Annotated in this window: 100 protein-coding genes (1 of these 100 cut by a window edge); 45 read left to right on the top strand and 55 right to left on the bottom strand. The window is 71.5% G+C overall.

All coding sequences use genetic code 11. The features are described 5' to 3' along the window. Positions 1-1,969, top strand: a 1,969-nt coding sequence (locus AB0C16_RS14020; RefSeq protein WP_357682421.1) for a heavy metal translocating P-type ATPase, incomplete at its 5' end; no start/stop codon positions are given. A gap of 131 nt (positions 1,970-2,100) precedes the next feature. On the opposite strand, the gene AB0C16_RS14025 is transcribed toward AB0C16_RS14020, so the two are convergent. Next, positions 2,101-2,514, bottom strand: coding sequence for a MerR family transcriptional regulator (locus AB0C16_RS14025; RefSeq protein WP_357682423.1), 414 nt, complete (start codon positions 2,512-2,514; stop codon positions 2,101-2,103). A 46-nt stretch (positions 2,515-2,560) separates the two neighbouring features. Between AB0C16_RS14025 and AB0C16_RS14030 the strand changes: the two genes are divergently transcribed. Further along, on the top strand, positions 2,561-3,298 hold the full coding sequence (locus AB0C16_RS14030; RefSeq protein WP_357682425.1) for a methyltransferase domain-containing protein: 738 nt from the start codon (positions 2,561-2,563) through the stop codon (positions 3,296-3,298). Between the two features lie 119 nt (positions 3,299-3,417). On the opposite strand, the gene AB0C16_RS14035 is transcribed toward AB0C16_RS14030, so the two are convergent. Both AB0C16_RS14035 and AB0C16_RS14040 read right to left on the bottom strand, forming a co-directional pair. Continuing rightward, the gene (locus tag AB0C16_RS14035; RefSeq protein ID WP_357682427.1) at positions 3,418-4,941 is read right to left on the bottom strand and encodes a long-chain fatty acid--CoA ligase; all 1,524 of its coding nucleotides are present in this window, start codon (positions 4,939-4,941) and stop codon (positions 3,418-3,420) included. After that, a complete protein-coding gene (locus AB0C16_RS14040; RefSeq protein ID WP_357682429.1) occupies positions 4,938-6,305 on the bottom strand; it encodes a helix-turn-helix domain-containing protein in 1,368 nt (455 codons plus the stop codon). The genes AB0C16_RS14035 and AB0C16_RS14040 overlap by 4 nt, the downstream gene beginning before the upstream one ends. A 202-nt stretch (positions 6,306-6,507) precedes the next feature. Here AB0C16_RS14040 and AB0C16_RS14045 point away from each other — a divergent pair, with 202 nt between their 5' ends. From AB0C16_RS14045 to AB0C16_RS14065, 5 genes are read left to right on the top strand one after another with little or no spacing between them, the layout of a single operon-like run. Beyond that, positions 6,508-7,269 (top strand): ABC transporter ATP-binding protein, encoded by a 762-nt coding sequence (locus AB0C16_RS14045; protein WP_357682431.1) that lies wholly within the window; start codon positions 6,508-6,510, stop codon positions 7,267-7,269. Then, positions 7,262-7,999 (top strand): ABC transporter ATP-binding protein, encoded by a 738-nt coding sequence (locus AB0C16_RS14050; RefSeq protein WP_357682433.1) that lies wholly within the window; start codon positions 7,262-7,264, stop codon positions 7,997-7,999. Before AB0C16_RS14045 ends, AB0C16_RS14050 begins: the two co-directional genes overlap by 8 nt. Positions 8,000-8,001: 2 nt before the next feature. After that, positions 8,002-8,883: a branched-chain amino acid ABC transporter permease gene (locus AB0C16_RS14055; protein ID WP_357682435.1), complete on the top strand. Its 882-nt coding sequence runs from the start codon at positions 8,002-8,004 to the stop codon at positions 8,881-8,883. Then, positions 8,880-9,902 (top strand): branched-chain amino acid ABC transporter permease, encoded by a 1,023-nt coding sequence (locus tag AB0C16_RS14060; protein WP_357682437.1) that lies wholly within the window; start codon positions 8,880-8,882, stop codon positions 9,900-9,902. The genes AB0C16_RS14055 and AB0C16_RS14060 overlap by 4 nt, the downstream gene beginning before the upstream one ends. A gap of 4 nt (positions 9,903-9,906) precedes the next feature. Next, positions 9,907-11,172 carry an ABC transporter substrate-binding protein gene (locus tag AB0C16_RS14065; protein WP_357682439.1) on the top strand — a complete coding sequence of 422 codons (1,266 nt, stop codon included), beginning with the start codon at positions 9,907-9,909 and terminating at the stop codon, positions 11,170-11,172. Between the two features lie 79 nt (positions 11,173-11,251). On the opposite strand, the gene AB0C16_RS14070 is transcribed toward AB0C16_RS14065, so the two are convergent. Genes AB0C16_RS14070 through AB0C16_RS14090 form a run of 5 tightly spaced genes read right to left on the bottom strand, consistent with a single transcriptional unit; the run spans position 11,252 to position 17,870 of the window. Continuing rightward, a complete protein-coding gene (locus tag AB0C16_RS14070; RefSeq protein ID WP_357682441.1) occupies positions 11,252-12,475 on the bottom strand; it encodes an acyl-CoA dehydrogenase family protein in 1,224 nt (407 codons plus the stop codon). Between the two features lie 9 nt (positions 12,476-12,484). Continuing rightward, positions 12,485-13,462: an ABC transporter ATP-binding protein gene (locus tag AB0C16_RS14075; RefSeq protein WP_357682443.1), complete on the bottom strand. Its 978-nt coding sequence runs from the start codon at positions 13,460-13,462 to the stop codon at positions 12,485-12,487. After that, on the bottom strand, positions 13,452-15,320 hold the full coding sequence (locus AB0C16_RS14080) for a dipeptide/oligopeptide/nickel ABC transporter permease/ATP-binding protein (protein WP_357682444.1): 1,869 nt from the start codon (positions 15,318-15,320) through the stop codon (positions 13,452-13,454). The genes AB0C16_RS14075 and AB0C16_RS14080 overlap by 11 nt, the downstream gene beginning before the upstream one ends. Beyond that, the gene (locus AB0C16_RS14085) at positions 15,313-16,251 is read right to left on the bottom strand and encodes an ABC transporter permease (protein WP_357682446.1); all 939 of its coding nucleotides are present in this window, start codon (positions 16,249-16,251) and stop codon (positions 15,313-15,315) included. Before AB0C16_RS14085 ends, AB0C16_RS14080 begins: the two co-directional genes overlap by 8 nt. Beyond that, on the bottom strand, positions 16,248-17,870 hold the full coding sequence (locus AB0C16_RS14090) for an ABC transporter substrate-binding protein (protein WP_357682448.1): 1,623 nt from the start codon (positions 17,868-17,870) through the stop codon (positions 16,248-16,250). Before AB0C16_RS14090 ends, AB0C16_RS14085 begins: the two co-directional genes overlap by 4 nt. Positions 17,871-18,009: 139 nt before the next feature. Here AB0C16_RS14090 and AB0C16_RS14095 point away from each other — a divergent pair, with 139 nt between their 5' ends. Beyond that, complete coding sequence (locus AB0C16_RS14095; protein ID WP_357682450.1) at positions 18,010-18,687, top strand: TetR family transcriptional regulator; 678 nt, start codon at positions 18,010-18,012, stop codon at positions 18,685-18,687. A 758-nt stretch (positions 18,688-19,445) separates the two neighbouring features. Here the strand turns inward: AB0C16_RS14095 and AB0C16_RS14100 are convergent. Beyond that, a complete protein-coding gene (locus AB0C16_RS14100) occupies positions 19,446-21,560 on the bottom strand; it encodes an ATP-dependent RecD-like DNA helicase (RefSeq protein ID WP_357682452.1) in 2,115 nt (704 codons plus the stop codon). Between the two features lie 231 nt (positions 21,561-21,791). Here AB0C16_RS14100 and AB0C16_RS14105 point away from each other — a divergent pair, with 231 nt between their 5' ends. Beyond that, positions 21,792-22,616, top strand: coding sequence for a universal stress protein (locus tag AB0C16_RS14105; RefSeq protein ID WP_357682454.1), 825 nt, complete (start codon positions 21,792-21,794; stop codon positions 22,614-22,616). Positions 22,617-22,618: 2 nt separating this feature from the next. On the opposite strand, the gene AB0C16_RS14110 is transcribed toward AB0C16_RS14105, so the two are convergent. Next, a complete protein-coding gene (locus AB0C16_RS14110; RefSeq protein WP_357682456.1) occupies positions 22,619-24,034 on the bottom strand; it encodes an ABC transporter substrate-binding protein in 1,416 nt (471 codons plus the stop codon). Positions 24,035-24,069: 35 nt separating this feature from the next. Here AB0C16_RS14110 and AB0C16_RS14115 point away from each other — a divergent pair, with 35 nt between their 5' ends. Continuing rightward, positions 24,070-24,294, top strand: a complete 225-nt coding sequence (locus tag AB0C16_RS14115; protein ID WP_357682458.1) for a hypothetical protein — start codon at positions 24,070-24,072, stop codon at positions 24,292-24,294. 116 nt (positions 24,295-24,410) lie between these two features. On the opposite strand, the gene AB0C16_RS14120 is transcribed toward AB0C16_RS14115, so the two are convergent. From AB0C16_RS14120 to AB0C16_RS14145, 6 genes are all read right to left on the bottom strand, one after another. Further along, positions 24,411-24,686, bottom strand: coding sequence for a DUF2160 family membrane protein (locus AB0C16_RS14120; RefSeq protein WP_357682460.1), 276 nt, complete (start codon positions 24,684-24,686; stop codon positions 24,411-24,413). A 2-nt stretch (positions 24,687-24,688) separates the two neighbouring features. Next, positions 24,689-25,441 (bottom strand): carbohydrate ABC transporter permease, encoded by a 753-nt coding sequence (locus tag AB0C16_RS14125; RefSeq protein WP_357683044.1) that lies wholly within the window; start codon positions 25,439-25,441, stop codon positions 24,689-24,691. Between the two features lie 95 nt (positions 25,442-25,536). Next, a complete protein-coding gene (locus tag AB0C16_RS14130; RefSeq protein ID WP_357682462.1) occupies positions 25,537-26,484 on the bottom strand; it encodes a sugar ABC transporter permease in 948 nt (315 codons plus the stop codon). A 226-nt stretch (positions 26,485-26,710) separates the two neighbouring features. Further along, the gene (locus AB0C16_RS14135) at positions 26,711-27,730 is read right to left on the bottom strand and encodes an ABC transporter ATP-binding protein (RefSeq protein WP_357682463.1); all 1,020 of its coding nucleotides are present in this window, start codon (positions 27,728-27,730) and stop codon (positions 26,711-26,713) included. Then, entirely contained in the window at positions 27,723-28,826 is a 1,104-nt protein-coding gene (locus AB0C16_RS14140) for an ABC transporter ATP-binding protein (RefSeq protein ID WP_357682465.1), read from the bottom strand. Before AB0C16_RS14140 ends, AB0C16_RS14135 begins: the two co-directional genes overlap by 8 nt. A 242-nt stretch (positions 28,827-29,068) precedes the next feature. Next, on the bottom strand, positions 29,069-30,580 hold the full coding sequence (locus AB0C16_RS14145) for an N-acetylmuramoyl-L-alanine amidase (protein ID WP_357682467.1): 1,512 nt from the start codon (positions 30,578-30,580) through the stop codon (positions 29,069-29,071). 227 nt (positions 30,581-30,807) lie between these two features. On the opposite strand from AB0C16_RS14145, the gene AB0C16_RS14150 reads away from it, so the two are divergent. Further along, positions 30,808-32,835 carry a family 10 glycosylhydrolase gene (locus AB0C16_RS14150; protein ID WP_357682469.1) on the top strand — a complete coding sequence of 676 codons (2,028 nt, stop codon included), beginning with the start codon at positions 30,808-30,810 and terminating at the stop codon, positions 32,833-32,835. A gap of 41 nt (positions 32,836-32,876) precedes the next feature. Here AB0C16_RS14150 and AB0C16_RS14155 read toward each other — a convergent pair whose 3' ends face one another. After that, positions 32,877-34,007, bottom strand: coding sequence for a mandelate racemase/muconate lactonizing enzyme family protein (locus AB0C16_RS14155; protein ID WP_357682471.1), 1,131 nt, complete (start codon positions 34,005-34,007; stop codon positions 32,877-32,879). A 106-nt stretch (positions 34,008-34,113) separates the two neighbouring features. On the opposite strand from AB0C16_RS14155, the gene AB0C16_RS14160 reads away from it, so the two are divergent. Next, on the top strand, positions 34,114-35,097 hold the full coding sequence (locus tag AB0C16_RS14160; protein ID WP_357682473.1) for a DUF2804 domain-containing protein: 984 nt from the start codon (positions 34,114-34,116) through the stop codon (positions 35,095-35,097). Positions 35,098-35,190: 93 nt separating this feature from the next. Here the strand turns inward: AB0C16_RS14160 and AB0C16_RS14165 are convergent, their stop codons facing one another. Continuing rightward, on the bottom strand, positions 35,191-37,998 hold the full coding sequence (locus AB0C16_RS14165) for a DUF6493 family protein (RefSeq protein WP_357682475.1): 2,808 nt from the start codon (positions 37,996-37,998) through the stop codon (positions 35,191-35,193). Positions 37,999-38,119: 121 nt separating this feature from the next. Here AB0C16_RS14165 and AB0C16_RS14170 point away from each other — a divergent pair, with 121 nt between their 5' ends. Continuing rightward, positions 38,120-39,811, top strand: coding sequence for a DUF4434 domain-containing protein (locus AB0C16_RS14170; RefSeq protein ID WP_357682477.1), 1,692 nt, complete (start codon positions 38,120-38,122; stop codon positions 39,809-39,811). A gap of 36 nt (positions 39,812-39,847) precedes the next feature. Here the strand turns inward: AB0C16_RS14170 and AB0C16_RS14175 are convergent, their stop codons facing one another. Genes AB0C16_RS14175 through xylA form a run of 3 tightly spaced genes read right to left on the bottom strand, consistent with a single transcriptional unit; the run spans position 39,848 to position 42,869 of the window. Continuing rightward, positions 39,848-40,951 carry a Gfo/Idh/MocA family oxidoreductase gene (locus AB0C16_RS14175; RefSeq protein ID WP_357682479.1) on the bottom strand — a complete coding sequence of 368 codons (1,104 nt, stop codon included), beginning with the start codon at positions 40,949-40,951 and terminating at the stop codon, positions 39,848-39,850. Continuing rightward, on the bottom strand, positions 40,948-41,709 hold the full coding sequence (locus tag AB0C16_RS14180) for a sugar phosphate isomerase/epimerase (protein WP_357682481.1): 762 nt from the start codon (positions 41,707-41,709) through the stop codon (positions 40,948-40,950). The genes AB0C16_RS14175 and AB0C16_RS14180 overlap by 4 nt, the downstream gene beginning before the upstream one ends. After that, positions 41,706-42,869, bottom strand: coding sequence for a xylose isomerase (gene xylA / locus AB0C16_RS14185; RefSeq protein ID WP_357682483.1), 1,164 nt, complete (start codon positions 42,867-42,869; stop codon positions 41,706-41,708). Before xylA ends, AB0C16_RS14180 begins: the two co-directional genes overlap by 4 nt. A gap of 81 nt (positions 42,870-42,950) precedes the next feature. Between xylA and AB0C16_RS14190 the strand changes: the two genes are divergently transcribed. Then, positions 42,951-44,108, top strand: coding sequence for an ROK family transcriptional regulator (locus AB0C16_RS14190; RefSeq protein ID WP_357682485.1), 1,158 nt, complete (start codon positions 42,951-42,953; stop codon positions 44,106-44,108). 88 nt (positions 44,109-44,196) lie between these two features. Here AB0C16_RS14190 and AB0C16_RS14195 read toward each other — a convergent pair whose 3' ends face one another. Next, positions 44,197-45,084: an arginase family protein gene (locus tag AB0C16_RS14195; protein ID WP_357682487.1), complete on the bottom strand. Its 888-nt coding sequence runs from the start codon at positions 45,082-45,084 to the stop codon at positions 44,197-44,199. A 28-nt stretch (positions 45,085-45,112) separates the two neighbouring features. Between AB0C16_RS14195 and AB0C16_RS14200 the strand changes: the two genes are divergently transcribed. Beyond that, a complete protein-coding gene (locus tag AB0C16_RS14200; protein WP_357682489.1) occupies positions 45,113-45,703 on the top strand; it encodes a CGNR zinc finger domain-containing protein in 591 nt (196 codons plus the stop codon). Positions 45,704-45,859: 156 nt separating this feature from the next. Here the strand turns inward: AB0C16_RS14200 and AB0C16_RS14205 are convergent, their stop codons facing one another. Next, complete coding sequence (locus AB0C16_RS14205) at positions 45,860-47,140, bottom strand: GNAT family N-acetyltransferase (RefSeq protein WP_357682491.1); 1,281 nt, start codon at positions 47,138-47,140, stop codon at positions 45,860-45,862. 268 nt (positions 47,141-47,408) lie between these two features. After that, positions 47,409-49,967, bottom strand: coding sequence for a helix-turn-helix domain-containing protein (locus AB0C16_RS14210; RefSeq protein WP_357682493.1), 2,559 nt, complete (start codon positions 49,965-49,967; stop codon positions 47,409-47,411). A 17-nt stretch (positions 49,968-49,984) separates the two neighbouring features. Here AB0C16_RS14210 and AB0C16_RS14215 point away from each other — a divergent pair, with 17 nt between their 5' ends. From AB0C16_RS14215 to AB0C16_RS14235, 5 genes are read left to right on the top strand one after another with little or no spacing between them, the layout of a single operon-like run. Next, the gene (locus AB0C16_RS14215; protein WP_357682495.1) at positions 49,985-50,335 is read left to right on the top strand and encodes a hypothetical protein; all 351 of its coding nucleotides are present in this window, start codon (positions 49,985-49,987) and stop codon (positions 50,333-50,335) included. Then, complete coding sequence (locus tag AB0C16_RS14220; RefSeq protein WP_357682497.1) at positions 50,336-50,956, top strand: MauE/DoxX family redox-associated membrane protein; 621 nt, start codon at positions 50,336-50,338, stop codon at positions 50,954-50,956. Next, entirely contained in the window at positions 50,949-51,434 is a 486-nt protein-coding gene (locus tag AB0C16_RS14225) for a TlpA disulfide reductase family protein (RefSeq protein ID WP_357682499.1), read from the top strand. Before AB0C16_RS14220 ends, AB0C16_RS14225 begins: the two co-directional genes overlap by 8 nt. A 15-nt stretch (positions 51,435-51,449) precedes the next feature. After that, positions 51,450-53,270: an ABC transporter ATP-binding protein gene (locus AB0C16_RS14230; RefSeq protein ID WP_357682501.1), complete on the top strand. Its 1,821-nt coding sequence runs from the start codon at positions 51,450-51,452 to the stop codon at positions 53,268-53,270. Beyond that, positions 53,267-53,773, top strand: coding sequence for a S26 family signal peptidase (locus tag AB0C16_RS14235; protein ID WP_357682503.1), 507 nt, complete (start codon positions 53,267-53,269; stop codon positions 53,771-53,773). The genes AB0C16_RS14230 and AB0C16_RS14235 overlap by 4 nt, the downstream gene beginning before the upstream one ends. A gap of 103 nt (positions 53,774-53,876) precedes the next feature. On the opposite strand, the gene AB0C16_RS14240 is transcribed toward AB0C16_RS14235, so the two are convergent. Together AB0C16_RS14240 and AB0C16_RS14245 are read right to left on the bottom strand one after the other, a co-directional pair. Continuing rightward, positions 53,877-54,164, bottom strand: a complete 288-nt coding sequence (locus AB0C16_RS14240; RefSeq protein ID WP_357682505.1) for a DUF6204 family protein — start codon at positions 54,162-54,164, stop codon at positions 53,877-53,879. Between the two features lie 11 nt (positions 54,165-54,175). Beyond that, positions 54,176-54,811, bottom strand: coding sequence for a TetR/AcrR family transcriptional regulator (locus tag AB0C16_RS14245; protein ID WP_357682507.1), 636 nt, complete (start codon positions 54,809-54,811; stop codon positions 54,176-54,178). Between the two features lie 14 nt (positions 54,812-54,825). Between AB0C16_RS14245 and AB0C16_RS14250 the strand changes: the two genes are divergently transcribed. Together AB0C16_RS14250 and AB0C16_RS14255 are read left to right on the top strand one after the other, a co-directional pair. Continuing rightward, positions 54,826-55,047: a hypothetical protein gene (locus AB0C16_RS14250; protein ID WP_357682509.1), complete on the top strand. Its 222-nt coding sequence runs from the start codon at positions 54,826-54,828 to the stop codon at positions 55,045-55,047. 22 nt (positions 55,048-55,069) lie between these two features. After that, complete coding sequence (locus tag AB0C16_RS14255) at positions 55,070-55,600, top strand: DinB family protein (protein WP_357682511.1); 531 nt, start codon at positions 55,070-55,072, stop codon at positions 55,598-55,600. A 130-nt stretch (positions 55,601-55,730) separates the two neighbouring features. Here the strand turns inward: AB0C16_RS14255 and AB0C16_RS14260 are convergent, their stop codons facing one another. The 4 genes from AB0C16_RS14260 to AB0C16_RS14275 form a co-directional block, all read right to left on the bottom strand. After that, positions 55,731-56,369 (bottom strand): hypothetical protein, encoded by a 639-nt coding sequence (locus AB0C16_RS14260; RefSeq protein ID WP_357682513.1) that lies wholly within the window; start codon positions 56,367-56,369, stop codon positions 55,731-55,733. 5 nt (positions 56,370-56,374) lie between these two features. After that, positions 56,375-56,698, bottom strand: a complete 324-nt coding sequence (locus tag AB0C16_RS14265; protein ID WP_357682515.1) for a hypothetical protein — start codon at positions 56,696-56,698, stop codon at positions 56,375-56,377. A gap of 72 nt (positions 56,699-56,770) precedes the next feature. Beyond that, a complete protein-coding gene (locus AB0C16_RS14270; protein WP_357682517.1) occupies positions 56,771-58,090 on the bottom strand; it encodes a hypothetical protein in 1,320 nt (439 codons plus the stop codon). After that, positions 58,090-58,635, bottom strand: coding sequence for a LemA family protein (locus AB0C16_RS14275; protein WP_357683046.1), 546 nt, complete (start codon positions 58,633-58,635; stop codon positions 58,090-58,092). The genes AB0C16_RS14270 and AB0C16_RS14275 overlap by 1 nt, the downstream gene beginning before the upstream one ends. A gap of 152 nt (positions 58,636-58,787) precedes the next feature. Between AB0C16_RS14275 and AB0C16_RS14280 the strand changes: the two genes are divergently transcribed. Both AB0C16_RS14280 and AB0C16_RS14285 read left to right on the top strand, forming a co-directional pair. Next, positions 58,788-59,084, top strand: coding sequence for a hypothetical protein (locus tag AB0C16_RS14280; RefSeq protein ID WP_357682518.1), 297 nt, complete (start codon positions 58,788-58,790; stop codon positions 59,082-59,084). Further along, positions 59,084-60,142, top strand: a complete 1,059-nt coding sequence (locus tag AB0C16_RS14285) for a DUF6745 domain-containing protein (protein WP_357682520.1) — start codon at positions 59,084-59,086, stop codon at positions 60,140-60,142. Before AB0C16_RS14280 ends, AB0C16_RS14285 begins: the two co-directional genes overlap by 1 nt. Here AB0C16_RS14285 and AB0C16_RS14290 read toward each other — a convergent pair. The 8 genes from AB0C16_RS14290 to efeU all read right to left on the bottom strand — a co-directional run bounded on the left by AB0C16_RS14290 (position 60,118) and on the right by efeU (position 68,343). Then, positions 60,118-60,963 carry an STM4011 family radical SAM protein gene (locus AB0C16_RS14290; protein ID WP_357682522.1) on the bottom strand — a complete coding sequence of 282 codons (846 nt, stop codon included), beginning with the start codon at positions 60,961-60,963 and terminating at the stop codon, positions 60,118-60,120. The two genes, AB0C16_RS14285 and AB0C16_RS14290, sit on opposite strands and share 25 nt — an antisense overlap. Next, complete coding sequence (locus AB0C16_RS14295) at positions 60,957-62,222, bottom strand: STM4012 family radical SAM protein (RefSeq protein WP_357682524.1); 1,266 nt, start codon at positions 62,220-62,222, stop codon at positions 60,957-60,959. Before AB0C16_RS14295 ends, AB0C16_RS14290 begins: the two co-directional genes overlap by 7 nt. Then, positions 62,209-62,994 (bottom strand): STM4013/SEN3800 family hydrolase, encoded by a 786-nt coding sequence (locus tag AB0C16_RS14300; RefSeq protein ID WP_357683048.1) that lies wholly within the window; start codon positions 62,992-62,994, stop codon positions 62,209-62,211. Before AB0C16_RS14300 ends, AB0C16_RS14295 begins: the two co-directional genes overlap by 14 nt. Positions 62,995-63,002: 8 nt before the next feature. Then, complete coding sequence (locus AB0C16_RS14305; protein WP_357682526.1) at positions 63,003-64,058, bottom strand: STM4014 family protein; 1,056 nt, start codon at positions 64,056-64,058, stop codon at positions 63,003-63,005. Beyond that, positions 64,055-65,014, bottom strand: coding sequence for an STM4015 family protein (locus AB0C16_RS14310; RefSeq protein WP_357682528.1), 960 nt, complete (start codon positions 65,012-65,014; stop codon positions 64,055-64,057). The genes AB0C16_RS14305 and AB0C16_RS14310 overlap by 4 nt, the downstream gene beginning before the upstream one ends. Before the next feature lie 71 nt (positions 65,015-65,085). Beyond that, the gene (efeB, locus tag AB0C16_RS14315; RefSeq protein ID WP_357682530.1) at positions 65,086-66,318 is read right to left on the bottom strand and encodes an iron uptake transporter deferrochelatase/peroxidase subunit; all 1,233 of its coding nucleotides are present in this window, start codon (positions 66,316-66,318) and stop codon (positions 65,086-65,088) included. 24 nt (positions 66,319-66,342) lie between these two features. Continuing rightward, a complete protein-coding gene (gene efeO, locus AB0C16_RS14320) occupies positions 66,343-67,491 on the bottom strand; it encodes an iron uptake system protein EfeO (protein WP_357682532.1) in 1,149 nt (382 codons plus the stop codon). A 12-nt stretch (positions 67,492-67,503) separates the two neighbouring features. After that, complete coding sequence (efeU, locus tag AB0C16_RS14325) at positions 67,504-68,343, bottom strand: iron uptake transporter permease EfeU (protein WP_357682534.1); 840 nt, start codon at positions 68,341-68,343, stop codon at positions 67,504-67,506. A gap of 223 nt (positions 68,344-68,566) precedes the next feature. On the opposite strand from efeU, the gene AB0C16_RS14330 reads away from it, so the two are divergent. Next, positions 68,567-70,825, top strand: a complete 2,259-nt coding sequence (locus tag AB0C16_RS14330) for a lantibiotic dehydratase (RefSeq protein WP_357682536.1) — start codon at positions 68,567-68,569, stop codon at positions 70,823-70,825. Between the two features lie 96 nt (positions 70,826-70,921). Beyond that, the gene (locus tag AB0C16_RS14335; protein WP_357682538.1) at positions 70,922-71,074 is read left to right on the top strand and encodes a hypothetical protein; all 153 of its coding nucleotides are present in this window, start codon (positions 70,922-70,924) and stop codon (positions 71,072-71,074) included. 5 nt (positions 71,075-71,079) lie between these two features. Here the strand turns inward: AB0C16_RS14335 and AB0C16_RS14340 are convergent, their stop codons facing one another. Continuing rightward, the gene (locus AB0C16_RS14340; RefSeq protein WP_357682540.1) at positions 71,080-72,429 is read right to left on the bottom strand and encodes an MFS transporter; all 1,350 of its coding nucleotides are present in this window, start codon (positions 72,427-72,429) and stop codon (positions 71,080-71,082) included. 248 nt (positions 72,430-72,677) lie between these two features. On the opposite strand from AB0C16_RS14340, the gene AB0C16_RS14345 reads away from it, so the two are divergent. From AB0C16_RS14345 to AB0C16_RS14360, 4 genes are all read left to right on the top strand, one after another. Then, positions 72,678-73,529, top strand: coding sequence for a shikimate dehydrogenase (locus tag AB0C16_RS14345; RefSeq protein ID WP_357682542.1), 852 nt, complete (start codon positions 72,678-72,680; stop codon positions 73,527-73,529). Positions 73,530-73,541: 12 nt separating this feature from the next. Then, the gene (locus tag AB0C16_RS14350) at positions 73,542-75,497 is read left to right on the top strand and encodes a TIM barrel protein (RefSeq protein WP_357682544.1); all 1,956 of its coding nucleotides are present in this window, start codon (positions 73,542-73,544) and stop codon (positions 75,495-75,497) included. Between the two features lie 53 nt (positions 75,498-75,550). Further along, positions 75,551-76,213, top strand: a complete 663-nt coding sequence (locus AB0C16_RS14355; RefSeq protein ID WP_357682546.1) for a TetR family transcriptional regulator — start codon at positions 75,551-75,553, stop codon at positions 76,211-76,213. 83 nt (positions 76,214-76,296) lie between these two features. Beyond that, positions 76,297-76,743, top strand: coding sequence for a DUF6789 family protein (locus AB0C16_RS14360; RefSeq protein ID WP_357682548.1), 447 nt, complete (start codon positions 76,297-76,299; stop codon positions 76,741-76,743). Positions 76,744-76,756: 13 nt separating this feature from the next. Here the strand turns inward: AB0C16_RS14360 and AB0C16_RS14365 are convergent, their stop codons facing one another. From AB0C16_RS14365 to AB0C16_RS14375, 3 genes are all read right to left on the bottom strand, one after another. Beyond that, a complete protein-coding gene (locus AB0C16_RS14365) occupies positions 76,757-78,025 on the bottom strand; it encodes a S8/S53 family peptidase (RefSeq protein ID WP_357682550.1) in 1,269 nt (422 codons plus the stop codon). Positions 78,026-78,114: 89 nt separating this feature from the next. After that, positions 78,115-78,588: a hypothetical protein gene (locus tag AB0C16_RS14370; protein ID WP_357682552.1), complete on the bottom strand. Its 474-nt coding sequence runs from the start codon at positions 78,586-78,588 to the stop codon at positions 78,115-78,117. Then, positions 78,569-79,171, bottom strand: a complete 603-nt coding sequence (locus AB0C16_RS14375; protein ID WP_357682554.1) for a sigma-70 family RNA polymerase sigma factor — start codon at positions 79,169-79,171, stop codon at positions 78,569-78,571. Before AB0C16_RS14375 ends, AB0C16_RS14370 begins: the two co-directional genes overlap by 20 nt. A 171-nt stretch (positions 79,172-79,342) precedes the next feature. Between AB0C16_RS14375 and AB0C16_RS14380 the strand changes: the two genes are divergently transcribed. Then, positions 79,343-82,048 (top strand): CHAT domain-containing protein, encoded by a 2,706-nt coding sequence (locus AB0C16_RS14380; protein ID WP_357682556.1) that lies wholly within the window; start codon positions 79,343-79,345, stop codon positions 82,046-82,048. Between the two features lie 204 nt (positions 82,049-82,252). Further along, positions 82,253-82,609 (top strand): nucleotide pyrophosphohydrolase, encoded by a 357-nt coding sequence (locus AB0C16_RS14385; RefSeq protein WP_357682558.1) that lies wholly within the window; start codon positions 82,253-82,255, stop codon positions 82,607-82,609. An 18-nt stretch (positions 82,610-82,627) separates the two neighbouring features. On the opposite strand, the gene AB0C16_RS14390 is transcribed toward AB0C16_RS14385, so the two are convergent. Continuing rightward, positions 82,628-84,106 (bottom strand): MFS transporter, encoded by a 1,479-nt coding sequence (locus tag AB0C16_RS14390; protein ID WP_357682560.1) that lies wholly within the window; start codon positions 84,104-84,106, stop codon positions 82,628-82,630. 91 nt (positions 84,107-84,197) lie between these two features. Here AB0C16_RS14390 and AB0C16_RS14395 point away from each other — a divergent pair, with 91 nt between their 5' ends. Beyond that, a complete protein-coding gene (locus tag AB0C16_RS14395; RefSeq protein ID WP_357682562.1) occupies positions 84,198-87,479 on the top strand; it encodes a BTAD domain-containing putative transcriptional regulator in 3,282 nt (1,093 codons plus the stop codon). 114 nt (positions 87,480-87,593) lie between these two features. On the opposite strand, the gene AB0C16_RS14400 is transcribed toward AB0C16_RS14395, so the two are convergent. The 3 genes from AB0C16_RS14400 to AB0C16_RS14410 all read right to left on the bottom strand — a co-directional run bounded on the left by AB0C16_RS14400 (position 87,594) and on the right by AB0C16_RS14410 (position 90,505). After that, positions 87,594-87,983: a hypothetical protein gene (locus AB0C16_RS14400; RefSeq protein WP_357682564.1), complete on the bottom strand. Its 390-nt coding sequence runs from the start codon at positions 87,981-87,983 to the stop codon at positions 87,594-87,596. A 275-nt stretch (positions 87,984-88,258) separates the two neighbouring features. Further along, entirely contained in the window at positions 88,259-88,948 is a 690-nt protein-coding gene (locus tag AB0C16_RS14405) for a TetR/AcrR family transcriptional regulator (RefSeq protein ID WP_357682566.1), read from the bottom strand. Between the two features lie 9 nt (positions 88,949-88,957). Further along, a complete protein-coding gene (locus AB0C16_RS14410) occupies positions 88,958-90,505 on the bottom strand; it encodes an alpha/beta hydrolase (protein ID WP_357682568.1) in 1,548 nt (515 codons plus the stop codon). A gap of 820 nt (positions 90,506-91,325) precedes the next feature. On the opposite strand from AB0C16_RS14410, the gene AB0C16_RS14415 reads away from it, so the two are divergent. Then, positions 91,326-91,532: a hypothetical protein gene (locus AB0C16_RS14415; RefSeq protein WP_357682570.1), complete on the top strand. Its 207-nt coding sequence runs from the start codon at positions 91,326-91,328 to the stop codon at positions 91,530-91,532. Then, complete coding sequence (locus AB0C16_RS14420; RefSeq protein WP_357682572.1) at positions 91,529-92,233, top strand: maleylpyruvate isomerase family mycothiol-dependent enzyme; 705 nt, start codon at positions 91,529-91,531, stop codon at positions 92,231-92,233. Before AB0C16_RS14415 ends, AB0C16_RS14420 begins: the two co-directional genes overlap by 4 nt. A gap of 318 nt (positions 92,234-92,551) precedes the next feature. On the opposite strand, the gene recQ is transcribed toward AB0C16_RS14420, so the two are convergent. After that, a complete protein-coding gene (gene recQ / locus AB0C16_RS14425) occupies positions 92,552-94,360 on the bottom strand; it encodes a DNA helicase RecQ (protein WP_357682574.1) in 1,809 nt (602 codons plus the stop codon). 4 nt (positions 94,361-94,364) lie between these two features. Next, entirely contained in the window at positions 94,365-95,570 is a 1,206-nt protein-coding gene (locus AB0C16_RS14430) for an MFS transporter (RefSeq protein WP_357682576.1), read from the bottom strand. A gap of 74 nt (positions 95,571-95,644) precedes the next feature. Between AB0C16_RS14430 and AB0C16_RS14435 the strand changes: the two genes are divergently transcribed. From AB0C16_RS14435 to AB0C16_RS14445, 3 genes are all read left to right on the top strand, one after another. After that, entirely contained in the window at positions 95,645-96,262 is a 618-nt protein-coding gene (locus tag AB0C16_RS14435) for an SDR family oxidoreductase (protein WP_357682578.1), read from the top strand. 28 nt (positions 96,263-96,290) lie between these two features. Beyond that, on the top strand, positions 96,291-96,536 hold the full coding sequence (locus AB0C16_RS14440; RefSeq protein WP_357682580.1) for a type B 50S ribosomal protein L31: 246 nt from the start codon (positions 96,291-96,293) through the stop codon (positions 96,534-96,536). Positions 96,537-96,727: 191 nt separating this feature from the next. Beyond that, complete coding sequence (locus AB0C16_RS14445; RefSeq protein WP_357682582.1) at positions 96,728-96,952, top strand: DUF3040 domain-containing protein; 225 nt, start codon at positions 96,728-96,730, stop codon at positions 96,950-96,952. Between the two features lie 88 nt (positions 96,953-97,040). Here AB0C16_RS14445 and AB0C16_RS14450 read toward each other — a convergent pair whose 3' ends face one another. The 3 genes from AB0C16_RS14450 to AB0C16_RS14460 all read right to left on the bottom strand — a co-directional run bounded on the left by AB0C16_RS14450 (position 97,041) and on the right by AB0C16_RS14460 (position 98,859). Beyond that, positions 97,041-97,280, bottom strand: a complete 240-nt coding sequence (locus AB0C16_RS14450; protein ID WP_357682584.1) for a DUF6343 family protein — start codon at positions 97,278-97,280, stop codon at positions 97,041-97,043. A gap of 44 nt (positions 97,281-97,324) precedes the next feature. Then, a complete protein-coding gene (locus tag AB0C16_RS14455; RefSeq protein ID WP_357682586.1) occupies positions 97,325-98,029 on the bottom strand; it encodes a maleylpyruvate isomerase family mycothiol-dependent enzyme in 705 nt (234 codons plus the stop codon). A gap of 95 nt (positions 98,030-98,124) precedes the next feature. Then, on the bottom strand, positions 98,125-98,859 hold the full coding sequence (locus tag AB0C16_RS14460) for a hypothetical protein (protein ID WP_357682588.1): 735 nt from the start codon (positions 98,857-98,859) through the stop codon (positions 98,125-98,127). 249 nt (positions 98,860-99,108) lie between these two features. Here AB0C16_RS14460 and AB0C16_RS14465 point away from each other — a divergent pair, with 249 nt between their 5' ends. From AB0C16_RS14465 to AB0C16_RS14485, 5 genes are all read left to right on the top strand, one after another. After that, a complete protein-coding gene (locus tag AB0C16_RS14465; RefSeq protein WP_357682590.1) occupies positions 99,109-100,098 on the top strand; it encodes a LacI family DNA-binding transcriptional regulator in 990 nt (329 codons plus the stop codon). Positions 100,099-100,214: 116 nt separating this feature from the next. Then, complete coding sequence (locus AB0C16_RS14470) at positions 100,215-101,564, top strand: extracellular solute-binding protein (protein WP_357682592.1); 1,350 nt, start codon at positions 100,215-100,217, stop codon at positions 101,562-101,564. 5 nt (positions 101,565-101,569) lie between these two features. Further along, positions 101,570-102,436 (top strand): sugar ABC transporter permease, encoded by an 867-nt coding sequence (locus tag AB0C16_RS14475; protein ID WP_357682594.1) that lies wholly within the window; start codon positions 101,570-101,572, stop codon positions 102,434-102,436. Next, positions 102,433-103,362, top strand: a complete 930-nt coding sequence (locus AB0C16_RS14480) for a carbohydrate ABC transporter permease (protein ID WP_357682596.1) — start codon at positions 102,433-102,435, stop codon at positions 103,360-103,362. The genes AB0C16_RS14475 and AB0C16_RS14480 overlap by 4 nt, the downstream gene beginning before the upstream one ends. Before the next feature lie 2 nt (positions 103,363-103,364). Beyond that, positions 103,365-104,879, top strand: a complete 1,515-nt coding sequence (locus AB0C16_RS14485; RefSeq protein WP_357683050.1) for a glycoside hydrolase family 13 protein — start codon at positions 103,365-103,367, stop codon at positions 104,877-104,879. 57 nt (positions 104,880-104,936) lie between these two features. On the opposite strand, the gene AB0C16_RS14490 is transcribed toward AB0C16_RS14485, so the two are convergent. Both AB0C16_RS14490 and AB0C16_RS14495 read right to left on the bottom strand, forming a co-directional pair. Continuing rightward, on the bottom strand, positions 104,937-107,174 hold the full coding sequence (locus AB0C16_RS14490) for a transglycosylase domain-containing protein (protein ID WP_357682598.1): 2,238 nt from the start codon (positions 107,172-107,174) through the stop codon (positions 104,937-104,939). Positions 107,175-107,309: 135 nt separating this feature from the next. Continuing rightward, positions 107,310-108,575 (bottom strand): hypothetical protein, encoded by a 1,266-nt coding sequence (locus AB0C16_RS14495; RefSeq protein WP_357682600.1) that lies wholly within the window; start codon positions 108,573-108,575, stop codon positions 107,310-107,312. A gap of 186 nt (positions 108,576-108,761) precedes the next feature. Between AB0C16_RS14495 and AB0C16_RS14500 the strand changes: the two genes are divergently transcribed. Beyond that, positions 108,762-109,127, top strand: coding sequence for a DUF1622 domain-containing protein (locus tag AB0C16_RS14500; protein WP_357682602.1), 366 nt, complete (start codon positions 108,762-108,764; stop codon positions 109,125-109,127). Between the two features lie 61 nt (positions 109,128-109,188). Beyond that, a complete protein-coding gene (locus AB0C16_RS14505) occupies positions 109,189-110,742 on the top strand; it encodes an AMP-binding protein (RefSeq protein ID WP_357682604.1) in 1,554 nt (517 codons plus the stop codon). A gap of 13 nt (positions 110,743-110,755) precedes the next feature. Here AB0C16_RS14505 and AB0C16_RS14510 read toward each other — a convergent pair whose 3' ends face one another. Together AB0C16_RS14510 and AB0C16_RS14515 are read right to left on the bottom strand one after the other, a co-directional pair. Next, the gene (locus AB0C16_RS14510; protein ID WP_357682606.1) at positions 110,756-111,751 is read right to left on the bottom strand and encodes a LacI family DNA-binding transcriptional regulator; all 996 of its coding nucleotides are present in this window, start codon (positions 111,749-111,751) and stop codon (positions 110,756-110,758) included. Between the two features lie 26 nt (positions 111,752-111,777). Next, positions 111,778-112,741, bottom strand: the 3' portion of a protein-coding gene (locus AB0C16_RS14515) for a GH1 family beta-glucosidase (RefSeq protein WP_357682607.1). The gene runs 407 nt beyond the window's last position; the window shows 964 of its 1,371 coding nt (coding positions 408-1,371); its start codon lies off the right edge, out of view; the stop codon is at positions 111,778-111,780.

Below are 112,741 nucleotides of genomic sequence, written 5' to 3' on the forward strand. Positions count from 1 at the left end.
CGGCACGGCCGGGGTGCCGGGCATGACGCATCCGTTCGAGCTGACGATCCAGCGTGCCGACGGGTCGGGCAACATCTATCTGGAGGCCGCGGCGGGGGTGACGGCGTTCATCTTGGCCGGGCGTTATTTCGAGGTGCGTGCCAAGCGCCGGGCGGGCGCGGCGCTGCGGGCGCTGATGGAGCTGGGCGCCAAGGACGTCGAGTTGGCCGACGGCAGCCGGGTGCCCGTCGAGCGGCTCACGGTGGGGGACAGGTTCGTGGTCCGGCCGGGAGAGAAGATCGCCACCGACGGTGTCGTGGAGGAGGGCTCCTCGGCGGTCGATGTCTCGATGCTGACCGGCGAGTCGGTGCCGGTGGAGGTGCGCCCGGGTGATGCGGTGATCGGTGCGACCGTGAACGCCGGTGGGCGGCTCGTGGTCCGGGCGGCCCGGGTGGGCGCCGACACCCAGTTGGCTCAGATGGCCAGGCTGGTGGAGGAGGCGCAGACGGGTAAGGCGCAGGTCCAGCGGCTGGCCGATCGGATCTCGGGTGTTTTCGTGCCGGTCGTGATCGCTTTGTCGGTGGCGACTTTGGGGTTCTGGCTGGGCAGCGGGGGTGGTGTGGGGGCGGCGTTCACCGCGGCGGTGGCGGTGTTGATCATCGCTTGCCCGTGTGCTCTGGGGCTGGCCACTCCGACCGCGTTGCTGGTCGGCACCGGCAGGGGTGCCCAGCTCGGCATTCTGATCAAGGGTCCTGAGGTGCTGGAGTCGACCCGGCAGGTCGACACGGTGGTGCTGGACAAGACCGGCACCGTCACCGAGGGCCGGATGACGCTGATCGAGGTTCACGTCGCCGATGGTGAGGACGAGGCCGAGGTGCTGCGGCTGGCCGGGGCGCTGGAGCACGCTTCGGAGCATCCCATCGCCCGGGCGATCGCCAGGGGCGCCCGCGCCGCCCGGTCCGCCCGGTCCGCCCGCGCCGTCCGGTCCGGCGCGACTGAGGCGACGGGGGCGACTGAGGCGGGGGCGACTGAGGCGACGGCGGGGGCGACTGAGGCGACGGGCGAGGACGTCGTCGACGTCGTGGATGCCGTGGACGTCGTGGATGCCGTGGACGTCGTGGACGTCGTGGACGTCGTGGACGTCGTGGACGTCGAGGACGTCGAGGATGTCGGGGATGTCGGGGACTTCGCCGATGTCGAGGGCTTCGGGGATGTCGGGGGCTTCGCCGATGTCGGGGGCTTCGCCGATGTCGAGGGCTTCGCCAATGTCGAGGGGCTTGGGGTGCGGGGGGTGGTGGACGGGCATGCGGTCCTGGTCGGCCGTCCCCGGTTGCTCAGCGAGTGGTCCCAGCACCTGCCGGCCGAGTTGGAGAGCGCGGTCGCGGAGGAGCAGGCAGCCGGCCGCACGGCGGTGGCGGTGGGCTGGGACGGTAGGGCGCGTGCGGTGCTGGTGGTGGCCGATGTGGTCAAGCCGACCAGCCGGGAGGCGGTGCGGCGGTTGCGCGCGCTGGGTTTGACTCCGGTGTTGCTGACCGGTGACAACCGGGCGGTGGCCGAGACGGTGGCGGCGCAGGTGGGCATCGAGGAGGTGATCGCCGAGGTGTTGCCGGCTGACAAGGTGGAGGTGGTCAAGCGGTTGCAGGGGCAGGGCCGGGTGGTGGCCATGGTGGGGGACGGGGTCAACGACGCCGCCGCGCTGGCGCGGGCCGATCTGGGGTTGGCGATGGGCACGGGTACTGATGCGGCCATCGAGGCGTCTGATCTGACACTGGTTCGTGGGGATCTGCGGGTGGCCGCCGATGCGATCCGGTTGTCGCGTCGCACGCTGGCCACGATCAAGGGCAACCTGTTCTGGGCTTTCGCCTACAACGTGGCCGCGCTGCCGCTGGCCGCGGCGGGGCTGCTCAACCCGATGATCGCGGGAGCCGCGATGGCGTTCTCCAGCGTCTTCGTGGTCAGCAACAGCCTGCGGCTACGCACGTTCAAATAGGGCGTTCGAGCAGGCCGTTCGAGCAGGCCGTTCGACTAGGGCGTTCGAGCGGGGTGTTCAAATGGGGCCGTTCGGGCAGAACGTTCAAGCATGGGGCGACGTTCAAGCAGGGCGGGCTCCAAGGTGACGGGTCACGGGCGCTGGGAGATCACGGGTAGCCGTTCGGTCACCATGGCCTGGAAGTTGGGGCAGCCCGTGAGGTCCTCGTGGTCGCAGTCCAGGGCGCAGTCGATGAGCTCCAGCGACGCCTGCGCTTCGGCGATGCGGCGGGCCAGGTCGGCCCGGTGGCGCAGCAGGATCGCGCGCCGGGAGGCCGCGTCGGTGGTGGTGATCATCTCGCGGGTGTCGTCCAGGCCGAACCCCGCCTCCTTGGCGCGCAGGATGACGGCGACGCGGTAGAGGTCGTCGGGCCCGTAGCGGCGCCGGTCGCCTTCGGCGCGGGCCGGCGAGAGCAGCCCCATCGACTCCCAGTGGCGCAGGACGTGGGTGGCGAGCCCGAACCGGGCGGCCACGTCGCCGATGCTCATCGTCGCGCTTGACTTCATGTCGGCATTAACTCGCATGCTGGGCCGCATGTCGACACCAACTTCGATGGAATCGCTCATCCGCATCCTGGACGTGGCCGACGCCCTGCCGGCCGCCGCCGCACTGCGCGCGCGCTCGTACGAACTGCTCGAACTCGACGCGGGGGCGGGCGTGGTGGACGCCGGCTGCGGCACCGGCCGCGCGGTCGCCGAGCTGGCCGGGCGCGGAGCCCGGGCGGTCGGCGTGGACGCCGGCGCGGAGATGATCGCGGCGGCGCGGGAGCGGTGGCCGGGACACGACTTCCGGCTCGGCGACGTCCACCGGCTGCCGTTGCGGGACGGCGAGATGGCCGGTTACCGGGCCGACAAGGTCCTGCACCAGCTCGCCGACGCCCCGGGCGCGTTGCGGGAGGCCGCGCGGGTGCTCGCCCCGGGCGGCCGGATCGTCCTCATCGGGCAGGACTGGGACACCTTCGTGATCGACTCGGACGACCCGGCGCTCACCCGCGCGATCGTGCACGCCCGTGCCGACCTGGTGCCCGACCCGCGCGTGGCGCGCCGCTACCGCAACCTGCTGTTGGACGCCGGGTTCGAACGGGTGGACGTCGAGGTCCACACGGCCGTCTTCACGGACGAGGCCATGCTGCCCTTGCTGACCGGGCTCGCGGAGGCCGCCCGAGACACCGGCGCCATCAGCGAAGAGCAGCACGCGGCCTGGACCGCCGACCAGCGGGAGCGTGCCCGGAAGGGCCGCATGTTCCTGGCCCTGCCGCTCTTCGTGGCCGCCGCGCGCCGCCCACGCTGACCGCGCCTGCCGTGCCCATCCGTGCCCATCCGCGCCCATCCGCGCTGATCGCGTCGCTCGCGCCGCCACGTGCCGACCGCGTCGCGCACGTCGCCCTGGGCTGACCGCGCCTGCCGCGCTCAGCGTGGGTTCGGGCGGCGGCCTCCCGCGGCCGCACGGGTGCGGGGAGCCGCCTCGGGCAGCAGGATGGCGCGTTTGAGGATCTTGCCGGTGGCCGTCACCGGCAACTCGTCCACGAACGAGATCCGGCGCGGATACTTGTACGCCGCCACCCGCTCCTTGACGAAGGCGCGCAGGTCGTCGGCCTCGACCGGGACCCGCAGCGCCACCACGGCCGCGATCTCCTCGCCGAGCTCCGGATGGGGCACCCCGATGACGGCGGCCTGGCGGACGGCGGGGTGCTCGTACAGGACCTCCTCCACCTCCCGCGGATAGACGGTGTAACCACCCCGGATGATCACGTCGCGGCGCCGGTCGACCAGGAAGAAGAAGCCGTCCTCGTCGACCCTGCCGAGGTCGCCGGTGTGGAACCAGCCGTCGCGGATCGCCTCCGCGGTCGCGTCGGGGTTGTTCCAGTAGCCCTTCATGACGTTGGGGCCCCGGATGACGATCTCGCCGATGTCGCCGCAGGGCACCTCCAGGCCGTCGTCGTCGACCACCTTCATCTCGACGCCCTTGACCGGGTAGCCGATGGATCCGGGCCTGCGGGCGTGGCCGCCCCGGTTGGACGCGGCCACGGCCGAGGTCTCGCTGAGCCCGTACCCCTCCACGATCGAGCAGCCGAGGCGCGTCTCGTACTCGCGCAGCACGTCGAGCGGGAGCGCGGCGCCGCCGGAGACGCAGACGCGCAGCAGCGACATGTCGCAGGCCCCGGGGTGGTCGAGCAGCGCGATGTACATGGTGGGCACGCCCTGGAAGACGGTGACCCCGTCGCGGCGGATGACCTCCAGCGCCCGGCCGGCCTCGAAGCGCGGCATCAGCGTGAGGCGCGCGCCGGCGTGCACGGTGGCGTTGAGTGAGCAGGTCAAGCCGAAGGCGTGGTAGAGCGGCAGCGCGCCGAGGACCACGTCGTCGACGCCGAGGGCGTGCATGCGGGCGACCGTCGCGGCGTTGCCGTCGAGGTTGCCGTGGGTCAGCTCGATGCCCTTGGCCCGGCCGGTCGTGCCGGAGGTGTAGTGGATGAGGGCGGTGTCGCCGGCCGCCCGGGCGGTGATCTCGTGGTCGGCCGCGACGCCGCGCAGCAGCCGGCGGAACTCCTCGGGGACCACGAAGAAGCAGTCGGTGCCGGTGCCCGCGGCGCCCGCCTCGGCGGTCTCCGCGTAGGCGTGCCAGGCGATCAGCAGCCGGGCGCCGCAGTCGGCGACGTAGGAGGAGATCTCCCGCCTGCGCAGCAACGGGTCGAGCGGGACGACGACCGCGCCGACGCGCAGCACCCCGTAGTAGATGACGGCGAACTCCGGGACGTTCGGCAGCATGATCGCGACCCGGTCGCCGACGCCGATGCCGCGTCCGCGCAGCAGCGCGGCCACGCGGGCGCTCATCAGCCCCAGCGCGTCGTAGCTGAGCTCGGCCTCGTCGAGCGTGAGAACCGGTCTGTCGCCGAGCCGCGAGGCGGCGGTGTGGAGCCGGTCAGCGAGGTTCATGGAAATGACCGTACGCTTGCACTCCCACGGTCCTCATTGGTCGCGGTGGCCAGTCTTTCACGCCCGGCATTGGGGGGCAGCGAGTCCTGCAGCGCGATCGCCACGAGCAGCTCGACGAGGTCGTTGATCCGGCGCAGGCTGCGGCCGGTGCGTTCCTGGATCCGGCGCAGCCGATACTGAGCGGTGTTGGGGTGGATCTGCAGGTGCTCGGCCGAGGCGCGCAGGTTGAGGTCGGCGGCGGCGAACGCGCGGATCGTGGCGGTGAGCACGCCGCCGCGCGCCCGGTCCTCGGCCAGCAGCGCCGTGATGCGCGGATCGACGAGGTGCCGGGCGGTGTCGTCGGCCCGCAGCGCGAGGTACTGGAACGGGGTGATCCTCGGCAGCGCCGCCACGCCGCCGTCCTCGGGCAGAAACTCCAGCACGGCGCGGGCCTCCTGGTAGGCCTGCGGGATCCCGGCGGTGCCGGTGACCACGGTGCTGATGCCCATGGCCAGCGTGATGCCCTCACTGAGCAGGCTCTCGCGCACGGCCTGCAGCCGGTCGCACAGCTCCTCGGGGTCGCCGCCGGGGCCGAGGGCGGGGATGGCCACGATCTCCGACTGGCGCACGACGGACAAGGTCCGGGTGCCGTTGCCGCCGGTGCGGGCGATCGCCGCGCAGGCCGCGTGGCGGGCGTCGGCGCCCTGGTCGGGGCCCCTTCGCACGTCCGACCGCGAGCCGACCAGGACGGCGATCACCACGAGCAGGGGCGTGCGCGTCTCGGGGCCGAGGCCGTGCGACTGGGCCGCGGCGAGCTGCCTGCCGCGCGTGGGCACGCCTCCGGCCAGCAGCGTCTCCAGCAGGTCACGGCTCTCACGCACCGCCTCCGCGGCGGCGTACTGCTGGAACTCCATGTAAGCGTTGGCCGCGTGGGTGCTGGCGAAGTCGCAGTAGCGCATGAGCGGGGCCGCCAGCGACAGCGCCGCCTCGTGGCCGGCGAACGAGGGGCCCGCCCGCTCGATCACCGACTCCCAGAAGACCTGCTGGCCGACGCGGAAGGCGTTGATGTAGTCGGCCAGGGCGACTCCGGCCCGCGCGCGGCGCATCGCCGCCCGGCGGGTGTAGGCGATGTCGTCCAGCGTCACCGTGCGGTCTTCGAGGAGCACGGCCAGCTTGCTGCGGTAGTGGCGGGCCACCTGGTCGCGCACGTCGGCGTGGAAGGCGTCGTCCATCGCGGCGTAGGCGGGGATCTCGGCGCGCATCGTCGTGACCGCCGCCTCGGCCAGGTCGTTCAGGTCGTCGAGTAGTTCGGAGAGGATCCGGGCGCGTTCAGCGCGGACCGTTTCCGCACCAGTGAGCGTTTCCAAGCTGAAACCACTGGACATGCCGGGGATGATCCAGGGTTGTCGCCGACAGGTCAACGGGTCGTAACCGGTCCGAGACAGATGCTGTGCTCTGCGGACAACTCCCCCCGAACATCTTGGGTGTCAGTACCCAATGCGGTCGGTGACGGGCGGATCCTACGCTGACCCCAACTTCAGAACATTGTTCTCCACTGTTCTCCACCCGCTGCGCCCAGGAGGCCGGATGCTGGAGGTACACGATCTCACCGTTCGCTTCGGAGGCATCACGGCGCTGGACGGCGTCGGCTTCTCCGTGGAGCGCGGCGAGATGGTGGGGCTCATCGGCCCGAACGGCGCCGGCAAGACCACCCTGTTCAACTGCCTGACCCGGCGCTACGACGCAGACTCGGGCACGGTCGGCTACGAGGGCCGGGACCTGCTCGGCACGGCTCCGCACGCCATCGCGGCGCTCGGCATCGCCCGGACCTTCCAGAACCTCGGCCTGTTCCCGCGCATGTCGGTGCGCGACAACGTGATGGTCGGCGCGCACCACAGAGGCCGGGCCGGATTCCTCACCGCGGGGCTGCGACTGCCGGGGGTGGGCGGCGAGGAGCGGCGGCTGCGCGCCGAGGCGGACAAGCTGCTGGAACGGCTGGCACTGGCCGAGGTGGCCGGGCACCCGGCGGCCGGGCTGCCGTTCGGCACCCTCAAGCGGGTGGAGCTGGCCCGGGCACTGGCCGGCCGGCCGAAACTGCTGCTGCTGGACGAGCCGGTCAACGGGCTCAACTCGGCGGAGGTCGAGGCGTTCGCCGGCACGCTGCGCGCCATCCGCGACGAGCTCGACGTGACGGTGGTCGTGGTCGAGCACCACATGGGCTTCGTCATGGGGACCTGCGACCGGGTCGTGTGCCTGGACTTCGGCCGCAAGATCGCCGAAGGCCCGCCCGCCGTGGTCCAGCGGGATCCCGGCGTCATCGAGGCGTACCTGGGGACGGCCCATGAGTGAGCGAGGCGAGCTGGTGGTCACCGACCTCCACGCCGGATACGGCGACGCCCGGGTGCTGCACGGGCTGAGCCTCAGCGTGGGCCAGGGCGAGATCTGCGCGATCCTCGGCCCCAACGGGGCGGGCAAGACCACCCTGCTGCGGGCGCTGTCGGGCATGGTCAGGACGCGCGGGACCGTCCGGCTCGGCGGGACGGACCTGGCCGGCCGCTCACCCGACACGATCGCGCGGCTGGGCGTCGCGCACGTCCCCGAGGGGCGCGGCACGTTCATGCCGCTGACCGTCGAGGAGAACCTGCGCCTCGGGGCGTTCGTCCGGCGGGCGAACCGGCGGGCGAAGGCCGAGGTGGACGCCGACCTCGACCGCATCCACGGCTACTTCCCAGTGCTCAAGACCCGGCTGAAGCAGGCGGCGGGCAGCCTCAGCGGGGGCGAGCAGCAGATGCTGGCCATCGGCCGGGCGCTCATGCTGCGGCCACGGCTGCTGCTCCTGGACGAGCCGTCACTCGGCCTCGCCCCGCTGGTCACCCGGGAGCTGTTCCGCATCGTGCGGACCATCAACGAAGAGGAGCGGACCACCGTGGTCGTCGTCGAGCAGAACGCCCATCTCGCCCTCGGCATCGCCCAGCAGGCGCATGTCCTGGAGACCGGCAGGATCGTGCTGTCGGGCACGGCGGAGCAGATCCGGGCCGACGAGCAGGTCGCCCAGTCCTACCTCGGCTACCGGGTCTGACCATGACCGGTTTCCTGCAGCAGCTCGTCCAGGGGCTCGGCACCGGCGCGATCTACGCCAGCCTGGCCCTCGCCCTGGTGCTGATCTACCAGTTCACCGGCATCGTCAACTTCGCCCAGGGCGAGCTGGCCATGTTCTCCACCTACATCGCCTGGCAGTTCACCGCCGCCGGGGTGCCGTTCTGGCTGGCCCTGGCGCTGACGCTGGTGGTGTCGTTCGCGGGCGGCATGCTCATCGAGCGGCTGGTCATCCGGCCGGTCGAAGGCGCTCCCGAGCTGACCGTGGTGATCGTCACCGTCGGGCTGTTCATCTTCGTCAACGCCGCCGCCGGGTGGATCTGGACGTTCCTGATCAAGGACTTTCCCAACCCGTTCCCCGGCGGCGCGTTCGAGGCCGGCGGGCTCAGCGTGAGCTACTCGACCCTGGGGATCCTCGTCGTGGTCGGCCTGGTCATGGGCCTGCTCTACCTGCTGTTCCAGCACACCAAGATCGGGCTGGGCATGCGGGCCGTGGCGACCAACCCCGACTCGGCCCGGCTCGTCGGCATCCGGGTCGGCTGGACGCTCGCCCTCGGCTGGGGGCTCGCCGCCACCGTCGGCGCCGTCTCGGGCGTCCTGGTGGCGCCGCTGCTCTTCCTGGAGCCCAACATGATGGGCGGCGTCCTCATCTACGCCTTCGCCGCGGCGACCCTGGGCGGCTTCGACAGCCCCGTGGGCGCCGTCGTGGGCGGCCTGATCGTCGGCGTCGCCGAGACGCTGGCCGGGGCGTACGTCGAGTTCATCGGATCCGATCTCAAGGTCGGGGTGCCGCTGGTGATCATCCTCGGCGTCCTGCTGTTCCGGCCCCAGGGGCTGTTCGGGCGAGCGGCGGTGGAGCGGGTATGAGCGACACGGCGGAGGTCACACGGATGGACGCGCCGACCCGGGGACGGACCCTGGCGCGCATGGCGACCGAGCGGTGGCGGTGGATCGTGCTGGCCGCCCTGTTCGCGGCGGCCTGCTACGCCCCCTTCCAGCTGGTGCCGTTCCGCGTCTTCCAGTTCACGATGGTGCTGGTCTACGCGGTGGCGCTGCTGGGGCTCAACCTGCTCGTCGGCCACGCCGGGCAGATCTCCCTCGGGCACGGCGCGTTCTTCGCCGTCGGCGCCTACGGGGCCGCCATCATGCTCGACCGCTTCGAGCTGCCCTATCCGGTGACGCTGCCGATCGCCGCCGCCGTGGCGTTCGTGATCGGCCTCGCGCTCGGGCTGCCGGCGATGCGGTTACGCGGCCTCTACCTGGCCCTGGTGACGCTGGCCATCGCGATCTTCCTGGTGCCGCTGCTCAAGCGGTTCGAGGAGTTGACCGGCGGCTCCATGGGGCTGACGCTGCCCAAGCCGGCCCCGCCCGCGTGGACCGGACTGGCCGAGGACCAGTGGCTGTACTTCCTCGCCCTGGCCGTGGCCGTCGTCGCCTTCCTGGCGGCGTACAGCCTGCTGCGCTCGCGCGTCGGACGGGCGCTGCACGCCATCCGCGACAACGAGGCGGCGGCCGAGACCATGGGCGTGCGGCTGTCGTTCTACAAGACTCTCGCCTTCGCCTGGAGCGCGATGTTCGCCGGGGCGGCGGGTTGCGTCTACACCTGGGTGATCGGCTTCGTCTCGCCGGACTCGTTCGCCGTGACGCTCTCGATCACCCTGCTGGCCGGCCTCGTCGTCGGCGGCCTGGGCTCGCTCTCCGGGCCGCTGCTCGGCGGGCTGTTCGTGATGTTCGTGCCCAGCATCTCCCAGGACGTCAACGAGGCCGCGCCCGGCGTCATCTTCGGCCTGTTGATCATCGCGGTGATGTACGTCGCTCCGACCGGACTCGCCGGGCTGACCGGACGCGCGGCGCATTCGATCAGGAAGATTCTCCGGAGGGAGTAATGGAATGCGGGTAACTGCGATCGGCTGTACGGCGATACTCCTGCTCGCCGTGGCGGCTTGCGGTGGACGGGAGGAAGCGGGCACCGGCACCACGGCCACAGGCCAGTGCCAGGGACAGCAGACGACCGGCATCACCGACAAGAGCCTCAAACTCGGCGGCATCTACCCGCTGTCGGGTCCCGCCTCCGCCTACGGCGCCATCCCCAAGGGCATCAAGGCGTACTTCGACTTCGTCAACGCCGAGCAGAACGGCATCGGCGGGCGCAAGGTGGAGTTCCTGGTGCGTGACGACGGCTACCAGCCGCCCAAGGCCGTGGAGGAGGCACGCAGGCTGGTCGAGCAGGAGAAGGTGTTCGCGCTCTTCCAGACGCTGGGCACCCCCTCGACGACGGCCACCTGGGACTACACCAACCAGCAGAAGGTGCCCCAGGTCTTCGTCGCCACCGGCGCGTCCACCTGGGGCACCGACACCGCCCACCCGTGGACCATCGGCTGGCAGCCCAACTACGTCTCCGAGGCCCGCGTGTACGCGCAGTACCTCAAGCAGGAGAAGCCCGAGGCCAAGGTGGCGGTGCTCTTCCAGAACGACGACTTCGGCAAGGACCTGCTCGGCGGGTTCAAGCGGGCCATCGAGGGCACCGGGGTCAAGGTCGTCGCCGAGCAGAGCTACGAGGTCACCGACCCCAGCATCGACCCCCAGATGAGCAACCTGGCCGAGTCGAAGGCCGACGTGTTCCTCAACGTGACGACGCCCAAGTTCGGCTCCCAGGCGCTGGCCGCCGACGCCAAGAACACGAGCTGGAACCCGGTGCACATCGTCAACAACGTCGCCGCGTCCGTCACGGTCCTCAAGCCCGTCGGGTTCGAGAACGTGCAGGGCGTCGTGTCGTCCACGTACTACAAGGACCCCAACGACCCGACGTGGCAGAACGACCAGGAGATGATGCGCTACCAGGCCAAGATGAAGCAGTACGCCCCCGACGCCGACCCGGCGGTGCCCTACCACGCCTTCGGCTGGGCGGTGGCCAGCAGCTTCCACAAGGCCATGGAGGCGGCCAAGTGCCCGACCCGCGAGGGGCTGCGCGACTCGGTGCGCGCCCTCAACAACGTGCAGGTGGACATGCTGCTGCCGGGCGTGACGATGAGCACCGGACCCGATGACGGCTTCCCCATCGAGTCCATGCAGCTCATGACGTTCAAGGGCGAGCGGTGGGAGCTCTTCGGCGACGTGATCGACACGCGCAAGGAGTTCGGCCCGCTCACCGGCTGACGGCCGGCCGGCCGTCAGCCGGTCGGCCGCGACGTGACCGGTGCCGTGTGACGGCCGGTCGACCGTGACCCCGGCGCCGCTACAGGGGAAGACCCCCTGTGGCGGCGCTGGTCGATCCGGTGGTGCGGTAGGCGTCGATGGTCCGCTCGGCGATGCGCATCTGGTGGATCTCGTCGGCCCCGTCGGCGAAGCGGGCCCAGCGGGCGTGCTGGAACATGTGGGCCAGCGGCGTGTCGGTGGAGTAGCCGAGCGCGCCGTGCACCTGGATCGCCCGGTCGATGATCCGGTTGAGGCTGTTGGCCACGAAGTGCTTGGCCATCGACACCTCGGTGCGGAAGTCCTCGCCCTTGTCGATCTTCGAGGCGGCGTGCAGCACCATCAGCTTGCACTGGTAGAGCTCCATCGCCGAGTCGGCGATCAGCCACTGGATCCCCTGCTTCTCGGCGAGCAGCGAGCCGTGGCTGTACCTGTTGAGCGCCCGGTCGACCATCATGTCGAGCGCCGTCTCCGCCTGGGAGATCCAGCGCATGCAGTGCGCGAGCCGCGCCGGGCCGAGGCGGTACTGGCCGAGCCGGTGGCCGTCGCCCCGCCCGCCGAGCATCTGGCCCTCCGGCACCCGCAGGTCGGTGATGACGATCTCGCTGTGGCCCGTCGAGCCGTGCATCGTCTCGACCTCGCGGACGTCGTGCCAGCCCTCCTGCGGCAGGTCGATGAGGAAGGCCGTGTTGGCCCCGCGAGCGCCCTCCGGCACGTCGGTCTCGGTCCGCGCGATGAGGATGGCGAAGCTCGCCCGGCGGGCGTTGGAGATGAACCACTTGTGGCCGTTGATGACCCACTCGTCACCGTCCTTGACCGCGTGGGTGCGGATGAGCGTCGGGTCGGAGCCGGCCACCTCGGGCTCGGTCATCGCGAAGCACGACATCGTGACCCCGTCGAGCAGCGGCCGGAGGTACTTCTCCTTCTGCTCGTCGTTCGCCCAGTGCAGCAGCGTGTGCATGTTGCCCTCGTCGGGCGCCTGGCAGTTGAGCACCCACGGCCCGAGCCGCGTCTTGGCCGCCTCCGACTGGACCATGGCCAGCTCGACGTGGCCGAGCCCCATGCCGCCCCACTCCTTGGGCATGTGCGGCAGCCAGAGCCCCTCCGCCCTGGCCTTCTCGCGCAGCTTGAAGATGGTCCGCAGGTAGGTGTCGCGGTCGCCCTCCTCCAGGCCCTCGACGGCCGGGATGACGGTGCCCTGGATGAAGGCCCGCACCCGCTTGCGGATCTCCTCGTGCTCGGGGGCGAGGGTGAAGTCGATGGCCATGGTGCTCCTTCAGTCTGTTTCCGGGAAGTGGCAGGCCACCCAGTGGTCGCCGGCCAGGGGCCGGATCTCCGGCTCCTCCTCGCCGCACCTGGGGGCCGCCCTGGGACACCGGGTACGGAAACGGCAGCCGCTGGGCGGATCGACCGGTGACGGCGGCTCGCCCTTGATCAGCCGGTCGGCCGGGGGCAGGTCGAGGCCACTGCCGGGGATCGAGGCGAGCAGCGCCCGGGTGTAGGGGTGGGCGGGCCGCTCGATCAGCTCGGTGCTCGGGGCCAGCTCGCACATCTTGCCGAGGTACATCACCAGGATCCGGTCGCTGACGTTCTTCACCACGGCCAGGTCGTGGGCGATGAACACCAGCGTGAGCCGGTAGCGCTCCTTCAGGTCCTCCAGCAGGCCGAGGATCTGCGCCTGCACCGAGACGTCCAGGGCGGACACCGGCTCGTCGCAGATCACCACCTCCGGCTCCAGCACCAGCGCCCTGGCGATGGAGATGCGCTGGCACTGCCCGCCGGAGAACTCGTGCGGCCGGCGGACGGCCGCGGTCGCCGGGTCGAGCCCGACGGCCTCCAGCACCTCGTCCACCCGGTCGCCGCCGGCGCCCCACACGCGGGTGCCCTCGCTGACGATGTCGCGGACCCGGCGGCGCGGGTTCAGCGACGAGATCGGATCCTGGAAGATCATCTGGAGCCGCCTGCGGGTGCGCCGCAGCGCCTCGCCGCGCAGCGTCGTCAGGTCGACGTCGTCCAGCCGCACCGAGCCGCCGCGCGGCGGCGGCAACTGCACGAGCGCCCGCGCGGTGCTCGACTTGCCGCACCCCGACTCGCCGACGATGCCCAGCGTCTCGCCCGCCGCCAGGTCGAAGCTCACCCCCGACACCGCCCGCACGGTACGGCCCCGCCCCGCGGGAAACTCCACGACCAGGTCCTCCACCTGGAGCAACACCTGGTCGCGGGGACGAAGATGGGCGTTTCCGCTACCGGCCACGGCTCTCGGCTCCTTCGCTGATCGAGCTGCCGGTGGGATACCAGCATGCGTACAGATGGCCGTCCTTGAGAAGGTCGGGCGCCTCGGTGGCGCACCGGTCGCGGGCGTAGGCGCAGCGCGGCTGGAAGGCGCAGCCCGCCGGCAGGTCCACCAGGTCCGGCGGCCGGCCCGGGATGACGCGCAGCCGGTGGTGCGCGGGGTCGGTCAGCCGGGGCGCCGCCTGCAACAGCGCCTCGGTGTAGGGCATGCGGGTGTGCCCGAAGATCTCGGCCGTGGGGCCGCGTTCCACGACCTTGCCCGCGTACATCACGATGACCTCGTCCGCCCACTCGCGCACCACCGCGAGGTCGTGGCTGACCAGGACGACCGCCATGTCGCGCTCCTCCCGCAGCCGGTGCAGCAGCCGCAGCACCTGGTCCTGGATGGTGACGTCGAGGGCGGTCGTGGGCTCGTCGGCGAACAGCACGTCGGGGCCGCACGACAGGGCCATCGCGATGGTCACTCGCTGCCGCATGCCGCCCGACAGCTGGTGCGGGTAGCGGCCCAGCATGCGTCCCGGATCGGGGATGCCGACCTGGGCGAGCAACTGCGCGGCCTCCTCGCGGGCCTGCCTGCGGTTCATCCCCATGTGCACCCGGAGCGGCTCGGCCAGCTGCGCGCCGATCGTCCGCACCGGGTTGAGCGCGGTCATCGGGTCCTGGAAGACCGTGCCGAGACGCGGGCCGAGGATCTGCCGCATCTCCTCGGGGGTGTGCCGGGTCAGGTCGTCGCCCTCCAGGTAGACGTTGCCGCTCCGGTTGACGCCCGAGCCGGGCAGCAGGCCGAGGATCGAGCGGATCAGCATCGACTTGCCCGAGCCCGACTCGCCCACGATGGCCAGCGTCCTGCCGCGCTCCAGGGTGAAGGAGACGCCGTCGACGGCCTTGACCAGGCCGCGTTCGGTGACGAAGTGCGTGCGCAGATCCTCGACCTGGAGCAGGCTGTCGCCCACCGCGTGGACGGGGGCGGCGGGGGCCGCCGGAGGGGCCTGCCGGACGGGCTCCAGGCCGCTGTGCCGGACGTCGGTCAGCGCCCTGAGCCGGTCGCCCACCAGGTTGAAGGAGAGCACGGTCAGGAACATGACCAGCGACGGCGCCAGCACCACGTGCGGCGCGTCGTCCATCAGGGTGCGGCCCTCGTTGATCAGCCCGCCCCAGGTGGGAGTGGGCGCCTGGACCGACAGCCCGAGGAAGGCGAGACTGCCCTCGGCCACCACGACCACGGCCATCCCGATGAACGCGTAGGACGCGGCCGGCACCGCCACGTTCGGCATGATCTCCCGCCATAGGATCCTGCTGTCCCGCACGCCCAGCACGCGGGCCGCGAGGACGAACTCCCGGTCGGCGAAGGACAGCGTCGCCCCCCGGATCAGCCGGGTCCACGCGGGCACGCCGAGCACCCCGAGCACGATCAGCACGTTGCGCAGGCTGGCCCCGGCGAAGGCCACCACGGCCAGCGCGAAGACGAGCGCCGGGAAGGCCAGCGCGACGTCGTTGAACGCCATGATGATCGCGTCCGTCGCCCGCCTGCGGTAGCCGGCCAGGATGCCGAGCGGCCCGCCGATGGCCAGCCCGAGCAGGACCGCGCCGATGCCCACGCCGAGCGAGACCCGCGAGCCGTGCACGACCCGGCTGAACACGTCGCGCCCCAGCCCGTCGGTGCCGAACAGGTGGTCGGCGCTGGGGCCCGACCGGGGCGGCCCGGCCAGCGTCTCGTCGTAGCGCGCGATGGGCAGCAGGTCGGCCAGCAGCGCCCCGGCCAGCACCAGCAGGATCCAGACCGCCGCGATCCAGAACCCGGGCCCGAGCCGCCTACGCATGCCGGATCCTCGGGTCCACGGCGGCGTACACCAGGTCCACCACGAAGTTGACCAGCACGTAGCCGACCGAGATCAGCACGACGCCTCCCTGCACGGTCAGGTAGTCGCGGGAAAAAATGGAGTCGACGATGAGCCGGCCGATGCCGGGCAGCCCGAAGAGCGTCTCGATGATCACGGTGCCGCCGATCAGCGCCCCGAGGTTCAGCCCGACCGCGGTGATCAGCGAGATCGTGGACGGCCGCAAGGCGTGCCGCCACAGGATGCGCCGCGGCGACAGGCCGCGGGCGCGGGCCAGCGTGATGTAGTCCTCCTGCAGCGTCGCGATCAGGTCGGTGCGCAGCAGCCGCGCGTAGACGGCGAGCTGCCCGGCCCCGAGCGTGATCGCGGGCAGCAGCACCGAGGTGATGTTCCACCCCAGATCCACCGAGATGGGCGTCCACCCGGTGGCCGGCAGCACCTGCCAGGTGACGGCGAACACCAGGATCAACAGCACGCCGAGCACGAACACCGGGGTCGACAGCAGCGCGAAGCTCATCGCGGTGAGCACCTGGTCCAGCGTGCCGCCGGCCCGGCGGGCCGCCGCCACGCCCACCGGAACCGCCAGTCCCAGCGCCACGATCTGCGCCGCGACCAGCAGTTCCAGCGTGACCGGCAGCCGCTCGGCCAGCTCCTGGGCGACCGGCACCTGGTTGATGTACGAGGTGCCGAAGTCGCCGGTGACCAGGCCGCCGAGCCAGTCGGCGTACTGGACCAGCATCGGCTGATCCAGGCCCAGGTCCTGGCGGAGCCGCGTGCGGGCCTCCTCCGTGGCCGACAGGCCGAGGATCTGCGTCGTCGGGTCACCGGGCAGCAACGCGAGCAGGGCGTAGGACAGGAACGTCACCACGAGCAGGACCACCAGGAGCCGGACCAGCCGGTGCAGGAGGATCACTGCTGTGTGATCCAGACCCCGGAGAACGGGTGGTAGGGAATGGGCGACCCGGTCATGGGCAGGCCCTTCTCCCCGTCCGGCAGCACGTGCTCGCCGATGCCGTGCACCTTGGCCTTGGCGATGACGGCGCCGGTGTCGAGGTGGTCGACGAACACGTACGGCACCAGTTCGCGCAGCCGCTGCTGGACGGTGGCGTACGCCTGCTTGCGCGCCGCCTCGTCCGGGTTGGTGCGGCCCACGTCGAACGCCTGGCTGAGCTTGTCATCCTTGATGCGGGTGAAGTTCAGCGAGATGGCGCCGACGGGCTGGGCGTAGGCCTTGTGCATCCAGATGTACTCACCGTCGGGGTCGGGTGAGGAGAACTGCGTCCACACGGTCGCGGCGAAGTTGCCGGTGACCGCGCGGTTGATCAGGTCGGCCTGGTCGGCCTGCTTGATCGTCACCTCGATGCCGGCCTTGCGCCACATGTCCTGCGCCAGCTCGATGCCCTGCATGGTGTTGGGGTCGGGGGTGGAGATGATCTCGAACTTGATCGGGCCCTTGTCCGCCTCGACCTCCTTGACCAGCGCGGTCGCCTTGGCCAGGTCGTACTCCGGATAGCCGCCGCCGTCGGCGTACCACTTGGAATCCTTGGACCAGGGGCCGTCGGCCTCCTTCGTGAGCCCGCCGCGCAGCGTCGAGATGACGGCCTTGCGGTCCGTGGCGTGCGCCAGTGCCTTGCGGACCCTGATGTCGTCCAAGGGAGCGACGGCGGTGTTGAGCATGAACATGTACTCGGCCACGGCCATGCCCTGGGACCGGTGAATCGTGAAGGCGTCCTTGAGCGCGCCGAACTTGGTGATGTCCTCGTCGCGGCTGGTGCCCATCGCGTCGAGCTGGCCCGCCTCCAGCGTCTGCGAGCGGGTCTGGCTGTCGGGCAGGATCCGGAACTCGATCTGGGTCAGGTACGGCAGGCCCTTGCGCCAGTAGTTGGCGTTCTTGGCCACGATGAACCGGCTGTCGGGCACGTACTCCTGGAAGGTGAACGGCCCGGTGCCGACGGGCTTCTGGCTGGCTCCCCTGGGGTCGGCGAGCGAGGAGGGCGGCACGATCATGCCGATCTGCGCCGCGAGGTAATAGGGGAACGCCACCCAGGGCTGCTTGAGCTTGACCTTGACCGTCTTGGGGTCGACCAGCTCGAACGACGAGACCGGGGCGAGCACCGCGTTGTTGAGCGGCGACGCCTTCTGCGCCTCGAGGTTGGCCTTGACCACCTCACCGGTCAGCGGCGTGCCGTCGGAGAACGAGATCCCCGACCTGACCGTGATCGTCCATTCGTCGGACTTCTTGTTGGGCGTCAGTGATTCGGCCAGGTAGGGCTTCCAATCGCCGTTGACGTCCACGCTCACCAGCGGCTCGATGATCGTCGTCGCCATGCTGTAGCTCTGCGCCGCGAACTGGTCGGTCACCGGGTTGAATCCGGCGGCGTCGGCGCTGAGCCCGTAGACGAGCTTTCCGCCGACGACGGGTGTCGTCGGGTCGGAGCTCTTCTCGTTGACCGCCACGGGCCGCTGCCCGCTGCACGCCACCAATACCACCGAAGCCAGCGACAACCCCGCCAGTCTTCTCCAGCGTTTCATCCACGCCTCCTCCCGGTCGTCCCCCCGAGAGCAATTTCACCGATAGTACTATCGGTGAGGGAACTCACAAGCGTCCAGTACCGATCGTTATTCAGGAGCGCTCGGCGTTACTGTTATCGGCAGAAAGAGGGAGGTGGCCGTGAGCAGCACACCGCTCACCAGGAGCGAGGCCAAGGATTTGACCCGGCGCAGACTGATCCGCGCGGCTCTGGCCATCCTCGACACCGAGGGCGAGGCCGGCCTGACGACCGTCAAGGTGGCCAAGGCCGCCGGCATCGCGCAGTCCAGCTTCTACGTGCACTTCAAGGACAAACAGGATCTGCTGCGGGTGCTCGGCGACGAGGGCGGCGACCGGTTGCGCCGGTCCATGCGGGAGGCGCGGCGCCGGGCCCGCGAGGCGCCCGACGTCACCGAGCACCAGCGCGACACCTTCCGCATCCCGCTCGAAGCCATCTGCCGCCACCCCGAGCTGCTGCGCATCCTGCACCGCGCCCGGCACGACCCCTCCTCGTCCATGCACGAGTTCGCCAAGGAGGCCTCGCTCGCCTACCGCGACCATCACGCGGCCGACCTCGCGGCCCTCGGCTACACCGCCGACAACGAGCGTGACCGGCGGCGGCTGGAGATGATCGCCGAAGGGATCAACGCCGCCACCAACGCGCTGGCCCTCGGGCATCTGGAGGGGCGGTATCCCGACCTGGAGGAGGCCGTGGATGTGCTGGTGTCCCTGTCGAAGGGGGCGTTGCGGATGCTGAAGTCGTCCAGTGCCGCTGCTCGTCCGCCTGTCACCGGAGGGACGATGCCTGGCGACGGGTGAGTTTGGTCCGTGTTGCGGAGGTCCGTGTTTCGATTGGTGCCGATGGTCGCTGTTGTGTCGGTGGTGTCGGCGGGTGTTTGGTGCCCCGCGGAGGCCGGGTTCGTGGGTGCCGCGGAGGCGGGTGGGCGTCCTGGCTTGGCCGCCGCAGTATGGGCCGGGTCCGTCGCCCTTGCTGCTCGCCGATGCTGAAGCGTCCGTTTCCGTCTTTGGGGGCTGGTCGCCGTAGCTGAAGCTTTCACTTTCCGGCACAGCGCGGGCCGGGCACCGCAGCCGTGGCCCGCCCTCTGACGCCCGCTCCCGTCTATGTTGCGGTACGCGTTCCCACCCAGTCTGGGCCCGCGTTCGCCGGGATTCGGCGGAATGTCGCGATCAGGCCATCGGGGCTCACACTATCCGGCAATGGTTCCGAGCCGCTCGCCGGAATCAGTGTCAATCGAAGGCGTCGAACGTGACTGGCCCGCTGAACCCTGGCGGCTGACCGTAGCCATGGAGGGCATCGCGGACATTCTGTAAAGTGTGCCCATTGTGTCGTTTGTCCATGGGGTCGTGATTCTCTCCCAGGAATTCAGTGAGCAATCCGGGCTGCAGCTGCCAGTCGCAGGGCCTGACGTCGTACGACACGCATCCCCGACGGCCGGACCGGACTGCCAGATCGACATCAGCCCTGGGCGCGCTCAGTACTCGGGCCAAATGGTCCGGATTTTCAGTCAATAAGAGGATTTTTCGCCACTTTTGGCTCATAGGCAGCCTGGATTCGGTCACTGGAGGGTCTGGGACAGGCGGCGGGTGAGCATGGTGTTGCGGGGGCGGCCGAGGCGGGCGACCGCGAGCTCCAGGGCCTTGCGGTCGCCGACGAGCACCACCCACGAGCGGGCCCGGGTGACGAGGGTGTAGAGCAGCCTGCGGCGCAGCATGATGCCGCCGGCCTCGGCGACGATGGGCGCCACCACGAACGGGTATTCGCTGCCCTGCGAGCGGTGCACGCTGATGGCGTAGGCGTGGGTGAGGTCGTCGAGCTCGTCGAAGCCGTAGGTGACCGGGTCGCCGTCGTCGATGACGATCTCGACCTGGCGCTGCTCCTGGTCGATCTGGGAGACCGTGCCCGTCTCGCCGTTGAAGACGCCCTTGTCGTAGTTGTTGCGGATGGGCATCACCCGGTCGCCGACGCGGAAGACCGAGGCGCCCGACCAGTGCTCCGGCTGCCCCTCGCGGGCAGGGTTGAGGCGTTCCTGGATCAGGCGGCCGAGCTCGGCGGTGCCGGCCGCGCCCCTGCGCATCGGGCACAGCACCTGCACCTGGGAGGGGTCCACCTGCTGCTTGCGCGGGATCGCCACCGTCGCCAGGTGGACGACACGCTCGGCGACGGCCTCGGGGGTGTCCACCTCCTCGAACCAGAAGCCGCCACCGCCCGGGATCGCGGGCAGCTCCCCGGATCGGATGCGGTGGGCGTTGCGGATGATGCCGCTGCCGTCCGCCTGGCGGAAGACGTGCGTCAGCCGTACCCGGGGGATCTCCTCGACCCGCAGCAGGTCGGACAGCACGCTGCCGGGGCCGATGCTGGGAAGCTGGTCGCCGTCGCCGACGAGCAGCAGGTGGCTGCCCGAGGGCACCGCCGAGCACAGCCGGGTGGCCAGGTGCAGGTCGAGCATGGACGCCTCGTCGACCACGATCAGGTCGGCCTGCGCGGGCGTCTGGTCGAACAGGGCGTCGGGGTCGGGCTCGTGGGCCAGCAGCCGGTGCACGGTCATCGCCGGCAGGCCGGTGAGCTCCGACAGGCGCTTGGCCGCCTTGCCGGTGGGCGCGGCCAGCGTCACCCTGCCGCCCATGGCCCGCGCGGTGGCCGCGATCACCCTGACCGTGTGGCTCTTGCCGCAGCCCGGGCCGCCGGTGAGCACCGACACGGTGCTGGTCAACGCCATGGTCACGGCCGCCCGCTGGTCGTCGTGCAGGTCGGGGTCCTCCCGGAAGCCGCGCATCGGCAGCGTCGAGCGGGCCTGCCAGAGCCGGGCCAGTTGCTCGGCCAGCTTGACCTCGCGGCTGTGCAGCTCCTTGGAGTAGACGACGGTCTGGTCGGGGGCCGCCTCCACGACGACCCGCCGCTCGGCCGTGAGGGCGTCGATCACCGGTCGTAGCAGGTCTTGGTCCTGCTCGATGAGCTCGGCGGTCTGCGTGAGCAGCGCGGTCGTCGACAGGTAGCAGTGGCCGCCGCTCGCGGCCGCCGACTCCAGCCGGTCGAGGATCGCCGCCCGGATCCGCTGCGGGCTGCGCTCCGACACCCCCGACTGCAGCGCGATCCGGTCGGCCGTGTGGAAGGCGATGCCCCTGACCCGGCCGATGAGCTGGTAGGGGTCGGATTTGAGGATGCCGGCCGAGTCGGAGCCGTACACCTGGTAGATCTTGGCGGCGAGCAGCGGGCTGATGCCGAAGCCCTGGAGGACCACCATCAGCGCGGCGATCTCCTTCTGCTCCTGCCAGGCCTCGACGATCTGCGCCTGCCGGGCCGGGCCGATGTTGACGACCTCCGTGAGCCGCCCCGGCTCGGTGTCGATGACGGTGAGCGTCTTGTCGCCGAAGTGGCTGACGATGGCCTGCGCCAGGCGCGGGCCGATGCCGCGGATCAGGCCCGAGCCCAGGTAGAGCTGGATGGCCCGGACGGTCGACGGGACGACCCGCTCGCAGGTCGCCACCTGGAAGCGGCGGCCGTGGCGCGGATGCTCGCCCCACTCGCCGGTGAGCCGGAGCGTCTCCCCGGGCTGCACCCCGGCCAGCGCCCGCCCGGTGGCGACGAACCCGGCCCCGCTCCCGTCGCTCATCCGGGCGACGGTGTATTCGTCCTCGCGGACGTACACGAGCTGCTCGACCGAGACGTCCACGGCAAGAATCCAATCATTCCTGTACGGCTACGCAGCTTAGGAGACCGCACCGACAGATCGCGCCGGACCGCCGGCTCCCCGTTGCGGACGTCAGGCGTGGATGGAGCCGTTGATCACATCCCAAGGTAGGGGCCTTGGACTGGTTCTTGAGGGACGTTCGCCTCGGGTGTGAAGCGGGGGCTGGGAGGATGGTGGAAACGGTGTTGTTGTGACGTGATGGGGAGGAATGTCGTGATCGTTGTCGGGGTGGACGGGTCCCGGGCCGGGCTGGAGGCCGCTGGATGGGCCGCGAGGGAGGCGGCGCTGCGGGAGGTGCCGCTGACCGTGGCGCACGCGATTCCGGCATGGGCCGTCGACACGCGTGAAGGCCGCTTCGCCGACGTGGCCCGATGGATGCGTGAGGGGGGCATGACGGTCCTGGCCTCGGGGGAGGAGCGGGTCCGTCGGGAGGCGCCGAAGGCGGGCGTCGAGACGACGCTGCTGCCCGGCGACCCGCGCGCGGCCCTGATCAAGGCGGCCGAGGGCGCCGAGCTGCTCGTGGTCGGCAACCACGGGCTGGGCGGCGTCCGCGGGATGCTGGTCGGCTCCGTCGCCTACGGCGTGGCCGGGCACGCGCCCTGCGACGTCGTCGTCGTGCGGGAGCTGCCTCCGTCCTCGCGTGCCGAGGTGGTCGTCGGCGTCGACGGTTCGGCCGCCTGCGAGCGCGCCGTCGACTTCGCGTTCGCCGAGGCCTCGATGCGCGGGGCGCGGCTGCGCGCCGTGCACGCCCGGATCTGGCCGGACGTGCACGAGCCGGGCTCGGTCGGCGGCGAGCTCGACCTGCTCAGTGCGAAGCTGGCGGGCTGCCGCGAACGCCACCCCGGCGTGCCCGTGATCGAGGAGGTCGTGCAGGGCCATCCAGTTGAGGTGCTGCGGCAGGCCTCCGAAGGCGCCGCCCTGCTCGTGGTCGGCTCCCAGGGGCATGGCGTGCTGTCCGGCATGGTGCTCGGCTCGGTCAGCAACGCCATGCTGCAGCATGCCCCATGTCCACTGGCCATCGTCCGCAGCGGCAGGTGACGTCAGTCGCCCGACTTCCACTGGGCGATCAGCTTGTCGTAGTCGAGCGTCTCCGGCTTGCCGCGCTCGTCGGCGAGCTTCGGCGCCGGGGCGCCCGGCTGGTCCAGCCAGTACTGGGCGGGTTGCTCCGGGTTCAGTTTCGGCGCGCAGGCGCCGCCGTAGCCGCGGCGCTCCAGCCGGGACAGGATGTCGTCCTGCTGTTTGGCGAGGTTGTCCATCGACTGCTGGGCGGTGGTCTCACCGGTGACGGCCGTGGCGACGTTCTGCCACCACAGCTGAGCGAGTTTGGGGTAGTCCGGCACGTTGGTGCCGGTCGGGGTCCACTGCTTGCGGGCCGGTGAGCGGTAGAACTCGATCAGCCCTCCGTACTTGGCGGCGTTGTCGGCGAAGTAGTCGCTCCTGATGTCGGAGTCGCGGATGAAGGTCAGGCCGGTGATCGACTTCTTCAGCGACACCGTCTTGGACGTCACGAACTGCGCGTACAGCCAGGCGGCGGCCCGGCGCTCCTTCGGCGTGTTCTTCAGCAGCGTCCACGAGCCGGCGTCCTGGTAGCCGAGCTTGTTGCCGTCCTTCCAGTACGCGCCGTGCGGGCTCGGCGCCATCCGCCACTTCGGTGTCCCGTCCGCGTTGACGACCGGCAGGCCCGGCTTGGTCATGTCGGCCGTGAACGCGGTGTACCAGAAGATCTGCTGGGCGATGTTGCCCTGCGCGGGGACGGGACCGGCCTCGCTGAAGTTCATCCCGGCCGCCTCCTTGGGCGCGTACTTCTTCAGCCAGTCGACGTACTTCGTGAGCGCGTAGACCGACGCCGGGCCGTTGGTGTCGCCGCCGCGGGTCACCGAGGAGCCGACCGGGCGGCAGTTCTCCACCCTGATGCCCCAGTCGTCCACCGGCAGGCCGTTGGGGATGCCGGCGTCGCCGTTGCCCGCCATCGACAGCCACGCGTCGGTGAAGCGCCAGCCCAGCGACGGGTCCTTGCGGCCGTAGTCCATGTGGCCGTAGACCTTCTCGCCGTCGACGGTGCCGTTGCCGTTGACCTTGTTGGTGAAGAAGTCGGCGATGTCCTCGTAGGCCGCCCAGTTGACCGGCACGCCCAGGTCGTAGCCGTAGGCGTCCTTGAACTGCTTCTTGATCGCCGGATCGGTGAACCAGTCGTAGCGGAACCAGTAGAGGTTCGCGAACTGCTGGTCGGGGAGCTGGTAGAGCTTCCTGTCCGGCCCGGTGGTGAAGCTGATGCCGATGAAGTCGTTCAGGTCGAGCGTGGGGGAGGTGACGGCCTTGCCCTCCCCGGCCAGGTAGTCGGACAGCGGCAGCACGTAGTCGCCGCGCGAGTGGGTGCCGATCAGGTCGGAGTCGTTGACGTACGCGTCGTAGCTGGTTGCCCTGGATCTGGGTCTGCAGCTTCTCGATGACGTCACCCTCCTGGATCAGGTCGTGCTTGAGCCTGATGCCGGTGATCTCGGTGAACGCCTTGGCGAGCTGCCGCGACTCGTACTCGTGCGTGGTGATCGTCTCGGACACCACGTTGATCTCCATGCCGCGGTACGGCGCGGCGGCCTTGATGAACCAGTCCATCTCGGCGAGCTGCTGGTCCTTGGACAGGGTGCTCGGCGTGAACTCCTGGGAGACCCACTTCTGCGCGGCGGCCTTGCCGCGAGCCTCGGTGAAGTCGCTCTGACCGGCGCCGTCGCCCTGCGAGCAGGCGGCCGCCAGGAGGACGAGCGCGGCCGCGGTGGCCGTCGCCCGTCCTCGTGGGACTTTCCTGTGGAACGGCATGATCGGGTCCCTCCTGTGTCAACCCCAGATACCGATGACCACCGCCACCAGCAGCGCGCACACCAGTGCGAGCCACATGGACAGGTCGGTGACGGCGATCCACCCCGCGAGCACGACGGCCGCACTGATGAGGCCGATGTAGAGCCGGTCCCCCCGATCGGTCTCGATGCGTAGAAAGCCCCGCCGCGCGACCGGTGGGGAGAAGTGGGCCCAGACCGCCATGACGCAGAGCAGCAGGGCGAGCCCGGTGAACACCAGGGCCGTGGGCGGCGTCCAGACCATCCACTCGAGCATCGTCAGACCCTCCCCAGGGCGAAGCCCTTGGCCACGTAGTTCCTGACGAACCAGATGACGACGGCGCCTGGGATGATCGTCAGCACGCCCGCCGCCGCGAGCAGCCCCCAGTCGACGCCCGCCGCGCTCACGGTGCGCGTCATGGTGGCGGCGATCGGCTTGGCGTTGACCGAGGTGATGGTCCGGGCGATGAGCAGCTCGACCCAGCTGAACATGAAGCAGAAGAACGCGGTGACCCCGATGGCCGAGCGGATCATCGGCAGGAAGATCCGGATGAAGAACCTCGGCAGCGAGTAGCCGTCGATCGCGGCTGTCTCGTCGATCTCGCGCGGGATCCCCGACATGAACCCTTCCAGGATCCACACCGCGAGCGGGACGTTGAACAGCATGTGGGCGATCGCGACACCGAGGTGCGTGTCGAACAGGCCGACGCTCTGGTAGATCTGGAAGAACGGCAGCAGGAACACGGCCGGCGGCGCCATCCGGTTGGTCAGCAGCCAGAAGAACAGGTGCTTGTCCCCGGCGAACCTGAACCTCGAGAAGGCATAGGCGGCCGGGATCGCCACGATCAGCGACATGACCGCGTTCATCGACGTGTAGACGATGGAGTTCAGGTAGCTCGAGTACCACGCCGGGTCGGTGAAGAAGGTCTGGTAGTTCTCGAGGGTCGCCCGCTGCGGGATGAGCGAGAAGCTGCCCAGGATGTCGTCGTTCGGGCGGATGGACATGCCGAACATCCACAGCAGCGGCAGCATGAGCGTGGCGGCGTAGAGCCAGAAGACGGTACGCGCCCAGGGGAGTTGCCGCCGGGCCCGCCTCGCCACCGCGACCTGCCCTCCGGCCATCGCGCTCACCTCCCGGCCCTGGTCAGCACGGTGAAGAAGACGTACGAGACGATCTGCACGATGAGGAAGTAGAGCAGTGAGAAGGCGCCCGCCGGCCCCAGGTCGAACTGACCGACGGCGATCTTCGACAGCAGGACGCTGAGGAACGACGTGGCGTTGCCGGGCCCGCCGCCGGTGACCACGAACGGCTCGGTGTAGATCATGAAGCTGTCCATGAACCTGAGCAGGATCGCGATCGTCAGCACCCCGCGCAGCCGCGGCAACTGGATGCGCCGGAACGTCGCCCAGGCCGAGGCGCCGTCGATCTGCGCGGCCTGGAAGTAGGGGTCGGGGATCGACCGCAGCGCGGCGTAGGCCAGCAGCGCCACCAGCGGCGTCCAGTGCCACACGTCCATGACCAGGACGGTGATCCAGGCGTCGGTGGAGTCCAGCGTGTAGTTGAAGTCGACGCCCAGCACGTGGTTGATCGTCCAGCCGCCCAGCCCGATGTCGGCGCGGGCGAAGATCTGCCAGATGGTGCCCACCACGTTCCACGGGATGAGCAGCGGCAGCGCGACGACGACCAGGGCCACCGACACCCAGAACCCGCGGCGCGGCATCGCGACCGCGATTGCCACCCCCAGCGGGATCTCCACCAGCAGCACCTGCGCCGAGAACAGCAGGGTCCGCAGGAAGGCGGCGCGGATCTCCGGGTCGCGCGTCACGGCGCGGAACCACTCCAGGCCGACGAAGATCCGGTCGTTCGGGCTGAAGATGTCCTGCACCGAGTAGTTGACGACGGTCATCAGCGGGATCAGCGCCGTGAACGTCACGGACACGACGACCGGCAGCACGAGCAGCCAGGCCCGGTTGTCCCGCGGCCTGGCCTCCACGCGCCTGTCCGGCTCGTCGCGCGGCGCGCCGGTCCCGTCCCGCGTCTGGCCGTCCGTGACGGCGGCGATCTGGTCGGTCACGCCTCGCCCCTCCCGTTCACTCCGCCCCCGCCTTCCCGCTCCTCCGATCTCTCGTCTCTCCGGTTCTCTCGCACCTCGTCTTCCCGGCCCTCCGTTCTCTCGCCACTCCCGTTCAGAGGTGCGAGCAGCCCGCACCTGACCGCGTCCCGGAACAGGAACGCCCGGTCGGTGGCGAAGCGGACGAAGCAGGGGTCGCCCGGCAGGAATGGGGGGCCGGTGTCCGTTTTCACGACCAGGGGATGGCCCCCCTGGCCCCCATGCCCATCCCGGCCGTTCTGCGGGGTCCGTCCTGGCCGTCCTGGTCGTTTACGAGGACGTGCACCAGGTCGTACGCCCCCATGCGGTCCACGCCGGTCACCCGCCCGGCCACTCCCGGCGTGGACCGGGCGGAGTCGATCACGGCGAACTCGGGACGGACCCCGATGCGCACGGGACCGGGCGGCAGGTCGCCCACCGCCCGCCCGACGGCCGCCCGCCCGACCCGCACCACCCCGCCGGTGATCTCGGCAGGCAGCACGTTCATGCCGGGCGAGCCGATGAAGTGGCCGACGAACTCGTGCGCCGGTGACAGGAACAGCTCGGTCGGCTCGCCGGCCTGCACGATCTCCCCGTCCTTGACGACCACCACCTCGTCGGCGAAGGTCAGCGCCTCGGTCTGGTCGTGGGTGACGTAGATGAAGGTGTGCCCGGTGTCGCGGTGGATCTCCTTGAGCGTGCTGCGCAGCGTCCACTTCATGGCCGGGTCGACCACGGTGAGCGGCTCGTCCAGCAGCACCGCGGCCACGCCCGGCCGGACCAGCCCGCGCCCCAGGCTGACGATCTGCTGCCGTCCCGGATCCAGCCGCCGTGACCTGCGGCGCAGGTGGTCGTCCAGCCCGAGCATCCCGGACACCCGGCGGACCCGCCGGTCGACCTCCGCCTTCGGGTACTTCCGGTTGCGCAGCGGGAACGCCAGGTTGTCGTAGACCGACATCTCCTCGTACAGCACGGGGAACTGGAAGACCTGCGCGATGTCGCGGCCCGCGGTCGGCACGGCCGTCACCTCGCGGTCGTCGAACCAGATGCGGCCCGTCGTCGGCGTGAGCAGGCCCGAGATGATGTTCAGCAGCGTCGTCTTCCCGCAGCCGCTCGGGCCGAGCAGCGCGTAGGCCCGGCCGCTCCGCCAAGTCCAGGTCATCGGCCGCAGGGCCCAGGTGCGGCCGCCGTCGTAGCTGTGGCCCACGCCTTCGAGGCGGATGTCAGCCATGCAGGTCGACCTCCGCGGCCGAGGCGGCGAGCAGGCGGCCGCCGTCCTCGTCGAAGACGAAGATGTGCGCCGGGTCCACGGAGACGGTGGTCGACTCGCCGGGGACGAACAACTGGGTGCCCGGCAGCTGGGCGACGAGGTGCAGCCGCCCGGCCAGCAGGAGGTGCAGGAACGTGGCGCTGCCCGTCACCTCGGCGAGCCGGATCTCGGCGGGGAACGTCAGTGTGCCCGGCTCGCCGTCGCCGATCGTGACGTGGTGTGGCCGCACCGCCAGGACGACGGCGCGGGCGGCGGCGTGGGCGGCGGCGTGGGCGCGCGGCGCCGGGAACGAGGTGCCGAGGCACTCCACCCGGCCGTCGCGCACGACTCCCGGCAGCAGGTTCAGCGGAGGGTCGCTGAGCGCCGCGGCGACGGCCAGCGTCGGTGGCCGGGCGTACATCTCGGCGACCTCGCCGACGTGCCGCACCCGGCCCTCGCCGAGGACAACCGTCGGCGCGGCGAAGGTCAGCGCCTCGGTCGGGTCGGCCGTGGAGTAGAGGATCACGCCGGAGGAGTTCCGGAACATGCTCTTGAGGTCGGCCCGCAGCTGCTCGCGGAGCTTGAAGTCGAGGTTGGCCAGCGGTTCGTCCAGCAGCAGCACGTCGACGGGCCGGGCCAGCGCGCGGGCGATCGCGGTGCGCTGCTGCTGGCCGCCGGACAGCTCGGCGGGTCTGCGGCCGAGCAGCTCGCCGATGCCCATGAGCTCGGCGACCTCGCGTACCCGCCGGTCGATGCCCGCCCGGGACAGGTCGCGGGCCAGGCGCAGCGGGGAGGCGATGTTCTCGTACACCGAGAGCGAGGGGTAGTTGATGAACTGCTGGTAGACGAAGGCGACCGACCTTCTGCGCACCGGGACCGAGGTGACGTCCGTCCCGTTGACGGTGATCCGGCCGGCGTCGGGCGGGAGCAGCCCGGCGACGACCCGCATGAGTGTCGTCTTTCCCGCTGTCATGGGCCCGACGAGCATGGTCATTCCGCTCGATAATTCGAGGGAGATGTCGTCGAGCCAAATCTCTCCGTGCCGCCGGAGGCGGACCTCGTCGAGAATCAGCGACATGTACCCGGTCCTCTCTCCGCCGATGCATGATCAATCGCACGCCGACAGCGAATACGAGGTCAGCGCGTTGATCGCGACAGTCGAGACGCCCTGCAACCCCATCTAACATGCTTCACATCTGCCTGCAAAGGGCACAGTTGATGTTGAATTTCGTGATCGGGCCACGGTGCATCAACCGGGAAAGGGAAAGCCCACGTCATACGGCCCGCGCCGGAATGGGCGCGGGCCGCGCGGATATCTCGTTACCGGCTGATGCGCACGGCGTCCGCGATGACGTAACCGGTGCCCGCGGTCCACCGGCTGACGCCCACGACGTTCTGCGTGCCCGCGGCGAGCGAGAACGAGCCGATCGTGCGCCAGGCTCCGCCGCCCGATCTCTGGTCGACGTAGACGGTCTGGTTGCCGCTCGACGTCGCCACGATGTACGGGGCCGAGCTGTTGTAGCCGGGATCCGCCGGATACCAGACCTCGACCTTGTAGGTGCCGGCGCTCGGGATGTCGGCCTGGAACCAGGCCACGTCACTGCTCGACACCGGGGTGGCGAACCGGTAGTCCGCGCCGTTGCGCTGGCTGGAGTAGGAGGAGGTGCCCCAGTTCGCGCTGGCCGTGAACTGGCCGGCCGTGGCGTTGTCGACCGTGGTCGTCCACGCCGGCGGTGTGGTTCCGCCGGTCACGTAGTTCATGTACGTGGTCCAGTTCCAGTGCGAGCCCGGGTCGGTGTGGGTGGCTCCGGGGACCTGGTTGTGGCCGATGATGTGGGTGCGGTCCTTCGGGATGCCGTACTTGTCGCAGACGTAGCGGGTCAGCGCGGCAGAGGCCCGGTACATCGCGTCGGTGAACCAGGAGGCGTCGCTGACGAAGCCCTCGTGCTCGATGCCGATGGACCGGGTGTTGTAGGTCCAGTTGCCGGCGTGCCAGGCGATGTCCTTGTCACGCACCATCTGGGTGATGGCGCCGTTGGACGACTTGACCACGTAGTGCGCCGAGACCTGGGCGCTGGGGTTCTGGAACCAGGAGATGGTGCCCGCGTACGAGCCCTGGGTGACGTGGATGACCACCCGGTCGATCGCGTAGCTCGACTCGCGGCTGGACACGGTGTAGTTGCTGGAGCTGGCCGCGACCCAGGACGCGGGCGGGTAGTCGGGGCTCAGCGCCTCGGCCTGCGCGCTCAGGTCACGGGCCTTGGCGTAGGCGCCGCGGTCGGCGGTCACCTCCTGCGGCTTGACCGTCACGCCGCGCGCCTCCAGCCCGAGGCCGAGCAGCTCGTAGACGGCGTCGGCGTACAGGCGGGCGAGCTCGGGGGAGGAGGCGTTGCCGTACTTGGCGACGGCCTGGTACCAGCGGCCGGCGTCCTTCCTCGCGGCCTCGTCGAGGCCCAGCTCGTCGGCGTAGGAGCGCAGGACCGCGGCGCCGCCGAGGATGTTGGCCTCGTCGTCGGCGCGCAGCTTGCCGACCGGCAGCTTGGTGAGCTCGGCCGCCTTCTCGAGCGTGTGCGCGGCGGGGTTGCTGACGAGGTGCATGAGGCCGTAGCCGTTGCTGGCGCTGGGCTTGCCGTCGTGGCCGTCGAGATGGGTTTCGGCGTAGCCGAGCGCGACGAGCAGGTCGCGCGGGACGTCGTGCTCGGCGGCGGCCCGGTCGAAGGCCGCGGGCAGGGGCGCCTCCTTGGCGGCCATGGCGGGCTGGCCGCCGGTGACCAGGAGCGCCGCGAGGGCGGTGGCGACGAGAGCTGCTAATCGCGTGCGGGCGAATGTCATGAGGAGCTCCTCGTTGGGGGGCAACGGCATGCACATTAGGTGAGTTCGCTGACAAATGTCGATAATTGACATTACTGAGGAGTTAGAAGAAACTTTTCGCCCGCGCGGACGGGTTGTGAAGTCGGGTGTGGGGGGTTGCGGGCCGGATGTGGGCAGCGGGAAAGTTGGGCCCCCGGATCGGGTGAAAACTATTGCGCTGTAAATGATCGACGGTGAAACTTCCCTTCGTGACCACGCATCGCGTGAGCCGGTCAAGGCGGCTCGTCGAGGCCATCGCGGGCTCCGTCCCGCGCGTCGTCCTGGCGGCCCTCACCGCCGCACTCCTCTGCGCCGCCGCGCCCGCCCCCTCGGCGACGGCCACGGCGGCTGCCGCGCAGGCCGCCGTGTCGGCGGCCTGCGCCACCGACCCCGCGAAGCCGAAACGGCAGCTCCGCGCCATGTGGATCTCCTCCGTCGCCAACATCGACTGGCCGAGCCGCACCGGCCTCAGCGTGTCGGCGCAGCAGGCGGAGTTCCGCGCCTGGCTCGACCTCGCCGTGCACAAACGCATGAACGCGGTCATGGTGCAGGTCAGGCCGACGGCCGACGCGTTCTGGCCGTCACCGTACGAGCCGTGGTCGCAGTGGCTGACCGGCACACAGGGCGGCAACCCGGGCTACGACCCGCTCGCCTTCATGGTCAGCGAGGCCCACGCGCGCAACCTCGAACTCCACGCGTGGTTCAACCCGTACCGGATCGCCAACCACGACGACCCCAGCAAGCTGGTGGCCAGCCACCCGGCGCGGCAGCACCCCGCCTGGCGCTTCGCCTACGGCGGCAAGCTCTTCTACAACCCCGGCATCCCCGAGGTCCGCGACTTCATCGAGGACGCCATCATGGACGCCGTCACCAGGTACGACATCGACGGCGTGCACCTCGACGACTACTTCTACCCCTATCCGGTGAGCGGCCAGACCATCCCCGACTCCGCCACCTACGCCCAGTATGGCGGCGGCTTCGCCAACATCGGCGACTGGCGCCGCGAGAACGTCAACCTGCTCGTCAAAGAGCTGGACCAGCGCATCCACGCCGCCAAGTCCTGGGTCTCCTTCGGCGTCAGCCCGTTCGGCATCTGGCGCAACGCCTCCACCGACCCGCTCGGCTCGGCCACCTCAGGGCTGCAGTCCTACGACGTGATCTACGCCGACAGCAGGCTCTGGGCGAAGCAGGGCTGGGTCGACTACCTCGCGCCGCAGATCTACTGGCACATCGGTTTCGGCACGGCCGACTACGCGGTGCTCACCGCCTGGTGGTCCGGCGTGGTGCGCGGCACCGGAGTCCAGCTCGTCATCGGCCAGGCCGCCTACCGGGCGGGTGCCTCCGGCCAGGACGCCGCCTGGCAGGACCCGGCCGAGCTCAGCGACCACCTGACCGTCAACCGGCAGCATCCCGAAGTGTCCGGCGACGTCTATTTCAGCGCCAAGGACGTCAGGGCCGACCGGATCAGCTCGTTCACCACCCTGGCGAACACCCACTACACCCGGCCGGCCCTGCTGCCCGCCCGCGGCGGCGCCGCCGCGCCGTCCGCCCCCTCGATCACCTCGGCCACCCTCGGGCCGAGCGGCGTCGCCCTCTCCTGGCAGGGCTCGGCCACCTCCTACGCCGTCTACCGCGTGGACGGCACCCCCGCCACGGCCGACCCCTGCTTCTTCGCCGACGCCCGCAACCTCATCGGCACCACCAGGCAGACCTCCTTCACCGACACCACCGCCTCGGCCGCCGCCTACACCTACTACGTGACCGCGCTCAACCGGACCCACCAGGAGAGCGCGGCGAGCGCCGGCAAGGCCGTGACCGGCTCCGGCGGCGGGTTCAGCGTCGTCGTGGACAACGCCGGCGCCGGCTTCACCGCCGGCTCGGCGTGGGGCACCTCCGCCTACTCGTCGCAGTTGTACGGCACCGACTACCGGTTCGCCGACCCCGTCGCCGCCAGCGACCCCGCCTGGTTCAGGACGGCCATCCCCAGCGCCGGCAGCTATCGGGTGGAGGTCTGGTATCCGGCCAACGCCGGCTACAACAGCGCCACCCCCTACATCGTCGCGGCCGGCGGCGGCAACCAGACGGTCACCGTCGACCAGCGCGCGAACGGCGGCCAGTGGCGCTCCCTCGGCACCTTCACCCTCGCCGCGGGCACCTACGACGTGGTCGGGGTGAGCCGCTGGACCTCGGCCACCGGCTACGTCATCGCCGACGCGGTGCGCATCACCAGGCTCTGAGCGGCGGACTACCTCGGCAGCGATTGCTGGTCCGGAAGCGGTCAGGTGGTTTGGGAGTCCCAGTGGGCGACCGTCCACTGGGCGGCCTGGTCGCTGAGCGTGATGCCGAGCCCGGGGCGGTCCGGGACGACCATCCGGCCGTCGCGGATCTCCAGCCGCTCGTTGAACAGCGGCTCCAGCCACTCGAAGTGCTCCACCCACGGCTCCTGGTCGTACGCGGCGGCGAGGTGCAGGTGGATCTCCATCGCGAAGTGCGGGGCGAGCTGGAGCCGGTGATGCCGGGCGAGCGCGGCCAGGCGCAGGAACGGCGTGATGCCGCCGATGCGCGGCGCGTCCGGCTGGACGATGTCCGCCGCTCCGGCATCGATCAGCGCGGCGTGCTCGGCGACGCTGGTGAGCATCTCGCCCGTGGCCACCGGCGTGTCCAGCGAGCGCGCCAGCATGGCGTGCCCGGCGTGGTCGTAGGCGTCGAGGGGCTCCTCGATCCAGGTCAGGTCGTACTCCTCCAGCGACCGGCCCATCCGCTGGGCGGTGAGCCGGTCCCACTGCTGGTTGGCGTCGACCATCAGCGGGAACCCGTCGCCCAGGTGCTCGCGCACCGCCCTCACCCTGGCGAGGTCGGCGCGGGTGTCGGGCCGGCCGACCTTGATCTTGATGCCGCCGATCCCGCGCTCCAGCGCCCCCGAGGCGTTGGCCAGCACCTGCTCCAACGGCTCGTGCAGGAACCCGCCGGAGGTGTTGTAGCACCGTACGGTGTCGCGGTGGGCGCCGAGCAGCTTGGCCAGGGGCAGACCGGCCCGTTTGGCCTTGGCGTCCCACAGCGCGATGTCGAAGGCGGCGATGGCCTGGACCGCCAGCCCGCTGCGCCCGACGGAGGCCCCCGCCCAGGCCAGCTTCTCCCACAGCCGCGAGATGTCGTTGGGATCCTCGCCGATCAGCTCGGGGGCGATCTCCCTGGCGTGCGCGTACTGGCCGGGGCCGCCCGCCCGCTTGGAGTAGCCGAACCCGATGCCCTCGTGGCCCTGTTCGGTGCCGATCTCGGCGAACAGCAACGCGACCTCGGTCATCGGCCGCTGCCGCCCGGTGAGCACCTTGGCGTCGGAAATCGGAGTGTTCAGCGGCAGCGAGACGGACGACAGCCGGACCCGGGCGATGCGATCGTTCGATTCCACGAGGCCCAGTCTGTCAGGAAAGCGCTTACCGTGCTCGGTTCGCAGCGCCGGTGACGTCCGTGGCTCGGCGGAGGTGGAAATGGGGTGAGAAGGCTAGCCTTCGGTCATGTCGACGCACGAACGGGAGATAACGGCCCGTACCGACCTGTGCCTGCCGAACGGACGGCTCAACCCGGACGCGGTCGGGTGGACGCGACGCCCGCTGCACCGGGGCAACCTGCGCGGCTGGGGCCGGGCCAAGCGCTGGGAATACTGGGGGATCGTCACCCCCTCACACGTGATCGGGCTCGTCGCGTCGTCACTCGACTACGCGGGGGTCCACGGCGTCTACGTCCTCGACCGTGCCACGGGCGTCGAGATCTCCAAGGACGCCGTGGTGCCGCTGGCCCGCGGGGCCTCCTTCCCCGACCGCAGCGGCGAGGGCACCGCCCACGTCAGCGGCGGCGGCGTGACCATCGACCTCGCCCAGCACGCCGGCGGCACCTCGCTGCGCGCCGTCGCGACCGGCATCGAGCTGGACGTCGAGGTGCCGCTGCCCGAGGGGCACGAGTCGCTCGGCGTGGTGGTGCCCTGGGGGCCGTCCCGGTTCCAGTACACGGTCAAGGACCTCGGCCGGCCGGTACGCGGAGTGCTGCGACTGGGGTCGGCGGAGCACCGGCTGAGCGAGGCCGACGCGTTCGCGGTGCTCGACCACGGCCGGGGCAAGTGGCCCTACTCCATGACCTGGAACTGGGCGGCCGGCTGCGCGCCCGGCCTGGCCATCCAGCTCGGCGGCAAGTGGACCGACGGCACCGGCATGACCGAGAACGCGTTGTTCGTGGACGGCCGGTTGCACAAGATCGGCGAAGAGCTGACCTGGACCTACGACCGCGGCGACTGGCTGCGCCCGTGGAAGATCACCGGCGAGCGGGTCGAGGTGGAGTTCACTCCCTTCCACGACAAGATCTCGCGCACCGAACTGGGCGTGGTGGGCAGCCGGACGCACCAGTGCTTCGGCCACTTCACCGGCCGGGCCCGCGCCGACGACGGCACCTGGGTCGAGCTCGACGGCCTGACCGGCTGGGCCGAAGAGGCCCGCCAGCGCTGGTGACCGGCTCGCCCGAACCGGCCCTTCGCCCGAACCGGCCCTTCGCCCGAGTCGGTCGCCTCACCCGAACCGGTCGCCTCGCCCGAGTCGGACGTCTCACTCCAGCTGGGCCGTGAGCGTTCGGGCGAGGCGGAGGACTCTGCCGGTGCCCTTGCGGGCCGCGAAGGCGGTCAGGGCCGGGAGCTCGCCACGTGCCTGCGACCAGCGGGCGACCCGGGTGGCCAGGTCGACCAGGTCGATGTGCGCCTTGGTCGGGTGGCCGGTGTTCTCGGGAAGCAGGGGCGGCATCGCCGTGGTGAGGACGCGCCACACGTCGTGGTGCATGCCGTTCACCGCCTCGGCCTCCAGCCTGTCGACCAGGACGCGCAGCGTGATCTCGTTTCGCCGTACCCGCTCGGCGAGCTCCGCGCCCAGGTGCTCGGCCGGGAGGTCGCCGGCGGCGGCCAGCCGGCGCAGGGCGCGGAGCGGGAGAGCCGTGTCGTCCTCGTAGTAGGCCAGAGGGAAGATCCGGTGCGCGAGCAGGACGGCGAGGGCCGGTCCGGTGGGCCCCGCGGCGTCGGCCAGGTCGAGCAGGAGCTTCGACGGCATCCGCGCCTGGGGCGGGAGCGGCTGGTGCCCGATCAGGTGGGCGGCCACCACCTCCCGGTGCGACGGCAGGACCGCGGGCCAGTGCTCCATCATCCCGCCGAGGTGCCCGTCGCAGACGAAGTTGACGTGCCGGGGCTGGGCCGCGAGCAGCTCGTCGACCAGCGGCAGGCCGGTGGGCGCGGCCTCGACCGTGGTGGTCATCCAGATCCGGGATCCCAGGCCGTCGTCCGCTCCCGACCAGGTCACCCGCACGGCTGGGTCGGGCAGGCCGTCCCCGGCCAGCCAGCGGGCCGTCCGGCGCCCCGCCTCCGAAGTGAGCGCCGCGGCCCGTACGGTCACCGCCGGGTCGATCTCGCGGGGCAGCCGGAGCAGCGCCTGCTGGAAGTCCGCGGGCAGTGGCTCGACCCCCGCCGCCTCCAGGGTCTCCAGCCTGGTCACCAGCTCGTCCGGATCGACGTGACCGGTCGACAGGCTCGGCGTGGCGAGCAGCAGCGGCGGCAGGGTGCCGGCGCGCGCCGCGGTGCGGATCTCGTCGTACCTGCGCAGGATGAACAGGTGCATCGGCGAGGCGCGCCTGGGCTCCGGCAGCCGGTCGGGCTCGTCGCGCACGATCGGCGGGAGCCCCCTGTCGCGGCGCAGGTGGTTCATGAACGCGATCCTCTGGGTCTCGAACACCCGCCCCGAATCCACCAGGTCGATGGCGAGGACGAGCATCCAGACGCTGTGCTCCCGCCACTCGTCCCGGGTGAGTCGCCAGTCCTCGGTCCCGGCGATCGGCGCCAGCGCCGTGCGCAGCGCCTCCGGGTCGCGGGTGGCGAGGTGGACGAAGGCCGCCAGCGAGCGTTCGACCGCATGAGGAGAGTCGTCCAGGCACAGTTCGGCCAGCTCCCTGGCGGTTCCCGGCGGTGTGACGGCCGGGACCGGCCTGGGCGGCGCGGGCAGCCGCCGGGGGACGAACACCTCCTCCGGCTGCGACTCGGGCTCCGGCTCCTCGACGAGCTCGCCGCCGATGGCGCCGGCCAGCCGGTTGCGCAGGTCGGGCGGCAGCGTGCCGGTGCCCTGCCGCAAGGTCTCCCGGCCGGCCTCCGTGAAGTGCTCCGCGTGCCGGACCGCGAGCAGCGCCGCCGCCTCCTGCACGGTCCGCGCCTCGTGACCGAACGCCATGGCCAGGGCGGGGGCCAGGTCGTCGGCCCGTTCCGGGGCCTGCCGTAGCGACTCCCGCAGCCAGCTCAGCCCGCCGCGTACCAGCCCGGCCTCCGCCCGGAACAGCAGCCCCTCCAGCGCCTCTACCACGTCGGCCGGGTCGAGGGCGGGCAGCGCGCGCAGGTGCCGCAGCGACAGCTCGGCCACCGGCCCCGGCGCGGTGGGCAGCAGGCGCGCGTAGTCGATGGCGTGCGGCGCGAGCTCGGCGGGCGTGGGTTCGAGCAGTTCGTGCAGCCGGACGAAGAACCGCAGGTCGGGGCCGTCGCCGCCGCGCAGGAAGCGGCGGCGGCAGCCGTCGAGCAGCAGGTCGCGGCTCACCTCGCGCTCGGCGGCGAGACCGTGCAGGAACGCGGCCCAGGCCCGGTCGTCGCGGAGCCGCCGCCCGACGCCCTCGGCTTCGAAGATCCGCGGCAGCAGGTGCTCACGCAGCGGGTCGTCCCGCCGCGGCTCGGCGGACACCCACCCGACGACCAGCGGGTCGTGCTCGGGCGGCGTCGCCCCCGTACGGCGGAACAGGGCCAGGGCCAGCGCGAGGTTCGGATTCCGCGGGTCGCGGCGGCGCGCGGGACGGAGCCGGAGCGCCAGCCGCGCGGCCAGGTCGGCCTGCCAGGCGGCGGGGCGCGCGGCGATCACCTCGATCAGCGGCTCGATCGCGGCGGGCCGCAGCCCGCCGGCCAAGTCCCAGCGGTCGAAGTCACGCCGGTTGATCCAGGTCACCACGGCCTTGGCAGAGCTGATGGTGCCCGCGCCGGCGATCCGCATCGGCTCGACCCAGCCGTCGGTGTCGGGCAGGCCGTGGTCAGCCTTCGGGCCGTGATAGGTCCAGATCCTGATCTGCGACTGCTCGTAGTCGTGCTGGGAGATCTCGCCGCGTTCCTTCAGGCCCAGCAACTCCTCCTGCGCGGCCTGGAGCGCGCGGTCGCGCGCCGCCTCGTTGTTCGTGCGGGACCGGTGGGCCCGCTGCCGTGCCACGGCGATGTGGCCGGGCAGCTCGCGGGCCACCTCGTGCCGGGCGGGCTCGTCCAGGGCCTTCAGGGTCTCGACGAGCTTGGCCAGGTCGCCGGTGTCGATGAGGTCGCACACCGTGGCCCAGGCGGATTGGTTCGGTGGCATGGCGCGGTCTCCTCTGGTCGGTGCGTGGAGTCGTGATCTTGTCAGAGCATGCCGACATTTCCGAGCTTGTCGTGAATCAACGGGCTTGTCGTGAATCAAAAGGTCGAGCAGGATCGCGCAAATGGACGAGACCGGGTATGTGCGGGTTGTGCGGCAACGGGCTCGGCTCATCCTGTGGTTGATCGTGGTCTTCGCGGCGGGCGCGGCCGTCATACCGGACGTCGTCACCCATGGCGAGTCCGCCTGCCCGCCGAGGGACACCCGGGTCACGGCCCCGTACGCGATCACCGGTTACTGGGTGGTGCCCCGCGCCGACCCGTGCCTGACCCGGCGCACCGTGGAGGCGATGCACGCGCTGGGCGGCGACACGATCATCACGTTCGGCCCCCGGTTCGCGCTGAGCACGGTCGACGCCGGCGGGCGGGTGCGCACGAAGGGCGAGGCCGATCCCGGCTTCGCCGGCTGCCTGGAGGGCGGCAAGCCCTGCTACCTGGCCGCCCGTGACGCGATCCCCGGCAAGACGATCCGCCGCGTCTTCACCTATACGACCAGCGAGCGGTTCGGGCCCGGCGTGCTGCGCTGCGAGGGGCTGGACCGGCGGATCGAGAGCCGCGGGCGCGTCTACTACCGGCTGCTGCTCGGACGCTCCTGCGCCGACAGCGTGTACGACCTCGTCCTGGTCGCGACGGACGGCGACGGCGTGGGCAACCTGCTGGCCGAGGCCGCCGGCTACGGCATGAAGGTCTACCCGGGGCTGCCCGCCGCGCCGCAGGACCCCGTCAAGCCGTGGCTGCCCGATCTGGCGCACCTGGACGCGCTCAACGCCTTCACCGGGCGGGTGCTGGCCGACTACCGGCAGAGGTACGGGACGTGGCCGTCGCTGGGCGGGGTCTACCAGTCGTTCGAGCTGGCCATGCGGGACCGGGCGCCGCGCGACGAGGTCCTCACCCTGTACGCGGCCCAGCACGAGGTGGTCGCCGCCACGCTGCCGGGCCGGACGATCACGGTCAGCCCCTACTGGGACGCGCGCCGGTCACGGGGGTTCCCGCCGGAGTCGGTGGGCCGGGGCTTCGCGGAGATCGCGGCGACCCGGGCCGGGGCGCCCATGGCCATCGCCATCCAGGACGGCCGCGGTGTGGGCAAGGTGCCCGTCTACGGGGCCGACGAGGCCGGCGCCGAGGTGGCCGCGCGGCTGGTGCCGGTCGTGGGCAGGCTGACCAACCGGCAGGCCTATCACGGCTCCACCCGCGACTACGTCGAGGCCGCCGCCCGGCACGTGGTGCCGGGGGTGGAGCTGTGGGTGAACGTGGAGGTCTTCGAGCCCACCCCGGTGGCAGGGGAGTGCGGCAGGGCCGATCCGCTGCCGTTGCGGGGACGGGCGGCCAAGAGCCGGGTCGACCAGCAGATCATGGCGGTGGGACGGCACGCGACCAAGATCATCGCCTATGGCTGGGACCCGTTCCTGACCTGCCGGCCGAACTGGGACACCCCCTCGCTGAGCGACGACCTGGCGGCGGGCTGGCAGGAGCCGATCATCGTGCACGCCGCCCTGGAGCGGGGCGGGATCACGGTCGAAGGCCACAACCTGCGCGGCGGCACGCTCCAGATCGCCTACCGGCAGGCGGGCGCGGGAGTGAAGACCGTGGCCGTGGCCCAGGGCCGGCACGCCCCGCGCGCCGGGGCGGGCGCTCCCGAATCGGCCTGGGCGCCCTTCGTCCCCGACCGCCTGGATCCGGCTCACCCCTGGATCACGGTCAAAGCCGTGAACGGCGCGGGCCGTGCCAGCACGAGCGGTCACACCTTCCGCGGCTGAGCGGTGACCGGCTCGATCTGGTGGGGTGGATCTGGGTCAGGTCAGGGTGGCTTCGTGTGGGTTCCAGTCAGGGGGCAGCGGTTCGGGGATCGGGGACGTGGACGCGAGCGGGCGGAACTCGCCTCGCTCGCCCGACTCCGTGACGGCCGTCATGATCTCCAGGACGTGCAGCGCGAGCGCCCCCGACGCGCGGTGCGGGGTCCCGGCGCGCAGCGACCTCGCCAGGTCGAGCACCCCGATGCCGCGCCCGGCCGTCGTGCCGGTGAGGGGGAGCTCGCGCCAGTCGGCGTCGTGCCGGCCGCGCGCCAGCAGGGGACCGCCGAAGGTGTTGGGGTCGGGGACCGACAGGGCGCCCTCGGTGCCGATGATCTCGATCATCCTCCGGCTGACCGGCGAGTCGAAGCTGAAGGTCGTGGCCGCGATGGCGGTGCCGGTGAAGTCGACCAGGGCGTTGACGTGGGTGGGCACCTCCACCGGGAAGGCCGTGCCGGCCTTCGGGCCGGAGCCGATGACCCGCTCCGTGCGGGCCCGGCGGGTGCCGGCGGCGACCCGGGAGGCCGGGCCCAGGAGGGCGATCAGCGTGGTCAGGTAGTAGGGGCCCAGGTCGAACAGCGGCCCGGCGCCGCGCTGGTAGAGGAACTCCGGGCTGGGGTGCCACGACTCCGGTCCGAGGCCCTGGGTGGCGGCGGTGACCGCGACCGGGACGCCGATCAGCCCGGCGCGTAACGCGGCGATCGTGGACTGGATCCCGGCGCCGAGGAACGTGTCGGGCGCGTTGCCCACGCGCAGGCCCCGGCCGCCGGCCTCCGCCAGCACCTTGGCCGCCTCGTCCAGGTCCAGCGCCAGCGGCTTCTCGCCGTATACGTGCTTGCCCGCGCGTAAGGCCTGGAGCGCCACGGACGCGTGCGCGGCGGGGATCGTGAGGTTGACCACGATCTCCACCTCGGGGATCCTGAGCACGGTCTCGACGGTGCCCGACACGGGCACCCCGTGCTCCTCCGCGACCTCCGCCGCCCGCGCCGGTTCGAGGTCGGCCACACCGAGCACCCGGACGTCCGGGAAGGCGGTGAGATGACGCAGGTACTCACCGCTGATCACACCGGCGCCGACGAGGGCGACGCCCACCGGTCCGTCGCTCAAGAGGCCTCCGCCGAGGTGAGAGAGGTGAGAAAGGCGTGGCTGGCCGCGAGGGCCTCGAAGACGTCGCCCGCGCAGCTGTCCAGCTCGACGATCCGCCAGGCGCCGGGGGCGGCGGCGAGGATGCCGGGCACCGGCATGACGCCCCGGCCGACGGCCGTGTGCGGCTCCTTCTTACCGCCGGGGCCGCCGGGACCGTCCTTGACGTGCAGCGCGAGCACCCGGCCGGCGAGCCGGCGCAGCAGGCCGGGCACGTCCGCGCCGCCCACCGCTGCCCAGTACGTGTCGATCTCCAGGAACACCTCGGGCGCCAGCAGATCGGCCAGCGCCTCCAGGGCGTGGCGGCCGTCGATCCGCGGCTCGATCTCCCACCAGTGGTTGTGGTAGCCGAGCCGCATGCCGTGGGCGGCGGCCTGCGCGGCCAGGCCGTTCAGCAGGTCGGCGGTGCGGGCCAGGCCGTCGGGCGAGGTGAACTCCTCGTGCGCGATGCCCCCGGGGATGATGACCAGGTCGGTGCCGATCGTGGCGATCGCGTCGAACACCTCGGCCGGCTCCTCGCCGAGCAGCGCGTACGCGTGCGTGCTGGAGACGGTCAGCCCCAGGTCGTCCACCACCCGGCGGAAACCCTTGGGATCGGTGGTCGGATCGTAGGGCTCGACGGCGCCGTAACCGAGGCCGGCGATCCGGCTCAGCGCGGCGTCGCGGTCGGCCGCGATCTGCTCTCTGACGGTGTAGAGCTGGACGCCCAGCGGCGCGGTCACCTGCTCTCCCCTCCGCGCACGCCCAGCAGGTGTTCCAGGGCCAGCTGGTTGAGGTGGCTGAAGTGGTATCCGCGCTCGGCCGCCACGTCCGGGTCGAAGTCGTCGGCCGCGAGGTCGGCCAGCGTCTCGCCCTCTGCCAGCGTGGGCACGGCGAGCTGGTCGACGCGCGAGGCCCGCAGCGCCTCCCGCACCTCCGGATCCGCCCGGAAGGCGCGCGCCTTCTCGCGCAGGATCAGATACGTCCGCATGTTCGCCGCGGCCGACACCCACACGTCCTGCGGGTCCTCGGTGCGCAGCGGCTTGTAGTCGAAGTGCCTGGGCCCGTCGTAGCCGCCGTGCTCCAGCAGGTCGACCAGGAAGAACGCGCTCTTCACGTCGCCGTGGCCGAACACCAGGTCCTGGTCGTACTTCGGCCCGTGCTGCCCGTTGAGGTCGATGTGGAACAGCTTGCCGTGCCACAGCGCCTGCGCGATGCCGTGCACGAAGTTCAGCCCGGCCATCTGCTCGTGCCCCACCTCGGGGTTGAGCCCTACCATTTCCGGATGTTCCAGCTCGTTGATGAAGGCCAGCGCGTGCCCGATCGTGGGCAGCAGGATGTCGCCGCGCGGCTCGTTCGGCTTGGGCTCGATCGCGAACCGGATCTCGTACCCCTGGTCGAGCACGTAGCCGCTGAGCAGGTCGAGCGCCTCCTTGTAGCGGGCCAGCGCCGAGCGCACGTCCTTGGCCGCGTCCGACTCGGCGCCCTCGCGGCCGCCCCAGCACACGTACGTCCGCGCGCCCAGCGACGCCGCCAGGTCCAGGTTGCGCATGACCTTGCGGATCGCGTGCCTGCGCACGTCGCGGTCGTTGCTGGTGAACGCGCCGTCGCGGAAGACGGGGTGGGTGAAGAGGTTCGTGGTGGCCATGGGCACCTTCAGCCCGGTCTCGCCGATCGCCTTCCGGAACGCCGCGATGGCCTTCTCACGGTCGGGCTCGACGGCGAGCAGGTCGTCGTCGTGGAACGTGACGCCGTACGCGCCGAGCTCGGCGAGGCGGTGGACGCTCTCCACCGGGTCGAGCGGCGGGCGGCTGGCCTCGCCGAACGGGTCGCGCGCCTGCCAGCCGACGGTCCACAGTCCGAAGGTGAAGCGGTCGTCGGGGGTTGGCACGAACGCGGTCATGGTGGGGCCTCCCGCAGCTTTACCATTAAGTCCACAATCTGCACATAATCCTCGGAGGCGGATGTGGCATCGTCAAGAGGCGTGCGGCACGATTCCATGCGCGCCCGCAATCTCGCCGTGGTGCTCGGCGAGATCCGCGGCGCGGGGCCGCTCACGAGGGCCGCGCTCGCCGAGCGGACCGGGCTGACCAAGACCACCGTGTCCAAGCTCGTGTCCGACCTGCTCGACGCGGGCGTGGTGGCGGAGAACGGCGCCGTGCGCGGCGGCGAACGCGGCCGTCCCGGCGTCGCGGTGCGCCTCAGCGGCCACCGCGTGGCCACGCTCGGCCTGGAGATCAACGTCGACTACCTCGCCGTGTGCGTCGTGGACCTCACCTGTTCGGTACGGCTGCGCCGTACGCGGTCGGCCGGCAACCGCGACTCCCGCCCGGAGCGCATCCTCGGCGAGCTGCGCGAGCTGGCGGAGTCCGCGGTGTCGGAGGCGGAGGCCGCCGGGCTGCGCATCACCGGCGCGGCGCTCGCCGTTCCGGGTCCCGTCGAGCACGGGTTGCTGCGCAACGCCCCGCATCTCGGCTGGCGCGACGTCCGGGTGGCGGACCTGCTCGACCTGCCGTTCGAGGTGGACGACTTCGACGTGGACGACTTCGAGGTGGACAACGAGGCCAACCTGGCGGCCCTGGGCGAGCTCTGGTTCGGCTCCGGGGTCACGGACTTCCTCTACGTCTCGGGGGAGATCGGCATCGGCGCCGGGCTGGTGGTGGACGGCTCGGTCTTCCGTGGCACGTACGGGCTGGCCGGGGAGCTCGGGCACGTCGTCGTCGAGCCCGACGGCCCCGCCTGCCGGTGCGGTGGGCGAGGCTGCCTGGAGGTCTACGCGGGCCAGGACGCGCTGCTCGGAGAGGTGGGCTCGATCCCCGACCTGGTCGCGCGGCTGGAGGCGGGCGACCGGGCGGCGCTGGCGGCCTGCGAGCGGGCGGGATGGGCGCTCGGGCTGGCCCTCACCTCGGCCGTGCACCTGCTCGACCCCGGCATGATCGTCCTGGGGGGCGTCTTCGCCCCGCTGTTCCCCTGGCTGGAGGGGCCCGCCGGGCAGGCCCTGTCCGGCCGGCTCGGTCAGATGCGCCGCACCCCGCCCCGCCTCGCCGTCTCCGCGATCGGCCCGGACGCCGCCATCCTGGGCGCGGCGGGGCTGGTCATCCAGCGGGTCATCGCCGACCCGGCGGGCGTCCTTGGCCTCTGACGCGCCGGCGACGGCCTTGCCCTGCCGGGTCACGCCGGCGCCGGGCCTTCGACGTCCCGGTCACGGGTGGCGAGGCCGCGGGGCGGTGTCAGGCGGCGAGCGTCTCGGCCAGGATGTCCACGAGCACGGCGGCCTGCGAGCCGTCCTCGTCCAGGTCGGGGTCGAAGATCGTGATCTGCAGCCCGGCGGCTCCCGGCAGGTCGAGCAGGCCGCGCAGCAGGCTCACCAGGCCGGCCGCGTCCAGCCCGTCCGGGGTGGGCGAGTCGACGGCCGCCAGCACCGACGGGTCCAGCACGTCGGCGTCGACGTGGATCCAGAAGCCGTCGAGGTCGTCGCGGACCAGCACCTTCCTGGCCGCCTCCAGGCCGCCGATCCGCGGGTCGGTCACGTAGGCGATGCCGGTGTGGGAGAAGTCGCGCAGATCCTCCTCGTCCCGCACGCCCAGCACGATCACGTCCTCGTCCCGGACGTACGGCCGCAAACCGTCGATGTCCGTCAGGTAGCCGTCACCGCGCCCGGTCGCCAGCGCCAGATCCTCCCCGGCCGCCGAACCCACGTGCGGGGAGTTGCCCAGGTGCCGGAAGTCGGAGTGGGCGTCCAGGTAGGCCAGGCCGTAGCGGCCCGCCCTGCGCAGCGCCAGCGCGGGGCCCAGCAGGATCGAGCAGTCGCCGCCCAGCACGACCGGGAACCGTCCCGCGTCCCTGATCTCCGCGAGCCGCTCCGCCAGCCTCCTCGCGTAGCGGGCGATGGCCTGGCCGTTCCTGACGCCGTCGCCCGGCTCCCACGTGGCGACATACCGGGGCGGCACCACGGCTCCCGCGTCGCTCGCCCCGATCCGCTCCAGCAGGCCGGCGTCCCTGAGCGCCCACGGCGCCTTGTAGCACCCGGGGACCACTCCCTCGGCCGGCGGCCGCAGCCCCAGGTTCGACGGGGCATCGAGTAGGGCCGGCCGTCTGTCAGTGGTTACAATGCTCATAGTCCTGACGGTAGCAAGAGGAGGCTCGATGCGCCAGTTGGCCGAAACGGGATCGGTGGCGTTGGACCTGGCCAACACCTGGGACGAATACCTCGACTCCCCAGAACGTCTGCCCGACCTCGCCGCCCTACGCCGCTACTGCCAAGAACTGACCCCGGACCAGCCCAGGGAGGACGCGTCCGCGTCGGATGTGCCGGACTTGTCCGAGACGTCAGGGGTGTTGGACGTGGGGGAGGACGATCTGGTCGCGGTGCGGGCCGTGCGAGACCGGTTGCGGGCCGTGCTGGCCGGTGAGCCGCGAGAGCGGGCGCGCGAGCTGGCGTCGTGGGTCGCCGAGCTGCCGGTGCGCGCGGCCGTCGAGGACGTGGACGGCGTGCCCCGGCTACGGCTCGCCGCCTCGGACGGCGCCGACCTCGCGGAAACACTCGCCGTACGCGCGATCCGCGAGCTGCTGGACCTCGCCGCCGACGGCGACTGGGCACGGGTACGGCTCTGCGCGGCCACGCCGTGCCGCGACGCCTTCGTGGACCGCAGCCGGCCGGGGCGGCGCCAGTTCTGCTCCACCCGCTGCGCCAACCGCGCCCACGCCGCCGCCTCCCGCGCCCGCCACAGATCCTGAGCCGCATCGTCCCGCATCGAGCAACCCTGCCCACGGACGGCGACTTGGCCGGAACACCACCCACGCCTGGCCACGACGAGCACGGTTTGGGTGATGTACGGCGAGACGGTGGTCAGGTCATCCAGATCAACGATCTTCGGCGGCCAATACCCGACGTCACATGCGCACGTAGTGCTCGATGTCTTCTCGGAACCTGGCGAGGGCCTGGTCGGTGAGTGTGGGACGGGTGTCAGCAATGGCGGCGAGGTAGTCCTCGGTGCTGGCCGGGGCGCCGAGGCGGTGGACGACTTCGCGTTCGAACGCGGCCTGGGCGCCCTTACGGGCGGCGAACTCGATGTCGGCCGGGGTGAACATCTCGCTGGCCGCCACCAGCCGGTGCAACTCGACGCCGCCGGCGGCGGGGCCGAGGTAGCGCTGCCAGATCGCCGCCCGGGCGACCGCATCGGGGGGACCGACGGGAATGACGTAGTCGAACCGGCCGGGGCGCAGGAACGCCGGATCGAGCGAGCGCACGGAATTGGTGGCACAGATCAGCAGGCGGTCAGTGTGGTCGCGGAAGCCGGGAATCAGTTTGAGCAGTTCGTTGGTGACTCCGTGGCCTGGATCGACGGCCACGCCGGAGCGGACGCCGGCGATCTCCTCGACTTCGTCGATGAACAGCACAACGGTCTCCAGCTCGGCCAGATCGGCGAACGCGTCCCGCAGCGAGGTGGCCAAGCCCCCCGCTCCCGCCGACGCGAGCCGGGAGGGGAAGAGCTCCACGAACGGCCACTCCAGCCGGGAGGCGACGGCTTTGGCGAAGCTGGTCTTGCCGGTACCCGGCGGGCCGAAGAGGATGACCGCCTTCGGCGGCGTGACCCCGTACCGCTCGGCCAGCGCGGGCTCGGCCAGCGGCAGCACGATCCGCCGCTCGATGGTTTCCTTCTCTGGCTCCATGCCCCCCAGGCTGTCCCACAGCCCCCGGGGCAGGACCCGCCCGCCGAGTTCGGCGAGCAGACCCGCATCGCTCGCACCGAGATGCTCGACCTTCTCATAAAAGATCAATCCGGCGCGGGTGAGGAAGCCGGAGTTTTCCAGGGCCGTGGTTCCGGTCGCCCCCGGGGGACGCAGCGCGCTGATCCGGCGTATCCCCTGTCCCCGCAGGCGCCGTTCAAGCTCGCCGATCAGGGCGCTGCCGATCCCGCGGTTACGCCACATCCCCGACAGCGCCACCAGCGTGATCCAGGCCCGCTCGCCCTGGGCCTGCGCCACTGCCATGCCCACCATGTCATCGCCGACCACCGCGACTATGGCGAACTCGCCGGCCCGGGCCGCGGCCATGACCTCAGAGATGGGAAACACCGGAGGCGAGTCGTCCGCCTGCCGGTCCTGATCCCACAGCTGGATAGCGCGGTCCAGATCGTCGTCGTGGAAGTCCCGCAATCGCCACGCCGGCATCGTTACCCCCTTTGTCGACAAGCCGCCGCCACCCCCCGACGCCTGGCGACGCGCTACCGCGGCGGCATGCTGCCCTACTCGTTATTCTCCCCACCGATCAGACACTCATCGAACGGGCCAGTGCCTGCCGCCGACGCCAACGGCCGCAATCGTGCCCACATGGCGTAGCCGGGAACGTCAAGCCGTGGCCGCGGGCCGGTGTCAGGCGGCGAGCGTCTCGGCCACGATGTCCACGCCGAAGGATGACGCGTACGGACCGTGAGGCGCTTCAGGCCGGCGACGCGGCGCTTTCGGGTAGCCCGAGCCGCGCCGCGAGTTCGGCCGCGGCCGGTGATCCCAATTCCTGGTAGAGCCCGTAGGCCTCCGTCAGCAGCCCTCGCGCCGCCGGGTCACCCGCCTGTTCGGCCGCGGACGCCAGGGAGACGAGAGCACGGGCTCGCAGGGCCGGCACCTGCTCTTCGGTCCAGAACTCCAGGGATCGCCGGAGGCGGCCGGCGGCCTCGGTGGAACCACGGCGGACCTCGATCTCGCCGAGGCTCAACTCGGTGAGCGCCAGCCCCCAGGCGTGTCCTCCTTCACGGAACACGGCCGCCGCCGCGGCCAGCGTCTGCTCGGCTTCGGCCAGCCGGGAGTCTTCCTGCGCGAGCGCCTCGCCCAGCACCCGCAGGCTCTGGGCCGCGCCGATCCGGTCGCCGATCCGCGCGAACAGGGCGGCGGCCTGCCGGGCGGTGAGTTCCGCTTCCCGCGCCTGGCCACAGGCCACGAGCGCACCCGCGAGCCCTCGCAGGGCGAACGCATGGGCGAACCGGTCGCCGCAGGAGCGGGCGACGCGCAGTGCGTCGCGGATGGTGGCGACGGCGCCGGCCAGGTCGCCTTGCTGCCGCTGGACGAATCCGAGGCTGGTGAGCGCCATGACCTTGGTGGGCTTCCTGCCGGCACGTCCCAACTCCTCCGCGGCGTCCCGCAGGTCCAGCTCGGCCTCGTTGAGCCGGCCGCTCAGGCTCAGCACGAAGCCGATGTCCTTGCGAGCCATGGCGGCCCCCGCCGGATCCCCCATCTCCTTGGCCAGCGCCCGCGCCGCCCGCAGCGTCGACACGGCCGCCTCAAGGTCATCGAGCTCGACCAGGCAACCGCCGAGCCCGCGCAGCATCGCGGCCTCGCCGGGGCGGTCACCGGCTCGCCTGCAGGCGGCCAGCCCGGATTCCATGGCCCGGCGCCAGTCTCCGTAGTAGGCGCGCAGCTCGTAGAAGTCGGCGCCGCATCCGGCCAGGCCACGTGCGGCGTGCGCCAGGCCCGCCTCGGCACACGCCGACACCAGCACCGCCAGCGCTTCACGTTCGGCCTCGAACCATTCGACCGGACGGCCGGTGGCGACGGCGACCGCCCGCTCGTCGGCGACCGTCGCCGGATGGCCGCTCCTGTCGTCGAGGTGGAACCGCTCGCAGTCCAGGTGGTCCTGGGCGTGCCGGGCGAGAGCCAGCCAGCCGGTGGCGGCCCTGGCCAGCGCATCCCGCCACGCCGTCTGGTCGAACTCGGCTTCCCGGCGCTCCTGGGCGTACAGCCTGGTCACGTCGTGGAACCGATAGCGTGACTGGCCCGCCTGGTCGAGCCCGAGATCCTCCAGCAGTCGTGCGTCCAGCAGTTCCTCCAGTGCCGCGGCGCCCTGCGCCGGCCCGACGTCCAGGAGCGCGGCCACCGGCCACTCCGGGAACGACGGGACACTGAGCGCCCCGAGCAGGGCGAATGCCCGGGCAGCGGCCGGTGTGAGCCCCCGGTAGGTGAGCTGCAGCCCGGGACGTACGGCCAGATCGCCGTGGCGCAGCTCGTCGAGCCGGCGCCGCTCGTCGGCCAGCCGTTCGGTGAGGGTTCCGAGCATCCAGTGTGGCCGCGCGGCCAGGCGCGCCCCGGTGATCCGCAGTGCCAGCGGCAGGCCGCCGCAGGCGGCGACCAGATCGGCCGCGGCCGAGGGTTCGGCTCGCACCCGTTCGGCGCCCGCCACCTGGCAGAGCAGCTCGACGGCCACCGGATCGGGCAGCGGACGCAGGTCCATCGCGGTCACCCCGGGAAGCCCGGTCAGCGGCATCCGGCTGGTGACCACCACCGCGACCCCTTCGGGGGGCAGCATCGGCTCGACCTGGTGGTATCCGGTGGCGTCGTCGAGGATGAGCAGTATCCGGCGTCCCGCCAGCCGGGCGCGCAGCAGTCCCGCGCACGCGTCCACATCGGTGGGCAGAGCCGAGCCGTCCAGGCCGAGCAGCCGCAGGAGATGGGCCATCACGTCGAGCGGCTTGGCCGGATCACCAGTGACGCAGCGCAGTGCCGCGTACAGGTGCCCATCGGGGAATCGTGCGGCGAACCGATGTCCGGCGTGCACCGCCAGTGCCGTCTTGCCGACGCCCGGTGGCCCGGAGATCACCGCCAGCCTCGCGCGGTGAGAGGCCGGGTCGAGCGCCTCGCCCAGCAGGGCGAGTTCGTCACCGCGGCCGACGAAGTCGGAGAGATCCGCGGGCAGTGTCCACGGTGGCGGATCGGCGGCGCCCGCCGGCGCGCGCCGCGGGGCACTGCTGCCGGTCGGCCTGGCACGGCTGGCCCAGAAGAGCGCGCGTCCGGCGCTGACGAACTCCTCGCGTTCCTCCCCGGACAGTTCCAGCGCCGTCGCGAGGTGTTCGAGCGTGCCCGGCCGCGGGCTCCGCCCGTTTCCTCGTTCCATTTCGCCGACCGAGCGGGAGCTGATCCCGGCCAGCTCGGCGAGCGCCTCCTGGGTGAGCCGCCGGCGGGTCCGGTGGGCCCGTAGCAACACCGCGAAGTCGTCGACGTCGTCCCCCAACGGGCGGATACCTCCTCGTGATCACGAGTACCTCGGCACCGTACGTCCGGTCCAACGTCGGGGTCAACGTCGGGGTCAACGTCCTGGCCTGGTTTCGGGGCTCGGGTTTCGATGGAATCGGCTGGACCGCGCCGGGCGGGACGGCCGTGGAGGAGGAAGGCATGACCCGTACGATGACCGCGCTCGCCGACCGGATGGTCGGCGTCTTCGCGCCCAAGGCCACCGCCGAGGCGGCCTGTACGAACTGCTTCGAGAAGACCTGCTACTGCAGCGGCCCGTACCTCTACAAGAAGCACTGCTGCTACACGGGTAGCTGCTCATGGTACGAGTGCGGCAGCTGCCGTTACGTCGGTCTCGGCTGCCCCTAAGTGGCCTATCTCGTCCCGGCGTGTCAGGGCCTGCTCGCGGTGATCTTTCTCGCCTCAGCCGCGAGCAAGCTCCGTAGCGGGCGGGCCCTGCGCGCCTTCGCCGCGTCCCTGGCCGCGATGCGCCTGGTTCGCGGCTCCCACGCGAAGCCGGTCGCCGTCGCCTTCGCCCTCGCGGAGGTGGCCGTGCCGGCTCTGCTGGTGGTCCCCTCCACCCGCGAGGCCGGTCTTGCCGCCGCCGCCCTGCTGCTCGCCGTACTGACCGCCGGTGTGGCCGTGGTCCTCCTCCGCCGCACCGCGCGCCCATGCCGCTGCTTCGGCGCCTCGTCGGTTCCGCTGAGCGGCCGGCATCTCGTCCGAAACGTCCTGCTCACCGTCGCCGCACTGGCCGGGCTCGCATCGCCCGAAGGTCCGCTGCCGCCGGTGGGGGCCTTGGCGGCCGTCCTCGGGGGTGCCCTGGCCGGCCTGCTCGTCGTCGTGATGGACGACATCCTCGCGCTCTTCACTCCCGCACCAACCTCCCAGAGGAGACCCGATGGCCTATCTAGCGATCACGGTTCTGGTCGGACTGCTGGCAGCCACCAATCTGCTGTTCACCGTCGGCGTCATACGCCGGTTGCGTGAGCACACCGCCGAGTTGAAGGCGCTGCGCAGTGGCGCCGCCGCCGGTGACGGTGGCGACATCGCGCTCCCGAGCGGGTCACCCGTCGGTCAGTTCGCCGCGACCAGCGTCGACGACCGGCTGGTCACCCTCGACCTGCTCGGTGACCACTCGATGGTCGGTTTCTTCTCGCCCCACTGTGGCCCGTGCAAGGAGCGGCTGCCCGCCTTCGTGGAGTACGCCTCGTCGCGCCCCGGGGGCCGCGACGCCGTACTGGCAGTGGTGGTCGGCACGGCCGAGGACACCGCGGAGGTGGCCGAGCAGCTCCGGCCGGTGGCCACCGTCGTGGTCGAGCCTGACCGGGGCCCCGTCCAGCAGGCGTTCGCGGTCAACGGATTCCCCGCGTTCGTGCTGGTCGACAAGGGGGTGGTAGCCACCTCCAACTACGACCTCACATCCGTCACCGACCGCGACGCCGTGGTCTTGATGGCCGCGGGCTGATCCTTTCCGCAGCCGATGTCGCTCCGTACGGCCGGGCAGGCGCTGAGGCTTGCCCGGCACGCCGCTCCGGTGCAGATCGCCGCGTATGCCGTGCTGGCGTTCCTTGGCGGGCTCGCGCCGCTGGCGGTCGCCTGGCTGACCAAACTCGTGATCGACCGGCTCGTGGCGGGGACCGTCCGGTGGCTCGACGTACTCGGGATGGCCGTGGCGCTGGCCGCCGTCGGGGTGGGCGCCTCGCTGGTGCCACATGCCGTTCGCTACCTGCGGGCCGAGCTCGACCGGCGGGTGCTCCTGCACGCCACCTCGCGCCTGTACGCCGCTGTGGACCGCTTCGTCGGGTTGCGCCGCTTCGAGGACCCGGCCTTCCTCGATCGGCTCGAGATCGCCCGGTCCAGCGGGACCGCCAGTCCCGGGCTGCTGGTGGACGGAGGGCTGGGCGCCGCCCAGGCGCTGCTCACGGTCATCGGCTTCGCCGGCGCCCTGTTCCTGCTCGGGCCCTGGGTGGCGGTGACGGTCCTGCTCGCCGCGGTGCCGGCACTGCTGGCCGAGCTCGCGTTGAGCCGGCGGCGGGCGGCGATGGTGGCCCGCATCGGACAGGCCGAGCGGCGGGAGATGTTCTATTCCGGCCTGCTCATCGACCCGCAGGCGGCCAAGGAGTTGCGCCTGTTCGGCGCGGGGCCGTATCTGTGGCGGCGCATGGCCCGGGAGATGGGCACGATCAATGACGCGCACCGCCGGATCGACCGGCGGGAGCTCGTCCTCCAGGGCGGGCTCGCGGCGCTCGGCGCCACGGTGGCGGGTGCGTTGTTGTTGTGGGCGGTACGTTCCACCATGGCCGGGACGCTGACCGTCGGTGACGTCGCGCTCGTCGTCGCCGCGGTCGGCTCGGTGCAGGGCGCGGTCGCCGGCCTGATCACCCAGATCGTGACCGTGCATCAGGCGGTGCTGCTCTTCGAGCACTACCTGGCCGTCGTCGAGGCCGGGCCCGACCTGCCCGTCCGGCGTGACCCACTGCCGGCGGCGCCGCTGCGGCGGGGGATCGAGCTACGAGATGTGTGGTTCCGCTACGCCGACGACCAGCCATGGGTGCTGCGCGGGGTGGACCTCACGCTTCCGCTTGGGCGCTCCACCGCTGTGGTGGGCCTGAACGGCGCGGGGAAGACGACCTTGGTCAAGCTGCTCTGCCGGCTGTACGACCCGACCCGCGGGGCGATTCTCTGGGACGGCGTCGACCTGCGCGACCTGGACCCGGTCGAGCTGAGGCGCCGGATCCGCGCCGTCTTCCAGGACGCTGTGGCGTACGACCTCACAGCGAGGGAGAACGTCGCCATCGGCGATCTGTCCGCCCTGGAGGATCTCGGCCGGATCGAGAGGGCGGCACGTCATGCCGGCGTGCACGACGTCCTCACCGGTCTTCCCCGCGGCTACGAGACCCTGCTGACCAGGATCTTCCACCCCGACACCGACCGGGCCGACCCGGACGCCGGGGTGGTCCTGTCGGGCGGGCAATGGCAGCGGCTGTCGATCGCTCGCGGGCTGGTGCTGGAGCGCCCTGACCTGCTGGTCCTCGACGAACCGAGCTCGGCCCTCGACGCGGAGGCGGAGCACGAGGTGCACGCCCGGCTCCGCGAGCACCGGCGCGGGCCGGCCAGCGTGCTGATCTCACATCGGCTGGGTGTGGTGCGCGAGGCCGATCTGATCGTCGTCCTCGACGGCGGGCGGATCGCCGAGCGCGGCACGCATGAGGCGTTGATGGCGCGTGGCGGCATATACGCTCGGCTCTTCGAGTTGCAGGCCGCCGGATACCGTGCGTCGGCGCCGGAGGAGGTCGCGTGACCGCTGTCCTGGCCGGTGCGCTGCTGCTCGGCGGCGTGATCGCGGTCATCGTGCTCCGCCGGCGGATCGTCGTGGTTTCGGTGAGCGGGCTGAGCATGGAGCCGACCCTGCGGCACGGCGATCGGGTGCTGGTGCACCGGGCGCCGAGGGAGACGCCGAGCCGGGGAGATGTCGTGGTGATCAGGGAGCCGGGACCGTGCCGGCCCGGTGACCCGGCCGGTGTCCGAGGCGCCCGATGGGTGGTCAAGCGGATCGCCGCGATACCCGGAGACCCGGAGCCGGCGTTCCTGCCCGCCTGGGCCCGGCACCCCACCGGCGTCATCCCGCCCGGCTGCCTGGTCGTTCTCGGCGACAACGCCGAACTCAGCCGGGACTCCCGTCATTTCGGCGCCGTCCAGGCCGATCGCGTGCTCGGCGTGGCTTCACGCCGGCTCGGCGGAGGCAGACTGTCACCGAACCCGCCGCCGTCCACGGAGGTCCCGGACGGGTCACTCAAGCGGTGATCGGTGCGGTCCGCCCCTTCCCGGTGGGACGGCTGGTAGCAATCGATCTCGCCGACAAGCCGGGCTCAGGGCTCCGTACGCCGTGGCACGTCACCGCAAAGCCCTAGTCGTCGCGCCCCTTGCGACGGATCTTGATCGTGCGCATGTCCGTAACCGCGACCTGCAAGATCTCGTGTGGATACCCATGCGACTCCAGCGCGGCCATCGCCCGTAGGGCGGCGTCGTCCTCGTCGTCGCCGGGCCCGCCGGGCACCTGGCAGCGGAAGGTGAAGGCCGACACGCTCGCGTCGTGGGTGAATCTCCCGGCTTCGGTGTAGGCGGCCCCGCCCGCCGCCATCACGGTGGCCCGGCCGGCGTCGTCGAGCCCCTTGAACTTGCCTCTGATCGTCACTCTGAACACGGTCATTCCTCTCGTACGGCAAAGCCCAGGACTCGCTCACCGAGCAGGCCCCCCACGACGTCCAGCAGCTCCAGCACGGCCTCGGCGATCGCGTCGGGACTCTCGCCCGCCGCCGTCCGCCTGCCGATCTCGGCCAGGACCAGCGCGTGCAGGCAGCCGATGTGCCAGGCGACCGCTCGCGGCAGCGGATCGTCCTTGTGCGCGTCAGTCTCCTCGGCCAGCACGACCGCCAGCGCATCCGTCATCTGGCGGCCGAGGTCCTCCAGCCGGGCGGTCAGCGTGGGCGCGGCCTGCATCATCTCCAGCACGCGCCCGAACCCGGCGCTCAGCCCGACCCGGCGCTCGCGGCCGCGCACCTCCTCGCGGAGGCGCGCCAGCACCGCGCTCGCTGCGGACTCTCCCGGCCGGCGCTGCCGCACGATGTCGGCCAGCCGCTGCGGGGATGCCTCGTCCGGCGGCAGGACCAGGTCCTCCTTGGACTCGAAGTAGTTGTAGATGGTGTTGACCGACACCTCGGCGGCCGCCGCGACCTCGGCGATCGTGACGTGCTCGAAGCCGCGCTTCACGAACAGGCCGATGGCCACCTCGGAGATGCGCCGCCGGGTCTGCCCCTTCTTGCGCTCCCGCAGTCCTTCCATGGATGGAGTCTACTGTGAACTTGAAGGTGATTGCATTTTTGCAATGCGTTATAGTTTTCTCCGCGACATACCCATCCGTCGTCCGTTCACTCAAGGCTGACGACCTGGCGTTGCTCAACCTGATGGACACCCAGACGGCGCACCGTCCGACGGCCGGCCTGGAGATCACCCTCGGCTGGGCGGCGGCATCGGCCGGTTCCATGGGAGATTTCGATGACCAACACGCGATTCCCTGATCAGTACAGCGAAGACGAATCGATGCATGTATCCCGATGTGACCTCCTGCGTTGGCAGTTCGACCTGATCTGGTCCCTGTTCGACTACCATCTGGAACGCCTCGAGTCCGAGGACTTCCTGTGGGAGCCCGCATCCCCCTGCTGGACGGTGCGCCAGGACGCCAACGGGACATGGGAGCCAGACTGGGCAGAAGCCGAGCCCGAGCCCTTGCCCATTCCCACGATCGGCTGGGTGAGCTGGCACATCGGCTGGTGGTGGAGCGTAACCATTGATCATCTTCAGGGGCGAGTGCCTCGCGAGCGGACCCAGATCTCCTGGCCAGGCGACGGGAACGCGGCCATCGCGTGGCTACGCGGCCTCCGCCAGGACTGGCTGACCGTCCTGGACCGGCTCACCGACGCCGACCTTGACGCCACCGCTCCTTTCCCCTGGCACAACGACACCGAGCACACCGTCGCCCACACGGTCGGTTGGGTGAACGCCGAGCTGATGAAGAACATCGCGGAGATCGGGCAGCTCCGGCTACTGCGCTCAGGCTCGAATGGCTCGTAGCGGCCCATTGACTTCTTTGACATCCCAGCGGATCGCCGGCCTGGAGGCGTCCCCTGTCGTGGGCGGCCTTGTGGCGCTTGTAGGGCGTTGCGCGTTGAAATTCGACGGCTGGGAACCCGGCCGTCGCGGGTCAACCCAGGACGCAGGTGTCGAGGAGGCCGGTGCCGATGGCGCAGTCGTCGTCGGAGGCGGTGGAGGGCGGGGGGGCGGCAGGCTGCGTGGGGGGCGGGGTGATGGTCTGGGGCGAGGTGGCGGTGACCGTCACTCGGGGGGTGGGGCTGCGCCGAGGGGTGAGGGTGCGGCGCGGGCCGGCTGTCGGGCCGCTGGTCGGAGCCGTGGTCGGCGTGGGGACCGGTGGGGATACGGGGGCGTTGGCGGGCGGGGTGGGGCCGCACCGCCAGAGGTCGCCGTCGGGGCGGCAGAAGAGGGGAGAGGCCGTGCCAGGTGGGCCGACCGGACCGGGGGAGCCCGACGGCCCGGGGGAGCCGGGCGAACCCGTGGGGCCAGGGCTGCCCTCGGGACCGGCCGGGCCCGGCGTGCCGGGGATGCCCTGGGAGCCGGGGTCGCCCCGACGGCCACGGGGCCCGACCTGTGGCACGCCGCCGAGCTCACGGACCTGGTGGAAGAGGATCTCCCGGTCACGTTGCGCCGCCTGGAGCTCCTCGCCCAGCTCGCGAATCGCGGCCGACACCCAGATGGCCAGCCCGCCGAGGACCATGACGGCCAGCACGAGAACCACGTCTCGGCGGGCGATGCGGAGCTTTGCCACGGGCATCAGGTTGTTCCGTCCATGGTGAGCCAGATCTGGACCAGAAGCGAAACCAGCAGGAGCGCGGCCGGAATGACACCCGCGTAGACGCTCTGCCGCCAGTTGGCCCCGCGTTCGCGCTCGCGCGCCTCCATGCGCGTGGTCAGCGCCTTGATCTCGCCGTCCAGCCTGCTGGCCAGGCCCGACAGGTCTCGCTCGATCGTGGTGAGGCGGCGCTCGGTGGCGCGTTGCTCGGCGACGAATAACTCCTGGGACATGAACCGTTGGGCGGCATGCTGCAGATCGACGAGACGGCGCGCGAGTTCGCCGGGGGAGGGCTCATCGGGCATGGAGACTCCTGGCATTTCCAAACATGCGAGTCGCCCATGGTAATGGAATGGCTACTTAGCGCGATGCGATTTTTACCTGTCGCCGCGAACGGCCCGTGACAGCACCTCTGTGGTGTCGATCCAGCCCACTCCGCGAGCGGTCCTGACGCGCACCACGTCTCCCTCCGAGAGCAGCGCCCACTGCTCCCCGGCCATGCCGTACGCCTTGAGCTCGCGGCTGGTGCCCTCGTCGATGGCGCACCAGTGGACGTATTTGGGCTGCTCGTCGTTGCCGCCCGACCGCTGCCTGCGCAGCCGTATGATCTGGCCTTCGACCCAGCCGTGGCCGCCGAGAAGCGCGCGGGCGACGGGCACGGCGGCCACCACGAGGCCCACGGCGAAGGCACCGGGCTGGACCAGCCCGCCCGGCCAGAGGTCGAACGCCGAAAGGACCAGCAGCCCGATCCACGTCCAGAAGCCCACGAAGAAGCCCGCGGCCAGACTCCTGCCCACGACGTGCAGCGGCTTCCGGCCCCAGATGAGGCGGGTCGGGTAGCGCACCTCGACCGCGTGCCACATGCCGCCGTAGTCGGACCAGGCGCGCCGGTCGTCGGCGGGCACGCTGACCGGGAGGCTGCGCACCGCGTGAGGCGCGAGACCGAGCGCGGCGACGTAGGCCAGCGGACGGCCCCAGATGGTGACGGCCGCGGCGGGCTGGTCGGCGAAGCGGCCCGCCGCCAGGTGGGCGCGCACGCCCAGCCAGTGGGCCGCCGCCCTGGCCCCCAGCTCGGTGCCGCGCTCGCGGTTGAGCCGGCGCGTCAGGGCCATCAGCCCGAGGAAGGCGAGCAGGCCGGCCCCGATCCCGCCCTCGTGCTCGGCGTCGGCCAGGGTGACGGCGACGGCGATCACCACGGCGGGCACGGCGGCGGCCGCCGTCAGCAGCGCGAGCTGGGCTCGGCTCCAGCGGGCCTGCGACAGGCCCCGCCGGCGCGCGTCGGCGATGACCCGCTTGCGGAAGTCCTTCCACCAGCTCTTGAGGTTGCGCGCGCCCTCGGCCAGCGCCCCGGTGGCGACGACGCCGTCCCGCGAGAGCGATCGGACGTGGTCGTAGACGAGCTGTTCGTACGGGTTCAGCCCGTCGGCCTGACGGAGTCGCACCAGGGACAGCTCGGGACCGATCTCCTCGATCTGGACGATGCCCCTGGCCGCGAGGTCGAGCAGCGTGGCCGCGGCGGCCTCCTCGCACAGCCGCCAGCCGCCGGTGATGAGGTCGACCACGGCGGGCGGCTCGGAGGCGAGGACGCTGGTCGGCGGCACCGGGTCGGCGTCGGGAGTGCGGGTGGCGATCGCCAGGGCGAGCAGGAGCAGCGCCCACAGGGTCAGGGCCGCGGCGGCGATCAGCCAGAGCGCCATCAGAATCGCACCTGAATCGGTCCGCGCTCCTCGCCCGGAGCCTGGAAGTATTCGCGGCCGGCGAACCCGCCGAGGCCCGCGACGAGATTGGCCGGGACGGTCTGGATCGCGTTGTTGTAGGTGAGGACGGCGTCGTTGTAGTACTGCCGGGAGTAGGCGATCCGGTTCTCGGTGGTGGCCAGCTCCTCCTGCAGCTCGGCGAAGTTACGGCTGGCCTTCAGATCGGGGTAGGACTCGGCGACGGCGAGCAGGCCGCGCAGCGCGCCGGTCAGGATGTTCTCGGCGTTCGCCTGCTCGGCTGGGGTGCCGGCGCCGGCGGCCTGGGTGCGGGCGGCCGTGACGGCGGCCAGCGTCTGCCGCTCGTGCCCCGCGTAGCCGCGTACGGTCTCCACCAGGTTGGGCACCAGATCGTGACGGCGCTTGAGCTGCACGTCGACCTGCGCCCAGGCGTTGTCGACGGCGTTGCGCCTGCGCACGAGCCCGTTGTAGACGCCGATGACGCCGATGAGGGCGAGCAACACGAGCGCGCTGATGACTACAACCATGATCACGACGGCCTCCTCAGGGGGTGAATGGGCCCATCTGAACAGGTTTGGCTTGCAGCTCGCTGTACGGTCCGCGGCCGAGGGGCGCGGGGAACTGTCGGTGGCGGCCGATAGCTTCCGATCATCCCCCCCACCGATGGAGGTTCTCGTCGATGTACCGACAGGGAGACATCCTGATCATGCCGATCCCGGAGGAGTCCGCGCCGCGCGCTCTCCGGCCCGAGCCGCGCGACGCGCGGGGCAGGCTGGTGCTGGCCCATGGTGAGGCCACCGGCCACTGCCACGCGATTCCGGGCCCCGGCACGTTGTCCGGCGGGTTCCTGCACCTGCCCGACGGCGGCAGGCTCGTCCACGAGGAGCACGCCGCGATCTCCCTGCCGAAGGGCTGGTATCGCGTGATCCGCCAGCGCGAGTACGTTCCGGGCTCCTTCCGGGTGGTGGCCGACTGATGGAGACCCTCGCGTGGGACCGGGTGGCCTTCGCCACCGGCCCGGCCCGTGACGTCGGCGCCGCCGTGCGGCAGGCCTACCACGAGGCCGGGCTGGCCGCGCCCGAGCGCATCGTCGTGCTGGCCTCGCCCGCGACCGGAGCGCTCGCCGCGGCCTGGGTGATGGGCGACGACGGCGTGCGTCGGGGCCTCAAGGAGGCGGGGTTCGACCCGGGGAGCCTGCTCGACGACGTCGAGCCCGGCCTTTCGGTGCGCGACGAGGTCCGGACCGTGCCCTGGGAGCGGGCCAGGGCGGCGGCCCACGCCGATCTCGGCCCCGTCGGCTGGGCGGCCCGGTGGGCCAAGACCGGCGGAGCGCTCTGGCCGCGGGTCGACCGGATCGTCACCGACATCCGCCGCGCCCTCGCCGACCTGGGCGGTGAGGCGCTGCGCCAGATCTCCCTCGACGCCGTGCTCGGCCAGCACGACGCTCCCTGGCTTTCGGCCTTCGACGGGCTCGACGGGCTCGGCGGGCTCGGCGGGCTCGGCGGGCTCAAGCGGATGGCCGAGACGTCGGGTTGGTGGTGGCCGTTCGAGCGGCTGGCGATCGTCACCGACCGTCCCGTGGAGCTGCACCTCGACGAGCTGGGGCGGCTGCACCGCGCCGATGGGCCGGCCCTGTCCTACCGTGACGGGTTCGTCCTGCACGCCTGGCACGGCATGCCGGTTCCCGCCGGGTTCGGGGCCGAGATGCTGGAGCTCACACCCGGGCGCATCCGCAACGAGCCCAATGCGGAGCTGCGCCGCGTCATGCTCGAACACTTCGGCCTGGAGCGCTACCTCGCCGAGTCGGGCGCGGTGCCCGGGCATTCCGACGAGACCGGCGTGCTGTGGCGCGTCGACCTGCCCGACGACGAGCCGATCGTCATGGTCGAGGTGGTCAACTCCACACCCGAGCCCGACGGCACCAGTCGCACCTACTTCCTGCGGGTCCCGCCCTGGGTGAGCCGGGCGCGCGAGGGAGTCGCGTGGACCTTCGGCGTCTCAGAGCACGACTATCGGCCGGAGCTCGAGACCTGAGGCCAGGCGGCCGGCACGCGCTCCAGGATCCCGCCGGCGAAGACGTCGTACATGCCGAGGGGCTCCAGATGCACGTAGCCGATGTGGCAGTCGCACGCCGCCAAGGGGCACCCGTCTGACCGCGCCCGGAATGTCCCGTCGTAGATGTTGCCCAGCACGTCGGCGACGAAGTGGCACCGGCGCACCGTGCCGTCGCCGCCGACCGAGACCACGGAGTCGCCGGTGCGGCACGGCAGCCCCCGGCTGGCGTGCGGGAAGCGGCTGTAGTGGAAGTGCGGATCGATCGCCGACCACTCGGCCGCCTCGGCGTCGGTGTAGAGGCGGCCCTCCTCGGCGTTGACCCACAGGTAGGTCTCCGGGGGCAGGTCGGCCCGGAGCCTTCTGGCGTCGGCGAGGTGGGCCGGGTCGCCCACGACGCCGACGCTGTGCCGCACCGGAAGCGAGCGCAGCTTGCCCACGAACCTGTCGTAGTCGACCTGGGTCGGGTGATAGGTCACCCAGAGGGCCGCCCGGTCCGACGCCTCGGCGAGCCAGCCGGTGCGGCAGCTCAGGTTGGTCTGGATCGCCACCTTCCGCACGTTCGGCAGCCACGACAGCTCCACCAGCGCCCGGCGATACCACGACCTGACCAGGCCCTCACCCCACGGCGTGAACAGGATCGACACGTCGTGCCGCTGCGCCGCGACCCAGCCGGCGAACCGCTCGAGCGCGGCACGGTCGGCCCTGAGCTGCTCAGGCGTGTCGCGCCGCTTGGCGAACGGGCAGTAGGAGCAGTCGTAGTCGCAGCTCGCCAGCGGGCCGCGGTAGAGGATCGTCAGCATGCCGTGTAGCCGTCCATGAGTTGTTCGACCTCGGGCGAGAAGAGGGCGGGGCCGATCGCGTCGGAGTGGGCCAGCCCTTCGGCCGTCAGCTTGACCACCGAGGGCTCCACGACGAGCCAGTCGGCGAAGGGCTCCAGCGGGAAGTCGTCGAGCACGTCGGTGCCGAACGTGTCGTGGTAGAGCTTCCGCGACAGCCCCTCGGCCTGGAGCAGCGACTGGATCAGGTGCCGCCGTCTGCGCTCGCCGGACGAGAGCGCGAACCCCACGTTGGCGGTGCCGAAATCGGACCGGCTCGTGTAGTCGTCGATGATGGAGCGCACGTGCCGCGTGCCGACGGCGTACTCGAAGGAGTAGTGCAGCCGGCTCGTGTAGGAACGCGCGCCGCAGCCGAGGCCGACCATGCCGTCGGTCTGGCAGCGGTAGCCGGTGGGCGAGCCCGAGCCGGGCAGCCGGAACATGCGCATCGACACCTGCTCGTAGCCCGCCGCGAGCAGATGGTCGCGGCCCGCGCGGTAGAGCAGCAACCGCTGGTCGTCCCAGGCCCGGCCCTGCCTGCCGAGCCCGGTGAGCGGCCTGACGTAGAGCGGGTAGAGGTAGAGCTCCTCGGGCTTCCAGGTGAGCGCGGTCTCCAGGGAGTGGAGCCAGGTTTCGGGCGTCTGCCCGTCGATGCCGTAGATCAGGTCGATGTTGAGCGTGCCGATGCCCGCCGCGCGGATGGCGTCGAGGGCGGCGTCGACCTCGGCGCGCTTCTGCGGCCGGACGGCCGCGCGGGCCTCGGCGTCGACGAAGCTCTGCACGCCGATGGAGACGCGCGACGCTCCCCGCTCGGCCAGCACGGCGAGCCGGTCGGGTGTGGCGGTGGCGGGGGAGGTCTCCACCGACAGCGGGATCGACGCCAGGTCGACGTCCATCGTCTGCTCGGTCAGGTCGAACAGCCGGGTCAGCTCGCGGGCGCTGAGGTAGGTCGGTGTGCCGCCGCCGAACGCGGCCGTGCTGAAGTCGTGCCCGTCCAGGGCGTCGCGCACGGCCACGGCCTGCCGTCGCAGGGCGTCGAGGTAGGCGGTGACCAGGCCCTCCGGCGCGCCCGTACGGGTGAACAGGTTGCAGAAGCCGCAGCGCATCTCGCAGAACGGGATGTGCACGTACAGGGAGGCCGGGCGCTCGCCGGCCCAGACGTCCTTCAGCAGGGGGCGGGGGTCGAGCGGCCGGTAGGCGGTCTTGTGCGGGTAGGCGTAGACGTATCCCTCATACGGCCTCATGTCGCTCCAGGATGAACTCGGTGTAGGGGACGGTCCAGACGACCTCGTGGCCGATGCGGTGACCGACGTGGCCGTCTTCGCCGTAGGCGGTGCCGTGGTCGGAGCAGACGATCACCAGGCAGGGGCGCCGCATGAGGGCGTAGAGCCGTCCGATGTGCCGGTCGACGTATTCGAGCGCGGCTGCGTGGCTCCGCCTGGAGTCGGTGGTGGCGCCGGGCAGGTAGAAGTGGTTGGGCTGGTGGATGGCCGACACGTTGACGAACAGGAAGACCGGCTCCCGCCTGCCGCGCAGCGCCTCGGCCGCGCGGTCGATCTGGTGCTCCAGCGACCGGGGATCGGTCACCCCGAACTCCGGCGCCCAGTGGCTCTCGGCGAACAGGCCGGGCAGCACGGAGCCGATCGGGGTCAGCTTGTTGAAGAAGCCGACGCCGCCGACGCAGATCGTGTGGTAGCCCGCTCGGGCCAGGCCGGTGGGCAGGTCGGGCGCGTCGAACACCCAGGTGCCGCCGGCCGTGCTCTCGCTGCCGGCGAACTCGGCCGCGAACAGCCTCGGGTGCGGCCCCGGGGTCACCGGCGTGGGCAGGAAGCCGGCGAACATCGCGGTGTGGGAGGCGTAGGTGAAACTGCCCGGGCTGTGCCGTCGCTCCCAGCCCCGCCCGTGCGGCAGCAGGCCGGCGAGCCGCCCGGCGGCCGCCAGCTCGGCCGCGACGTCGTAGCGCAGCGTGTCGAGCGTGACCAGCAGGATGTCGTGGCTCCCCACGAGGTCGCGCATGTCGGCGATCACCGGTGCTCCGCGAGCGTGCCGACGATCGCCCTGACCTGCTCGGTGTAGGTGTCGCGGCCGTGGCCCGCCAGGTCTCCCAGGCCCGGCAGCAGATCGCCGAAGGCGTTGACCTCGGCGACCGCCACCGACCTCCAGTCGGCCCCGACCATGACGTCGACGCCCACGCTCAGGCTGCCGGGGAAGCACGCCGCCGCCCCGGAGCACGCGTCGAGCACCCGCTCCCACAGCCGCGACCGTGAGCGGACGACCGCCAGGTCACCCCGTGTGCCGCCGAGGTGCAGGTTGGTCATCGGGGTGCGGCTGGTGCGGACCACGGCGTGGGTGGGGACGCCCGAGACGGTCACGACCCGCAGGTCGAACGCCCGGTCACCGATCGACGCCTTGGGAAACCACCGCTCGACGTGCAGCCCGTCGGGGGCGAGGAAGTCGACCAGCCGGCGTATGCCGGCCTCGTCGTCGTAGGACCGGACCCGCAGCGAGTTGACCGGCACGCCGCCGGCCCAGGCCGCCGAGGTGACGGCCTTGACCCGGCCGGCGTGGGCCTGGAACGCGATCACGCCTGACGCGGACGAGCCGTGGGCGGGCTTGACGAACACCCTGGTCCAGCCCCGGCCCGCCATCTCGGCGCGCAGCTCGTCGTACGAGCGGGCCTCGAACGCGGGAGGCACGGGCACACCCGCGCCCGACAGGACGGCGTGGCAGCGCCGCTTGTCGAACATCACCCCGATCTCCTCGACGTCGGCCAGCAGCCGGATCCCGGGGACGGCGGCGACTCTGGCCAGCCCCGCGCGGAACCCCCTGTGCCAGGCGGCTCCTCCGCCGGCCCGGGCGGGGTCGCCGGGCCCGCGCAGCAACGCGTCGGCCTTCATGTCCTCTCCGGGTGAGTCCACGCGTAGCAGGGCCCCCTCGGGCACGTCGAGGTCGTGGCCGGCGAGCACGTCGCGCCACGGGATCACCCGCGGCTCGGCGAGCCCGTGCGCGACCACGGCGTCGCGGAACAGGGTGACCCGCCGGTCACCGGGGGTCCCGACGACGGCGAAGCGCAGCGTCACTCGCTCACCGCGACGTAGCGCTCGCGGTCGTCGGCCCGCTCCTGACCGGACAGGCGCACCTCCACGCCCGGCAGGGCGTCGGCGAGGCGCCCGATCATCGGGTCGGTGAGGAAGTGGTGGTGAAGGTCGAGCTCGCGCAGGTGGGTGAGCGGCTGGCCGCTCAGCAGGGCCTCCGCCCCGGTGTCGGAGAGCGCGCCCATCGACAGGCTCAGCGTCTCCAGCCGCGCCACGACCGGCGCGGCGGCCACGGCGGCGGCGATGTCGTCCTGCATCTCGCTGTCCTGCAGGCCCAGGTGGCGCAGGCTCGGCAGCCGCTCGCCGGTGAGGACGGGGCCGAGGTCTTCGATGGTGGCGTCGCCGCCGTAGCCGCCGACACCGAGCCAGAGCTCCAGGTGCTCCAGCGCGGGCAGGTCGCAGGCGGCCACCGCGCGGACCACGTCTCCGCCGAGCCCGCCGGTCTCGATCCTCAGCACGCGGAGCGCCTCGTGACGCACGGGGGTCAGCGCCAGGCCGGTGCCGCCCCGCACCTCCAGGCGCTCCAGCTTCGGGAACGCCGCCAGCAGCGGTGTGATGTCGGACTGCTGGATCCACGAGATCTCCGCCTCCTCGGCGGTGATCGCGCCGAGGAAGATCGAGCGCAGCGCGGGGAACTTCGCGGCCTGCTCCGCGAGGGTGGTGACGATCACCTTGGAGTCGCTGTCGTAGCACTCGTCCCACTCGCCGATGACGAGGGCCGTGACCCGGGCGGTGTCGACGTGCGCGAGGAACCAGTCGAAGCTCTCCTCGATGGTGTCGGGGATGTCCTCGTGCCAGTCGTTCGCGCTGAGCCGCCACGCCACGGCGCCCGCGTCGGGCGGCTCCTCGCCGGGCTCCAACGGGACGGAGACGACGCGCTTGCCGGCGTGCTCGTCGCGGTAGGGGTGCTGGTAGCCGAAGTATCGGTCGTACTCGATCATGGCAGGATGTCCTCGATGGGGGGATGAGTGCGTCCTGTCCTACCAGAACCGGCCGACAGTTTCGGCGATCTTCACGCGAACAGCGCGCGCCCCCAGTAGTCGCCGGCGTCGCGGACCCCGGGCGGGCAGGCGAACAGGCCGCTGGACACGTGCTGGATGTACTCGTTGAGGGGGTCGGCCTTGGCCAGCCGCATCTGCACGGGCACGAACTGGGTGCGCGGATCGCGCTGGTAGGCGATGAAGAACAGCCCGGCGTCGAGGCGGCCCAGCCCGTCGGAGCCGTCCACGAAGTTGTAGCCGCGCCGCAGCAGGTGGGCGCCGCCGTTGCTGGTCGGGTGGGCGAGCCGGATGTGGGCGTCGTCCTTGATGTACGGCACGCCGTCCGGCCCCTTGGCGGCGAAGTCGACCGGGTCGAACTCCGCCTTGAGACCCAGCGGCGCGCCCTCGCCCTTGTCCCTGCCGAAGATCTGCTCCTGCTCGGCCAGCGAGGTGCGGTCCCAGGTCTCGACCGTCATGCGGATCTTCCTGGTCACCAGGTAGCTGCCGCCCGCCATCCAGTCGTTGCCCGCCGCCCAGAGGTGGTCGCGCAGCAGCTCGGAATCCTCCAGTTTGAGGTTGTTGGTGCCGTCCTTGAACCCCATCAGGTTGCGGGGCGTCGCCTGGGCGCGCGAGGTGGACGAGGTGCGGCCGAAGCCGAGCTGCGACCACCTCACCGACACCCTGCCGAAGCCGATCCTGGCCAGGTTGCGGATGGCGTGCACGGCGACCTGGGGATCGTGGGCGCACGCCTGCACACAGATGTCGCCGCCGGAGATCTCGGGGTCGAGCCGCTCGCCGGGGAACTTCGGCAGGTCGGCCAGGGCCGCCGGACGCCTGCCCGCCAGGCCGTACCTGTCGTCGAACAGCGACGGCCCGAACCCGATCGTCAGCGTCAGCCCGGAGGCGGGCAGGCCGAGCGCCTCGCCGGTGTCGTCGGGCGCGGCCTCGGCGGCTCCGCCGACCGCGCCGTAGGCGCCCGCCTCCTTGCCCTGGGTCAGCCTGGCTGCGGCGGCGGTCCACTCCTGCAGCAGCTCCACCAGCTCGGCCCGCTGGCCGGTGGTGACGTCGAACGCGACGAAGTGCAGCCGGTCCTGGGCGGGGGTGACGATGCCCGCCTGGTGCTCGCCGTAGAACGGGACGGGGTCGGAGGCCGAGGTCGCGCGGGCGACCGGCGGCTCGTCGACCAGCGTGCGCGTGGCCACCGCGCCGGCGCCCAGCACCGCCGCCCCCGCCGCGCCCAGCCCGAACAGCTTCCTGCGGCTCATGCGCGCGCCCACTGCTGCCTCCCGTTACTTCGCGACGATAGGAGCGATCTTGCTGATCGGCTCGCCGAGCGCGTTGATCGCGTCCGACAGCGTCTTCAGCTCGGCCTTGGACAACTCGTCGTGCAGTCGCCAGCCGTCGCCCTTCTGGTGGGCGCCGAGCGCGGCCTCGGCCGCGGCGAACCTCTCGTCCAGCGTCTTGACCAGGTCGGGCGCCCGCTCCTCGAGCACCGGCCGGAGCGCCTGGACCGCGGCCTTGGAGCCTTCGAGGTTGGCGTCGAAGTCCCACAGGTCGGTGTGCGACCAGATGTCCTCCTCGCCGGTGATCTTCCCGGTCGCGACCTCGTCGAGCAGCTCCTTGGCGCCGTTGGCGAGGTTGAGCGGGGTGAGCTCGGTGGCGTTCGCCTTGTCCACGATGGTCTTGACGTCGGCGATCAGCTTGTCGGCGATCGGGCCGTCCTTGCTGACGTCCTTGGTGATCCAGAGATCCTTCTCGATCTTGTGGAAGCCGGTCCACTCCTCGCCCTCGGCCAGGTCGGCCTCGCGGGCGTCGATGGCCGGGTCGAGGTCGCCGAAGATCTCCGCCACCGGCTCGATCCGCTCCCAGTACGTACGGGACACCGGGAAGAGCGCCTTGGCCTCCTCGATCTTCCCCGCCTTGACCGCGTCGACGAACTCCTGGGTCTTGACCAGCAGCGTGTCGCTCTGGGACCTCACGTAGCGCTTGTAGTCGGCGGTCGCCTGGGCCAGCTTGGCGTCGGCGGTGAGCGGCTCGTGCTCGCCCGTCACCTTGAGGGCGTTGCGGATGCCCTTGCCCACCATGCCGGGCTTGCAGACCGTCTCGTACGAGCCCGCCGGCAACTCGGCGATGAGCTCGCGGGTCAGGCCGGGCACGATGTTCTCCACCTCGGCCATGACCCGGTCGCCCGGGGCGTACACGTAGAACTCGGTGACCTTGGCGCCGCCGTTGGTGATCGAGAACGTGGTGGTGCCCGCCGCCACCTCGGAGACGGCCACCTCGCACTCGGTGTCGGACGCGGCCACGGAGATCTTGCCGGCCGTCTCCCGCGCGGCGGAACCGGGCGCGTCCGGCTCCCCGGAGCCGCAGGCGGTCAGGCCGGACAGTGCCAGCGCCCCGAGCGTCAGGCCGAGACCTCGGAGAGTCGGAATGGACATGGATGCTCCTGTTCAGGCTGCCGAAGGAGAGGACGCGGGCGACGGGACCTGCCCGGGGCGCTGCGGGCGCAGGAAGAGGACGAGCGTGGGAACAAGGTAGAGCGCCCAGGCGGCGGCCTCCAGCACGCTCGGCTGTGGCGTGATGTTGAACATCCCGGCCAGCAGCGCCCCATACCACGAGTCGGCCGGGAGCGCCGCGCTGATGTCGAACGCGTGCGCGTTCAGGCCGGGCAGCACGCCGGCTTCCTGGAGGTCGTGCACCCCGTACTTGAAGATGCCGGCGGCCACCAGGATCAGCAGCAGTCCCGTCCAGGTGAAGAACCTCGTCAGGTTGATCCTCAGCGCGCTGCGGTAGAGACCCCAGCCGATGGCCACGGCCGTGAGCAGGCCGAGCCCGATGCCGATCAGCGGCTGGGCGTTGACCGTGGCGCCCTGGACGGAGGCGAAGAACAGCAGCGCCGTCTCCAGTCCTTCGCGGGCCACGGCCAGGAAGGCCATCACGACGACGGCGAGCGAGCCGAGCCGCAGCGCGTCGCCGAGCCTGTCTCTCAGCTCGCCGGAGAGCGCGCGGGCGGTGCGGCGCATCCAGAAGATCATCCAGGTGACGAACACCACGGCGAGCAGCGAGGTTATGGCCTCGAACAGCTCCTGGCTGGTGAAGTCGAGCTGGGCCGCGGTGAAGGTGAGCAGGGCGCCGAACCCGATGGACAGCGCGACGGCCGTGGCGACTCCCGTCCACACGTGGAGGAGCCGGTCCTTACGGTCGCTCTTGACGAGGAAGGCGACGAGAACGGAGACGACGAGCGTCGCCTCCAGGCCCTCGCGTAGCCCGATGAGGTAGCTGGCGAACACGGGTGGCTCCTGCCGGTAGGTAAGCCTTGCCTAAATTACGGCAGTCCTGACGCGGCATTGCAAGCGGGTACCCCGGAATGGGCGCGGGTGGAGATGTGCCCGCGCGACGGTCTATGGGGACCTATTTCACCGCGCATATCAGGTAAAGGCGCGGGGTGCGACGTTCCCCCCAGGCCGGGGGAGAAAGGAAGGTGTCGCCAGGAGTCCACACAGGGGGAGCACGATGGACTATCGGGTGGGTGAGGTCTTCGGCGTGCGAGTGGCGGGACTACCGGTCGGCGGGCTGGAAGGGCTGAGGTTCACGCGCACCTGGGAACTGGTCGACCGGCTCATCACCGCCGAAGAGACGGGCGAAGTCGACCGGCTCATCACCGCCGAAGAGACGGGCGAAAAGGCAGGCGAAGAGGCGGGCGACGGCGAGCCCGACGCCGGCCTGTCTCGGACGCTGGCCGCCGAGCTGGCGGAGAAGGCCGAGGCGCTGCGCGTCCTGGCCTGCGACGAGGACTTCCGGCGCGGGCTGGCCGCCGCCAACCCGGAGCTCTCCGCCGAACTGGACGGCTGGCTCGCCCGCCCCGGCGAGCCGCCCGAACGCCCCGTGCTCGGCCGCCTGGCCAGGTACGCGGCCCGCGCCGCCACCAGGACCAGCCCGTACGCCGCCACCACGATCAGCGGGCTCGGCCACTGGGACGACGACGGCGGCCCGGCCATGACGCCGCCTGACGAGCTGCGCCGGAGCGTCGTTCCCGAGGTCGATCTCGGCACGGTGTCGCGCGTCTGGGAGGCGCTCGCGAAGCGCCCCGGGCTGCGCGAGGCCGTGCGGGTGCGGGTCAACCCGAGCCTGCGGCAGGAGGACGGCTGGCTCTGGTTCCTGGGAGCCGGTCCGGAGGAGACGCCGGTCCGCATGCCGGCCGAGCCCATGCTGGCCGGGCTGCTCGCCTGGGTGCGCAACACCCCCGCCCCCACGGTCGGCGGCCTCGAACGCGCCGCGGCCTCGTCCGGGCTGGTGGCCCGGCTGCTCGCGGCCGGGCTGCTGGAGCGGCGGCGGCCGTTCGCCGACCAGGCTCTCGACCCGATCGCCGACCTGGCCGCCTGGGTCGAGGAGGTGCTGCCCGATGACTCGTCGGACCGGCCCTGGCTGCCCACCGCGCTCCGCGAGGTGGAGCAGGCGCCGCGCGAGCGGATCCGGGACGTGACCGGCTGGCTGCTCGCCCGGCTCGGCGACACGGCCGACCTCACGGTGCGGAACGTGCGCCTGGAGACCGCGGTGTCGCCCGAGCCGCCGGCCGTCTGCGGGCGCGCCGCCTGGGAGCCGGTCTTCCGCGACCTGAACACCGTGCGCCGGCTGGCCGCGGTGTTCGACCCCGACCTCCCGGTCAAGCTCACGGCGGCCGAGCACTTCGTGCGCAGCCACGGAGAGCACGCCACGGTGCCGTTCGTCCGCTTCTACCACGACGCGCACCTCCTCGACCGCGGCTCCACGCCGGCCGGCCCGGCGGTGCGCGAGCTGGCCAGGCTCAGGCGGGAGACCTGCGAGATCCTGTACGGCGGATCGACCGACGCCCGGGGCGTGGTCGTCGCCGATCCCGACCTGGTGGACAAGATGGCGGCCTCCTGGCCGCGCCACCTCCGCCCGCCCGGCTCCATCACCTGCCATGGCCACCTCCTGCCGGGACCCGAGTTCGTGGTCAACGCGGTCACCGCCGGTTACGGCCGGGGCATCGGCAGGATCCGTCACCTGCTCGCCCTGGCCGGCGTCTCCGCGCCCGCCGTGGAGCCGCGCCCGGTGGCCGAGTGCCTGGGCGGCTTCGGCGCCCACCTCAACCTGCGGCCCGCCTCGGGCGCCGCCATCGACTACCCGTTCACCGTCACCGGCTGGCCGGCCCTGTCGGTGGCCGACCTGCGCGTCTCCTACGATCCGGGCAGCCTGCGCCTGGTGCTGTCAGACGGGGACGGGAACCTGGTGCTGCCCGCCCATCTGGGGCTGGCCGGCGACGCGACACTGCCTCCCGCCTGGTCGTTCCTGGTCCGCGTCTTCGGCGAGCCGTCAACCGCCCTGCCGGATCCCTGGGAGATCGGCGGGAGCGCCGACGAGCCGTGCGCGTGGCCGCGGCTCCAGGTGGGGCGCGTCGTGCTGGTCCGCGCCGGGTGGCGGATGAGCGCGGCCGACCTGCCCATGCCGGCCGCCGGCGAGCCGGACGCCGCCTACGTGACGCGGACGGCCCGATGGCTGGAACGGCGCCGGATCCCGCGGCGCTTCTTCGCCCGCCTCGCCGCCGCCCGCCCCGGCTCGCTCCGCAGGCCGTTCTTCGTCGACGTGACCGACCACTTCCTGCTGCTGTCGCTGGCCCGGGCCGCCGCCCGCCGGGGCGGGCCGGTGGTGCTGGAGGAGGCCCTGCCGGACCCCTCTCACGCGCCGTCGTACGGCCCGCACGGGCAGCGGGTGACCGAGTATGCGCTGGACGTCTCGGCCGGGGACCCCTGAGCCGCCGGGCCTCCGGCCGGGCGGCGGGCCGGCCAGGGCGACACCCCGGCCGGGCTGGTCGACCTGGTCTTCGCCGAGGTCGAGTCGCCCTGGGCGATGGAGATCGTCCGTACCAACTGGAACGGCGGGCTGGCCGCGACCCGCCACCTGGTCGAGCTGGGCCATCGGCGCGGCGAGGTGCCGGAGAGCCGCCGGGTGGAGCTGGCCACGGAGCTGATCGTCCGTGAGAGCACGGCCCCACCCGGGTGACCGGCTCAGGCGGGAGTGGAGACGCCGTCGCCGGCGGGCTTCAGGCCGAGCTCCTCGGTCGGCACGTGGGCGGTCTCCCTGGCCGTCAGGACGGCGATCGCGCTGATCGCGCAGAGGATGCCGGTGAAGATCGCCACCCCGGTCCAGCCCTGCAGGCCCAGCCAGCCTGACGGCGAGACGATCCCGGCGGCCGAGGCCACCGCGAACCCGGCGATGGCGAAGCCGATCTGGGTGCCGATCGCCATGCCCGACAGGCGCACCTTGGTGGTGAACATCTCGCCGTACAACGAGGGCCAGATGCCGTTGGAGGCGCTGTAGACGACGCCGAGCGTCAGGATGCCGACCAGGAAGATCAGCGGGTAGCTCTTCGAGTTGATCGCCGCCAGGTAGACGAAGATCATGATGGGGCTGCCGACGGCGCCGATCAGGAAGACGGGCCGGCGGCCGATCCGGTCCGACAGCCGCGCCCACAGCGGGATCGTCACGAGGGCCACGCCGTTGGCGGCGACGCCGACCCAGAGCATGGTGGCCTTGTCGAGCCCGATCGCGTCGCTGGTGGCGTAGTTGAGCGCCCAGACGGTGAAGATCGTGCTGACCGTGGCGATCAGGGCCGCGCAGACGACGCGCAGCACGCTCGCCCAGTGGTCGCGGAAGAGCAGGGAGAGCGGCATCTTCGGCACGGTGCCCTCGGCCACCTCACGCTCGAAGGCGGGGGTCTCCTCCAGCTTGCGGCGGATGACCCAGCCGACCACCGCGACGGCCACGCTGAGCCAGAACGGCACCCGCCAGCCCCAGCTGAGCAACTGCTCCTCCGGCAGGGCCGCGACCGGGATGAACGCGAAGGTGGCCAGGATCTGGCCGAACTGCGTGCCGTTGAGCGTGAAGCTGGTGTAGTAGCCGCGCTGGTGCGCGGGGGAGTGCTCCAGCGTCATGGAGTTGGCGCTGGCCTGCTCGCCGGCCGCCGACAGGCCCTGCAGCACGCGTAGCAGCACCAGCAGCGCCGGGGCCAGGCCGCCGATCTGGTCGCGGGTCGGCAGGCAGCCGATGAGGAAGGTCGAGACGCCCATCAGGATCAGCGTGAAGACCATGATCTTCTTGCGGCCGAACCTGTCGCCGACGTGCCCGAGGATGAAGGCGCCGACCGGTCTGGCCGCATAGGCCACACCGAAGCTGGCCAGCGACTGGAGCGTGGCGGTGGCGGGGTCCGACTCGTCGAAGAACACCTTCGAGAAGATCAGGGCCGCCGCGCTGCCGTAGATGAAGAAGTCGTAGTACTCCAGCGCGCTGCCGATCCAGGCGGCGAGTGCCGCCTTGCGCGGCGTGCCCTGCTGGTCGCCGGGTGATCGATCGGTCACGAGTGCTCCTTGCGGCTTCGATGGAGGTGGTCGGCTGTCCCCCGGCGCGCGTCGTGGGAGGCCGGGGCTCCCGCCACGCGAGTCCGCCTTCCAGAGATTTCCGGCGAGTTACGAACTAGATAGTTAATTGCAGATGCTGCAGTGACTCATTTCACATGTCAAGTGCCGTGATGAGAACGCGCCTCTTTCCTCCCGGCCTGGGATGGGATATGACTAACTCACTAGTTCGTACATTGAGGCGAGGGTGGATGACCTCCTATCTGATCGGGCTGATCGGCTCCGGCATCGGCGCCTCGCTCAGCCCTGCCCTGCACGAGCGCGAGGCACGCTTCCACGGCCTGCACTACGCCTACCGGCTGATCGACCTCGATGTCCTCGGGCTCGCCGCCGAAGACGTGGGAGACCTGGTCCGTACGGCCCGGCGGCTCGGCTACGACGGCCTGAACATCACCCATCCCTGCAAGCAGACCGTCATCCCGCACCTCGACGGGCTGTCGGAGGACGCCGCGATCCTCGGCGCGGTCAACACCGTCGTCTTCGACGGCGACCGGGCCATCGGGCACAACACCGACTGGACCGGCTTCGCCGAGTCCTTCGCCCGCGACCTGCCCGGCGCCCCCACCCGCGAGGTCGTGCAGCTCGGCGCGGGAGGCGCGGGCGTCGCGGTCGCCCACGCCCTGCTCACGCTCGAAGCCGGCCGGGTGACCCTCGTCGACGCCGAGCCCGCCAGGGCGGAGTCCCTGGCCGCCGAGCTGGCCCGCCGGTTCGGCCCCGATCGTGCCCGCGCCGCCGACCGCGCCGACCAGGCCGGCCTGGCCACGGCCGACGGGCTGGTGCACGCGACCCCCACCGGCATGGCCCACCACCCGGGCCTCGCCCTGCCCGCCGAGCTGCTGCACCCCGGGCTCTGGGTGGCCGACATCGTCTACCTGCCGCTCGAGACCGAGCTGCTGCAGACGGCGCGGGCGATCGGCTGCCGGACCCTCGACGGCGGCGGGATGGCCATGTCACAGGCGGCCCACTCCTTCCGGCTGTTCACCGGCAAGGAGCCCGACGCCGCCCGGATGCTGACCCACCTGACCGACCTCGTCACCGCCTGACAGGAGCCCGGCATGCGCAAGTCCATCGCCACCGTCTCGGTGAGCGGCACGCTGGCCGAGAAGCTGGACGCGATCGCCGCCGCCGGGTTCGACGGCGTGGAGATCTTCGAGAACGACCTCGTCGCCAGCCCGCTGTCGCCCGAGGAGGTGCGCGCGCGGGCCGCCGACCTCGGGCTGGGCATCGACCTCTACCAGCCACTGCGTGACTTCGAGGCCGTCCCCGCCGAGGTGCTGGCCGCCAACCTGCGCCGGGCCGAGCGCAAGTTCGACCTCATGCGGCGGCTGGGCGCCGACCTGCTGCTGGTCTGCTCCAGCGTCTCCCCCGACAGCGTCGGCGACGACGACCTGGCCGCCGAGCAGCTCCACCTGCTCGCCGAGCGGGCCGCCCGGCACGGGATCCGCCTCGCCTACGAGGCCCTGGCATGGGGGCGGCACGTCAGCGAGTATCTGCACGCCTGGCGCGTCGTCCACCTGGCCGATCACCCCAACCTCGGCACCTGCCTCGACAGCTTCCACATCCTGTCGCGCGGGTCCGACCCGATCGGCATCGAGGCGATCCCCGGAGAGAAGATCTTCTTCCTTCAGCTCGCCGACGCGCCCCGGCTGGCGATGGACGTGCTGCAGTGGAGCCGCCACTACCGCTGCTTCCCCGGCCAGGGCGGGTTCGACCTGGCCGGGCTGGTCGGCCACGTGCTCAAGACCGGCTACGAGGGACCGCTGTCGCTGGAGGTGTTCAACGACGTCTTCCGCCAGGCCGACGCCGGCCGTACGGCGGGGGACGCGATGCGTTCGCTCCTCGCCCTGGAGGAGGCGGTCGGCCTGGCGCCCAAGATGCCGCCTCCCGTCGTCCCCACCGGCTTCGCCTTCGCCGAACTCACCATCCCCAAACCGGCGGCCTCCGAGCCGGTGGCCTCCGAGCCGGTGGCCTCCGAGCCGGGCGGTTCCGACGGCGTACGGCTGCGTGAGCTGCTCACCGCGCTCGGCTTCGCGCTCACCGGCCGGCACGCCGCCAAGCCGGTGGAGCTGTGGGAGCAACGTGAGGCCAGGATCCTGCTCAACACCACGGACCCGGAGCCCGCGCCGGAGGGACCCGCGACCGTTGGGTCCGCGCTGGCGAGATCCGCGACCGTGGGGTCCGCGACCGTGGGGTCCGCGCTGGCCGGATCCGCGACCATGGAGCCCGCGCCGGAGGGGGCCGCGCCGGAGGGAGCCGCGCTGGCGGCGCTCGGGCTGGAGAGCCCCGACCCGGCGGGCTCGGCCGCGCGCGCGGGATCGCTGCTCGCGCCGGTGCTGCCGCGCGAGCGCGGGCCGGGTGAGGCGCCGCTCGACGCGATCGCCGCGCCCGACGGGACCCGGATCTTCTTCTGCCGCACCGGGCGCCCCGGCCACTCCAGCTGGACCGGCGACTTCGGCCCGCGCGAGCCGGTCGCGGGCCACGTCACCCACATCGACCATGTGGCGCTCACCCAGCCGTTGCACCACTTCGACGAGGCCGCGCTGTTCTACCGGGGCGTGCTGGGGCTGCGCCCGCTGCCGAGCCTCGAACTGCCCGACCCGTACGGCCTGCTCCGCAGCAAGGCGATGTCCAGCGACGACGGGGCGGTGCGGATGGTGCTCAACATCGCGCAGGTCGGCGGGCAGCACGTGCCGTGGCAGCACATCGCCCTCGCCTGCGACGACCTCGTGACCACGGCCCGCCTGCTGCGCGCCGCCCATCCCGGCCTGCTGCTGCCGATCCCGGACAACTACTACGACGACCTGGAGGCCCGCCACGACGTGTCACCGGAGCTGCGCGAGCTCGGGCTGTTGTACGACCGGGACGAGCACGGGGAGTTCCTCCACCTCTACACGATCACGGTGGGGCGGGTCTTCTTCGAGCTGGTCCAGCGGCTGGGCGGCTACCGCGGCTACGGCGCGGCCAACGCGCCCGTGCGGCTGGCCGCACAGCACGCCGGGATCCGTCGCTGAGGTCCGCGACCTTAGGATGGGGCCGATCCCGTCCGACAGCTTCGTGGAGCCACATGACCTCGCAGCCCGCCGTCCCAGCCGCGGGAGAACGCCGGCGTGACGCCGACCGCACCAGGGCCGAGATCCTCGAGGTGGCCCAGCGGGAGTTCGCCCGGGCGGGCTACGCCGGAGCGAGGGTCGACGAGATCGCGGAGCTCACGCGCACCACCAAGCGCATGATCTACTACTACTTCGGCAGCAAGGAGCGGCTCTACATCGCGGCCCTGGAGAAGGCCTATTCCGAGGTGCGCGAGCTGGAGCGCACCCTCGACGTGGAGCACCTGGCGCCGGTCGAGGCGATCCGCACGCTGGCGGAGCTGACCTTCGACCACCACGAGGCCCATCCCGACTTCATCAAGCTCGTCGCCATCGAGAACATCCACGAGGCCGAGCACATCCGCAAGTCCGAGGTGCTGGCCAACCTCGGCACCCCGGTGCTCGACGTCATCTCGCGCATCCTGGACGCGGGCCGCCGGAGCGGCGACTTCGTCACCGAGGCCGACGCCGTCGACGTGCACATCATGATCAGCGCTTACTGCTTCTTCCGGGTCGCCAACCAGCACACGTTCGGTGCGCTGTTCGGCCGTGACATGACCGCGCCCGAGCACCGGGCCCGGCTGCGCGCCATGGTCGGCGAGATGGTCGTGGCCTACCTGAGGGGCGCCGGCGCCCCTTGACGTGATGTCCGGCCGCCCGGAGGCGAAGGCCGGTGCGCGCCGGCCTGCCGTTTCCCGTCCGCGCCGGCGGGCAGCCGACCCGCATGATGCGAAACCTTGTCAACGGTGCCGTGAGCGGAGCGCTGGCCACGGGGGTGATGAGCGCCGTCATGGTCGCCGGGGAGCGCGCCGGGCTCATGGGAGGCCAGCCGCCCAAGCACATCGTCCGCTCCTTCCTGCCGGGCAGTAAGCACAGGCGCAAACCGGGCGAGGGCGTGCTGGCCGCCGCCGCCCACTTCGGCTTCGGGATCGGCTCCGGCGCGCTGTTCGGGCTGCTGTCCCGGCGCCGCCGCGCCCGGGTGCCGGCGGGCATCGTCTACGGCCTGACGATCTGGCTCGTCAGCTACGCGGGCTGGGTGCCCAAGACGACCGCCCTCCCGCCGATCCACCGCGACCGGCCCGGCCGTCCCGCCGTGATGGCCGCCGGCCACGTCGTGTACGGCACCGCCCTGGCCTGCGCGCTCAACCGCCTGGACAGATCCAACGAGTGACCGGCGGGCATGGTCAGTAGCGGTCGCGGTCGGGGGAGTAGGGGCGGATGCCGCGGACCTGCGGGATCTCCTGGGCGAGGCCCGGATGGCCGGAGAGCACGGTCTCCGCGGCCTCCTGGAGGCTCGTGCCCTGCGCCATGGCGACGGCCGCGAGCGCGCCGGCCACGTACGCGGCGGACGCGGACGTGCCCGGCCACCTGGCGACGCCGCCGAAGTTCACCGGCTTGCGGTCGGTGTTGGCGACCAGGGCCCCGTGCGAGTTCCGCGCGAGCAGGGCGGCCCGCTCCAGGAACAGGCCGTCGTGCGCGCCGGGCGCCATGAGGCTCATCCAGGGACCCGACTGCGAGTAGTCCGCGCGCCCGCCCTCGTCGTCCAGGGCGCCCACGGCGATCACGCCGGGCAGGGCGGCGGGGAAGATCGCGCTGTCGCGCGTCGGGCTGGGGTACGGCCCCGGCCGCACGACCTTGCCCCAGTTGCCCGCGCTGGCGACGTGCACGCAGTCCAAACGCGACTCGGCCCGCTCCAGCACGAACGGCCGCTTGTCGTCCCAGGTCGCGCCGCCGAGTGAGGTGAGCAGGAGGTCCACCTCGCCGCTGAAGCGGACCATCGCCTTGGCCAGAGTCCAGGAGTCGACCTCGTTGGACGCGTCGAGCGCCTGGCGGATCACCAGGTCCGCGCCGGGCGCCTGCCGGGCCACGATGCCGGCCAGGTGGACCGCGTGCCCCAGCGTGGCCGGCGGGTCGGTGTGGTCGGTGGCGCCGAACACGGAGGAGTCGGCGAGATAGTGCCCGGCGAGCCCCGGGTGGCGGTAGAGCGCGCCGTCCAGGATCCCGATCCTGACCCGGGGGCCCTGGTAGGACTCACGGGGTTCGATGACCACCTCGGTGCCGGCGGCGAGCTCCTGGGGGTCGCCGGTGCCGCCGCCCGTGTAGGGCGTGCCCTCGGCGTACATGCGGATCTTGGCCATCCGGGGCACCCATTGCGTCGTCCGCTGGAACCTGTCCCGCAGGTGGTAGAGCACCCGGTCGAGGTCGCTCGGGTCCGCGCCGCGCGCCGTGGTGCCCGCTTCGTCCCGCATCCGCGCGTCGAGCTCGGGGTCGAACGGGAAACGGTCGAGGGAATCGAGGCGGATGCGGGTCAGGCCGAGCACGTGGTCGCCCTCCGGCTCTCCGGCGACGAACCCCTTGAGCTCGGCCAGCAGCAGCCCCTCGTCCCGGGACTCCACCACGATCTCGCGGGAAAGGTATCGGTCGGTCGGGGTGGTCGCGTCCGAGTACGGCATGGGGTTCCCTCCTTCGACGGCTCTGTACCTATCGGAGGGCGCGCGGAGCCACCTGATACAGCCGGCTGATACAGAGGGGAGGGACGGGCTTACAGGGTGATCCAGCTCGTCGCCACACTGACGCCGTCGGAGGTGCGGCACTGCAGGTGGAACGGGTGATCGGGGATCGGCCTGATGGCGAACCCGCCGACCTCGTCAGTGCGGACCGTGGCGGCCACCCCCGAGAGGACCCGTACGTGGATGTCGGCCACCTGACTCGGCACCACCTGGCCGATCAGGGCGTCGTCGGCCACCTCCAGTTCGATGGTCAGCGACCGGCAGACGAAGGTCATGGCCCGCAGCGGGGCGGATTCGGATCGGGTGAGCGCCTCGGCGGGCTCGCCGTCCACCTCGGAGTCGTAGGCGAGCCGGGCGAGCTCGTCGTCGATGTCGCGCCAGGCGAACGCCGCCCGCGCCGACTCGACGACCTCGCGGGGGATCTCCTCGGCCGCTCGCATCGCCGTGGCGAGCTCGTCCAGGAGCCTCTCGTCGCTCCATCGGTTCTCAGACCGGTGTTCGGGCATCGCCGCCGCCCTCTCCGCTCAGGTAGCCGTGCAGGTAGGGGCTCTGGCGCAGCCTGGCCAGGCATCGGGCACGTGTCGGGCCGATGCCGCCGACCGGGGTGCCGAGCAGGTCGCCGATCTCCGCGTACGAGGGGGGCGGGTCGCGCATGAGCAGCGTGAGCAGCTTCCGGCACAGGGGCGGCAGCTGGGCGAAGGCCGCGCGTAACGCCGCCTGCCGCTCCGCCCGCTCCAGCTCTTGTTCGATCATCGTGGTGGCCTCGTCCTCGGCTGCCAGGTCGACGCTCATGGGTTGTTCGGCGACCTCGCGTCTGCGTACTGCCCGCAGAACGCGGACACATTCGCGTTGGGTGGTGACGGCGATCCAGCCGGGCAGGGCGGCGGGAGTGCGCAGCACGGCCAGGTGCTCGACCAGGCGCAGGCAGACGGTCTGCACCACGTCGTCGGCGTCGGGCCGGCTCAGCCGGTGTCTCCCGCAGATCGACCACATCAGCGGCAGGTAGCGCTCCACGAGCTCGTTCCACGCGCCCTGGTCGCCCTTGCGCGCGCGGGCGACCAGGGCGATGACGGTCGGATCATCACGCATCTGGCGCCTCCCGTCTGAGGGGTCGCCGACCGGCGGACCGGACGTCCGCCTAGAGCTCGTATTGTCGGGATTTCCGGTTCGGACGGCAACAGCGCGCCCGGTTCGGCCGCTGACGGGTTGTCTCCCGGCTGATACATCACAGGCGTGGGCTCTTCCGCCACACTGCGAAAGGTGAGCCGGACTCCAACGGATCTGGCCGAGGCCATGCTGCGCCTCGCCGAGGCCGACCCCGCCCAGCTGACGTCCGTCGCGGCCGGCGCCGTCCGGGCGGCCCGCGCGCGGGGTGACATCGCGCTGGAGTCGGTCGCGGAGCGGGCCATGGGGGTGGCGGCCACGCACCTGCTCGACCTGGCCACCGCGACGCGCCACCTGCGCGCCGCGATGCGGCTCGGCGCCCGGGCGGGGTCGCCGGAGCTGGCGGCCGAGGCCAGGATCCGGCTCGCGTTCGTGACCAGCTTGCGCGGCCGGCCCCACCACGCGCTGGACGAGATCGAGAGCGTGCTGCCCACCCTGCACGGCGTCGTGCGCGCCCGGGCCGAGGCCCAGCGGGCGGCGATCTTCAACCACCTCGGCCGCGGCGACGACGCCCTGGCCGGATACCGGCTGGCCGTGCCCGCGCTGCGCCGCGCGGGCGATCATCTGTGGTTGCAGCGGGTGCTGTCCAACCGGGGCATCGTGCACGGCTACCGGCACGAGTTCGCCGCCGCCGAGACGGACCTGCGCGAGGCCGAGGAGCTGTGCACGGCGCTCGGTCTCGACCTCTCCTTGGCCATCGTCCGGCTGAACCTGGGCTGGGTGAGCGCCCTGCGCGGCGACGTGCCGTCCGCCCTGGCCTCCTTCGACGGCGCGGAGGAACGCTTCCGGGCGCTCGGCACGCACCAGCTCGGCTGGCTGCTCGCCGACCGGGGCGAGCTGCTGCTCTCGGTGGGTCTCGTGTCGGAGGCCCGGCTCGCCGCCCGGGAGGCGGTCGAGCAGCTGAGGCGCAGCCGCCGCGCCATCGGCCTGCCGGAGGTGCGGCTGCTCCTCGCCCGTACGGCCGGCCTGGAAGGCGACGACGACGAGTCCGTACGCGAGGCCAGGCTCGCCGTCACGGAGTTCACCCGCCAGGGCAGGCCGGAATGGGCGGCGCTGGCCAGGTTCGCGGTGCTGCGGTCGCTGGCCGCGAGCAGGACCCGGGCCCCGGCGGCGGCGCTGCTGGAACGGGTCGCGGCCGACCTGACCACGGCGGGCTGGCCCGGCGTGGCCGTGGAGGCCCGGATTCTCGCCGCCCAGCTCGCCCTGCGGCGCGGGCGGGTGGAACAGGCCCGCAGGCAGCTCGAACAGGCGGCCAAGCCGCGCCTGCGCGGCCCCGCCCTGCTGCGGGCCAGGGCCTGGCACGCCACCGCGCTGCTGCGGCTCACCATGGGCAACCAGCGGGGCGCCGTGACGGCGGCCAGGGCCGGGCTGCGGGTCCTCGACGAGCACCGCGCCACCCTGGGAGCGACCGACCTGCGCGCCTACAGCGCCCAGTACCGCCTGGACCTGGCCGGGCTCGGGCTGGGCATGGCCCTGCGCACCGGCCGGGCCGAGACGGTGTTCGCCTGGGCCGAGGAGGGGCGGGCCAGCCACCTGCTGATGCCGCCGGTCCATCCGCCCGACGACCCCTACCTGGCCGCCGCGCTGTCCGAGCTGCGGGCGGTGATGAGCGAGATCAACGAGAGGCGCCGGGCGGGACACGGCGCCGGGCGGCTGGTCCAGCGGCAGCTGGCTCTGGAACGTGACATCCGCGACTACCGCCGCCGCCAACCGGCGGTCCGCTCGCCGCTGAGCGCCCGCCCGGTCGGGGCGGCCACGCTGGCCGGAGCCCTCGCGGACGCGGCGCTCGTCGAGTTCGTGCTGCTCGACGGGGAGTTGCACGCCGTCACCGTCGCGGACGGCCGGTTGTCGCTGCACCGGCTCGGAGCCGCCGCACCGGTCAGGGACCTCATCGACCGCATCCCCTTCGCGCTGCGCCGCCTGGCCGGCCGTGCCGACGCGGCCAACCGCGGCGCGGCCGGCAGGATGCTGCGGCACGCCGCCGAGCACCTGGACCGGATGCTGCTCGGCCCGCTCGCGAGGGTCATCGGCGATCGGCCGCTCGTGGTGATCCCCACCGGGTTCCTGCAGGCGCTGCCGTGGTCGATCCTGCCCTCCTGCGCCGGCCGGCCCGTCACCGTCTCGCCCTCCGCGACGCTGTGGCACGCCGCCGCCGCCGCGCCGGGCGAGAGCGGGCACGTCCTGGCCGTCGCGGGGCCGGGGCTGCCCGGGGCGCGGGCGGAGGCCGAGGCCGTCGCGGGCATCCACGCGGCGCCCGTGCTCGTCGGGGCCGAGGCCAACACCGAGGCCGTGCTCACCGGCCTCGACGGCGCCCGCCTGGCCCACCTGGCCGCGCACGGCCGCCTGCACGCCACCAACCCGCTGTTCTCCTCGCTGCAACTGTCGGACGGCCCGCTCACGCTCTACGACCTCGAACGGCTCCGCCGCTCGCCGCAGATCGTGGTGCTGGCGGCGTGTGACAGCGGGCGCTCCATCGTGCGCGCCGGGGACGAGCTGCTCGGGCTCAGCGCCACCTTCCTCGCCCACGGCGCCCGTACGATCATCGGCTCGGTGGTCTCCGTCCCCGATGCCGAGACCGCCGAGCCCATGATCGCCCTGCACCGCCTGCTCGCCGCCGGTCACTCCGCGGCCACCGCGCTCGCCGAGGCGCAGCGGGCCGCCTCCGGTGAGCTGCTGGCCGCTTCTGCCGGATTCGTCTGCATCGGAGCTGACGTGACCCTTCAGGATGACCGGACCTCCGACGGCAGCGGTCCGGCCGCCGCCGGACCGCGCGGCAGGAGCCGGCGGCCCAGTACGACGTAGGCGATGGGCCCGGACGGGTTCCCCGTGCCGAACAGGATGACGCACATGCCGGCCCTTTTGGTCGTGGGCGTTCGCTCTCACCCATGACGGAGGGCCCGACCCGGCGCGTGATACCTGTCCCATGCCCGTTCCCGTGCCCGTTCCCATGCGCTGTCCCCGGTCGGCCTCGGTCCGCCTCGGTCGCGCCCGATAGGCTCGGCTCACGTGAGCACCGAGTTGGAACGACTGGCCGCACGCCTGCGCGAGTTCGCCAGGGCCAGAGACTGGGAGAGGTTCCACACGCCGAAGAACCTGGCGATGGCCCTGAGCGGGGAGGCCGGCGAGCTGGTGGCGGAGTTCCAGTGGCTCACCCCTGAGGAGTCGCTGGACCTCGACCCCGCCACCCTGGCCCGGGTGCGCTCCGAGCTCGGCGACGTGACCGCCTATCTGGTCCGCCTGGCCGACGTGCTGGGCGTCGACCTCGTGGAGGCGGCCAACGCCAGGCTCGACGTCAACGACCGCCGCTACGACCCGGAGCTCTACCGCGGCTCCGCCCGGAAGGCGCCCCCGCTCGACCCCTGACCGCGGCCTCTCGTACGGTCACGCGGGGACCTGATCCGGCATGGTGTGCCGCCTGAGCAGCGCCACCGTGACGATCGCGAGCCCGATGAAGATCAGCGCGCCGGCCGCGGCGACGACGTTGAGGCCCGTGGTGAACGCGGTGCGGGCGATCTCCAGCACCTCGGGCACGCGCAGGGCGGCCGTGATGCCCTCGCGGACGCTCTCCGAAGGCAACGTCTCGGGCAGCACCGCACGGTAGACGGCGGTGCCCAGGCTGCCCAGCACCGCCACGCCCACGGCCACCCCGAACTCGCCGCTCGTCTCCGACAGCGCCGCCGCCGACCCGGCCTTCTCCGGCGGAGCCGCCGTCATGATCACGCTGTTGCCCACGCTCATCGGCAGCGCGATGCCGGCCGATGCCAGCGCCAGGCCGATCACCAGCATGCCGGTGCCGCCCGAACTGGGCACCTGGGTGTGCACGATCAGCCCGAGCGCCGCCACCAGCAGCCCGATGCCCATCACGTACGCGGGACGCATCCAGCGGGTCAGCGCCGGGCCGAGCGCCAGCGCGACGATCATGGCCAGGTTCTGCGGCAGCAGCCAGAGCCCCGCATTCAGCGGCGAGAGTCCTTCGACCATCTGCAGGTACATCGTGGACATCAACGTGGTGCCCGCCATGACGACCCCGCCGAGCAGCAGGAGCGACAGCGTGGTCGCGAAGGCCCGGTTGTCGAACAGTCGCAGGTCCAGCAGCGGGCTCGCCAGGTTGCGCTGCCGCCGCACGAACATCACACCGAGCGCCAGCCCGACCACGACGGCGCCGAGGGGCAGCGGCTGCCAGCCGCTCCTGGCCACCTCCTTGAGGCCGTAGATGATCGGCAGGATGGTCGCCAGCGACAGGGCGACGCTGGTTGGGTCGAGCCGGCCCGCGTCCGGGTCGCGATACTCGGGCAGCAGCACCGGCCCGGTGACCAGCAGCACGACCATGAACGGCACGCCGAGCAGGAACGCCGACCCCCACCAGAAGTGCTCCAGCAGCAGCCCGCCGACCAGCGGCCCGAGCGCCATGCCCACCATGAAGCAGCCGAACCACAGCCCGATCGCCGCGCCCATCTGCTTGGGGTCCATGAACATGTTGCGGATCAGCGCCATGGACGACGGCATCAGCGTCGCCCCCGCGATGCCGAGCAGCGCCCGGGTCACGATCAGCATCTCGGCACTCGTGGAGTAGGCGGCGATCACCGAAGCCACACCGAACGCCGCCGCCCCGATCATCAGCAGCTTCCGGCGGCCGATCCGGTCCCCAAGCGTGCCCATCGTGACCAGGAAACCGGCCAGCATGAACGAGTAGATGTCCATGACCCACAGTTGTTGCGACGCGGTGGTGCCGAGATCCGCGCTGAGATGCGGCAATGCCAGGTAGAGCACGCTGACGTCGAGCGAGAGCAAAAGGGCGACCGAGGCCAGCACGATCAGCCCGATCCACTCCCGGCGCCCTGCCAGGGTTGTGGTGTTCATCAGAGTTCCCCTTTCCCATTGCGTCAAAGGTGATCGAAAGGCCTTTCGATGTTCTTCTCGTCGGCTTAAGGCGGCGCATAAGGTGTCGAACATGCGTTTCAAGGTGCTCGGGCCGCTGGCCGTCGTGACCGACGCGGGGGAGACCGTCACGATCCCCGGGCTGAAAGTGCGCGCGCTCCTCGCCGACCTGCTCGTCAACAGGGGACAGGTCGTGTCGGCCGACCGGCTGGTCGACGACCTGTGGGGTGACGAGCCGCCGGGCAACCCGGCGGCCGCGCTCCAGGTGCGCGTCTCACAGCTCCGCCGCGCGCTGGAGGAGGCAGAGCCGGGCGGCAAGCACCTCGTGGTCTCCCGCGCCCCCGGCTACCTCCTGGACACCGGCGGGGTCGACGCCCTCCTGTTCGCCGAGCTGCTGGCTCGCGCCGAGACCGCCGAGAGCCCGCAGGTCAAAGCGGAGCTCCTGGCCGAGGCGCTCGGACTGTGGCGCGGCCCGGCGTACGCCGACTTCGCCGACGAGGAGTTCACCCGCACCGCGATCGTCCGGCTCGAGGAACAACGGCTGTCCGCCCTCGAACAGCACGCCGAGGCACGCCTCGACCTGGGCGAGCACGGCCTGCTCGTGGGCGAGCTGGGCGACCTGGTGGCCCGCCATCCGCTCAGGGAACGCCTGCGGGCCGTGCACATGCGGGCCCTCTACCGCGCCGGACGGCAGGGCGAGGCGCTCGCCAGCTATGGCCAACTGCGCGAGCTGCTCGCCGACGAGCTCGGCCTCGACCCCGCGCCCGAGCTCGCCGACCTGCACCAGGCGATCCTCGGGCAGGACCCGGCGCTCAGCGGCTGCGCCGAGCGGCCCGTCACCAACCTGCCCGCCTCGCTCAGCGAGCTGATCGGGCGAGACGGCGCGCTGGCCGAGGTGCGATCGCTGCTGCGCGACGCCCGGCTCGTGACGCTGACGGGCAGCGGCGGGGTGGGCAAGACGCGGCTGGCGCTGGAGGTCTCCGCCCAGTCGCTCGGCGACTTCCCGGACGGGGTGTGGCTGGTCGAGCTGGCCCCGCTCGACCGGGGCACCGGGTCCGCGGCGGAGGCCGTCATGGCGGCACTCGACATCCGCGGGGGCGCCGAGCCGGCGGATCCGGCCGACCGGCTGGCCGAGGCGCTGCGGTCCCGGCGGCTGCTGCTCGTCCTGGACAACTGCGAGCACCTGGTCGAAGAGGTCGCCGACCTGGCGGAGCGGCTCCTCCGTTCGGCTCCCGGGCTGCGCGTCCTGGCCACGAGCCGCGAGCCCCTGGCGGTGGCGGGCGAGACGCTGTGGAGCGTCCCCCCGCTCAGCCTCCCCGCGCCCATCGAGGCCAGCCCGTATTCCGCCCTCGGCGCGGAGTCCCGTGCGGGATCTCGTGCGGAGACTCACGCGGGATCGCGTACGGAGTCCCGTACCGAGGTTCATATGGAGGTTCATACGGAGGCTCATACGGGGCCCGGCCCCCTCGATCCCGCTTTGGAGATCGAGGAGGTCGGGCGGTCCGACGCGGTGCGGTTGTTCGTGGCGCGGGCCACCGCCTCCGCCCCCGGGTTCGCGCTCGACGCGGGCAACGCCGCGGCCGTCGCGGAGCTGTGCCGTGGGCTGGACGGGATCCCGCTGGCGCTGGAACTGGCGGCCACGCGGGTGCGGGCGCTCGGCGTGCGCGGAGTGCTCGCGCGGCTCGACGACCGGTTCCGGCTGCTGGCCTCCGGGCGGCGCGGCGCCCCCCAACGCCAGCGGACGCTCATGGCGGTGATCGACTGGAGCTGGCAGCTGCTGACCGAGCCCGAACGCGTCGTGCTGCGGCGCCTGGCCGTGCACGCCGGCGGCTGCACGCTGGAGGCGGCCGAGGAGGTCTGCGGCGGCGACGGGCTCGACGTGCTCGACCTGATCGCCCGGCTGGTCGACCGCTCACTCGTGGTCACCGCCGAGGGGCCGGCGGGCGTCCGCTACCGCCTGCTGGAGTCGGTGGCCGCCTACTGCCTCGACCGCCTGTCCGACACGGGCGAGCTGGAGACGGTACGACACGCGCACGCCCGCCACTACCTGGCGCTGGCCGAACAGGCGGAGCCCGCTCTGTACGGACCCGAGCAGGGGGAGTGGCTGAGGCGCCTCGACGCGGAGGCGGCGAACCTGCGGGCCGCGCTCGACACGCAGGTCCGCGAGCACGACGCGGACGGCGCGTCGCGGCTGGTGAACGCGCTGACCTGGTACTGGTTCCTGCGCGGCAGGCTGGCCGAAGGGCGGCGGTCGCTGGAGGCGGCGCTGGCCGTCGAGGGCGAGGCGCCCGGCCGGGCCAGGGCGGACGCGTGGCACGCCGGGTTCGCGCTGATGCTCGACCAGGACATCACCTGGGACACCGGAGCGTTGGAGGATCCCGGCGAGCGGGCCAGAGCCGAGCTGTTCCTGGCGCTGGCCACCGCCGAGACGCCCGGCGAGCAGGAGCTGGTGACCGGCGCGCTGGCCACCTTCCGCGCCATCGGCGACGAGTGGGGCATCGCGGCGGCCCTGAGCAGGCGCGCCCGGAACGCCTTCACACGCCGCGACCTGGTCGCCCTCGAACGCGACGGCGGGGAGAGCCTGCGCCTGTTCAGGAAGCTCGGCGACCGCTGGGGGCAACTGCAGGCCATGGAGTGGCTCGCCGGGCAGGCCGAGATCGCGGCCGATGGCGAGCGGGCCACCCTGCTGTTCACCGACTGTCTGCGCATGGCCGAGGAGCTGGGCCTGTGGCCGGAAGCCGCCCGTCACATCGCCTGGCTGGGCTGGATCGCGCTCCAGAGCGGGGAGTACGAACGGGCGATGGAGCTGTGCGGGCACGCCCTGCGGCTGTCCATCACGCAGGGCTACCGGGAGGGCCGGTTCATGGCCGGGATGGGGCTGGCCTTCTCCGCGCGCCGGGCCGGCCGGTTCGACCTGGCCGAGACCCACCTGGCGCAGTTGCTCGACGGGGTCTCGCGTGACCCCGACGCCGATCCCGCCCTGCACCTGCCCACCACCCTGATCGAGCTCGGCTTCCTTCGTGACGTGCGCGGCGACCCGGCGACCGCCAGAGAGCTGCACCTGGAGGCGTTCGCCGCCGCGCAGAAGATCGGCGATCCGGCGACGGGGGCGCTGGCCGTGGAAGGACTGGCCGCCGCGCTGGCCACGGCCGGCCACCACGAGCGGGCGGCCCGGCTGCTCGGCCTGGCCGCCGAGGTCCGGCGGTCCAACCGCACCCCCGCCAGCCCGTCGGAACACGTCGAGATCGACCGCGCCACCGCCCTGGCACGCGAGGCGCTCGGGCCGGAGGCGTTCGCCGGCGCGTACGAACAGGGCGGCCGGCTCAAACTCGGCGACGCGCCGAGCCTGGCCTGACCGGCCCGCCTCAACACCGGTCGTTTCGTCGAGCCTTCCGTCGTGCTGCTTGACGGGTCCGACGATGGCGGAGGCCGCTTACGATCTCCTTCCCACGCCCTTAAGGTGGGGCGGTCAGGCCACCTCGACCAGCGGATCCGCAGCGAGGTAGCCGGTGTAGTCGGGGTCGTCGGGGCGGGCCAGCACATGGCGCACCCAGGCTCGCCGTTCGTGGTCGATGGCCACCAGCTCCCACACGCACGCGGTCGGCCCGTCGGGCGGCACCCGCACCAGGTCGGTGGCGCCGAGCTCGGCCCGCCACAGCCGGTGATAGAGGATGTCGGCCTGCCACCAGCAGATGTTCGCCCACAGCGCCTCGGTGCCGCGGTGCACCACGACGAACGCGATGCCGCCCTGTCCGGGCAGCTCCCGCTCGGCCGCCTGCATCGCGGCCTCCACCTCGAAGTCGTCGGGCAGGTCCTGGCCGGCCGTGATGCCGATGACCTTCACACTCCACCCGCGCACCGCGGTCACCCCAAGGGAGCACGTCCGGCGTGGACGATAGGGGGTCAAATCACTCCTCCAGTCCGGTCATGGGTCAGACGGTAACCCCGTACAGGGCGGGACAGAAGATGTTCGTCTTCCCCATGTTGGACGCACCGGGCACCCCGTTGCTCGCTCCTGGCGCCAACCTGTGTCCCGGGCGGCGTCGGCGCTGAGCCGGGTCCTTCGCCGCGTGTCGGGTGAGAAGAACTCGGTCACCTCGCCGGACCGTTACGCCCCTGGGGGCCGGTCGGGGTTCACCCGGTGCGCGGCGGCGACCACTGCTCGAAGCCGTCCAGCATGGCCTGGAGCACCTGCTCGAACTGTTCCTGCGGCTGGTAGCCGCCGCTGACCGCCCGGGCCAGGTTCGGGTACCGATCGAGCAACCCGACGGCCTCTTCCTCGGTGGGGGTCGGACCGCCGACCGGCTCACCGACCTCGGCGAGCACGTGCCCGATCGTGAACGCCCGCAACGCGTTGACCATGACGAGCAGGTCCCGGTCGGTGAACCCGGAACCGCGCAGCCCGCCGAGCGCCCGGTCGGCGAGGCCGAGAATCGAGGGGGCGTAGGCGGGACGGGTCGCGATGATCGCCAGCACGTGCGGGTGGTGCCGCAGGACGTCCCGCAGGCTGCGGGCGAACGTGGTGAGCATGTCCCGCCATGTGCCTGTGCGGGCCAGCGCCTCGATGTCGATGTCGATCTCCGCGTACGCCGCCTCGACCACCCCGTCGAAGAGCGCCGCCTTGTTGGGCAGGTGATGGTAGAAGGCCATCGGGTTGGTGCCGAGTTCGGCGGCGAGCTTGCGCATCGAGAGCCCGGCGACCCCGTCGCGGTCGAGGATGGCCAGCGCCGTGCGCACGATGTACTCCCGGGTGAGCGCCAGGCGGACCGGTCGCCCGGTGTCGTCGGTGCTCACGGGGCGGTTGCCGGCCGGCTGTCTGGACATGGACCGACCCTAGCTCCTCCTCTGGAGCTGGATGTCGCGCAGCATGGCACGTAGCGCCTCGGTCCACGGCCCGGGCAGGTCGAAGTACGAGTTGTGGTGGCCGGGCATCGTCACCGTCCGGCTGCCGAGCCGCTCGGCGAGGATGCCGGCCGGCTGCCCGTAGTAGCGGTTGGTGGCCAGCGTGGTGGTGCCGACGGCCAGCACGATCGGGATGCCGCCGGCCCGCAGCAGGGCCATGTCGGGCTCATAGGCGACAAACGGGTACATCTCGTTCTTCACGAAGAACGCATGGTTGGCGCCCATCCGTGCGGAGAAGTCGTCGGGAATCGAGGCGTAGGAGTCGAACGGGATGCCGACCGTCAGCGCGAACACGAGCATGCCCGTCTCCTCGCCCGCGATTCGGGAGATCGGCCCGGTGGTGGCGCGGAACAAGGCCAACCACTTCTGCCGGTCGGGTGACACGGTCATCATCGGCGGCTCGTGCGCGACCACGCCGGTGACCGCGTCCGGAAAGGCGCGCGCGAGTTCCAGCGCGATGATCGCTCCGCCGCTGTTGCCGAACACGAGCGCCGAGCGGTGCCCGGTCGCCCGGATGACGGCGACGGCGTCGGCGGCCTGCTGGGTCATGTCCAACCTGCCGGGATGCCGGTGGGTGCTGCGCGAGTTGCCGCGCCGGTCGTAGGTGATGACCTGGAACTCGTTGGCGAGCAGCGCCGCGGGGTAGGCGTAGAAGCCGGCGTCGCCGCCGGCGCCAGGGATCATGAGCAGCGGTGGCCCGCTGCCGCGCACCTCGTAGTAGAGGTCGTCGCCGTCGACGGTGACCGTGCCGGTGCGCACCGGGGTGCGCTTCACCAGTTCCTGCGCCTGCGCCACGCCGTCTGCGACGTAACCGGTGGTGGTGCTGGTGGTCATGGCGGTGACGCCCAGCACTGCGAGGATGATCAGGGCGAGGCCGGCTCCCGTGGCGATCCGTAACACGCGCGCCGCGCCCGGGCGGCGTGCCGCGAGCCCGGTATCGGTCGACGCCGCTCCGCGCCGGCGCCGCTGAACGATTATCGCGACGCCGACCAGCACCGTGAGCAGGCCGAACGGCGCGGCGAGTTCGCGAAGGCCCACCTGCTCGTGTGGCACGAATGCGAAGTAGAGGTTCACCCCGGCGGCGTAGGCCGCCACCTTCGGCGGCACGGCGAGGACCGGGTCCCCAGCCGCAGCCCGCAGGCCGGTCTTTGCCGACTCGTCAGTGCCCAGGGCCTGGCGGCGCAGCCGGGCCAAGCGGGGCAGCGCGCCGACGGCGGCGGCGACGGCGGGCAGTACGGTCAGCGCCAGATGGAGCCCGGTCTTGTCGCGGGCGAGGAACCAGCCGAGGTCGGCCACCGCTTCGGCCACGAACACCGCCGTGACGGCAAGCGATACCGCGATCAGCACCAGTGCGGTGCGGGCGGTGCCGGCAATGGCCGCAGGTGTGCGTCGGAACGTCAATTGACTGCTTCGAGCACTGGCGACAGACCAGAGCACCGGCAGCAGCAGCACGGTGGGCCCGTCTAAGCCGTAGAGCATCAGGATCCCTTTCGTCGGACAACGCCAAGCCAGATACACCGTATAGTAGATATACGTCGTATACCAGGGGGAGTGGACGGCGTGGCCGGACGGATTCTCGGCGGTCAGTGTTGCGGCGTCGTCCCCACCGCCGCATCGCCGCCCTCCAGGACCGCCCGTGGCACCCCGAGGCGGTGGAGGCAACCGGTCCACGACACGCGTGCGCTTCGGCCCGGCGTCGCCCCCGCCGCAAGCGTGTGACGCGCAGTGACTGCCGCTGAACGGGATCCTGTCGCCGTCACCGCCGACGACCAGTCGTTTCCACTGAGAAGAACTCGTCGTTCGACATCGCGCACGCGTGGCGCATGATCGATGCGAACGGCATTCCGATCCGCCGGCCATCTCATCGAATCTCCGTGCGCTCATGTCACATGCGCTGCGAAACGCCGCAAATTTCAAGACGGTTATTTATGATCGAAAAACTAAATAGAGGATCACGCCCAGTGCGATGAGCCAGATAATGGCGCCTATCGCGCACATGACCAGGCAGCCGGCCACCACTGTGCGTTTTCTTCCACGATCGTCCCATTCGTGGCGATCGATTCGTGGATCCATGACATCGAGGGTACGTCAGCGAAAATTAGTCATGCCTGGCGAATATCGGCGAAGCTCCATAGAGAATTTCCCGGCAAGGGGCGGCAATCCCGCAATTGGCCCGCCCTCGGGCACCGCTGACGTCTCACCTCCGGCCCGGTCGCCGCGTAGCACGGTGAGCCGGTTGCCCGGTGACCGATGATTTCTTCCCGCCCGCGTTGTCTGTACAGGTGACGAGGAGGTGGAGATGGGGGACTTGCGCACCTGTCCCGGAGCCGTCGAGGTCAACGCCACCATGCGGCCCGGCCGCGTACGAACCGGCTGGAGGGCGATCGGGACCACCGGCCCAGCGACGACCGGAGTCGCCGATCCGGGGCCCGGGATCTGGGCCGCCGGGCCGGACGTTTCGACTGGCGCCGTCGGCCCGGTGGCTGTGATCGAGGTGACATCGTGAGGAGCAGGCCGATGGTCGAAGGGGCGAGCCTGCTCGAGAGAGCCATCGGCTACGCGCTGGGTAGCCTGCGCCTCGTCGCCAGAGAAGACCTGTATCGCGCCACCCCATGCCACGACTGGGACGTGGGAGATCTGCTGGCCCACCTGGACGACTCGCTCACAGCCCTGACCGAGGCCGCCGACCTTGGCCAGGTCGACCTCGGTCCTGCCATGGCCGGTGGTGCTACAGGCGGCGGCTCGGCTCCGGGGCTCCATCGCGGGCCGGCCGGCGACGTGGGTGGCGGGCGGGAGGCGTGCAGGAGGCGCGACCCGGTGCTGGTGTTGCGGGATCGGGCGGCCGAGATGCTCGGGGCGTGGGCCCGTCAGGTGCGCGATCACGTCGTGATCGAGGGGTGTCCAATGGCGGCCACGACGGTGTCAGAGGTCGGGGCCGTGGAGGTGGCCGTGCACGCATGGGACCTCGCCCGTGCCTGCGGGCGACCGAGCCCGATGCCTCCGCTGATGGCGGGCGAACTGCTCGACCTCGCCCAGGTGTTCGTCACGGACGCCGACCGCCCGGCGCGCTTCGCCGGGCCGATCGCGCAGCCCCGGCGCGCGTCCGCGCAGGACCGGCTGCTCGCCTTCCTGGGCCGAGACCCCGGCTGGGGCCCACCACACCGCTTCCAGGCCGGCCGTGGGGCCGGGCGGGGAGCTGATCGGTGAGGGCGACGGAAACGCGGTCCTCCCGGGCGCGGGGAAACGCTCGACGAACACAGGTCTGCTGGGCAGCGCATACGGATTGAAGTGCGGGATGCGCGCTTGGTCCGGCTAGTGTGGAATGGAGCTGATCGCCGAAGTGGCGACCAGTGGTGGCGACGACCGTTCTTCGTGCGGCCGTCGCCACCCTTCAGAGCCGCCGGAGCCCTCCTTCAGAGTCACTCGCAGAGCCACTCCCCGGGGGCGCTCGCAGGGCCACCCGCAGGGGCACTCCCAGGGGCACTCGCAGGAGCCGGGTGAGGAGCAGCCGGGTGGCGCCGGCGGTCAGGTGGACGCGAGCGCCTCCAGGACCTGGTCTCCGTATTTGGCCAGTTTGTTCTCGCCCACGCCGTTGACTTGGCCCAGCTCGGCCAGCGACGAGGGCGACAGCGTGGCGATCTCGCGCAGCGTCGCGTCGTGGAAGATCACGTAGGCGGGCACGCCCTGCTCCTTGGCGGTGGCCGCCCGCCAGGCACGCAGCCGTTCGAACACCGGCGCCGCCTCCTGGGGCAGCTCCACCACGGGACGGGCGGCCCCGCCGCCGGAGGTCTTGGCCCGCGCCGGTCGCCGCGCGTCGCGGCGCAACCGCACCTCGCGCTCCCCGCGCAGCACGTCGGCGCTCGCGTCGGTGAGCACCAGTGCGCCATAGTCGGATTCGACGGCCAGCAGCCCCTGCGCCAGCAACTGGCGCGCCACTCCGTGCCATTCGGTGTTGGTCAGCTCGGTGCCGATGCCGAACACGGTCAGCGAGTCGTGGCCGAACTGGAGCACTTTGGCGGTCTTCTTGCCGAGCAGGATGTCGACGATCTGGCCGACCCCGAACTTCTGCCGTCGTTCGCGGGCCAGTCGCAGGACGGTCGAGAGCAGCTTCTGGGCGGGGATGGTGCCGTCCCACGCCTCGGGGGGCGCCTGGCAGGTGTCGCAGTTGCCGCACGGCTCGGCCCGCTGCTGGCCGAAGTAGTCGAGCAGCATCACGCGGCGGCACGCGACGGTCTCGCACAGGGCCAGCATCGCGTCGAGGTGGAGCACCTGCCGCCGCCGGTGGGCCTCGTCGCCTTCCATGGCCAGCCGCCGGTGCTGCACGACGTCCTGCAGGCCGTAGGCCATCCACGCGGTGGCGGGCAGGCCGTCGCGCCCGGCCCGCCCGGTCTCCTGGTAGTAGCCCTCGACCGACTTGGGCAGGTCGAGATGGGCCACGAAGCGCACGTCGGGCTTGTCGATCCCCATGCCGAAGGCGATCGTCGCGACCACGATCATCCCGTCCTCGCGCAGGAACCGGGCCTGGTGCGCGGCGCGGGTGCGGGCGTCGAGGCCCGCGTGGTAGGGGACGGCGGCGATGCCGTTGTCGACCAGGAAGTCGGCGATCTTGTCGACCGAGGACCGGGACAGGCAGTAGACGATGCCCGCCTCGCCGGGGTGCTCGGTGCGCAGGAACTCGAGCAGCTGCCGCTTGGGCTCGTTCTTGGACGAGATGCGGTAGTGGATGTTGGGCCGGTCGAAGCTGGCCACGAAGTGGCGGGCCTGCTGCAGGCCGAGCCGCGAGGAGATCTCGGCGTGCGTGGCCGGGGTGGCGGTCGCGGTCAGCGCGATGCGCGGCACCTCGGGCCAGCGCTCGTGCAGCTCGGACAGCGCGAGGTAGTCGGGCCGGAAGTCGTGACCCCACGAGGAGACGCAGTGCGCCTCGTCGATGGCGAACAGCGAGATCTCGCCCTTGGCCAGCAGCCGCAGCGTCGAGTCGACCCGCAGCCGCTCGGGCGCGAGGTAGAGCAGGTCGAGCTCGCCCGCCAGGAACGCCGCCTCCACCCGCTGCCGCTCGTCGAAATCCTGGGTCGAGTTGAGGAACCCCGCCCGCACGCCGAGCGTCGTCAGCGCGTCGACCTGGTCCTGCATGAGCGCGATCAGCGGCGAGACGACCACACCGACCCCGGGGCGCACCAGCGCCGGGATCTGGTAGCACAGCGACTTGCCGCCACCGGTCGGCATGAGCACGAGCGCGTCGCCGCCCGCCACGACGTGCTCGATGATCTCCTGCTGACCTGCCCGGAACGAGTCGTAGCCGAACACGCGGTGCAGGACCTCGATGGGGGTATCCATGCGGCTACCTTACGTGTTCGCCCGCGGGCGCCGGCCCTGTTCGCCCACGGCGATCGTAGGCCACCAGCGACGCCGCTCCGAGCGCGCAGGCCGCCGCCACCGCGCCCATCACCGCCGGGAATCCGGCCACCTGGGCCAGGCCCGCCGCGAGCAGCGGGGCCACCGCTTTGGCGACCGTGATGGGCAGGGCCAGCGCCCCGCTCAGCGACCCGTACGCCGCGGTGCCGTACCTTGCGGTGAGCAGGGCCGGACGGGCGATCGTGCCCACGCCGAACCCCAGCCCGAACAGCACCACGGCGCCGACCGCCCCCGGCACGCTCCGCCCGACCAGCGGCAGCAGGACCGCCGCGACGCCCTGCAGCCCGAACACCACCGCGGTGATCAGCGAGACCGGCCAGCGGGCCTGCAGACCGGTGGTCAGCACCCGGCCCGTCACCGAGAGGACCCCGAGCAGTCCCGCGACGGTGGCCGCGAAGACGGGCGGGTGCCCGAGCGCGATCAGGTACGTCACGAGCAGCACCCCCATGACCGCCACGGCCCCGGTCTGCGTCAGGAACGCGGCGGCCAGCAGCCAGAACGGGCGTTCACGGACCGCCGAGGCGACGATCTCGCTCCGGCGGGCGGACGCCGGGGCCGGACGCCCGCGTACGGCCAGGCCGTGCAGGGGGATCGTGGTCACCGCGTAGCCGGCGGCCAGGACGACCAGGGCGTGCCGCCAGCCGTACCTGTCGACGAGGAATCCCGTGAGGGGCAGGAAGATGCTGGAGGCGAAGCCCGCGACGACGGTCACCGCGAGCAGCGCACGGGCCCGGCGGGCCGCGTCGAACCAGGCGACGATCACCGCGAACGCGGCCTCGTACAGGACCATGGCCGAGGCGACGCCGAGGGCCGCGCAGACCAGGTAGAGCTGCGCGACCGTGCGGACCTGCGACCAGGCGAGCACGGCCGCCGCGCCGAGCACCGAGCCGGCCGTCATCAGGCCGCGCCCGCCGTGCCGGTCGAGCCACCTTCCGACGAGCGGCGCCACCAGCGCCGAGATCAGCACGGCCAGCGTGATCGCGCCGGTGAGCTGGGCCACTCCGGCGTTCAACTCGCGGGCCATCGGAGTGATGAACACCGAAAACGCGTAGTAAAGCACGCCATATCCGATGGTCTGGGTGATCGCGAGTGCGCCGATCAGCCGGGCGGGCGATCCTGGGCCGGCGATCACATCCGGATCAGTTCCCCGTTCACCACCCAGAAATACGGTGATAAGCGTCACCTCAGGTTATTAACGTATTGATCATGAGCCTTTCTTATGTCGTGACCGGCGGAGGGCGTGGCATCGGCCGGGCGGTCGTCGAGCGGCTGTCCGCGCAGGGCACCGTGATCGCCGTCGAACGTGACTCAGGCGCGCCTGCCTGGGCCGGGCCCGAGGTCGTCACGCTCGTCGGGGACGCCGCGGACGAGGCCGTCGTCGAGCGGGCGGCCGACCTCGCGCAGGACGCGGGGACGCTGGCCGGCACGCCGGGCGCCATCGTGAACGTCACCTCGCACCAGGCGCGCAGGGCGGTGCCGGGAAGCCTGCCCTACTCCACGGCCAAGGCCGCCATCGAAGGGCTGACCAGGGCGCTCGCGGTCGAGTACGGCAGGCGGGGGGTCAGGGTCAACGCCGTCGCCCCGGGATCGGTGGCCACGGAGAGGTACGAGGAGTTCCTGGCGGCCGCGACGCCCGAGGCCGCGGCCGGGATCTCGCGCGACATGGCGCGGTTGCACCCCCTCGGCAGGGTCGCGAAGCCGGATGAGATCGCCGCGGCGGTGGCCTACCTCCTGTCGGACGGAGCCGCCTTCGTCAACGGCGCGACCCTGCCCGTGGACGGCGGCCGGTCGGTCCTCGGCCTGGATCTGGAGGCGAAGGAATGAAAACCATTGTCGAATGGTTGAGGGGGGCATGAAGAAGAACCTGCATCCGGCCTACCGCCCCGTCGTGTTCCGCGACCCGAGCGTGGGGTTCGCCTTCCTGACCCGTTCGACCCTGACCAGTGGCAGGACCGTCGAGTGGGAGGACGGCCGCAGCTACCCGGTCGTCGACGTCGACGTCTCCTCCGCGAGCCACCCCTTCTACACCGGAAGAGGCCGTGTCCTCGACACCGCCGGCCGCGTCGAGCGCTTCAGGCGGCGCTACGACCAGCGGTGACCCGCGATATCCCGTCCCCCGCCCGCCCGCCTCGAGCGATCCCAGCGGATCCTCGTCGCCGGCGCGGGCGGGGGCTTCCGCGTTGGGGGCGGGAGGAGAGGATCGCGCCTAGGCTGGCCACGATATTTCCGCTTTGAGCGGTTACTTATGGGTATGAGGTTTGAACGGGTCTCTGGGCAATGGTGATCGCGATGAGCCTCTCTGAGCGGGAACGCCGCATCCTCGCCGAGATCGAGCATGCCCTCCTCGCGGACGACCCCGAGCTGGCGAAACGGGTCGCGAAGATCAACCGTGTGGGGGCGCACGGCCGGCCCGGCACGCGGATGCGCGGGTGGGTGACCGGCCACATCTGGCTGATCGTGCTGGTCACCGCCCTCGTCGCCGTGCTGCTGGTCGTGGCGGTACTGGTCGCGTGACCGCCACGCCCGCCTCGCCGCCGGGGCGCCGGTCACGTGTAGCCGCGTCAGCCGTGTGTGCGGTGGGGCCGGTCGCGTGTACGCCGCGTCAGCCGCGTGTGCGGCGGCGCCGGATCACCGCCAGGTCGACGGCGGCGATGACGGCCACGGCGGCCGCGATCACGGCCTCCCAGGCCCAGACGCTCTCGCCGGTGCTCATCGCGCGCAAGAAGAAGAAGACCGTCGCGAGCACCCCGAGCACCAGCGCCACCAGGGACAGGATCCGGCGGGCGCCCAGCGGGCTGCGCGCGGTCAGCGGCTCGGTGCCCTCGCGGTCGCGTAGCCACATGGTCGTCTCCCCTCAGGCCAGGCGCCTCGGCCTGGTCGTCTGCCTCAGGCCAGGCACCTCAGCCTGGCGACGAGTCGCGGATCGAGCCCGTGCCCGGCGGGCAGCCGTCCGACCGTCGCCTCGACGAACTCCGGGAAGGTCAGCGTCGCGCTCTCTCCGTCGGCGTAGACCCACATCTGCTCGCCGGTCGGCTCCACCTGGACGTCGGCCCCCTGCTCGGCCAGCACGAACCGGCCGACCTCCGCCCGCCAGAACCACCTGTCGTCGGCCTCCTCCCAGGAGACCGGAGCCCCGACGTCGTCGGCGTGGGTCGCGTACTCGGAGTCGTAGTGGAAGGCCTGCAGCCCGGCGGGATAGGGCCCGGCCATCGTGTCGATCAGCCCGTCACGGCCGGTATCGCGCATGCGGCGGCGTGTCTCGCCGTTCTGGCCGCGCCACTCCTCCAGCACGTCCTCCACGGGTACGGCACGGCGTTGCCGCACGCACCACTCGTTGAAGTCGTGGAAGCCGTTGACCCCCTCCCGGGCCAGCCGGGCGAGCAGGTTTTGGACGTTGCCGTCGAGGCAGGCGTGGTTGTAGAGCTCCTCGCCCGCCAGGTGACCGAGGACGTCGCGGACCGACCACCCTTCGCAGCGGGACGGCCGCTCCCAGCCCTCGTCGTCCAGGCCGACGAAGAACCGGTCGAGCCTGGCCGCCTCGGCGTCGAAGATGTCGAACGGATCGAACTCTTTCAGCAGGTCCCCAGCCATAATTCGACGCTACCCCCGAAACGGCCACTCAGACGGACCGGGGAAAAGGCGAGGCCCGGCCCCCGAAGAGGGGACCGGGCCGCGCTCAGGTGTGGTTACCGGTGGTGCCACCAGCTGCCGTAGACCCGCACGTAGTCGGTGCGGCTCTCGGAGCCCTCGAGCTTCCAGTTACCGGAGTAGACGGCCTTGAAGGTGCCGCTCTTGTAGGCACGCGTCTTGGTCACGAACTTGCCGCTCCACTTGGTCTTGGTGGAGGCGACCCACTTCCAGCCGCTGGAGCCGTTGGCGCGGTAGTAGACCTTGACCGTCTGGCCGCTCAGGCCCTCCCAGCCGTGGTCGTCGACCTGCAGGCGGCCGGAGAACCAGATCGACTTGCCCTTGCGGACCTTGGACGGGTCGGCGCTGAAGCGCGTGATCCGCGTGTCGGCCTTGTCCTTCTTGATCTCGACCCAGAACCGCGCGGTGTCGCTGACGACGACCTTGCCGTCCTTGATGCCCTGCGCGGTGGCCTTCCACTTGCCGGCCGGGTCGTTCTCGGTGAACGGGATGGAGAAGCGCCAGTTCTCGAGCGTCTTGACGTCCTTCGCCCGCATCGTGCGGAACTGGCCGTCGGGCTCGACGCTGAGCTCGACCTTGTCGACGTCGGAGCTGGCCGCGACCTTGAAGAACACGTCCGTCTCGCTGCCGGCCTTGACGATCACCGGGTTGGGCGAGATGTCCTGGATCTCGACCGTCGGCGCCTTCGTCTGCGCGGACGCAGCGGCACCTCCGGACACGAGCATGGTCCCGCCCACCAGGGCGGAGACGATTCCTAATGCGATTTTTCTCATGAGGGTGCTGATTCCTCTCCCCGTATCGCTGGAGCCGGCTCGGGATAGCCGGTTCCTCTACTACTGTGAGGCACCAAATAGGGAAAAGGTTCGCTAAAGTTACGAGAAAAGTTTGATCACGGGTCTCACCTGCGCCATCGGCGCAAAATAATTTCGTCCGAAGGCGACCCGGCCACAGCGTGCAAGCCGTGATGTCCGATCCGCGTAAGTGCTTGCAAGCATTTGCGTGATCCGTCGTATAGTTTGCGCATGACACGACGACTGGCAGACGTGGCCAAGAAGGTCGGGGTGAGCGAGGCGACCGTGAGCCGCGTGCTCAACGGCAAGCCGGGGGTCTCCGAGGCGACCCGGGAGGCGGTGCTCACCGCGCTCGACGTCCTCGGCTACGAGCGTCCCACCCAGCTCCGCGGCGACCGGGCCCGCCTCGTCGGCCTGGTGCTGCCCGAGCTGCAGAACCCGATCTTCCCCGCCTTCGCCGAGGTCGTCGGTGGCGCGCTGGCCCAGCAGGGGTTCACCTCCGTGCTCTGCACCCGGACCGTCGGCGGCGTCTCCGAGGCCGACTACGTCCACCTGCTGCTCCAGCAGCAGGTCAGCGGCGTGGTCTTCGCCGGCGGCCTGTACGCGCAGGCCGACGCCTCACATCGGCACTACGGCCTGCTGCACGAGCGCAAGCTGCCCACGGTCCTGGTCAACGCGGCCGTCGAGCACCTCGACTTCCCGCAGGTGTCCTGCGACGACGTGGTGGCCGCCGAGATGGCCCTGGCCCACCTGCGGACGCTCGGCCACGAGCGCGTCGGCATGGTGCTCGGCCCGAGAGACCACATCCCCTCGCGGCGCAAGCTCGAGACGTTCCGGGCGCGTGGCGGCGACCCCGAGTTGGTCGAGCACACGATGTTCTCGCTGGAGGGCGGGCACGCGGCGGCGGCCAGGCTGGTCGCCCGCGGGGTGACCGGGGTGATCTGCGCCAGCGACCTGCTCGCGCTCGGCACGGTCCGGGCCGCCCGCCGGGCCGGGCTGGGCGTGCCCGCCGACGTGTCGGTCATCGGGTTCGACGACTCGGCGCTGATGAACTGCACCGAGCCCCCGCTGACCACGGTGCGCCAGCCGATCGACGCGATGGGCCGGGCGGTGGTCGACCTGCTGGTCGCCCAGATCGACAAGGCCGTGGTCCCGGCCGACGAGCTGCTCTTCGAGCCGGAGCTGGTCGTCAGGGGGTCGACCGCGCGCGTGCGGGCGTAGGCGCGGAACCCGCTAGCCGTAACGCAGTCGTTATCTTGCAATGGCCCGTCGAAATATTGCGTAGTTCCGTTGGCGATCCTATGGTGTGGGCACCTCGCATCAGAAGGGTCAGACCCATGCAGAGATCCACAGGGCTCTTACTCGTCGCCGTCCTCGCCCTCTCCGCCACCGCCTGCGGTTCGAGCGAGCCCGCGAAACCCACGGCCGGCGGCGCCCCGGCCGTGACGATCACGGTGGCCTGCCAGCCCGCGAAGTCCGCGCCCAAGGAACGTCAGGCGTGGGACGACGACGTCGCCGCGTTCATGAAGGCGCACCCCGGCGTGACCGTCAAGAGCACCGACCAGCAGCCGTGCTTCGACCCCAAGACGTTCGGTCCCAAGCTCGCGGGCGGCCAGATGGAGACCGTCTTCGTGGTGCCCGTGACCAACTACGACGACGTGATCGGCAAGGGACAGGCCCTCGACATCACCGCGTACACCGGCGAGATCAAGAACTGGAACGACCTGCGGCCCGACGTGCGTGAGCTGGTCACCAAGGACGGCAAGGTGTTCGGGGTGCCCAACGTCCACTACGGCGTCGGCCTGGTCTACAACCGCAAGCTCTTCACCCAGGCCGGGCTCGACCCCAACACGCCGCCCAGGACCTGGGCCGAGATCCGCGAGGCCGCCAAGAAGATCGCCGCCCTCGGCTCCGGCCACATCGGCTACGGCGAGTACTCCGGCGGCAACACCGGCGGCTGGCACTTCACCCAGGCCATCTACGGCCGCGGCGGCGCCATCCTCACCGACGACGGCGCCAAGGCCGCGTTCAACTCGCCCGAGGGCAGGGCCGTGCTGCAGACCCTGCACGACATGCGCTGGGTCGACAACAGCATGGGCAACAAGCTGCTGGTCGGCTGGGAGTCGCTGATGATGGCGATGGGCAGCGGCAAGGTCGGCATGATGCTCGGCGCGCCCGACGTGGTCACCGACGTGGTCAACAAGTTCAAGGGCAACGTCGCCGACTACGGCATCACCGGCTTCCCCGAGGCCAGGGCGGCGCTCAGCGGCGGCGAGGCGTTCATGGTCAACCCCAAGGCCACGCCCGAGGAGGCCAAGGCGGGCCTGCGGTGGCTCGACTTCCGGTTCAACACCGTGGGCAAGGGCCGCTTCGACTTCGCCCGCGGCAAGGCCATCGGCAACCCCGTCGGCGTGCCCGACAACGACGTCTACGGCGACTCGGCCACCGGCAAGGCGATCCAGGAGGACCGCAGGAAGAACGCCTCGCTCCCGGTCGAGAACTACGAGCCGTACGTCCAGGCGGCGGCCACGATCCCGCCGAAGGCCGAGCCGGTCCACGCGCAGGAGCTGTACGCCATCCTCGACGTGGCCATGTCCGGCGTGCTGAGCCGCCGGGACGCCGACCTCGACAAGCTGCTCGCCGACGCCGAGACCAAGGCCAACGCACTGCTGGCAGCCAAGGGCTGACCCGCATGGGTGTCTTGAGGCGCAACCTGACGGCCTATGGGTTCCTGTGCGCGGCCCTGTGCTGCTTCGCGGTGTTCGCCTGGTATCCGATGGTCAGGGAGTTCATCCTGAGCTTCCAGCGGACCAACCTGATCGACCCGCCCACCTGGGTCGGGCTGGACAACTTCAAGGCCGTCGTCCAGGACCCGGCGTTCGGCACCGCGTGGCTGAACACCGTGGAGTTCACGGTGCTCGCGCTCATCTGCGGCTACGTCGTGCCGTTCGTCGTGGCGCTGGTGCTCAACGAGCTGCGCCATGCCCGGGCCTACCTGAGGTTCGTCGTCTACCTGCCGGTCATGTTGCCGCCGATCGTCGCGGTGCTGCTGTTCAGGTGGTTCTACGACCCGGGGCCCGGGCTGTTCAACCAGATCCTGGACCTCTTCCACCTGCCGGGGCTCGCCTGGCTCGACTCCGGCAGCACCGCGCTGATCTCCCTGGTCATCGTCTCCACCTGGATGAACATGGGCAGCGCGACGCTCATCTACCTGGCGGCACTGCAGAACATCCCGCCGGAGCTCTACGAGGCGGCCGAGCTCGACGGGGCCGGCGTCCTCAAGCGGATCAGGCACGTCACGATCCCGCAGACGCGGCTGATCCTGCTGCTCATGCTGATGCTGCAGATCGTGGCCACCATGCAGGTGTTCATCGAGCCGTTCATGCTCACCCTCGGCGGCCCGGAGAACTCCACCGTCACCGTCGCCTACCTGATGTTCCAGTTCGCGTTCACGTACCAGAACTACGGCGTGGCCGGCGCGCTCGGCATGATGCTCATGGTCGTGCTGCTCGTCTTCGCCGCCTTCCAGCTCCGGTTCACCCGGGAGGACAAGGCATGATCTCCGTTGGCGCCCGGGCCGCGGCCGGGCGGAGGCGGAGGCGGCGAGGGCCGAAGCCGATCGAGACACAGTTCCGCACGATCGTCTCGCCGCTCCAGCTCAACAGCAGGTGGGGAAGGCGCGTCTACTGGGCCGTGCTGGTCGCCGTCGTCACGGGCTCCACCCTGGTCTTCGTCTTCCCGCTCTACTGGATGGTCACCGGCGCCATGAAGACGGGCGAGGAGATCGCCCAGATGCCGCCCACCCTCTTCCCGGCCGATCCCACCCTCGACGCCTACGTCGAGGCGTGGGACCTGTTCGACCTCGGCACGCTGCTGAGGAACACCGCCTACTACTCGCTGGGCGGCTGGCTGTTCTGCATGGTGGTGGACGTCTCGGCGGCGTACGCGCTGTCGAAGCTGCGGCCGATGTTCGGCAACGTGATCCTGGGCGCCATGCTGGCGACGCTGATGATCCCGCCGATGGTGGTGCTCATCCCGTTGTACGTCACGGTCGTCGACCTGGGCCTGCTGAACAACCCGTGGGGCCTGTGGCTTCCCGCGGCGGCGAACGGGTTCAACATCTTCCTGCTCAAACGCTTCTTCGACTCCATACCGAGAGAGCTGATCGAGGCGGCCCAGATCGACGGCGCCGGCCCGGTGCGGGTGCTGTGGTCGGTGGTGCTGCCGGTGTCGAGGCCGATCCTCGGCGTCGTCTCCATCTTCACGATCGTCACCACCTTCAAGGATTTCGTCTGGCCGCTGCTCGTCATGACCGACAGCGAGAAGATGACGCTCAGCGTGGGCCTGTCGCAGACGGCCGGCATGGTCACGCAGAACGCGATCATGGGCGGCCTGGTGGTGGCGGCCATTCCGACGATCATCGTTTTCTTCTTCTTCCAACGGCACATCATGGCGGGTCTCACCGCCGGAAGCATCAAGGGATGAGCATGTCTCAAACGTGGTGGCGGGGGGCCGCGATCTACCAGGTCTACCTGCGCAGCTTCGCCGACGGCAACGGCGACGGCGTCGGCGACCTGGCCGGGCTGCGCTCGCGCCTGCCGTACCTCAAGGACCTCGGCATCGACGCCATCTGGCTGAACCCGTGGTACCCGTCGCCGATGGCCGACGGCGGCTACGACGTGGCCGACTACCGCGACATCGAGCCGGTGTTCGGCACCCTGGCCGAGGCCGAGACGTTCATCGCGGAGGCGCACGAGCTCGACATCAGGGTCATCATCGACGTGGTCCCCAACCACAGCTCCACCGCGAGCGCCTGGTTCCAGCAGGCGCTCGCCGACCCCGGGGCCAGGGCGCGCTTCTGGTTCCGCGACGAGCCCAACGACTGGCAGTCGATCTTCGGCGGCCCCGCCTGGACCCAGGTCGCCGACGGGCAGTGGTACCTCCACCTGTTCGCCCCCGAGCAGCCCGACTTCAACTGGGCCGACCCGGACGTCCACCGGGAGTTCGAGGACGTCCTGCGGTTCTGGTTCGACCGGGGCGTCGACGGTTTCCGGATCGACTCGGCGGCGCTGCTGTTCAAGTCCGACACCAGCTACGAGGACCTCGACGAGGTGCACGACGTCTACCGGCGCTGGCGCGAGGTGGCCGACGAGTACGGCGAGCGCGTCCTGATCGGCGAGGTCTGGCTGCCCGACCAGGAACGCTTCGCCCGCTACCTGCGCCCCGACGAGCTGCACACCGCGTTCAACTTCGACTTCCTGTCCTGCCCCTGGGAGCCCGCCGAGCTGCGCCGGGTGATCGACCTGACGCTGGCCACGCACATCCCGATCGGCGCCCCGCCGACGTGGGTGCTCTCCAACCACGACGTCACCCGCCCGGTGACCAGGTACGGCAGAGCCGACACGGCCTTCGCCCACGGCGGCGCCCTGCACGGCAGCCCGTCCGACGCGGAGCTCGGCTACCGCCGGGCCCGGGCCGCCGCGCTGCTCGCGATGGCGCTGCCCGGCTGCGTCTACGTCTACCAGGGCGAGGAGCTCGGCCTGCCCGAGGTGGAGGCCCTGCCCGACGAGCTGCGCCAGGACCCCATGTACGTCAGGTCGGGCGGCGCCAACCCGGGCAGGGACGGCTGCCGGGTGCCGCTGCCCTGGTCGGGCGACGAACCGCCGTTCGGCTTCGGCGACGGCCGCCCCTGGCTGCCGCAGCCTGAGGGCTGGCGCAAGCTCACCGCCGAGGCGCAGCGGGCCGACCTCGGCTCGATGCTCAACCTCTACCGCACCGCCCTCGGCCTGCGCCGCGACCTCCTCGGCGACGGCACGCTCGGCTGGCTCCCGTCCGGGCCGGATGTCCTGGCCTTCACCCGCGACTCGGGCCTGACCTGCGTGTCCAACCTGGGCACCGGCCCGGTGCCGCTCCCGGCGGGCACCGTCCTGCTGGCCAGCGGCCCTCTGGACGACGCCACCCTCCCGCCCGACACGACCGCCTGGCTCACCACGCCGGCCTGACCACGCCGGCCTGACCACGCCGGCCTGAGACCGCCGATCTCAGGCCGACGCGCGTCGTCAGGGGCCGGCGTCGCCCCAGCCGCCGCCCCCGGCACCGGGGTCGCCGAGGTCGGCGGGGTCGCCGGAGCTGGGCGGCCGGCCGGCCGGGGTCGCGTCGGCCTCGGCCGCGTCGGCCGGGGTGGCGTCGGCCGGGGTGGCGTCGGTCTCGGTCGCGTCGGCGTCCCGGGTGGGCGACGCCGGTCGGCAGCTCTGGCTACAGCCGCCGAACCGCGCCGAGTCGATCGGGGTGAAGGACGACGGCTCGACGTTCTTCAGCGCCGCCAGCATCGTGTCCTTCCAGATCGGCCCCGGGATGCTGGCGCCGACCACCGAGCCGTAGTAGCGGCCGCCGATCGTGACGCCGACCAGTTTGTGATCCTGCGAGCCGCGCGGGTCGCCGATGCTCACCGCGGCGGCCAGGTCGGGCGTGAACCCGGCGAACCAGGCGGAGGTGTACCTGTCGGTGGTGCCGGTCTTGCCCGCCGCGTCGCGGCCGATGCCACCGACCGAGCTCATCGTGCCCGAGGTGAACACGCCGGACAGCACGTCGGCCGCCGCGTCGGCGACCGCGGGGTCGAGCGCCTGGCGGCACCGGGGCTTGACCGTGGTCGTCCTGCCGTCACGGTCGGTGATCCGGGTGATCGCCATCGGCTCGCAGTACGTGCCGCGGGCGGCGATCGCGGCGTAGGCGTTGGCCACGGTCACCGGGTCCATCTCGTTGATGCCGAGCGTGAACGTCTCGTACTCCTGGAGCTTCGTGCCGTCGGCGCGGTGGATGCCCAGCGACTTGGCGATCGTGACCGTGTCACAGAGCCCGACCTGCTGCTCCAGCGTCATGAAGAACGTGTTGACCGAGCTCCAGGTGCCGGTCCGCAGGGTTCTCCAGCCGGGTGTGCCCTCGTCGTTGGTGACGATGTGGTTGGGGTCGCCGATGTTCTCGCCGGCGCAGTTCTTGAACGCCGAGTAGCCCGACGCGCGGTAGCCGGCGCCGACGTTGAACCCGTCGTCGAGCTTCATGCCCTTGTCCAGCGCGCTGAGCAGGGTGAACGTCTTGAAGGTGGATCCGGCCTGGAAACCGACGCCACCGCCGTGCGCAGCGTCGGCGACGAGGTTGTAGGAGATCTCGTTCTTGGCCGGGTCGCGGCCGTACTTCCTGCTGGCCGCCATCGCTCTGATGGCTCCGGTGCCCGGCTGGACCAGGGCCTCGGAGGCGACCGGGGCGTCGCCGGGATGGACCCACTTCCTGATCGCCTTGTCCGCCGCCGCCTGCATGGCCGGGTCGAGCGTGGTCCTGATCGTCAGGCCGCCGCGGTTGAGCAGGTCGAGCCGGGCCTTGGCGGTCTTGCCGAAGTCGGGGTTGTTCAGGATCTCGTTGCGAACATAGATGCAGAAGTACGAATATTTGCTGGATTCGCAGCCGCCAGGGAGCTTTGTGCCCTTGTATCCGAGCTTGGTGGCCTTCGCCGCCGCCGCCTCCTCCGGGGTGATCTTGCCCAGCTCCGCCATCCGGCCCAGCACGACGTCGCGCCGGTTCCGCAACCGCTCGCGCTGCTTCGTGCCCAGGTTGGGGTCGGTGGCGTTGGGATCCTGCACGGCGCCCGCCAGCGTCGCCGCCTGCGGCAGGGTGAGCTCGGCCGCCGTCACGCCGAAGAACCGCTTGGCCGCCGCCTCCACGCCGTAGGCGCCGGCGCCGAAGTAGGCGATGTTCAGATATTTCCCCAGGATCTCGTCCTTGGAGTACTTCTCCTCGACGGCCATCGCATGACGCAGCTCCTTGAGCTTGCGCGCGTAGCTCGCCTCCAGCGCCTTGTTCCGCTCCTGCTCGCTGCCCGCGGAGTTGAGCAGCACCTGCTTGACGTACTGCTGGGTGATGCTCGACCCGCCCTGGCTCACCCCGCCCGCCTGGAGGTTCTTGGCGAACGCGCGGATCGTGCCCTCGAGGTCGATCGCGCCGTGCTCGTAGAACCGGTAGTCCTCGATCGAGATGATCGCCGTCTTCATCACCTCGGCCATCTCGTCGAGCGCGACGACCTTGCGGTACTCCTCGTAGAACCGCGCGATCTCGTTGCCCTTGGCGTCCTGCACGATCGTGACCTCCGCCGGCGGTGGCTCGACGAGCTCCGCCGGCGCGAGGTCGACCGCGTCGGTCGCCGACTTGAGCCCGATGCCCACACCTCCGACGGCCGGCAGCGCGATCCCCGCCGCCAGCACCCCCGCCGCCGCTCCCACGCCGGCCAGACGCACGATCTTGGACACGGCGCCTGACCTGTCCTCACCCCGATCTCGCATGAGCGGGAGCCAAGCAGATGACATGGGCCGATGTCCAATATCGCTATCGGGGACCGAGCGATATCGGGTGCCGCATGATCCCAGGTCAGCCCGGGTCCCCGGTCAGGACCTGGTGACCGTACGCCGCCGCAGGAGCAGTCCGCCGACCCCGGCGGCCATGATCAGTGCCGATCCGGTGAGCACGAACGCCCGCCCGTCCGGCCCCGCCTCACCGCCGGCGCCGGTGTCGACCCCGTCCTTGGGCGTCGAGGAGTTCCGCCTGGTCGGCTCGGGCGACTCCGACGTGGCCGTGGAGGAGGGAGTGGAGGAGGGCGTCTCGGAGGGGGTCTCGGAGGGGGTCGAGGAGCTGCCCGCGCCGATGGTCAGCGGGTAGGTGTCGAGCGTGTCCGGGTTCTTCACCTCGCACTCGATGAGGGGCGAGGTGGGCAGTTGGCCGATGTTGACGGCCGCCGGCTTCACCTGCGCGGTCCCGGCTCTCTGCGAGGTCGTCTTCATGCTGACGGCGGTGGCCGGCAGGGGGATCGTCTGCCCGGCGGTGATCGTGCCCAGCGTGCCCACGCCGGTCGCCGAGGTCAGGGCGCCGGACATGCCGGAGATCGAGGCGTAGGTGTAGAGCTTGACGCCCGCCGGGAGTCCACCGGCCGGGGCCTTGAGCTCGGCGCCGGCCTCGTACACGCCGGTCCAGCCGATGGAGAACTGGACACCGGTCTCGGGATTGGTGGCCGGCAGCGTGAGCGTGACCTTGATCTTGACGTCCTGGACCGTCCCGGAATCGCTGGTGCAGGTGTACTCGACGACCTGGGTCCCGGTGCCCGTGCCGCCGCCGTCACCGCCCGTACCGACCGTGACCACGACGCTCTCCGTGCCGGTCGTGGTGCACGAGGTCACCTCGGCGGGCGCGCCGGCCAGGCCCAGCTTCAGGCTGCCCTGCTCGGTGGACGGCTTGATCGTCACCTGGCCGCCCGTGGTGGCGGTGACCGTCACCTTGCTGGTCACCTTGGCCGCGAGCACGGACGTGGACCCGGGCGTGACGCTCGCGCCCGTCTTGCTGAGGTCCGTGTGCGTCCCGCCGGTCACGACCAGTTTGCCGGTCGCCTGGACCTGCGTGGCAGTGGTCGGCGCGGTCCGCAACGTCAGCGCCGGCAGGCTCCACTCGACGTCGAACGTGCCGCTCGCCGTGTCCGGCACGGTGAGCGGCACGGTCATCGAGGTGGTGCTGAACGGGCCACCTGCGCAGGTGAAGCTCAGGCTGAGGGTCTTGTCCGCCGCCCGCGCGGGCACCGCCAGGACCAGGAACGAGCCGGCGAGCACGGCCAGCATGCCCGCTAAGACGGATACCCACCCGACGGTGACCCGGGACGTCGGCACTGTCCATCTCCCTACGGGGGACCAACTTGACAGGACGCACAGACTTTCAGCCCTGGGTCACGGTTGGGTGGAGTTCGCCAGAAAATGCCGGTAAATCAGGGTGACGACGGTGTCCGTTGCGCTGAAGGGTGTGAATGCGACGTCTGGGCATGAAGAGGAGGCGGAGAGCCGGGGGAGGGCGTACACGTGAAGGAGATCATCGAACTGATCGGCGAAGCGCTGGACTTCGCCGGCGTGCTCGTGATCGCAGTCGGCGTCCTCGTCGCCGCCGTCACGTTCGGCCTCCGGTACGTGCGGACCCGGCAGGCGGCCGGCCTCTACCCCGCGTTCCGCCAGGGCGTGGGCCGGGCCATCCTCCTCGGACTCGAGCTCCTGGTCGCGGCCGACATCATCAGGACCGTGGCGGTGTCGCCCACCTTCCAGAGCGTGGGCGTCCTGGCCGTCATCGTGGCGGTGCGGACGTTCCTCAGCTTCTCGCTCCAGGTGGAGCTGGACGGCCGCCTGCCCTGGCGGCCACCACCGGTCACCGGGCCGCCGCCCTCCGGCGGCTAGGAAAGGACGGGCGGATCGATCACCATGATGGGGTGCCCGCCCACCCCGTGGAGGTGCCCCCATGGCTGATTTCACCTTCGACCCGCTGACACCTGCCTCGTTCCTCGCCAGGTCGTCGGCCGTGTTCCGCGACCGGATCGCGGTGGTCGACGGCGAGCGCGAACTGACCTACGCGGAGTTCGGCCGGCGGTCGAGCGCGGTCACCGGCCTGCTCGCGGGCCTCGGCGTCGCGCCGGGCGACCGGGTCGCCGCCCTGTGCGCCAACAGCCACGTACAGCTCGAACTCCACCACGGCGCGCCGATGGGCGGGGCGGTGCTCGTGGCGCTCAACTTCCGGCTGTCCGCCCAGGAACTGGCCTACATCATCCGGCACGCCGGGGCCGGCGTCCTCATCGCCACCATGGAGTACGCCGGCAAGGCGCACGAGGTCGCACGGGCCACCGGCGTGCGCCTCGTGCTCGCCGGGCAGGACGGTGACGACGAGTACGAGACGCTGCTGGCCGCCGCGAAGCCGGCACCCGCCGAACGGATCGACGAGCGCGGCCTGCTGGCGATCAACTACACGAGCGGCACCACCGGCCCGCCCAAGGGAGTCATGTACCACCACCGCGGCGCGTTCCTCCAGGCGCTGGCCATGGCCTTCCACGCCCGGCTCGACTCGGCCACGCGCTACCTGTGGACGCTGCCGATGTTCCACTGCAACGGCTGGTGCTTCACCTGGGCCGTGACGGCCGCGGGCGGCACCCACGTGTGCCTGCGGGCGGTCGAACCCGAGCGGATCTGGCGGCTCCTGCACGAGCAGGGCATCACCCACCTCAGCGGCGCCCCGACCGTGCTGTCCATGATCGCCGACCATCCGGGCGCCGGCGAGAGGCGGCTCGACTCGCCCGTCCGGATCACCACCGGCGGCGCCCCGCCCACGCCGACCCTGCTCGCCCGGCTGCACGAGCTGCGCATGGACGTGACCCACCTGTACGGGCTCACCGAGACCTTCGGCCCGATCGCCGTCAACGAATGGCAGGCGTCCTGGGACGAGCGCCCCCCGGACGAGCGGGCCGCCCTCCGCGCGCGGCAGGGCGTGGCCAACGTCATCGCCGGCCCACTGCGCGTCATCGACGACCACGGCGCCGACGTGCCCGCCGACGGGGCCACGCTCGGCGAGATCGCCGCCCGCGGCAACGACGTCATGCTCGGCTACTACCGCGACGAGGCGGCGACCGAGGCGGTGACGACGGACGGCTGGCTCCGTACCGGCGACCTGGCCGTCACGCACCCCGACGGCTACGTCGAGATCCGCGACCGCCGCAAGGACATCATCATCTCGGGCGGCGAGAACATCAGCTCCGTCGAGGTCGAGCAGGCCCTGGCCCGCCATCCCGCCGTCCTGGAGAGCGCCGTGGTGGCCGGGCCCGACGCCCACTGGGGCGAGGTGCCGGTCGCCTTCGTCACCCTGCGCCCCGGAGCCGCCGCCACCGCCCAGGACCTGATCGACCACGTACGCTCCGAGCTCGCCACCTTCAAGGCCCCCAAGCGGGTCGTCTTCTCCGACCTCCCCAAGACCTCCACCGGCAAGATCCAGAAGAACGTCCTCCGCGACCGCGTCGCCACCGACTGAGCTGCCCCGTGTGTCAGGCCGACTCCCGCACGATCAGCTCGGTGGGGAGGATGACCGGGTCGGACGGCCCGCCGGAGAACAGGCCGAGCAGGAGACGCACCAGGGCGGCCGTCTGCTCCATGACCGGATGACGCATCGTGGTCAGCGGCGGCTCGGTGTATTTCGCCGCGTCGATGTCGTCGAAGCCCACCACCGCCACGTCCTCGGGCACCCGCCGCCCCGCCTGCCGGAGCGACTGCAGGGCGCCGACGGCCATCAGGTCGTTGGCCACGAAGACGGCGTCCAGAGCGGGGTCGTCGCGCAGGAGCTGGCGCATGGCGATGGAGCCCGACTCACGGGTGAAGTCGCCGACCGCGACGATCGAGCGGCGGTCGGAGTCGCGCAGCACGTTGCGGTAGCCCGTCAGCCGGTCCTGGCCGGCGATCATGTCGAGCGGCCCGGCGATCGTGGCGATCCTGCGGCGGCCCGAGGCCAGCAGATGGCGCACCGCCGCCTCGGCGCCGCCCACGTTGTCGTTGTCGACGAACGGGATGTCGACGGGCACGGCCGGCCTGCCGTAGGAGACGACGGGCACGCGCAGGCGGGACAGCGCGGCCGGCAGCGGGTCGGCGCCGTGCATCGAGATGAGCATGACGCCGTCGACGTGACCGCCCGCGATGTAACGCTCCACCCGCGCGTGGCTCTCGGCCGACGACGCCAGCATCAGCACGACCTGCTTGTTGACCGCCTCCAGCTCCACGCTGGCCGAGCGGATCACCGTGGAGAACAGCGGATCCTCGGAGAACACCCGGGTCGGCGGCTCGGAGACGACCAGGGCGATCGAGTCGGTGCGCTGGGTGACCAGGCTGCGCGCGGCCGAGTTGGGCACGTAGCCCAGCTCGTCGATCGCGCGCTCCACGGCGTCGCGAATGTGCGGGGCCACCGTCGTCTGACCGTTGACGACCCGGGACGCGGTGGCGCGGGAGACGCCCGCCCGGGCGGCTACCGCCTCCAGGGTCGGGCGTCTCATCTCATCTCCTTGAGCACGAATGGAATCTACAGCCCGTTCCTGACGATCACATCGCGGTACCACAGGGCGCTGTCCTTGGGCACCCGCGCCTGGGTCGAGTAGTCGACGTGCACGATGCCGAATCTACGCCGGTACCCCTCGGCCCACTCGAAGTTGTCGAGCAGCGACCACACCAGGTAGCCGCGCAGGTCGGCGCCCGCCTCGATGGCGCGGTGCACCTCGCGCAGGTGGCCGTCGAGGTAGGACACCCGGTCCGCGTCGTGCACCCGGCCGTTCTCGACGACGTCGTCGAAGGCCGCGCCGTTCTCCGTGACCATGAGACCGACCTGGGGATAGTCCCGCGAGAGCCTGATCAGCAGCCTGGACAGGCCGTCCGGTACGATCGGCCAGCCCATCGCGGTCGTGGGGGCGTCGGCGCCGGCGAACCTGACGCCCTCGGAGCCCGGCCAGGCGGCGTCGGCCGGCTCGCCCGGTCCCGCCTCGACCACACAGGGGTTGTAGTAGTTGACGCCGATCTGCTCGATGGGCGCGGCGATGGTCTCCAGGTCGCCGTCCTTGATGTGGCCGGTGCCGCCGTTGCGCTCGGCGGTCTCGAGCACCTCCTCCGGGTAGCGACCGTAGATGGCGGGGTCCAGGAACTGCCTGGTCAGCAGCGTGTGGATGCGGTGCGCGGCGGCCGCGTCGGCCGGGCCGGCGACCGCCTCAGGGTCGTTGACCTGGGCGGGGGTGAGCACCGGGGCCGAGTTGACCACGAGCATGAGCTCCTGCGCGCCCAGCTCGCGCAGCCGCCTGGCGGCCAGGCCGTGGCCGAGGAGCAGGTGGTGCGCGGCGCGCATGGCGCTCGCCGGGTCGCGGCGGCCCGGCGCGTGCACGCCGTTGCCGTAGCCGAGGAAGGCCGCGACCCACGGCTCGTTGAGCGTGGCCCAGTGGCCGACCCGGTCGCCGAGCCGGTCGTGCACGGCCTCCGCGTACTCGGCGAACCGGTAGGCG

The sequence above is a fragment of the Nonomuraea sp. NPDC048916 genome (assembly GCF_040649575.1).
In the GTDB taxonomy this organism is placed as follows: Bacteria; Actinomycetota; Actinomycetes; order Streptosporangiales; family Streptosporangiaceae; genus Nonomuraea.

What these genes read in the sequence shown, in the direction of transcription:
- AB0C16_RS14040 (WP_357682429.1), bottom strand. Translation starts at nt 6,305, where the DNA reads ATGTCCAGTGGTTTCAGCTTGGAAACGCTCACTGGTGCGGAAACGGTC.
- AB0C16_RS14280 (WP_357682518.1), top strand. Translation starts at nt 58,788, where the DNA reads ATGTACCGACAGGGAGACATCCTGATCATGCCGATCCCGGAGGAGTCC.
- AB0C16_RS14205 (WP_357682491.1), bottom strand. Translation starts at nt 47,140, where the DNA reads ATGCCGGCGTGGCGATTGCGGGACTTCCACGACGACGATCTGGACCGC.
- AB0C16_RS14170 (WP_357682477.1), top strand. Translation starts at nt 38,120, where the DNA reads ATGGACGAGACCGGGTATGTGCGGGTTGTGCGGCAACGGGCTCGGCTC.
- AB0C16_RS14120 (WP_357682460.1), bottom strand. Translation starts at nt 24,686, where the DNA reads ATGCTCGAGTGGATGGTCTGGACGCCGCCCACGGCCCTGGTGTTCACC.
- AB0C16_RS14265 (WP_357682515.1), bottom strand. Translation starts at nt 56,698, where the DNA reads ATGCCCGATGAGCCCTCCCCCGGCGAACTCGCGCGCCGTCTCGTCGAT.
- AB0C16_RS14390 (WP_357682560.1), bottom strand. Translation starts at nt 84,106, where the DNA reads ATGAACACCACAACCCTGGCAGGGCGCCGGGAGTGGATCGGGCTGATC.
- AB0C16_RS14505 (WP_357682604.1), top strand. Translation starts at nt 109,189, where the DNA reads ATGGCTGATTTCACCTTCGACCCGCTGACACCTGCCTCGTTCCTCGCC.
- AB0C16_RS14125 (WP_357683044.1), bottom strand. Translation starts at nt 25,441, where the DNA reads ATGCTGCCGCTGCTGTGGATGTTCGGCATGTCCATCCGCCCGAACGAC.
- AB0C16_RS14065 (WP_357682439.1), top strand. Translation starts at nt 9,907, where the DNA reads ATGCGGGTAACTGCGATCGGCTGTACGGCGATACTCCTGCTCGCCGTG.
- AB0C16_RS14200 (WP_357682489.1), top strand. Translation starts at nt 45,113, where the DNA reads ATGCGCCAGTTGGCCGAAACGGGATCGGTGGCGTTGGACCTGGCCAAC.
- AB0C16_RS14090 (WP_357682448.1), bottom strand. Translation starts at nt 17,870, where the DNA reads ATGAAACGCTGGAGAAGACTGGCGGGGTTGTCGCTGGCTTCGGTGGTA.
- AB0C16_RS14030 (WP_357682425.1), top strand. Translation starts at nt 2,561, where the DNA reads ATGGAATCGCTCATCCGCATCCTGGACGTGGCCGACGCCCTGCCGGCC.
- AB0C16_RS14070 (WP_357682441.1), bottom strand. Translation starts at nt 12,475, where the DNA reads ATGGCCATCGACTTCACCCTCGCCCCCGAGCACGAGGAGATCCGCAAG.
- AB0C16_RS14510 (WP_357682606.1), bottom strand. Translation starts at nt 111,751, where the DNA reads ATGAGACGCCCGACCCTGGAGGCGGTAGCCGCCCGGGCGGGCGTCTCC.
- AB0C16_RS14050 (WP_357682433.1), top strand. Translation starts at nt 7,262, where the DNA reads ATGAGTGAGCGAGGCGAGCTGGTGGTCACCGACCTCCACGCCGGATAC.
- AB0C16_RS14410 (WP_357682568.1), bottom strand. Translation starts at nt 90,505, where the DNA reads ATGCTCTACGGCTTAGACGGGCCCACCGTGCTGCTGCTGCCGGTGCTC.
- AB0C16_RS14165 (WP_357682475.1), bottom strand. Translation starts at nt 37,998, where the DNA reads ATGCCACCGAACCAATCCGCCTGGGCCACGGTGTGCGACCTCATCGAC.
- AB0C16_RS14055 (WP_357682435.1), top strand. Translation starts at nt 8,002, where the DNA reads ATGACCGGTTTCCTGCAGCAGCTCGTCCAGGGGCTCGGCACCGGCGCG.
- AB0C16_RS14295 (WP_357682524.1), bottom strand. Translation starts at nt 62,222, where the DNA reads ATGAGGCCGTATGAGGGATACGTCTACGCCTACCCGCACAAGACCGCC.
- AB0C16_RS14035 (WP_357682427.1), bottom strand. Translation starts at nt 4,941, where the DNA reads ATGAACCTCGCTGACCGGCTCCACACCGCCGCCTCGCGGCTCGGCGAC.
- AB0C16_RS14255 (WP_357682511.1), top strand. Translation starts at nt 55,070, where the DNA reads ATGCATGTATCCCGATGTGACCTCCTGCGTTGGCAGTTCGACCTGATC.
- AB0C16_RS14445 (WP_357682582.1), top strand. Translation starts at nt 96,728, where the DNA reads ATGAGCCTCTCTGAGCGGGAACGCCGCATCCTCGCCGAGATCGAGCAT.
- AB0C16_RS14365 (WP_357682550.1), bottom strand. Translation starts at nt 78,025, where the DNA reads ATGCCGTACTCGGACGCGACCACCCCGACCGACCGATACCTTTCCCGC.
- AB0C16_RS14350 (WP_357682544.1), top strand. Translation starts at nt 73,542, where the DNA reads ATGCGCAAGTCCATCGCCACCGTCTCGGTGAGCGGCACGCTGGCCGAG.
- AB0C16_RS14270 (WP_357682517.1), bottom strand. Translation starts at nt 58,090, where the DNA reads ATGGCGCTCTGGCTGATCGCCGCCGCGGCCCTGACCCTGTGGGCGCTG.
- AB0C16_RS14285 (WP_357682520.1), top strand. Translation starts at nt 59,084, where the DNA reads ATGGAGACCCTCGCGTGGGACCGGGTGGCCTTCGCCACCGGCCCGGCC.
- AB0C16_RS14415 (WP_357682570.1), top strand. Translation starts at nt 91,326, where the DNA reads ATGGGGGACTTGCGCACCTGTCCCGGAGCCGTCGAGGTCAACGCCACC.
- AB0C16_RS14140 (WP_357682465.1), bottom strand. Translation starts at nt 28,826, where the DNA reads ATGTCGCTGATTCTCGACGAGGTCCGCCTCCGGCGGCACGGAGAGATT.
- AB0C16_RS14435 (WP_357682578.1), top strand. Translation starts at nt 95,645, where the DNA reads ATGAGCCTTTCTTATGTCGTGACCGGCGGAGGGCGTGGCATCGGCCGG.
- AB0C16_RS14475 (WP_357682594.1), top strand. Translation starts at nt 101,570, where the DNA reads ATGGGTGTCTTGAGGCGCAACCTGACGGCCTATGGGTTCCTGTGCGCG.
- AB0C16_RS14405 (WP_357682566.1), bottom strand. Translation starts at nt 88,948, where the DNA reads ATGTCCAGACAGCCGGCCGGCAACCGCCCCGTGAGCACCGACGACACC.
- AB0C16_RS14455 (WP_357682586.1), bottom strand. Translation starts at nt 98,029, where the DNA reads ATGGCTGGGGACCTGCTGAAAGAGTTCGATCCGTTCGACATCTTCGAC.
- AB0C16_RS14060 (WP_357682437.1), top strand. Translation starts at nt 8,880, where the DNA reads ATGAGCGACACGGCGGAGGTCACACGGATGGACGCGCCGACCCGGGGA.
- AB0C16_RS14355 (WP_357682546.1), top strand. Translation starts at nt 75,551, where the DNA reads ATGACCTCGCAGCCCGCCGTCCCAGCCGCGGGAGAACGCCGGCGTGAC.
- AB0C16_RS14395 (WP_357682562.1), top strand. Translation starts at nt 84,198, where the DNA reads ATGCGTTTCAAGGTGCTCGGGCCGCTGGCCGTCGTGACCGACGCGGGG.
- AB0C16_RS14460 (WP_357682588.1), bottom strand. Translation starts at nt 98,859, where the DNA reads ATGAGAAAAATCGCATTAGGAATCGTCTCCGCCCTGGTGGGCGGGACC.
- AB0C16_RS14465 (WP_357682590.1), top strand. Translation starts at nt 99,109, where the DNA reads ATGACACGACGACTGGCAGACGTGGCCAAGAAGGTCGGGGTGAGCGAG.
- AB0C16_RS14145 (WP_357682467.1), bottom strand. Translation starts at nt 30,580, where the DNA reads ATGACATTCGCCCGCACGCGATTAGCAGCTCTCGTCGCCACCGCCCTC.
- AB0C16_RS14370 (WP_357682552.1), bottom strand. Translation starts at nt 78,588, where the DNA reads ATGCCCGAACACCGGTCTGAGAACCGATGGAGCGACGAGAGGCTCCTG.
- xylA (WP_357682483.1), bottom strand. Translation starts at nt 42,869, where the DNA reads ATGACCGCGTTCGTGCCAACCCCCGACGACCGCTTCACCTTCGGACTG.
- AB0C16_RS14290 (WP_357682522.1), bottom strand. Translation starts at nt 60,963, where the DNA reads ATGCTGACGATCCTCTACCGCGGCCCGCTGGCGAGCTGCGACTACGAC.
- AB0C16_RS14480 (WP_357682596.1), top strand. Translation starts at nt 102,433, where the DNA reads ATGATCTCCGTTGGCGCCCGGGCCGCGGCCGGGCGGAGGCGGAGGCGG.
- AB0C16_RS14450 (WP_357682584.1), bottom strand. Translation starts at nt 97,280, where the DNA reads ATGTGGCTACGCGACCGCGAGGGCACCGAGCCGCTGACCGCGCGCAGC.
- AB0C16_RS14230 (WP_357682501.1), top strand. Translation starts at nt 51,450, where the DNA reads ATGTCGCTCCGTACGGCCGGGCAGGCGCTGAGGCTTGCCCGGCACGCC.
- AB0C16_RS14345 (WP_357682542.1), top strand. Translation starts at nt 72,678, where the DNA reads ATGACCTCCTATCTGATCGGGCTGATCGGCTCCGGCATCGGCGCCTCG.
- AB0C16_RS14300 (WP_357683048.1), bottom strand. Translation starts at nt 62,994, where the DNA reads ATGCGCGACCTCGTGGGGAGCCACGACATCCTGCTGGTCACGCTCGAC.
- AB0C16_RS14310 (WP_357682528.1), bottom strand. Translation starts at nt 65,014, where the DNA reads ATGATCGAGTACGACCGATACTTCGGCTACCAGCACCCCTACCGCGAC.
- AB0C16_RS14335 (WP_357682538.1), top strand. Translation starts at nt 70,922, where the DNA reads ATGGAGATCGTCCGTACCAACTGGAACGGCGGGCTGGCCGCGACCCGC.
- AB0C16_RS14245 (WP_357682507.1), bottom strand. Translation starts at nt 54,811, where the DNA reads ATGGAAGGACTGCGGGAGCGCAAGAAGGGGCAGACCCGGCGGCGCATC.
- AB0C16_RS14025 (WP_357682423.1), bottom strand. Translation starts at nt 2,514, where the DNA reads ATGAAGTCAAGCGCGACGATGAGCATCGGCGACGTGGCCGCCCGGTTC.
- AB0C16_RS14160 (WP_357682473.1), top strand. Translation starts at nt 34,114, where the DNA reads ATGTCGACGCACGAACGGGAGATAACGGCCCGTACCGACCTGTGCCTG.
- AB0C16_RS14275 (WP_357683046.1), bottom strand. Translation starts at nt 58,635, where the DNA reads ATGGTTGTAGTCATCAGCGCGCTCGTGTTGCTCGCCCTCATCGGCGTC.
- AB0C16_RS14440 (WP_357682580.1), top strand. Translation starts at nt 96,291, where the DNA reads ATGAAGAAGAACCTGCATCCGGCCTACCGCCCCGTCGTGTTCCGCGAC.
- AB0C16_RS14195 (WP_357682487.1), bottom strand. Translation starts at nt 45,084, where the DNA reads ATGAGCATTGTAACCACTGACAGACGGCCGGCCCTACTCGATGCCCCG.
- AB0C16_RS14330 (WP_357682536.1), top strand. Translation starts at nt 68,567, where the DNA reads ATGGACTATCGGGTGGGTGAGGTCTTCGGCGTGCGAGTGGCGGGACTA.
- efeB (WP_357682530.1), bottom strand. Translation starts at nt 66,318, where the DNA reads ATGAGCCGCAGGAAGCTGTTCGGGCTGGGCGCGGCGGGGGCGGCGGTG.
- AB0C16_RS14045 (WP_357682431.1), top strand. Translation starts at nt 6,508, where the DNA reads ATGCTGGAGGTACACGATCTCACCGTTCGCTTCGGAGGCATCACGGCG.
- recQ (WP_357682574.1), bottom strand. Translation starts at nt 94,360, where the DNA reads ATGGATACCCCCATCGAGGTCCTGCACCGCGTGTTCGGCTACGACTCG.
- AB0C16_RS14375 (WP_357682554.1), bottom strand. Translation starts at nt 79,171, where the DNA reads ATGCGTGATGATCCGACCGTCATCGCCCTGGTCGCCCGCGCGCGCAAG.
- AB0C16_RS14485 (WP_357683050.1), top strand. Translation starts at nt 103,365, where the DNA reads ATGTCTCAAACGTGGTGGCGGGGGGCCGCGATCTACCAGGTCTACCTG.
- efeO (WP_357682532.1), bottom strand. Translation starts at nt 67,491, where the DNA reads ATGTCCATTCCGACTCTCCGAGGTCTCGGCCTGACGCTCGGGGCGCTG.
- AB0C16_RS14360 (WP_357682548.1), top strand. Translation starts at nt 76,297, where the DNA reads ATGATGCGAAACCTTGTCAACGGTGCCGTGAGCGGAGCGCTGGCCACG.
- AB0C16_RS14135 (WP_357682463.1), bottom strand. Translation starts at nt 27,730, where the DNA reads ATGGCTGACATCCGCCTCGAAGGCGTGGGCCACAGCTACGACGGCGGC.
- AB0C16_RS14470 (WP_357682592.1), top strand. Translation starts at nt 100,215, where the DNA reads ATGCAGAGATCCACAGGGCTCTTACTCGTCGCCGTCCTCGCCCTCTCC.
- AB0C16_RS14080 (WP_357682444.1), bottom strand. Translation starts at nt 15,320, where the DNA reads ATGCGTAGGCGGCTCGGGCCCGGGTTCTGGATCGCGGCGGTCTGGATC.